This window comes from Seongchinamella unica (genome assembly GCF_004354085.1).
GTDB lineage: Bacteria > Pseudomonadota > Gammaproteobacteria > Pseudomonadales > Halieaceae > Halioglobus > Halioglobus unicus.
The window spans coordinates 508,707-624,049 of sequence record NZ_SMSE01000001.1; the positions used below are offsets into that span (position 1 = coordinate 508,707).

A 115,343-nucleotide genomic window follows, 5' to 3' on the forward strand; every position below is an offset into this window, starting at 1 on the left:
GAAGCACACCGGGAAAGACGGGTTTTTGCGGAAAATGGCCGTCAAAAAACGGTTCGTTGATACTCAGGTTCTTGTAGGCGACGATGGACTCTCCAAGGTTGAGCTCCACCACCCGATCGACCAGTAAAAAAGGGTATCGGTGAGGCAGGTACTCGCGAATTTCATCAATGTCCATCATGGGCGGATATCCTTGTTCTAGGGTTCGCCGCCTTTCTCCAGGGCGACGAGCCGCTTGTGAATGCTCTCCAGCTGGGAGAATCGGACCGCGTTCCTGCGCCAGTCCCTGTTTGTTGCCATAGGCACGCCAGAGGAATACACGCCAGGCTCTTTAATTGAACGGGTTACCATGGTCATGCCCGTGACGTGCACGCCATCGCAGATTTCAATATGGCCCACAAAGCCCACCCCCCCCGCGATGGTGCAATTAGCGCCTATAATCGTGCTTCCGGCTATACCGGTGCAACCGGCGATCGCGGTATTTTTTCCGATGCGAGAATTGTGACCGACATGCACCTGGTTATCGATGATAACGCCGTCCTCGACGACAGTATGCTCCAGCGCTCCTCGATCGATGGTGGTACAGGCGCCGATTTCCACATGGCAGCCGATACGGACACCGCCCAGCTGGTGGATTTTCACCCAACCGTTCTCCGACGGGGCAAAACCAAAGCCATCTGCGCCCAACACCGCCTGGCTGTGAACGACACAGCCCTCACCCAGCTGCACATCGTGATAAATAACCACGCCCGGATTTATCCGTGAGTTGGCGCCCACCCGGCTGTTTTCACCAACATAGCTGTTGGCGCCGATGCTGACGCCTTCGCCGATCACAGCGCCCGCCTCAATGACTGCGCTGGCCGCAACTGATGCAGTTGCGGCAACCTGTGCCAGCCCTGACACACAGGCTGTCGGATGGATGCCGGCGCTACCGGCAGGGGAGCGATCGAAGACCGCGGTCATTCGGGCAAATGCCAGGTAGGGATCTGCAGTGGCAAGGGTCGCGACCGGACACTGCTCGACCAGGTCGGGATGGATGATTACCGCTGCTGCCCGGGTCGTCGCGAGTTGGTCGGCATACTTGTTGTTGGCCAGAAAACTGACCTGCTCAGGCCCCGCCCCGGCCAGGGTCGCCAGCCCCGATACGGGGTGCTGGGCATCTCCTGCCAGTTGCAGGTCGAAGCGCTGCGCCAACTCCCCGAGGGTGAACACGCCAGGTTTACTCCGCAGGCAGTTGGTTCAGCTTGTCGGTGACCTTGGCGGTAATGCTGTAGCCAGCATCTGCATGAATCACGGAAGCGCGTTGCAGCAACAGGCCAATCCCCTCGGTGGCGATTAATTCGCGCAACACTTCCTGTACCCTGGGTGACATTTCCTGCAGCAACATCTGCCCGGCGCCCTGTTCGGCCTGCTGCAACTTGCCGGTAACGTGCTCGAGGTCTGACTGCTTGCTGGCCAGCTTCTGGCGAGCGGCAACCTGCTGCTCCTGGCTCATCACGGCTGCGTCTTTCTGGAATTTCTGCACCAGGTCGTCGAACTCCTTCTTGAGTTTGTCGAACTCGGCCTTGTCGGCCTTGTAGTCCTCCTGGTTGCGGACCTCGTTCAGGCGCTTTTGCGCGAGATCCGTCTGCAAAATGGCCTCCTGCAGGTTCACCACAGCGATTTTCCCCTGCGCCATGGCGGCGGCCGGCAGGGTAAAGGCCAGTGCGACAATGCTAACTTTTAAAAATTTCAACACGTTTTTCTCCAGGTTTTCCAAGTAAAATCAGAATCCGCGGCCCAGGGTGAACTGGAAGGCTTCTTCCTCGTCCTCCGGACCCGCATTAAGAGGTTTGGCCAGGCTGAAAGTCATGGGGCCAAAGCCGGTGATCCAGGTCACGCCAACACCCACCGAATAGCGCAGTTCGTCCGCATCCACATCAAAGCAGTTGATCTGGCTGGAAGCGCATTTGGTATTAAACACGTTGCCCACGTCCACAAAAAAAGCAGAACGCAGCTTGCTGCGATCCTTGATGAATGGCAGGGGGAATAACAACTCCGCACTGCCTTCGATCAAGACGTTTCCGCCAAAGGGGTCGGGATCGTCACGCAGGGTTTCAACCAGCAACTTACCGTCCCGGGAAACGTAACCGAACTCGCGTCCGTTGGGCCCACCCACTTCGACGGCGTTACCGTCCTCATCAATGCCCGTTACCGGCTGGCGAGTGGTATAAAGCTCGGCCGCGGTGGATCGGGGACCCAGGGTATTGCTTTCGAAACCTCTCACGGAGCCAAAGCCACCGGCAAAGAAGTGCTCGTAGAAAGGCAGTTCGGTTGTGTCACCGTAGCCATCGCCATAGCCGAGCTCGCCGCGCAGGCGCAGGGTCCACGTCGCCGTGACCGGGAAATAGATTTCCCCGCGGTAATTCAGCTTGTAGAACTCCAGGTCGGAACCCGGCATTGCAACCTCCAGTGACACGGAGTTTGCCGTGCCCCGGGTTGCCATCCGCCCGCGGTTCAGGGTGGACTGGCTCCAACTGGAGGTAATGGTCCAGTTGAGGAAATTATCGCCATTTTCATCAAGAAAGCCCGGCTCCTCGGGGATTGTCAGTTGCTCAAAGGGCAGGTCTTCGATGGGGATAATGGATTCCACATCGGAGAAGCTGCCGTCATCCTGCTGCGTGCTTTCAAACCAGTCATCGACACCGTCCAGCAGCCGTGGGCTGGCCTTGATTTCCTGAACAGCGAAACGTCCCGCGGTGATCTCCGTGTCAGATAGACCGAAGCTGAAGCCCAGTCGCTGGGTTTCCTTGATCGGGTAGCCGAAGTTGAGAGCGCCGCCAAAGGTATCGGTGGTGTAACTTGCCACGTTCACCTCGGAAAGGTCGGTGGAACGGTAGAAAACGTTGAATCCGCGACTGACACCGTCTTCGGTGAAATAGGGGTTGGTGTAGCTGAAGTTATAAAGGTCCTGGTAGCGGGAGGAGTTCAGGTTAATGCCGACGCGCTTGCCGGTACCCATGAAGTTATCCTGTTGCAGGTTCAGGCCAAGAATCAGACCGGCGTCCTGGGCGTAACCGAAGCTGGCGCCGATGCTGCCAGAGGACTGTTCCTCCACTTCAAATTCAACATCGATAAGGTCGTCATGACCGGGAACCTGGGGCGTCTCCACGGTTGCGCGACTGAAGTAGCCCAGCCGCTCCAGCCGGACGCGGGACTGTTCAATGGCGGAAGCCGAGGCCGGGGCGCTCTCCATCTGCCGCATTTCACGACGCAGCACATCATCCGCGGTTTTCAGGTTGCCCTTGAAGGTGATCCGGCGGACATAGGTGCGCTTGCCTGGATCGACAAAGAACTTCATCGCGACCACGTTGCTGCCCTCTTCCACCTCGGGGATACCGGTCACCTTGGCGAAATTGTAGCCCTCATTGCCCAGGCGACGGGTCATGTATTCCTCGGTGGAAGTCACCAGCTGCTGGGAAAAGGTCTGGCCCTCGGCCACCAGCAGGAATCGACGCAGGTCCTCTTCCGGCAGCACCAGGTCACCGGACAGGTCGACAGAACCGACGGTGAACTTGTCACCCTCGGTCACATTGGCGGTGATATAGACTTCTTCCTTGTTGGGTGACACCGAAACCTGGGTAGAATCGATGCGGAACTGCAGGTAGCCACGGTCCATGTAGTAGGATGTGAGACTCTCCAGGTCGCCGGTAAGCTTTTCCTTGGAGTACTTGTCGTCGTTGGTAAAGAACGACAACCAGCCGGTCGTCCTCAGCTCAAAAATCTCCTCCAGCTCGTCGTCGCTGAAAACTTCGTTACCCACCACGTTAATGTGCTTGATGGCGGCAACCGTGCCCTCGTCAACGTCGATATTAATCGACACCCGGTTGCGGGGTTCGGGCAGCACCTCGGTCTCGATGGCGGCGTCGTAGCGGCCCTGTTGCACGTACTGGCGTTGTAATTCCATCTGCATGCCTTCCAGTGTGGAGCGCTGGAAAACCTGCCCCACCGCCAGACCGGCACCCTTGAGACCGTCCAGCAGGGCCTCTGTTTCAATGGCCTTGTTACCCTCGATATTGATTTCGCTGATACTGGGACGTTCTGCCACCACCACGACCAGGACGTTGCCGTCACGGCCAATACGAATGTCATCGAAGTTTCCGGTCGCAAACAGGCTGCGGGCGGAGGCGCGGATAGCGTATTCATCGACGGTGTCGCCCACGCCCACGGGCAGCGCCGCGAAAACGCTGCCGGCTGAAATACGTTGCAGCCCTTCCACCCGGATGTCGGAGATCTGGAATGTCTCTGCCCATGCCAGTGGCGCCAGCAAAATCAGCACCAGTGACAGGTAGTTGCTCAGTCGTCTAATCAAAATTCACTCAATCAACGGGTTACGCCTGATGGCTATTGTTGTATCTGTCTACCGTAACGGTTACAGGCGTGTAAAATCGTTATAAAGGGCCAGCATCATCATACCCAGCACCAGGAATAGGCCTACCTGGTAGCCGAGGGCCTGTATTTTCTCAGGTACGGGGCGCCCCGCCAATAGCTCTATGGTGTAAAACAGCAGGTGCCCCCCATCCAGTACCGGTATGGGCAGCAGGTTCAATACCCCGAGGCTGACACTGAGCAGGGCCAGGAAGCCGATGTACGATTCCAGGCCGGACTTGGCTGAAGCGGACGCCACTTTAGCAATGGTGATAGGGCCGCTCAAGTTTTTTGGCGATATCAGGCCCATGATCATTTTCTTGATGGAGTTGACGGTGAAGCCCATCAGGTCCCAGGTTCGGACCACCGCAGCCCCCGCGGCTTCCAGTGGGCCCCGGTTGAACCTGCGAACCATCTCCTCGGGCATCTCGGGAATGGCCACGCTTACTCCGACCCGGCCGAAGGGCTCGCCGTTTTCGTCAGTGATCCGTTCCGGCGTTATGACGCCTGTTTGCAGACTCCCATTGCGCTCGTACTCGAGGGTAATGGCCTCTCCCGGGCGGGCGCGCACGTGCCTGACCCAGTCCATCCACTTATCCATGGACACACCGTCGGCACTCAGAATACGGTCTCCCGGCTGCAACCCGGCGCGTTCTGCGGGACCATCCTCAACAATCGTGTCGACCACCGGCGGTACCTCGGGGGTATACATCACCAGCCCGAGCCCGCCAAACAGATCCGGCTCATCCTGATCAGACAGCCAGCGACTGATACCGGCTTCCGACTCATACAGCATGTCCGAGCCGGCGTATTTCGCGGTAAACCTGATGGTTCCGGTATCACCTATCCTGTCCAGCAGGGCGAAACTCAGCGCCTGCCAGGTCGGCGTGTTCTGGCCGTCGACGGCGACGATTTCCTGGCCCGCCTCCAGTCCGGCCACATCCGCAACAGAGCCTGCCTCAACCTCACCAATGACCGGTGCGTAGCCGCTTTCGCCGGAGAGAAAAAGGAACCAGTAAGCGACCACTGCAAGGGCCAGGTTTGCCAGCGGCCCGGCTGCAACAACGGCAATACGCTGCAACACCGGCTTACGGTTAAATGCCTGATCACGCAGTGCTTCCGGTACCTCGCCTTCCCGCTCGTCGAGCATCTTGACGTAACCGCCCAGCGGGATCGCTGCCACGCTGTACTCGGTGCCCTGCTTATCCGTCCAGCTGCCCAGCGACTTGCCGAAACCGATGCTGAACCGCAGCACCTTGACCCCACATTTACGCGCCACCCAGAAGTGCCCGTACTCGTGCACGGCAACCAGTAGCGCCAGCGTGCCGAGTGTAATGAGAACGGTGTACAGGATATCCATCAGGCTAGATTCACTTCTGTGGTTCTACCGGTCAACTGACCCAGCAGATCGCGGGCGACAGCCCGCGCTTCATCGTCTGCTGCTTCGACCACAGCCAGGCTGTCGGGTTCAACAATGCTCACCCGCTCCAATACCCCCTCAATCAGCTGCGGAATCGCGGTAAAGCGAAGGTTTTCGGCGAGAAAGGCGTCAACCGCCACTTCATTGGCAGCGTTGCATACCGCCATGGCCGTGCCGCCCGCCGCCACCGCCTCGCGGGCCAGCCGCAGACAGGGGAAGCGGGCCTCGTCCGGCGCCTCAAAATCCAGCCGCGCCGCGGCCACCAGATCCAGCGGTGCCACCCCGGAAGCCATGCGCTCCGGCCAGCCCAGGCCGTAGGCGATGGGGGTACGCATATCGGGATTGCCCATCTGCGCCAGCACTGATCCGTCCAGGTACTGCACCATGGAGTGGATAATACTCTGGGGATGCACGACCACCTCTACCAGGTCGGGTGCCAGGTCGAAAATCCAGCATGCTTCGATAAATTCCAGGCCCTTGTTCATCAGGCTGGCGGAGTCCACTGAAATCTTCCGCCCCATGGACCAGTTGGGATGAGCGCAGGCCTGATCCGGCGTGGCTTCGCGCATCTGTTCGAAAGACCAGGTCCTGAACGGACCGCCAGAGGCGGTAAGCAGGACCTTGCTGACCCCGGCAAGATCCGGCCGGGCGCCCTGTTTCACCGGCATACACTGGAAAATCGCGTTGTGCTCTGAGTCGATAGGCAGCAGTCTGGCGCCGGATTTGCGCACCGCCTGCATCAGCAGGTGGCCGCCCATCACCAGTGATTCCTTATTCGCCAACAACAGGGTCTTGCCGGCCCTGGCCGCTGCCAGGGTAGAGGGCAGCCCTGCCGCGCCCACAATAGCGGCCATCACGCTGTCCACTTCTGGGGCGCTCGCCACTGCGCTCAGCCCGCTTTCCCCCTGCAAAACTTCAGTGGGGCAATCCGCCGGCAGGCGCTCGCTGAGCCGCTGTGCCGCCGTTTCATCCATCATCACCGCAAAGCGCGGCTGGAATGTCAGGCACTGCTCGAGCAGGGCATCCACCGAACGATTGGCAGCCAGGGCATAGACCGAGAATTCCCCGGGGTGCCGGGCAATCACATCCAGGGTACTGACACCGATAGAGCCGGTGGACCCCAGGACGCTGACCAGGCGTGGCGCTGTGTTCATTTCACCAACCCGCCAGCAATAGGCCCAGGGCAAACACCGGAGCAGCGCCACAGAGGCTGTCCAGCCGATCCAGGACGCCGCCGTGGCCCGGCAACAGACTGCCACTGTCCTTGGCACCACTCTCCCGCTTGACCATACTCACGGACAGGTCGCCCACGACCGAGGCGAGACTGGTGGCCAGCACAACCGCCAGCACCGACACCAGGCTGATATGCGCACTGTGCGCTGGCCGCAGGTACCACAGCAGCAAGCCGACCAGAATCACCGCCAGCACACCACCCCAGAATCCTTCCCAGGTCTTGGCGGGACTGACTTCCGGCGCCATTTTGTGCTTGCCCAGCGACTTGCCGGCAAAGTAGGCGCCGATGTCAGCTGCGGCAACCACCACCACCATGATCGCCACCAGCAGGCCTCCCCGCGGGAAGCTCAACAGGTACACCGCCGCCATCCAGGCTGGAGCCAGAATCAACAGGCCGATCAGGCTGCGCATCAGGCTGTTGCTCCACATGACTGCACTGCCCGGGTAACTCTTTACCCAAAGCAGGGCGAAGGACCACCACAGGCAGGCCAGGCCAAGCACCGGCTGTACCCGCTCCCGGGTCGGCCCTTCACCCAGCTGGCAGTGGACGTACAGCAGCAGCATAACTGCGCCCAGGACAAGCACGAACAGCCCCCGCCCCACGACGGACTCCCATCCGGCCAACCGCGACCACTCCCAGCCGCCGGCCAGAACCAGCAGGGCAAATACGGCGGCAAGCGCCTTCAGCGGCAGGAAGATAACGCCAGCGACGAACAGGCCGGCCATTATGAGCGCGGTAGCCACCCGTTGCTTAAGCATCGATCTCACCACCGGCCACTATACCGTCAGACTCCCGCAGCCCGAAGCGGCGCTCCCGGCGACTGTAATCCGCCAGCGCACGAGCAAATTCCAGCTCGCCGAAATCCGGCCACAGCGTGTTGGTGAAGTAGAGTTCGCTATAGGCGAATTGCCAGAGCATGAAATTGCTGATCCGGGCATCACCTCCGGTGCGGATGCAGAGGTCGGGGTGCGGCAGGTCGGCAGCAGAGACCTGCTGGCCCAGCAGCTCGGGCGTAATCTCACTGGCCTTCATGGCGCCCGCTTCAACCTGCTCAGCCAGTTTCCGGGCTGCCTGGGTAATATCCCACTGTCCGCCGTAATCCACCGCAATGACCAGCGTGGCCTCGGTGTTGCCGGCGGTAATGTGTTCTGACTGCTGCATCAGCCGCTGCAGACGGGTGCTGAAGCGGGAACGTTCACCGATAAAACGCAGGCGAATGCCATCCTTGTCCAATTCACGCACTTCGCTGCGCAAATAGCGCGACAACAGGGCCAGCAGGGCCCGCACTTCCGGCAGCGGACGCCCCCAGTTCTCACTGCTGAAGGCAAATACCGTAAGCACCTGCACCCCGTGTTTACGACAGGCGCGCAGGACATTGCGAACCGCTTCCACGCCGGCGCGATGGCCGGCGGGGCCGGGCACACCATTGCGTTTTGCCCAGCGGTTATTGCCATCCATGATGATGGCGACATGGCGCGGAATCACCGCCGTGCTTGCGTCACTGTTGCCACTGCGCGAAGAATTGGCGGGCATGGGAGTCACTGAATCCGGGGGTAGCCGGACTCTAGATCTCCATCAGGTCGGCTTCTTTTTCAGCCAACATTTTCTCGACCTCGGCGATATAGCGGTCGGTGAGTTTCTGGATTTCATCCTGGCCACGGCGTTCATCGTCTTCGCTGATTTCCTTGTCCTTCTCCAGTTCCTTGAGCATGCCATTGGCGTCACGACGCGCATTGCGCACGGATACGCGCGCCGACTCGGCCTCATGCCGCGCCTGGCGGATATAGCCCTTGCGTGTGTCTTCGGTAAGCATGGGCATGGGAATGCGAATGACCTCGCCGGCAGTGGCCGGATTCAGGCCCAGGTCGGATTTCATAATTGCTTTTTCAATGGCCGGGATCATGGTCTTGTCCCAGACAGTGAGCGACAACGTGCGGGCATCTTCCACGTTCACGTTGGCGACCTGGTTCAGCGGCGTGTCCGAGCCGTAGTACTCCACGCGCAGGCCATCCAGCAGGCTGGGGTGGGCGCGCCCGGTGCGAATTTTGTTGAAATTGTGGCTCAGCGCATCGAGGCTCTTTTCCATGCGCTCTTTCGCTTCTTTCTTGATGTCGTCAATCACTCTTTTACTTCCTCCGGGGGCAGACGATCACTCGATCAGGGTGCCGTCGTCACCGCCGCGAACAATATTCAGCAGCGCGCCCTGTTTCTCCATTTCAAATACCCGTACCGGCATATTGTGATCCCGGCACAGGCAGATTGCGGTGAGGTCCATGACCTCCAGTTTCTTGTCAAGCACCTCATCGTAAGTGAGTCGCTCGTACCTGATAGCGTCTGCCACCTTCATGGGGTCTGCAGAATAGACGCCGTCCACTTTCGTGGCCTTCAACACCAGTTCTGCTTCCACCTCGATACCCCTGAGGCAGGCCGACGAATCGGTGGTAAAGAAGGGGTTGCCGGTGCCGGCAGAAAAAATGACCACATCGCCATTGCTCAAGGCCCGAATGGCCTTGCGCCTGTCGTAGTGATCTACTACCCCGCTCATGGGAATCGAGGACATGACCTGGGTGGAAATATTGGAACGCTCCAACGCATCCCTCAGGGCCAGGGCGTTCATCACCGTGGCCAACATACCCATATGGTCTCCCGTTACCCGGTCCAGGCCCGCCGCCTGAAGCGCGGCACCACGAAACAGGTTGCCGCCGCCAACCACCAGGCCAACCTGTACGCCAATTCCCACTAACTGCCCGATTTCAAGTGCCATGCGGTCCAGCACCCGGGGATCGATGCCAAAATTCTCCTTGCCGGTCAACGCCTCGCCGCTGAGCTTCAATAATATGCGTTTGTATTTCCTGTCACCGGATGCCTGGGCCATAAAACCTCTCCTGAACTGGGGCCGTATCTTACAGCACAACGACCGCCTTCCCCAGTGGGAATTTGCCGAAATCGACCGGCCCGGAATCCCCGGGCAGAAACAAAAAACCCGCCCGGGGAATCGGGCGGGTCATCGTGCGCCGGTGACTTACAGGAAGGCCAGCAGCGCCCAGACCACTGCGGTAAGACCAATACTGCAGTGGATAACACCCTTGACGCTGGTCATGGGGCCGGTCTTGCCGATCAGGGCATTGACTTCCAGAGCGAGGATCAGGACCACGCAGGCGCCAAAGCCAAGAGCGCCAGCTTCCACCGGCAGGTGTTTGGAAGCGAGCATCCCGAACAGCATGGGGCCCGAGAACAGGGTATTGGTGCGCGATGCCAGCCCCGCCTTGGCAGCGGCCGCCGGGCCATCCCCCTCTTTCAGTCCGATAACAATCTGCTGATTGGGCCAGATGATCAGCCATACGTTGAGGAACATCAGGGTGCCCGCCAACGCGCCCATCCAGATGGCCGGCATGCTGAGAATATTGGCTGTGGCGCCGATCTGGTGCAACAGGCTAAGACCGGTGAGGAAGGTGAACATTGCCCCCCAGCGGAACCACCACAATGCCCTGGGTGCCAGCTTCTTGACCGCGTCAGCCTTGGCATCGGCCTCAGCCTCCTTGAAATACTCCGTCTGTACGAAGTTGAAGTAATACAGCATGCCTATCCAGACAATACCGAACAGGACGTGCGCCCAGCGAAATACAAATTCCAGAACTATGCTACTCATGCACCTAACCCCTCTAATTGTTGTGTGTGTGCCGGCTTATTATACACACCGCCGTTTACAGGCCGCCACCGGCGGCGAAATCCTTTTCCATACCGACGTCCAGGGCTGCCATCAGCGGAGCCCGCACTCGCGCCTTGGTCCGCCTGTGTGCGTCCATGTCAAGCTCGTTGAGCTGGCTGGCAACGGCTTTGGCGCGAGCCATCACCTGCCCGGAATCCATGGCTTCATCCAGATAACCCGCCTCCACGGCGCCGTCAGCATCGTATATGTGGGCACAATTAAGCGCTAACTCAAAGTGCGCCGGATCGAGCCGGGCGCGGGCGATTTCCACCCCAAAGTGGGGCATCACCATGCCGATGGCCACCTCGTTCAGCCCCAGCTTGAACTCTCCAGCCGTCCCAATCCGGTAATCGGCACACATCAGCATGATGCCGCCCATGGCCAGGGCATGGCCCGTGACCGCCAATACCACCGGGGTGGGGAACTGGAGCAGTCGACGGGCCAATGCGGCACCACCGGCCAAGAGCTCCATCATCTGCTCACCGCCCTGCCCCATCACATTCAGATCGAAGCCCGCTGAAAACTTGCCCGGGCGGCCGCTGATGATAACGGGCCTGCCCGCTGCTTCGGCTGTATCGAGCGCCGCATTTAACTGGTCAAGCAGGGCAAACGACACGGCGTTGGCCTTGCCGTCATCCAGGGTTATAAGGCAATACTTCTCTTCTTCGACGAATTTAACGACGTCAGTCACGGGGCAGCTCCTGTTATTCAGTGATCGGTCACCGGGGGCATACGTTAGAGCAACTGGGGCGGTATGGCCAGTTTTAGTCCAAGCCAGTGGCTGCGCGACTTCGGTATATTTTTGCCAAGCGAGGCGGGGAAGCGGTTGAACTTTTCGTCGCAAGTGCGCGCCAAGGAAGAGGAGCGAGACGACGCTTTTCGGCTCGCGACCGACCGAGGGCAGCCCGGAGGGCCGCGTGTACAAGACGGAAAGTTCAGGCACTTCTCCGGCGACTCGGGGCTTCACCGAAAGCATAGGTAATGGATCCTGGAATCTAACTGGAAGAAGGCCGCTTGGCATTCATGCTCCTTCAGAGCATTGCAGTAGAAGGGGAATCGCACAAAAAAAACCCGGCCGAAGCCGGGTTTTTAGCGTTCCAGGGAAGCTGGGCTTACATCATGCCGCCCATGCCGCCCATGCCGCCCATGTCGGGCATTGCTGGGCCAGAGCCGCCTTCTTCAGGCGAATCAGCGACCATCACCTCGGTGGTGATCATCAGGCCGGCAACGGAGCCTGCGGCCTGCAGCGCGGTACGGGTGACCTTGGCGGGATCCAGGATACCCATCTCGATCATGTCGCCGTACTCGCCAGTGGCGGCATTGTAGCCGTAATTACCCTCGCCCTGACGGATCTTGTCCAACACCACAGAGGCTTCATCACCGGCGTTGCCGACGATCTGGCGCAGCGGACCTTCCATGGCGCGCAGCGCAGCCGCGATGCCGTGGTTCTGGTCTTCGTTGTCACCTTTCAGGTCAGCGATAGCGGCGATAGCGCGCACCAGGGCAACACCACCACCGGCAACCACGCCCTCTTCAACCGCAGCACGGGTGGCGTGCAGGGCGTCTTCAACCCGGGCTTTCTTCTCTTTCATCTCGATCTCGGTGGCAGCACCCACCTTGATGACCGCAACACCGCCAGCCAGCTTGGCCACACGCTCCTGCAGTTTCTCGCGATCGTAATCGGAAGAGGTGTTCTCGATCTGGGTGCGGATCTCGCCAACACGGGCCTGGATCGCCGCAGCATCACCAGCACCGTCGATGATGGTGCTGTTGTCCTTGTCCATGGTGACCCGCTTGGCGCTACCCAGGTGCTCCAGGGTGGCGGATTCCAGATCCAGACCCACTTCCTCGGAGATCACAGTACCGCCCGTCAGGATGGCGATGTCCTGCAGCATGGCCTTGCGGCGGTCGCCGAAGCCAGGTGCCTTACAGGCAGCAACTTTCACGATACCGCGCATGTTGTTCACCACCAGGGTGGCCAGGGCTTCGCCTTCAACATCCTCGGCAACGATAACCAGCGGCTTGGACGCCTTGGCTACCTGCTCCAGCAGGGGCAGCAGTTCACGAATGTTGGAGATTTTCTTGTCAACCAGCAGGATGTAGGGCGCTTCTGATTCAACGCTCATGCTGTCCTGGTTGTTGATGAAATAGGGAGAGAGGTAACCGCGGTCGAACTGCATACCTTCCACCACGTCCAGCTCATTCTCCAGACCGGAACCTTCCTCGACGGTGATTACGCCTTCCTTGCCAACTTTCTCCATGGCTTCGGCGATGATGTCGCCGACCTGGGAGTCGGAGTTGGCGGAAATGGTGCCTACCTGGGCGATCGCCTTGGTGTCTTCACAGGGAATGGAGGCTTCCTGGATTTTAGCAACCGCTGCGATAACGGCCTTGTCGATACCGCGCTTGAGGTCCATGGGGTTCATGCCTGCGGCCACGGACTTGAGGCCTTCGTTGACGATGGACTGCGCCAGTACGGTGGCGGTCGTGGTGCCGTCACCAGCGGCGTCAGAAGCCTGGGAGGCTACCTCCTTGACCATTTGCGCGCCCATGTTCTCGAACTTGTCTTTCAGCTCGATTTCCTTGGCCACGGAAACACCGTCCTTGGTCACGGTAGGTGCGCCGAAGGACTTGTCCAGGATTACATTACGGCCCTTGGGGCCCAGGGTTGCCTTTACGGCGTCGGCGAGAATATTCACGCCATTCAACATGCGGGAGCGAGCGTCGTCGCCAAACAATACGTCTTTAGCTGCCATTTTCTAGATCCTTAAATTACTAAATCTTTGACGGGTGAGTTCGGGTGGTGTCTTACTCGACAACAGCGAAAATTTCGCTTTCACCCATGATGATCAGTTCTTCACCATCGATCTCGATGGTATTGCTGCCGGCGTACTGGCCGAAAACCACGGTGTCGCCAACCTTGACGGCCAGGGGGCGGAGTTCGCCATTGTCCAGCACCTTGCCTTCACCCACGGCTACGATTTCACCCTGGTTGGGCTTTTCCTTGGCAGAACCGGGCAGCACGATACCACCGGCGGTAGTTTCTTCCTCTGCATTACGACGAACGACCACGCGGTCGTACAACGGACGGATACTCATGTGTCTTTATCTCCTAGTGACAGTTTTATGAGAGGCCCCAGGGGGGGTTGCTAGGTCAATGGGGGCGGCAAAAATACTTTTCAAGGCCCAATTAGCACTCTTTTTGCGAGAGTGCTAAAAATGGCACCGAAGGCGGGAAAAGTCAGCGCAGCCGGGGCGCTTGCGGAGGTGAGAAAATCACCAATTTTTTCAGGATATTCAGATAGTTAGGGCTTTTTATCCTCGTCCACGCGAGTGAACTGCCCCTCGATGGTGATTTCACTGTCAAAATCACGCCCGGGGGCATAAGGTTCGGGTTGGGGGGCCCCAAGGGCCCTGGCGAGACGTCGCCTGAGCGGACCGATCATGACGACCAGGGCGGCAACGTCGGAAATTATGCCCGGGAATATCAGCAACAGTCCCGCCAGGCCCATGGCCATATCGTCCATCAGCAGGTCGACGCCCAACACCCGGCCCTGCTGCACGCCCTGCAGGCGCTCGAACATCTGCCGGCCCTGACGGCGCAACACCACCAGCCCCAGGACCAGGGTGGCAAACACGTAGAGGACGGCAGTAAGGGCGCTGGTCTCTATTCCCAACTGGATGAGGGTGAACAACTCCAGCCAGGGTAGCAGTAGAAAAAACAATCGCATAAATACTCTCCCTGACGATGAGTATGGGGGCGAGGGCGGGAATTACAAGCGCGGCGCTACCAGTCGTAGTTAACCCCGACGGACCACTTACGGTCCACCTTGTCGATCCCCTCTTCAGCCGGCAGGTTGTCGTAATTGTATTCCAGCTGAAAAATCGAACTGAAGACACCATTAATCGGGTATTTGAATCCTGTGGTCGTGGTCAGTTCCCAGTCGGCCCCCTGCTGAAAAGACTGCAGCGCGGCATGGCGATGAAAGACCTCCATGCCCTCCTCGTTCACCCGCCAGGCGAAATCCAGGTTCCAGAGAAATGCCGGGCGTTCCCGATTCTGGCCGCCGGTAATATTTTCGTTAACGTAGTTGAGCGTGCCCTTGCCGAGCAGGTCGAAGTAAGCCGTTTCCAGGAACTGGTAACCCATTCCCATACCGACGGTGGAGCGGTTTTCCAGGTCGCGAAACTCGTTTTCCTCATAGGCCGCATTCCCGGTGGCGAACCATTGCTCGGTAAAAAACTGGTCGTATTGATAGGTGCCCAGCCAACTCTGCCGGGTCTTTTGCCCGTTGGAACTCTCATCCTGATAGCGTGCCGCGAGGGTATGGCGAGTGTCGAGAAAACGCAGCTCGGTACGGGCATTGATGTCGTACTTGGTGATGTCGGTGTTACCAGCAGCATCTTCCAACGCCAGGATAAGCGAACCTTTCTGCTGCAGAAAGGGCTGCGGCTCGATTATCGTCTCACCGGCCGCCACCACCAGTTTCCAGTCCGACAGGGTCATCACGCCCTGGTCACAGTGCAGAAACTGCTTGTTACGCTGGATAAACATCCAGCAATTGTTGAGTTCACCGCTGGTTTTCTGCAGATCGAAATGGGATCCGGATTCGATGAAGGAAACGTGATTCAGGCCGATAGCAAGTTCCCCGAGAATCGCCGAAGTCCACTGCACGTTACCCTCGGATATGCTCACCAGGGCACCGGTGATAGACTCCCCGTCACTGAAGTGCAGACGATCACCCAGGGCCGGGCTTGCAGCAGCCAGCAACAGGCATGAAACGGAAAAAAAGCGCCCGATATGCCATCGGGGCTGACTCGCTTTTTTGTACATTGATTTCCCGTGAATCGAATTTTTAAAGTTGACTATGGAACCCGACATTAACCAGCGTATCTGGCAGGTTGTTGCCCTCATCCCCCCGGGCAAGGTCGCCACCTATGGCGATGTCGCCGCCCAGGCCGGCCTGCCAGGAGCCGCCCGTCGAGTCGGCCGCGCCCTGAAGCTCCTGCCGACAGGCACCCGGATACCCTGGCACCGGGTGGTCAATGCCCAGGGAGGTATTTCGCTGCCGCCGGGTTCCTCCTCACAGTATACCCAACGGGAGCGGCTGGAGGCAGAGGGCGTTGTGTTCAAGGCCAACGGCGCTGTGGATTTGCGCCGGTTCCGCGCCTTTCAACCCTGATCACCGTCGGCATTACCGCCCTGTTTTTCGGCCTCTTCCTCCAGTGCCTGCAACTTTCTCTGCAGGTGATCGCACCTGTCTGCCACCTGGTCCACCAACTGACTCAGGTTATTGATCAGTTCCACAGCGTAATCGGCCGGAACCTGGCTGGCATCGGGCAGCAGGGTCTCTTCTTCACTGGCGGCAACCTCAGTGAACTGTTCACCCGGGGGCAACAGCGAGTTGAGGTAGCTGATCTTGAGATTGAAGCGCTCCGCTTCTTCCTCATTGAATTTTACATCCAGGGACAGGGGCGCCGCGCCAGCCTGGCGCATGGCCTCATAAAAAAGATGCTGTCGGCGTGACAGGCCTCGCTCGGTGTTATGCTGCCCGTCACGATACAGGGGGTAGCGGTTGTTCATTGCCAGCAGCAGGGCGACACCTTCATCGCCCAAGGACTGGTTGGCCTCGCGTTCCGGCAATTCCAGCTCACCCTCAAGCTCAACCTGCGCGGCCTGGAAAAAATCGACAAGCAGGCTGCCACCGGCAAAGCTGTCCGGATCGAACCGCCTCAGCACAAAGTGGTCACGACCAAAAGCCTCGATCCAGCGCTGGAAAAACCGGTAATTCTGCCGCCGCTTGGTCAGCCGCAACAGCGCCTGCGCGGACATCGGGTCGCTCAGCTCCTTGACGTTCTGTTCCCACAGGCTCTTCAATGCCTGCAATGGATCTCGCACATAGGCCACCACCCGAACTTCATCAAAAAACGGCTCAACAAAGGTCTTGAGCGCCGCTAGGCCCTGCTTTGACAGGCGGCCCAGATTCTCCGCGGACACGATCCAGACGCCCTCCCCCGGCGTGGAAAAAAACGCCCGCCATTGATCGTTCAGGCGTTGTAACTCCGCCTGCCAGGCTTCATCGCCGATGGGTGACAGCTGTTGGTAATAAATGCTATCGCTGGGATCTTCCAGAAAAAGGACCGTAAAATCGAAGGAGTGATTGAACGGTTTCCAATCAGGGTAATAGACCCCCTGCTCGGCGAGCAATGGCGATCCCTGGCCCAGAGACGCCTGGATGGAACTGGTGCCGGTCTTGGCCATACCGATATGCAAAACCAATTTTTTCAAACCAAAAGCCTCTCTCATCCCTGACTGACTACGATACACCACTGTCCCGCAGGGTTGTCGACCAGGTTTTCATGGCGATGGCGATTTCCCCAGGGCCAGGTTTTGCACTCGCTACGACGAGACCGCCGGTCTGCTCCTCCAGCCACTCAAGAGTGCTGATAGTAACGTTCAGAAGCTCCTGCTCTGACGCCACCTGCAGACCCTCCCGATGCGTTTCCTCGTGCAGGGAAATATTCGCTCGCTCCTGTAACCATTCGTAGCTCGCCGCGTCACGCTCTACCACTATTTTTCGCAGCAGTGTTGGATGCAGACGAAAAGACTCCCCCGGCAAGGTGGTCAGGCGGTCCACCAGCTCGCGGTCTCCGGGCTCTGCCCGGGGAAAATAGGTGCGATAAGTATATAGCAGCTGTACTGCCGGCAGACTCATGCCTACATTGGAACGGGCGGTGACCGGTGCTTTGGCTGTGACCCCGGCTACCTCCAGAAAATCATTGATGACACTGCCTCCGGGGAAAAGGGCGCGATCATAGGCGCGTATAATGACGTTATCGCGACCGAAAATTTCGTCGTAGATATCAATGCGGCGCTTGAAGTTAACCACGATTTTATGATCAAGCGGAATAAAGCGCTGTTTCAACTTTTCCTGAAAAGCGCTCTCCACCCTTGAGTGCAGCGGACGTATGTAAAGCACCAGTCTGATCTCGGTAAAGTACTCGCTCAACTCAGCCGCCAGGCTGGCACACTCCTGGTGATTAAGCAGGCTGAAGGATTCCGCGGAAAGGATGACGGTCGGCTTGGTCGTCTCCCGCAGGCGACGCCGAAACTGGGTCAGCGCCTGCTGCTGTTTGCCCACCAGTTGCTGCTCGCTCAAGTTTTTGCCACGGTAGCCGGGTAATCGCCCCAAACGGGTGTGAAACGCCTCCAGCAATGTGAGCGAGGAGTTTGCCCGGCCTGCCGAAAAATATTCTATCGCCGGATCATCCAGGTGCTGGTACAGATAATCCTGAATCGCACTGGAGCCTGTTTTGTGCATTCCACCGTGCAGAATGACGGTGCGGGGACCGGTTGAGGCCCTTGCCACTGCCGCCGGTCGCTCTCGCCAGGGCGCCACCCAGAACAACATCAGCATTCCCGGAATGGCCAGCACGGCACACAACAGGAAAAACTGAACCCAGCCCACCTGCTCGACAATGATGCCGGTGCTGGCGTTGGCAAAGGTGCGCGGCAAGGCCGCCAGGGCAGTAAAGAGGGCGAACTGGGCGGCGGCGTAGACCCTGCTGGTTTCCCGGGCAATAAAGGCAGTAAACGCCGCTGTGCCCATGCCGACCCCCAGGTACTCGAAACTGATGACGGTGGCCAGCAGCCACAGGGAATGGCCAACCTGGGCCAATACGGCAAACCCCAGGATACTCACTACCTGCACCACACCGAACAACCAGAGGGCGCGGTTGATCCCCAGCCGGATCATCAGGCCGCCACCGAGCAGGCCGCCAATGATCGCAGGCCACAGGGCCGCATGCTTGGCCACCGCGCCTATCTCGGTCATGGAGAATCCCAGATCGAGATAAAACGGCGTGGCCAGGGCCGTGGCCATGTTGTCACCGATTTTGTACAAAAACATAAAGCCCAGAACCAGCAGCACGCCCTGCCAACCCCGGCGCTGTAAATACTCCCGAAAGGGCGCAACCACGGCTTCGCGCAGCCCTGCCGCCTGTGGGTACTCGGTGTCCGGCTCGGCCACCAGAAGCGTCATCACAACACCCACCAGCATAAATCCGCCGGTGATCCAGAACACGCTATTCCAGGGCAGGTGGTCCGCCAGGATCAGCGACAGCGACCCCGGTACCAGGCTGGATATGCGGTAGGCCTGAACGTGAATAGAGTTGCCCAACCCCAGCTCCTCGTCCGGCAGTATTTCCCGCCGATAGGCGTCCAGGGCGACGTCCTGGCTGGCACTGAAAAAGGCCACGGCAAATGCAATCCAGGCGATAACGGCGGTATCCCGGGCCGGCACGAAAGCACCCAGTCCCGCGATGCTCAGCAGCAGCGCCACCTGGAAAATCAGCATCCAGCCGCGCCGACGCCCCAGAAAAGGCGGCACCCAGCGGTCCATGAGCGGTGCCCACGCAAACTTCCAGGTGTAGGGAATGCCCACCAGCGCAAACAAGCCGATTTCGACGAGCGATACCCCCCCGTCACGCAGCCAGGCAGGCACCAGCTGAAACAGCACATACAGCGGCATGCCCGATGCAAATCCGGTGAACACACAAATGAGCATACGCCGGTTGAACACCGATGCTCGCCAGTCGCCCTTCCCCTCAACCAAGATCGACAGCCCCTGTCACTGCGCCGGGTGAGTTCACTCTACGTCGAAACCCAGCTGGCGAACAAACTCAACGTCAGCCGGGTCAAAAATGGACAGGTCGTGATTGCGAAAGCGCCCCATGGTCGCTGGCGGCGACACCTTGTCAGCCAGTTGCGCCATTACCTTCTTGCTGATCTGGATGCCGGCGAATTCCCGCAGCGCTTCCAGTTCCCCTTCCGGGTCCAGGCACAGGCGGTCAAAACTCAGGAAGTGGAGGCGATGCCCAAGCCGCTGCCGGAAACCCTGCATTCGTTTGTGCGAGGCAATCCAGTAGCGCAACAGGTTCCGGGGCGTGGGGCTGGTGTCTCCTTCCAGCATCAGGTCGCCCCAGAAATACTGCAACTGGTTGTGATTGTCGCTGAATGCCATATCCAGGCCATTACGCATCACGTACACAAACTTCATCTGCGGGAAACAGCGATCCAGCTGGGGCAGTAACACGTGGGAGTTGGGCTCTTTCCAGCCCCAGTGTTCGTCCCGGCGATTCCTCAGTGGGGCTGCGAGCAGGGATTCCCTGGCCTGCAGCAGTTGCTCCCGGGGGATGACCGGGCTGCGGTCATACTGACAGGCAACGTCCAGCAGGGACCTCAGCTCCTGGGTGAGTTCCACGCCGTGACGCATGCCGTTGGTAAACAGCCAGGCCAGCTTGTCCATCTCTTCGTCGGACTGCAGCAGGATCGAGCGCCTGACAAACAACAGGCTGAACCAGAGATTATCCAGTGAATCGTTCAGCTCGCCGCCAAAAGAGACGCCCATCTTGCGCAGCAGGCTGATTACCAGTCGGGTGCCGCTGCCACCAACGCCACCGATGACAATCGGACTGGCGTCCCCCGACTCCACCCGGTACACGGGGGTGGCATCGGCCGCGCCCAGCACACTCCGGGACAGGATCCGGGCCGCGTGGCGCTTCTGGTAAGCCAGAGCATTACGGTAATGCTCGATCTGTTCGGCAAGATGATCCAGCAGCCGCGGCTCACGGGCCCTGATGTAGTCAGTCATCCCGGCAGCCGCTTCTTCGGACAGGTCCAGCCCGTCCCATGCCTGGTCGGGCTCGGGTTCTGGCTCCTCAAACAGGCGACCATCCGGGCGCGACAAATACTTGCGGGCGACAAACTCGTTAGCTTCCCGTGTCGCCTCGATGATTTCCAGCCGTTGCGCGGGGGACAGGACCGACTGGCTGGAAAACACGCTGGTAGAGGACGCATCCTGCTCGGCCGAGTACTCCATCAGAACCCTGTTGAAGCGCTGGTTACTGTCGGCATCATCGACCAGGCAGTTGACCATGCGCTTGTATTCGCCCGCCGCCAGCGACAGCCGCGGATTGGAGTTCTGGTCGTTGAAGTTAAAGTCCTCGCCCAGTTCCAGGTTGAAGACATGCTTCATGAAATCCCGGCGAATATCGCCCCCATGAAACTGCTGTCGCTCATAGGGGCGTACGATCAGTTTCCCCGGTTCCAGGGAATCGGACCAGGGAGCCAGGATCTTGGGAAAATCAAAGCGCTCGATCTGTTTGCGGTAGATCAGGTCAATCCGCCGGCGCTGGGGACCCGCCTTGATCTGCTGGTTGTAGCTGGCCATGATGATGTTGTCCTGACGGCGCAGGTAGACAACGACAGTAAGGTCAAAGTGCGCCGAGACCTGGGCGCAAAACCTGCGTGCCCTGGCTTCATCGGCCCAGGCCATCAACTCCGAGGAGAGCAGGATTCTGTTTTCCTTCGACTTGACCAGTCGCGGCGCCCACTCGTCGACCGACTGGAAGGACCACTCATCTTCCAGAAATCGGGGCACATGGGGTGAAAGCAGGTGATGGGCATTGGAGACGGTGCCGTATTTGGGATAGCAAACGTCGTTGCGGGCCAGTGCCCTCCGGTTTTCCCAGAAGAAATTCTGCAGTGCAGTGGTACCGGTCTTACCCATACCGATATGCAGATATAGTTTCTTCTTCATGATCTCTCTCTGTTCAAACGACGGGCCCTGGTATGGCCTCAGACGGTCACTTCCAGCGCCGCCCGGTAGACCGCATCGTGTTTACTGGCGAGTATGGCCGGGTCAAATTTCCCGGCCGCCCCCGGCACCGCGTCCTGCATTGCCTTGTAGTTTTCCCCGGCGGTGAGTAATACCGTCAACAGGTCGACCATGGCGGGGATGTCAATCTTATCACCATCCAGGGGAACGACGGCGCCCGCCATCCCCTGGGGGCCGTCCAGCATGCGGGCGATCTCTCCCAGCTCGGTGGCAAGGAAAGGCACCCCTGACTGCAGGCACTCAATAATTACCAGCGGAAAACTTTCGCCGCGGAATTTCGACGGCAGAAAGCCCAGGTCCGCCACCGCAAAGTACCCACGGACATTGCGCTGGAAACCTTCCAGGTGCACGTGCGCGGGCAGCGCTTCGGTTTTCAGCCGGTCATACTCGGGCCCATCGCCCACCAACAGCAGGTGCAGATCCCTGCCGGTAAGGCGACGGGCCCGGTCTACCACCTCAATCGCTTCGCGCCAGCCTTTCTCTTCCATGGCCCGACTGACCAGGGTGAGGACAAACGCGTCCTCGGGGATCCCCAGCGCGCTGCGCTGCAGTGGCTCGAAATCGGCCAGTTCCAGGGCATTGTCGATACGTTCCAGCCGGGCATAGTCCAGCAACTGGTGACGGCGGATGGCGTCGAGGTTCTTCTCCGCCACATAGATCAGCCGGGCGCTGCGTTTGACCAGCCTGGGCAGAATCGGCTTGAGGTCGTATTCATTGATGGTTTCGTACATCCCGTGCAGGGTCACCACCGTCTTGCAGTCCACATCCTCGGGCAGAATATCCAGGATAGTGCTGTCCATCCAGGCGTGGTGGGAGTGAATCACCTCGATGTCAAAATCGGCGATAATGCGTTCCAGCTGGCTGAAATCCGAGACGATCGGTATATCGGCTCGCAGCCGGCGCCGCACGCCTTCCAGCCTCGGCTCCCGGTCACAGTCCAGATAGGTCACGTTGTAGCCGCTACCTTTCATGATATTGGCGAGACTCACCGGGAAAGTCTCTCCCCCGCCGGAGCAGAAGGCGTAAGACGCCATCAGCAGGTTCGGGGCGCGCCGGGCCTCGCCCTCGGCAATCCGGGCGAGGCTGAAGCAGGATTCCAGCGCCTCGTCGCTGTAGTCTCCGCGGGTCTCCCGCCAGTGAATTTCCAGATTGTCCCGCAGGGTCTCGAAGACCGAGTCGGGCACCTCGAAATATCGCTGTACGGTGCGGGCTACCAGTTCGTGTTCACGGTAAAAAGCGTCCTGCGAGTAGGAACCGACCGAGGTGTTTTCACCGTGGATCCGGTAGTAATTACAGGCCTCCGGTGAGTAAGCCAGCATGCCACCACGCAACAGGTGCAGGTACAACACCCAGTCGCCGCAGGTTTTCATCTGCCGCCATTCGGGGTCTGCCAGTATCTCCAGCTGGCGGGGGGTGCGGAACAGCGCTGAGCTGACGTTGGGCACGATGTTCTTGACCGCGAAAGCCTCGCGAACAATCTGTGGGCCGGTCGCCAGGATGGTGTGATTCCAGCGCTGGGGGTCGATGTCGTGCAGATACTCATTGATGGACCAGATCTGCCGTTCGCCTTCGCCATCCATGAACACGGTACGGGCATAGGCCAGCATGATGGCCTCATTTTCAAAATAGGGCACCAGTGTGGCGAGGAAGTTTTCGGTACACCAGTCGTCACTCTCGGCGATCCAGACGATGTCTCCGCGGGCCAGGTTGAGCCCCCGCTCCCACTGGTGAAATACACCGCCGGAGTTCTCCTCGTTGATCACCAGCGTCGACTTGTCCGGGTAGCGCTGGTGGTATTTCCGCAGCAGGTCGGCGCTTGCGTCGGTCGAGGCGTCATCCAGCAGAATAACCTCGAAGTGCTCATAGGTCTGGGAGAAAATCGATTCCAGCCGCAACTCAAGGTAGTCGGCATGGTTGTAATTGGGCACGATCACGCTGACCAGCGGGGCGAACTCCTCAGTTGCTTCCCGCTGCTGGTACAGCATTGGCGATAACAGGCCACTACTTTGTGGCGTGTGCAAATCCCTCGGGGCTACCCCGAACAGGCGATTGGCCAGGCGAAAGACCGGCCGCACCAGCCGCCGGATGGTCCAGGCAACACCGGGATGGCGCAGGCTCATACGGTGGTAGACCAGGATGGCTTTCAGGCGGAACTGCACCCAGTTACGGGCAAGCGAATCCCGCAACCGCTGCAGCCTGAAGCTGAGACTGCGCAGCGGCCGGGTCAGCTTCCAGGAGGTGGAATTTTCCATCTGCCGGACCCGCTCGATAAACTCATCCCGCTGGTCGAGATAAAGGTCACGTTCCCCGCTCAGTTGCAGCGTTTCAGTCTCCAGCTGGCTCTTTTGCTCGTTGAGCTCCACCATGCCGAGCCGGTTCGCCTCGGCGATCTCCGCCAGGCGGGCAATCTCGGACTCCTGCGCGTCCAACTGCTGCCGCAGCGCCCGGGTACCCTGTTGCGCGTTGGCAAGCTCATCGCGCAGCGGGCTTACAACCTGCTGGTGCTCCGCCTGCATGCGTTCGCCGTTGTCCTTGAGTTCCGCCACCTGCTGCTCACAATCGGCAAGCACTTCCGCGGACCGGGTCAGCGCCAGCCGGTCTTCCCGGGCAGATTCGCTAAGGCGTGAAAACGCGGGGGCGACAATATCGCTGATGCGCTGGCGGGTATCGTCCCGCTCGTAAATCCACCGGCACTGGTCAATGACGCCGGGCAGAGTAGCCCTGGCCTCGCCTGACAGCTCACGGGCACACCCCCACAACTCCAGCAGTTCGGGGAATGCCCTGGCCAGTTCACTGCGCGCTTCTTCAGTGGCGCTGCTGCGGTACAGCGCCGGGTCCACGAAGCTGTCGCAGAACTCCGCTGCCACAGCCGGGTCGGGCTGCAGGCCGGTAAAGCCCGCCAGCGCCGGCAGCACCTGTTGCGGCTCGGTCAGTAGCGCCTCGTATGAGAGGTAGAACACCGGCAAGTCCCTGCTGGCCAGCAGGGACTGTGCCGTGAGCGAAAACCACAGCGCCGCGCCCTCCGGCAGGCGCCTGCCAAACTCGTAAAAGTCCCGGTTCGACGCGGCCCGCCGCTGCTGGGACAGGGCAACCTCCACCGGGTTCCTGAGGGTATGCAGGTAGAAAATGTTTTCCCTGGCGTAACCGGAATCGACCAACACCGCGTCCCAGAACGGCAGCAGCTGGCAGATGCGGGGATCCTTGATGACCGCAACCGCGGCCTCGCCATAGATGCCGGCAACGAGGTCGCGGGCTGTATCCCGCCAGCCCCCCACGTCTCTGTCGGCAAGCGCGGCGGCGCCATCAAACAAGGGGTTGTCCCAGCTACCGCCCAGTTCGGCGAGCAGGGCGTTGTTGAATGCCACGATGTCCGGGTGCTCGAAGAAGCCCTTGCGGTTTTCCTCGTTGGCGTAGTGCTCACCCAGGCAGACGTCAGCCCCGAGGGCTTCGGTGGCCGCGGCACAGAGTGAGGTGCCGGACCTGTGTGCGCCAAGGACGACGATCAGTTTTCGGGGATTTGCCATTCGAATCCAAAGTAATCCGGGCTACTTTACGTCCGGTAATATTCGGCCGCCATTATACGCACATAGCCTAGACTTTTTTTAGAATTGTCGCGCAAAGCAGACCCAAATTTCCCCAGAACGTCTGCGTGTAAAGACCGATAGTCCTCAACCCGGAAAGTCGCTTTATAACGCCTTCTTGACGCCATTGTTTGAATACGAGTAACAAATCGCGATTGTGTGTCTCAAGCAACTCGGCACAGGCCTCCAGGGCGGCAATATTGCGGTCATTCCAGCAGCGATTTCTGCCGCCCAGAACACCCAAATATCGACTTATACGTCGTCCCATTCCGGTATTCGCCCCGATCTGGTTACCGGCGTGCTGCCGGTAACTCACGTAGGGCTGCGGATCATAAATCACCTTACCGCCGGCACCGCTGATCAGCAGGTAAGCCCACCAGTCATGGCTGACAGCGTCCCGTATCCCGGCCCTGAGCAACAAAGTTCGCGCGGGATCATTCATGACCATGGTATTGCCTCCGCCGATATTCTGTATCAGGGCATTGGCGAAAGCGGCTTTTTTCCTGAACAGGGGAGACAGGCCGGTGACCTGGCCTGTTACGGACAGTGACCGCGTTCTACCACAATATAAGGTGGCCAGGCGATCATCGGATTGCTGCATTTTTGCTATCGCCCGGGTCAGCTTGTCGCTATCCCAGATATCATCCTGGTCCGCGAAGCAATAGTAGTCAGCGACAATATTTTCATCACAAAGGAGGGAGAGAAAATTCTTCGCAGACCCGCTGGCCGGCCCCTGGCGCAAATGCAGCCCAGGGGATTTGTTCGACCGGGCTATCGCTTGCAGCATTTCCCAGGTGCCGTCGGTTGAAGCGTCATCAGAGACGAATAAATTGACTGAGACACCCTGCTGTCGGTCAATTGATTCCAGTTGCTCGGCCAAAAAGTCGCTGCCATTATGGGTGCACAGCAGGACAGCGACTTCTGGTTTGCTGCCGGTCACTCCTGTTTGGCGTAGGGCGCCAGGATTGCTTCAACCGCCTCGTGGTCGATGATGACATCATCAGACATGTTGAACTGCCCGACATAGTCCTTCATCGCCAACTGGATGTATTCAGCCTCCAACTCTTTGACGATGTCGTCCTTTACATCCTCGAACGACTTGTAGGATTGCTCCTGGATTCCGTCGAGGCGAATAATATGGATGCCGAATTCGGTTTGCACCAGTTCCGAGTAATCGCCTATTTTCTCGATGGTGAATAGCCCCTCGGTGTAGGGCGGTGTCACGCCTATTTCGCCAAACTTCAGCCAGCGGTCAAATTTGCCCTGTTTCTCGGCGGCGCCCGGTTCGCCGGAATAGGTTTCCACCATCTCGACAAAGTCAGCGCCCTCGCGCAGCTGGTCCAGTACTCCCTGGGCCTTCACCAGCAAGTCATCTCTCACCACCCCTGGCGGGGCCGAAAAAAGTATGTGGGACGAAATACGGCGTTCCGGAATCAACGCATACTTATCACGATTGAGGGTGTACTGCTCTTGCGCCAGTTCGGTAAAGTCAGGGACTTCCACCTGATCGCGATACCAGCGCAAGGCAAAATCCCGCTGGTAGGCTTCGAGGCCCAGCCGGTACTGCCAGGTGACATCCGGGTCCTGTTCGGCAATGTTTTCCGCCTCGGCGGCCAGTTTCTTGTTGGCCAGAGACAGGTTAAGCAATTCGAGCCGGTCTCCGTCGTCGCCAATCGCCGAATCCCGCATCTGCTGGGTCCAGCGACTCACCAGATAGGCAAGCTCGCTTTCGGTTAATGCGAATTCGCCATCCTGCACGACAATATTCTGCGCCATGGCAGGCAGGGCTGGAACTACCAGCAGCAGGGCACTAAAAAGACACTTCAACATGTTCATCTGCAGCAACTATGCTCCCAGTTTCATAAAATCACACGATAAAAAAAGCCGACACCCGAAGGTGTCGGCTCTTGATACTACGCTTTACTACCCGTGTTTACGGAGCAGACTGCACACGGCTGTGCTCAACGATACGGCCGTAGTTGGAACCCGGGTTCGCAGCGAATGCACGCTGCCAGGCCACGAAGCCAACAATCGGGGTATCACCGATAGCACGGTCCATACAGTTATACGCCTGAGCGTTAAAGTCGATGTCACAGATCATCAGGTTGCTATCCGCAGGCTCTGTTGACAGGCTCGCCCAACCAAACTTGGCGCCATCCGGAGTATCTACAGAGATGGTTACCGGCGCGTTCAGCACAGGCGACTCACCCCACTGAATGACGTTAACTTCGTCCTTCAGCGCCTTGGGAGTAGAGATTACCGGAGGCTGGGGAGACACAACCAGGTCACCTTCCTCAACGACAATGCCCTGCTCTTCACGATCGTAGACATCGAATGTGGCTGTCAGCGGAATATCGCGGAAGTCACAAGGAACCACGTCACCAACCGGAGAAGTCGGGTTAGCCGCATTGGCGATATCGGCTGCGGTTTGACGCAGACAGGCATCAGGACCTTCTGTGAGGTAAGCACCCAACGCGAGCATGGTGTACTGGCCCGGGATGGTAACAACCCAGTCAGTGTCCACAGTCGCACCCAGGGCTTCGATGGTGTTCTTGGACCAGTCGTTGATCAGCGCTTCTGTACCCAGAATCGCACGCAGTTCATTGTACTTACCGCGAGGGGTACCAGCTGCGCCTGTAACGAAATCCAGAGGCGCACCACCGTTCAGGTCGGGATGGTCAAAGCCCTGGAAGTCACCAGAGAAGATACCCTGCTGCTGGTTGGTCATTGCTGGACCATCCATGAACCCTGCAATGTGGATGGCGTTGTCACCGAATTCCACGCCAGTTTCGTCGGACTTGATGAAGTAGGACACCTTCAATGAGTCAGCGGATGCCACGTAGGAAGTGGCCTCCAGAACCTCACCGGCTGCTGTAGTGGTGAACTGGTGAGTCGTCTCAGAGTCGATCACCCCGCGGTCTGTCAGATCCGCAACGCCTGTCCCAAGTACGTTGGCGAAGAAGTTATCGCGAACGTCATCACAGTTGGCGGGAACGCCGTCAGCGCCATGCTTGGCGGCCTTGGCGATCGGCGCAGTTTCGCTGTCAGGCGAACCCATGCTGATGATTTCGATGTAACCAGTTTCCGCGCCTTCGCGATAGATCGGAGGCATGGTGAACTTGTTGTCGCCAGTGTTGTAGTCCGGTGCCGTACAGCTGTTGTCGTTGGATGTCCAGGTGATGTCATCACCGTCCAAGCCAATGAAACCGGTGTACACGTCCTGCGGAGACAGGACAACGTTAAAGTCCAGGGCATCCATCGAGTCAACAGCGCGACGGAAGCGGAACTTCAGCACCTGGGTCTGATCGGAAGTGTTGATGATGTTAACACCGGTGGCATAACCATCCATCACGGTGTAGTAGGGGACGATTGCCAGGTCACCGAGTTCGGTTTCTGAGGCAACAGTCGCTTGGGCGCTTACCGCGCCCGCGTAGCCAGCGGAGGCCGCAGCAACTGCTGCTGCCAGGCCAAGAGGCTTAAAGTTTACGTTCATAAGGAGACTCCTAATATTTAGTCTTTTTTACAACAATTTAACACGTTGCTAGCGCTATTATTGCCAGCTGCAGCCAGCTGTCAACCTACAAAACAGCTAATAGTTGGCACCAAACCACCACTCACCGTCGACAAGGATCCACCTCTCGTGCAGTTCGCGGGGCATCGCACCTAACGCTTTAGCCGCTGCAGAGGTTTGTTTGGTTGGCTTGGACATGACCCGAACCACCACACTCGCTACAGCTGCAGAGGGATCATAGTGAGTTACCTCAATCCCTGTCAACTCCCAGTTCGCCGTATAGGAAAACTTTTTGACATACAGTTGCTTAGGGAAAACTTCTCTGTAAGCAGGCGAACTGTACTCCCAGGCCTTGCCCCAGTCGTGGGCAATGCGCGCCTGCCAGCGCGCCTCAACCCGTGCTTCCAGGGTCGCGATCTGCTCAGGCGTCAGCTCAGCGCGTTCGGCACAGCCCCCCAGCCAGAGACCGACAACCACCAGCACAGACCCGTATACGATACGTAACATACTGTTTTTGTTAACCATTTGAGAAAAGAGGGCGCGATTATACGCGAATATTCCGCCGCTGTGTATGACTCTGGGGGTCACGCCAGGCCGACGGCGAATTTGTGCAGAGCAGACCACCGTGGGCGAAGCGTGCGGCACCCGCCGTCCGCTGGAATGAGCACGCTGCCACCATCCGATGCATTACCGGCTTTGTGCGCCTGCGGGTCGCGCAACTCACGGTTCGTGAAAAGTACCATTTACCGATAAACGGCGCCAATCACAGATTGCCAGGGTCAATAAGCTCCAAATTACGAATCCGGGCTCGCATCTCTTTACTGACGTCCCTCAATTCGGACTCGTTGTACAGCGCCCGCGGGGTAATGATGACCAGCAACTCGGTACGGTTTGAGGTGTCAGAGTCCGTACCAAAAAGAGACCCAATGACCGGGATATTGTGCAGCCAGGGCACCCCCTGGGAGGCGGTGCTGGCATTCTCGCGGATCAAGCCCCCCAGCACGACAGATTCATTGGAGCGGACCGCGACCCGACTCTCGATATTTCTCTCGAGAAAGGCACGCTGACCGGTGGCAGCGTCGATTTCACCGACATCGGTCACCGACTGCATCACATCCATGGTCACCAGACCACCCGCGTTCACCGAGGGCCTTACCTCCAGCTTCACCCCGGTGTCGCGATAGCTGATCGACTGGGTGACCCGTCCGGAGTCACTGGCCAGTGATTCCGTTTGCGAATCAATAATAGGCACCTGATTACCCACATGAATGTACGCCGAGTGATTGTCGAGCACCATGACCGAGGGTGAGGAAATGATATTCAGCAGGCTTTCCTTGGCCAGTGCATTCAATACCGCACTGACGTCGCCAATGGAGTTCGTCACCGTATAGGAGAACCCGGGCGCAATGGATGCCGGAGCGGTCGCGTCAGCGACACTGGAAAGGAAACCCTCTCCACTGTAATCACTGCCGAGCCCGTTCTTGAATGTCCACTCCAGTCCATAATTGAGCTCGTCGGTCAGGCTTACCTCCATGATGCTGGCTTCGATAATCACCTGTGTCGCCACAACATCGAGTTGGTCAAGGGCGGACTCGATCAACCTGTACTGCATTGCCGTGGCGTATATCATCAGCGCATTGTTATCGTCATCTGCAACCACCCTCACATCGGCAACCGCGTCTCGACCGCCAGACATACCCTCGACGGTCATGTTGGTAACGGTCGAGCCCGACGACTGCCGCCTGTTACCAAATGAACCGCCAGCGGAAGAACCCACCGTTTCCGGCGACATACCCGGCGCAACACCGGCCTCATCGCCCGGACCTCGGTCGCCGTACTGGCCGCCACCGGCCTGGCCCGAGTAAATGCTGTTGATCAGCTTTGCCAGCCGGCTGGCCGTTGTATTCTGTACCGGGTAAACATAAAGACGCTGATCGTACTCGGTGTAATGGGCGGCATCGAGGCGCTCAATCCACTCCTGAACGCTATCCAGGTAGTGAGCGCGCGGCGTCACGATCAGGATACTGTTCAGGCGTTCGACTGGCACTACCCGAATCATGTCCTTCAGGCTACCTCCACCCTCCTGGGTGTTCATCATCGCCTCCAGAGCCAGCGAGACTTCTTCAACGCTGCTGTTCTCGAGCGGAAATAGCCCCACCGACATGCCGGCCAATTGGTCCACATCGAAGGTCGAGACAATATCCAACCAGCCATCCAGCTGGGTCCGGGTACCGGCCAGCATCAGCAGGTTGCGCGACTTGTCGACCCGGACGAAAGCAGACTCATCCGCTACCGGCTTGAGAATTTCCGCCATGTTGGCCGCACTGATGTAATGCAAGGGCACAATGACGGTCGAATACCCTGCCGCGGTGTCTCTGGGGTTATTCAACCGGGGTGCCAGCTTGGTGCCGCGATTACTGCCGGTCACCAGATAACGGCCATCGGCGCCGCGGATCATGATGGTATTGTTGGCCTTGAGCAACGACTCGAGCACGTTGAGCAACTGGTCGCGTGGAATCGGGGTCCGGGTGCGCAGGGTGACCTGGCCCTGAACCGGGTGATCCACCACGTAGTCCAACTTGAGAATATCCCCCATGATGGCGTGAGTCACCTCACTCAAGGGCGCTTGCTCGAAATTCAGGCTTACATCGTCACCGATGAAACGGATTGGCTCCTGCTGCTCGGGCATCTTCACATGCCGGTCAGTACCCTTGTAGACCACTGCCTGCTGAGTGCCCTTTTCATCCTTCTCATCCAATGCGGTGATCGCCAATTCGGAGGCCGACGAGGCCAGGCTGGCTTCTGCTTCTGCCGGGGACTCGCCCGACGCGACATCCATGGATGTCGTGCCACTGATGGTGGTACAACTGCTAACCAGCAGCAGTGGCGCAATTGCAGCGATAAATCTCGAAGTTTTCATTCCTGTCGGCCTGTTCATATCGTTTTGATTTAAGTCTTATTGCTGGGAGCGCGCCTTCCCAGGGTCAGGGTGTCGTTGCTCTTTTTTTGCGTAGCACCAGGTTGGCTTTTTGCTTTCCTGGCCTCCCCTGCAGAGCCATCAGACCCAGCGGGAGCTGCTTCATCACCAGACTGTGGCTTCTCAATAGCGCCCTGCCTCAACACCAGACTGGCCTTGCGATCACCCGTGCTTAACAGTGCCTCAGTAGGCTCTACCGATTGCAGCTCCCAGCCGTTGACTTCCTCACCGACCATCACCCGGCGCTTCTTGCCCTTGGCCAGCACAATAATACCAGCGGCGTCACCGCTACCGAACACGCCGGTGAGTTTTACCCCATCGATCTTGCCTGGCTTCTGTTCTTCCGATGAGTCCGCCTGAGCTTGCGCCACCGATTCCGCCTCGGACATTGCTTCCAATGGTCTTCTGCCTGGCCAGAACAGCGGGCGGGCGGCTATCTGGGCCCGCATCTCCGGGTCAATTTGCTCACTGATCCCCAACTGGATTACTTGCAGGGATTTTGCCCGCGGTTGCACCGGGTCGGGTACAAAGGGAAACAGCGACCTGAAACCACCCCAGAGGAACTGTACGATGAGCAGCAGAACGACAGCGATTAAAACCAGCTCTACGCGCCGCTCGGCACGCAGCGGATTTTCCAGATTGCGGTAGCGATGGCCCAGGTTCATATTACCGACCTCAGAGACAACAACTTGAGGGAAGCTGTTGCGTCCTGCACTGCAGCTTCGCCCTGGCGAGCGCGCTGGCGAGTGGGCCAGATGTCCAGCGACTCTACGATAACCAGCGGCGCGAATTCAGCAAGCTGCACCAGAGCCCGGTCCAGGCTGGCAACATCACCGGCAACGGTCAATTTTACACCGATGTAATCAAACTTCTCTTCCTCCCGCACCGGCATGACCTGGCTGTTACTCACCGTGAGGCCAGCATCTTCCAGCAACTGGCGCACTTCCGACTGCATGGCAGCAGCCACCGAGGTTCTCTCTGCTGTTGCAGGATAAACCAGCCGCGCATTCTGTTGCTGTACCAGACCAGAGGATTCACGCAGCTGCTGCTCGACCTGCTGAATACCTTTCAGGCGGGCGATTTTTGGGCCTAGCCTGTCAACATCGGCAGCATATTCCACCCGGAGCCCCCAGGCGCCGAACAGTACATTGAGGTAGAGCAAGACGGGCAGCACCAGGGTGGCGCCACAAATGGCAGCGCTTCGGGGGTGAGCTTTTGCCCAGGCGATCATATGGCAGCCCCTTTCAGCTGGATTTTCAGGTGAAACTGTTCGAGGTTGGTACCGGGTATCTTGCGTATCGCACTGGCGGCCGTCACCGCAGCGTACTCGGTTTGTTTGGTCAGCAACTGCATCACACCAGCGGCATCGGCCGCACGGCCGCGCAGGTCTATCTCCTGGCCATTCACGGCGAGTCTTTCCACGTAAGCATCGTCCGCCAAAAGCTGACTGAGCCTGGCCAGCTCGAGGTGCGGGCTGGGATAGCGGCGACTCACTTGTTCAACCGCCCCGGTCATTTCATTGGCAGCATTGAGCGCATTACGCATTCGCGTCGCCTGTTGCGCTTCCCGCTCGGCAACTACGGCTATTGCCTCCAGATTTTCCAGCTCCAATTTTTTGAAACCCGCGCCACTAGCGGCTACCAGCAGCAGGACAAGGGCCGCCGCGCCCAGCATCGTAGCGACCTTGAACAGGCGGCGACGATAGCAATCTTCCCTTCGATGCTCACCGAAGCCACGGACGACGATCATCCTGTCTTCGACTTCGACCCAGGCCTCCTGGGCCTGGGCGTCGTGACTGCCGTACTCATGGCCGATATAGGTCATCGCCGAGCTCAGGGATACGATGACCAGAATGAGATGCAGGAACTGCTCATCCCGGGTGACCAGGGTCCAGCCATAACCGGTGTCGGCGGCGGCAAAGGGACTGCTGGAATTTACCTCTAATGCGAGCACGCTTTCCAGGTCTGCTTCAACCGCGGCCGGCAGCCGTAACGTTCTGGTTAGCACCAGTTCGTCAGGCAAAACTACCGCAACACAGCTGGTTTCCACGTCACTACAGGGCTGGCCCGCCTGGTAACAACTCACGCCAGAGGGAGAACGGAGGCTTACCGGTTCGTCGAGATGAGAGCGTACCGGCGAATCGTATGCCCACAAAAGCTCTCGCCAGGCAGCCTTAAAGTGCTTGCCAACGTTGCGCATATCATAGCCGAACAGCTCCCAGTTCTGACCCGACTCAAACATTCAAGGCCCTCTCCATTATTCGTTATGTGGCCACGACTCGCGGGGCCTCTGTCCGCACCACGCGCCATGGCAGGCTGGAATCGCCGCCTGACTCTCGCCGCAGCCACCGGCGACGCAGCCAGGTTCTACCGCCGTATTCGACATAGGCGTCGGCGCGAAACGCTCCGGTGTTGGTAGCGCGCCTGGTGACTCGACTACCTCCAGCCTGAGACATGGCTTCCCGGCGCCTGCCAATAGAATCCGACTGCTCTGGGTTGAGCGCTGTCAACACTTCCATCATATCACCGGGAGAGGCACTCCAGTTCATGCTACCCGAGGTCCAGCTGCCGACAGCGACATAGTCACGAATGCCATCCAGCAAGGCACGACTGACACCGTCGACCCGCAGTACGTCTTCCAGAGAATAAAATGTTCGCGAGCCTGCCCTCGAGAACCTTCGTTCCTGTTGCGCCCCCTGATTGAGGCGCCACTTTACCACATTGTCTGCTACGATTTTCGCCTCCCCGGTCTCCAGCCCTCCCGCAAAACTGAACAGCGCAGCCATGACCTGCTCAGAGGCTTTATTGAGATCAACGAAGCCAGAAGCCGGGGCGATTTGAACTCTCACCTCGAGCTCTCCAAGGCGATGCCGGGTGTCAGAAATCATCGGGCCCTGCCCGCTGGATTCAAAACCCTGGTCACGCTCCATCATGGCAAGGTAAATAGCCCCGTCTCCAGCTGCGATTGCCTTTGCTCGCGCCAGGTGGATCTGGGTTGTACGGGTATCGATTCTGGCGTGGGCGACAATACCGGCAACCAGCAGCGACATGCCTGCGATAAACCAGACCACGATGGCCAGAGCCACCCCGCGCTGGGCAACCATCAACGCTGTACCTGCATGATCAGGTCGGGCCAGAATCTTCCCGAGGACTTGATTTGCAGCCGCAACAGGGCTGGCGCAGTCGCGCTCTCTTTCCGGTCCTGCTGCCAGTCCAGCCAATACTGTTCCCTGACAGCGACAGAGAATTCCTGTATCTCACTGACCAGGGTTCTGGCCGGGGCCTGGGCCCAGAGCTCCGCATCTGGCCTCGCTGTGCTGGGCTCCAGCCAGCGCAGCACGAGTTGATCGCCCTCCTTCGCAATACGAACAACGTGCGCCCCGCCATAAGCCTCGCCAAACAGTATGTTGGTTTTCCACTCCACGGCACCCTCTGAAAGACGGAAGTAGGTCGCTTCACGAGCGCCGCCGCCCATGGTCAAACCGCCCTTGCCACCCACTATCGTGGACTCCATCAAATCACGCAAAAACTCGCTGACGGTGCGAATCTCATCCACCCTGGAAGTCGCCCGCTCGATGGAGACCTGGGTGTTCCCCAGCGTTCGCATCCCGGTCACTGTTGCCAGCAACACCATGGTGAGAATAGTGAGGGCCACCATGACCTCCACCAGGGTGAAGCCGCGTTCGTTGCTAGCGGCGTTCACGAGAGTAGGCCTCCACCACGGAATTCAGGACGATTTCCCGTCGCTTGCTGCCATCAAACCAGGCGACCCCCACCTCGATGTCGTGCAACTGGGCCCGGCCCATGCCGCTGCGGCGCAAATCGCGGGGCTGTGATTCCACCCGCCACTGGTAACCTGCCGCCGTTTCACCGGTCGCATTCACGCCCTGCTGGGGTACCATCGCGTTGTCCGCCAGCAGCGATCGGGCCAGCTCCACCCCATAGGCGTAACGCTCCGAGGTACGCACGTTGCGCGTTGCACCGCTGGCCGCCTGGTAAAGCGAGCCCAGCGCCAACGCCAGTATGGAGATGGCTACCAACATCTCCAGCAATGAAAATCCGCACTGGCGACTAGTTGGCGTCATAGCTACTCTGGGATACTCCGCCCATTAACCAGTCCACCGATATGCGCACACCCCGCCCGGTGGGAGTCGCGATATCCACGTCACCCCCGGTGGAACTCCCTTCCGGATAAAAGCGGATAACGCCGAGATTTTCGCGATTGACCTCTTCTGCCGTGGTAACAGTCAACTGGAACCCTTCCGGGAGCTGCTGGATATCGTCAGCAAAACTTACCTGCCGGCGCCCGGGATCGAACGCCACGTCCTGCGCCCTGCCCTGGTCCACCGCCCGGTGCCGGGCATCGGCCAGCGTGGTCAGCACGTCGCGCACGGCCTGGCGATACTGCATGGATTCATACATACGAATGGAACCGGGAACGGCCACGGCCATCAACAGCCCGACGATGGCGAGAGCGACCATCATCTCCACCAGGGTAAAGGCGAGCTGCCCCCGTCTGGAAAAACTGGGTTGGAGGGCAGTCATGGGGGGGGTGACGTTGACGCGACGGGACGCGTTACTTCCAGTTCCCGACGTCGGCGTCCTCGCCCTCGCCACCGGGAGAACCATTGGCGCCGTAGGAAAAGATATCCACTTCCGCGTGTTCTCCGGGATACTTGTAATTGTACTCGCGGTTCCACGGATCCAGCGGCACGTCAGACTTGAGATAGGGGCCGTTCCAGCCGCTGGCATTGCCGGGTTTTTTCACCAGCGACTCCAGTCCTTCCGAGGTGGAAGGGAAACGACCCACATCCAGCTTGTACATTTCCAGTGCCTGCTCCAGGTCCTTGATCTGGATACCTGCGGTCTTGGTCTTGGCGCCGCCGAGCTGGTTCAGCACCTGCGGACCCACCAGGCTCATCAACAGGCCGAGAATGGCCAGCACCACCAGCAGTTCCATCAGGGTGAAGCCTCGTTGGCGTTGACTGCGATTTGCTTGGTGACGGCTCATTGGTTTCATTCCTATTTCTCTGGAGATTGGCGAATCAGCCCATCTCCTGGTTTTGTTCTTCCTGTAGCCTGCCACGACAAAGACGCGACGGACTTCCCCTCCTGGTTTTCCGGCATCAAACCGCCAGGTTGTTTACCGACAGAATCCCCATCAGGATGGCAATAATGATTACCGCAATAATCGCCCCCATGGTCAGGATCAGTACCGGCTCCAGCAACGACAGGCCGCGCTTGACGCCCGACTGCACGTGATCATCAAAGACCTTTGCCAGCTCCAGCAACATCCTGTCAAGACTGCCGGATTCTTCGCCCACCCGCACCATCTGTATCACCATGGGAGTGAACATACCGGTTTCCTCCAACGCCACCGACATCCGCTTGCCGGACTTTACTGCCGGCGGCAGTACCTGCAGGGAATCACGGATCACCCTGTTGTCAACAGTACCGATGGCAATTGATATCGCCTTCAACAGAGACACCCCGTTACCCACCAGAGTTCCCGTAGTCCGGGCAAATTTTGACACTTCAAATTCGAAGATAATTCCGCCGGCCAGCGGTAAACGGAGCATGCGCCTGTCAATCGCCGCCCTTCCTTCCTCCGTTGCCGACCAGTTGCGGAACGCTATGCCACCGCCAATCAACACTATCGCCAGCAACCAGCCCCAGGACTTGATGAAGTCGGCACCGCCGAGCACCATCCGGGTCAACCCTGGCAGGGCATCGCCCATATCTTCGAACAGGCTCTCGAACTGGGGCACCACAAAGCCCAGCATCAACACAATGGAAAGCACCGCCACCACCAGCAGGATGGCCGGGTAGATCAGTGCCGAAACCACGTTGTCACGATTGGCCTTGGCGTTCTCGAGGTACTCGACCAGCCGGTCCAGTACTTCCGAGAGCTGGCCACTGGCCTCCCCCGAGCGCACCATGCTGATATAGAAAGACCCGAAAATCTCTTCGTGGGGCAGCATGGCAGAGGACAGCGGCTTGCCGCCTTTTACCGCCTTGAGCAATTCATTGAGCAGCAATTGCATCTGCGGCTGGACCGCCATATCAATCAGCACTTTCAGCGCCCGGTCCAGGGGCAGTCCGGCACGCAACAGCACCGCCAGTTCCGAGGTCATGGACAGCACATCCTGGCGACCGGGAGGTTTGCCCCGGGACTTCTCCGTTTCGGCCAGGTCACCGCCCCGCTCCAGCTTCAGCAGTGTCAGGCCCTGGGAACGCAACTGGCGGGTGGCGAGTTCCTGCCCGTCGGCCTCGATAACTCCCTGCCGGGCTTTACCGTCCCGACCGACCGCCTTGTAGGTGAACGAGGCCATACGTCAGGCGGTCACCGGCTGTGCCGGGGCAAGGTCCCCGGCCTCGGGTGTCGCTCCGGTCTCGCTCTGGTCCTGGGTCACCCGCAACACTTCTTCCATCGACGTCAGGCCCGCCGCAACCTTGCGCAGTCCGTCCTCATAGAGTGTGACCATACCCTGTCGCCGGGCAGCCGCATGCAGCACAGTGGCATCGGCGCCGCTCATAATGACCCGATGCATTTCATCATCCAGCGGAAACAGTTCATGAATCGAGGTGCGGCCGCTATACCCGGTGTCCATGCACTCAGAGCATCCCACCGCGCGGTAGACCTCACGCTGCCCGGAGGCCAGGTAAGCGGCAATGCCGGACTGGGCGATGGCCTCGTCGGAAAGGCTCACGGTTTCCTTGCAGGAACCGCACAATCTGCGCACCAGGCGCTGGGCGAGCACCCCGTTCACCGCCGATGTAATGAGGTAGCGCTCCACTCCCATATCCTCAAGACGGGTAATGGCGCCGGCGGCGGTGTTGGTATGCAGGGTCGAGAGCACCAGGTGACCGGTCAGTGCCGACTGCACCCCGATCTGGGCAGTCTCGGTGTCGCGCATCTCACCAATCATGATGATGTCCGGGTCCTGGCGCAGAATGGAGCGCAGGGCGCGGGCAAAGGTCAGTTCAATCTGGGGCTGCACCTGGATCTGGTTCACGCCCTGCAACTGATACTCCACCGGATCTTCAACGGTGATGATTTTCAGCGAATCCGAATCCAGCGAGGCCAGCGAGGCATAAAGTGTGGTGGTCTTACCGGAGCCGGTGGGGCCGGTTACCAGCAAAACACCGTGGGGCCGGCTCAGCAATTCCTGGTAACGCTTCAAGGTGTCCTCGCTGAACCCCATGTCCGGCAGGCTCAGGCGGATACTCTCCCGGTCCAGCACCCGCATAACAATGCTCTCACCGTGCACCGTGGGTATTGTCGATACCCGCAAGTCCAGTTCGTGTCCCTTGACCCGGGTCATGATGCGGCCATCCTGTGGCAGCCGCTGCTCGGCAATATTCATCTGCGAGAGCAGTTTTATACGGGAGGCGATGGCGGGCGCGAGGCTTGGCGCCGGGGCATCCGGATGCTCCTGCAATACGCCGTCCACCCGGTAGCGCAGGTGCAGCCCATCCTCAAAGGGCTCGATGTGAATGTCCGAGGCCGACATATCCACAGCGCGGTGGATAATCTGGTTTACCAGACGAATGACCGGCGCCTCGCTCGCCAGATCCCTGAGGTGCTCGATGAATTCATCGTCGCTCTGGCCGGCAAACTGGTCGTTCAGCTCGTCCTCTTCGTCGCCCGAATCGGCTTGCAGATACTGCTGGAATGCGCGGTTGATATCCGACTCAAGACCCAGCACGATCTCCACCGGCTTTTCCAGCGCCATGCCCAGAGCCTTGCTGAGGAAAGGATCTTGGGGAACGGCGGCAGCGAATTTCACCCGTTCTTCTGACCGGGCGACGGGCACTACCGCATTGGAAAACAGGAAATCCTCAGCCACCTCGTCGAGCCGGATCACCTCTTCCGGGTAGTCCGCCGCCGCCAACAGGGGAATGCCCAGCTGCCGGCTCAGCACCTCGGCAAAATCCAGCTCGGATACCAGGCCCAGCTTTACCAGCACCTGGCCGAACATCTCGCCCATCTCGCTCTGGGCCAGCAGCGTGCGCTCGACATCCCGTTCCGAGACCTTGCCCTGTTCTACCAGCAGTTCGCCGATTTTTTTCATCGCCCACCTGTGCCACTGCACAAAATTCAACCGCGTTTCAATAACATACGCGGCAAAGTCCGCGCCATTGTAGCACTGCTAGGACAGAAAATGAGCGTGAAAGTTGCGGCCCCGAGACCGGCCCGGGGCAATTGAATCAGGTGAGCGTGGTTACGCTGTGGTGATCATGCGACTTCAAAAAGTCCCGCGGCGCCCATACCGCCGCCGATACACATGGTAACCACCACCAGTTTTGCCCCCCGGCGTCTGCCTTCCAGCAGGGCGTGCCCCACCATGCGAGCGCCGCTCATGCCGAAGGGATGACCGATGGAAATGGAGCCACCGTTGACATTGAGCTTTTCATTATCAATACCCAGTTCGTCGCGACAGTGAATGACCTGGCAGGCAAACGCTTCATTGAGTTCCCACAAATCGATATCGGCTACCGACAGGCCGTGGCGCTCGAGCAGCTTCGGTACCGCAAAAACGGGACCTATTCCCATTTCGTCTGACTTGCAGCCGGCAACCGCCAGACCGCGATAGATTCCCAGCGGAGACAGTCCCTTGCGAGAGGCCAGCGCCGCGTCCATCACCACACAGGCTGAGGCGCCGTCCGACAGCTGTGAGGAATTGCCGGCAGTGATGAATCTGCCCTGCTTCACCCACTGTCCATCCTTGAACACCGGCTCCAGCCCGGCCAGGCTTTCCAGGGTTGTAGACGGGCGATTACAGTCGTCGCGATCCACCACCGCATCCTCGTAACTGGTTTCCTTTGTCTCCCGGTTGAACACGGCCCTGACGGTGTTCATGGGCACAATCTCGTCGTCAAAGAGGCCCGCGTCCTGGGCTGCGGCGGTCCGCTGCTGGCTTTGCAGGGAGTAGATGTCCTGGGCCTCGCGGCTGATGCCGTAGCGCTCGGAGACGACCTCGGCCGTCTCCAGCATGGGCATGTAGGCGGTCTCATCGATTGCCGTTACCGTTTTGGACACATTGCGGTAGGCATTCTTGTGCTTGGTCTGCACCAGGGAGATGGACTCCACGCCACCGGCTACGGCGATATCGTATTCATTGCACATGATGCTTTTTGCCGCCGTGGCGATAGACATCAGCCCGGAGGAGCACTGCCGCTCGATGGACATGCCTGCAACGCTGTCCGGCAGGCCGCCGGCTATGCCACTGAGCCGGCCAATGTTGTAGGCCTGGGTGCCCTGCTGGGCGGCCGCCCCGAAAATACAATCATCCACTTCGGCCGGGTCGATTCCCGCCCGTTCCACCGCGGCCCTAACCACGTGACCGCCCATGGCCGGGGCCTCGGTGTCGTTGAAACCACCGCGGAAGGACTTGGCCAGACCGGTTCTGGCGGTGGATACAATCACTGCTTCTCTCATGGTTTATCTCCGCTGAAAAAGGGGGGTTGGGTTCAGGCGCGCTGACTGGAACAGGATACGATCTCGCCGGTCATGTAGCTGGAATAGTCAGAGGCCAGGAACATCATCACGTTGGCGACCTCCCAGGCTTGGGCCGCACGCCCGTAGGCTTCCTTCGCTTCGAGCTCCGCCAGTAACTCCTCCGAGGCCGACTTGCGCAACATGGGATGCAACACAATGGAAGGGGACACCGCATTAATACGCACATTGAACGCGGCCGCCTCCATCGCAGCGCAGCGGGTCAGCGCCATCACCCCTGCCTTGGCCGCCGCATAGTGACACTGCTCCTGCTGGGCCCGCCAGCCGAGCACCGAGGCATTGTTGACAATGACACCGCCGTTGCCGCGGGCCTTCATGACTTTCATCATGTAGCGGGTCATGCGCATGGTGCCGTTGAGCGTCACATCGATCACCTTGTTCCACTCGTCGTCTTCCATCTCGATCAGCGGCCGGGAGGTGCCGAGGCCCGCGTTATTGATCAGCACATCGACACCGTCCAGGCGCTCTTCGGCAAAATCCACCAGCGCCTGCACGTCGGCTTCGACGGCCACATTTGCGATCTTCCCGTAGACAGCCTGCAGGCCGGTGTCTGCTTTCAGTTTATCTACCGCCGCTTCCAGCCGACCCGGATGGATGTCACTGAGGACAATGGCCCGGGCGCCCTCCTCGGCTGCCCGGGTCGCCGCAGAAAACCCGATCCCGGCGCCCGCTGCGGCCGTGATCAGCGCAGACTTGCCCTTGAGCAGCCCGTGGCCGGGTACGTATTCAGGTGTCTTTAAATCCATCTCGTTACCTCTACTTGAGCGCCGGGCGCGGTTCCTTGGGCATGCCCAGGCCGCGCTCGGCAATAATGTTGCGCTGAATCTGGTTGGTGCCGCCGTAAATCGTGTCGGAGCGAACGAACAGGTACATCGCCTGCAGGCGGCTCAATTCGTAGGGCGCACCCTCGAGAATCTCACACTCGGGGCCCATCACGTCCATGGCGAGCTCGCCGAGACTGCGATGCCAACTGGCCCAGAACAACTTGTAAATCAGGGCTTCCTTCTGCAACGAGCCGTCGCTCACACTGTGGCCGGAGAGCATACGCATGGCGTTGTAGCGCATGATTTTCAACTCGGCATGGGCGCGCGCTATGCGCTGGCGGATGTCGGAAATATCGGCCGCGCCATTTTCCCGGGCCAGTGCCACGATGTCGTCCAACTCGTTCTGGAACTGCATCTGCTGCCCCAGGGTGGAGACACCGCGTTCAAATCCCAGCAGACCCATGGCGACTTTCCAGCCATCGCCCGGCGCACCGACGATATCCCCGGCATCACATTCCGCGTCATCGAAAAACACCTCGTTGAACTCCGAGGTGCCGGTGATCTGCTCAATCGGCCTGATTTCAATCCCGGGCTGGTCCATCTTCACCAGGAAGAAACCCAGGCCCCTGTGGGCGACAGACTCCGGGTCGGTGCGGGCGATAACAAAGCAATAGTCGGATTCGTGCGCCAGCGAGGTCCAGACTTTCTGGCCGTTGAGCACCCATTTACCCCTCACCTCATCAAAACGCGCCTTGGTTTTGACGTTGGCCAGGTCGGAGCCGGCTCCGGGCTCGGAGTATCCCTGACACCACAGTTCGGTGCCGGCGACGATCCCGGGCAGGTATTTCTGCTTCTGGGCCTCGGTGCCGAAAGCGATAATGGTCGGCCCCGCCAGGCCTTCGCCGATGTGCCCTACCCGTCCCGGTGCGCCGGCACGGGCATACTCTTCGAAGAAGATCACCTGCTGCTCGATAGAGCAGCCTTTACCGCCATACTCTTTCGGCCACCCCACGCAGGTCCAGCCACCCTCGGCGAGCTTCTGCTCCCAGACCTTCCGTTCCTCCGGGTAGGTATGCTCATCACCGGGGCCACCCCGGTACCTGAGCCTGGCAAACTCGCCCTTGAGGTTATCCTGCAGCCACCCCGCAACCTCGGCCCGGAACTGCTCGTCCTCTGCGCTGAAACTCAATTTCATGATGACCTCCCCTGGTCCAGCAGCGTTACGGCGAGCCGCTCCCGATGCGAGGATCCATCGCCCAACAAGTGCTCCGACGACTTGGCCCGCTTGAAGTAGAGGTGAACGTCGTATTCCCAGGTGAAGCCCACGCCGCCAAACAACTGCAGGGCCTCTCCCGCCACCGCAAAGTAAGCGTCGGAGCAATAGGATTTGGCCACGCTGGCGGCCTCCGGCAATTCTGCGCCCAGTTCACCGCCCCGCAGTGCCTCATCGGCGACACAGGCAGCGTAATAAACGGCCGAGCGGGCCACCTCGGTTTTCAACATCATATCCGCAGCCTTGTGCTTGACTGCCTGAAAACTGGCGATGGGACGATTGAACTGGACCCGTTCAGTGGTGTATTCCACCGTCATGTCCAGTAGCTGCTGGCAGCCCCCCACCTGTTCCGCGGCCAGGGCAATCGCCGCCAGGTCAAGCACCTTGCCCAACGCCGGCCAGGCCTGGCCACACGCTCCCATCAGGCTGGTGCCATCCAGTCGAACATTATCAAGGGTCACCGCCGCCTGTTTTCGCGCCTGGTCCAGAGTGGGCAACCACCGGCGCCTCACGCCGGCGGTTTGTGCGGGCACCAGGAACAGGCTGATGCCCTGCTCGCCACTGCTACCTTCCTCGCGGGCAGCAACAACCAGCAGTCCCGCGGTATGTCCGTCGATCACATAACGATAGTCGCCGTTGAGTACGAATTCATCGCCCTCACGGCGGAAGCTGGCGGTAATGCTGTCTGCGGCCCAGGAGCGGCTGCCGCCATTGAACGCCAGCGTGGCGGTGACTTGACCGGCGCCAAGTTCGCCCAGCCAGCGGGTCTTCTGATCTTCATTCCCCGCCACCAGCAGGGCATTGGTCGCCAGACAGACCGTGGAGAAATACGGTGAACACAGCAGGTAGCGCCCCATCTGTTCCATCATGGCAACCAGTTCAACATAGCCCAGACCCAGGCCGCCGTAGGCCTCCGGAATATGGATTGCCTGCCAGTACATCTCGTCGCAGATCCGCCGCCACAGGGCGCTGTCATAGCCCGACTCGGTCGCCATCGCACGACGCACCGCCTCACTGCTGGAGACCTCCGCCAGGAACGCCGCCGCCGTATCGCGGATCATTTCCTGCTCTTCGGTAAAGGCAAAGTCCATGTCTCAGGTACCCCAGACCTTCTGCGCCGGAACCTCTTTTTCCAGCAGTACGGCCATGGCCTCGCCGATTTCCGCCGGCGCCCAGGCGGCGCCACGATCAACCCCGTCGGTGGTGCGCCAGCCGTCGCAAATACAAATCCGCCCGCCTTCCGCCTCAAACACCCGGCCGCTGACATGCGCCGCCTCCGGGCTGGCCAGCCAGGCCAGCAGATTGGACACATTCTCCGGCGCGAAATGGTCGAAGCCGCCGTCCTCGGGCTTCTTCATCCGCTCGGCCATTTCCGGCACGGCGGTGGTCATTCCGGTCCGGGCCGAAGGCGCCACCGCGTTAGCGGTTATGCCGTAACGGGCCAACTCGGCCGCCTGGTTCAGCGTTAACGCGGCAATGCCCGCCTTGGCGGCGGCATAGTTTGACTGGCCGATGGAACCCTGCAGGCCCGCGCCCGAGGTGGTGTTGATGATGCGCGCATCCACCGCCTTGCCTTCCTTCGCCTGGCCGCGCCAATAGTGCACGGCGTGGGAACTGATGCAGAAGTGACCCTTCAGGTGCACTGACATGATCGCGTCCCACTCGGCCTCGGTCATGGAGGCAAACATCCGGTCGCGATTGATCCCCGCGTTATTGAGGACGATGTGCAAATCACCGAAGCTGTCGATGGCCTGTTTGACCGCGTTAAGGCTGTCGTCGTAGTTGGTAATGTCGGAGCTGTTCACCACCGCCTTGCCACCGGCGGCCGTAATCTCGTCAACCACCGCCTGGGCAGCTTTGGTGTTGATGTCGTTGACGACCACCGCACAACCCTCGGCAGCGAACACCCGCGCGTGGGCGGCCCCGAGGCCACCGCCAGCGCCGGTGACAATTGCGACCCGCCCTTCCAGTATTCCTGTCATGGTATTTCCTCTTTAATCTTCGGCTCTAAGGGGCCGCCTCGGATGGCGAACCAAGGCTTCTGGACACGCCGTGAATACATCCATGTAGGCTCGGCTGTGGCATCCATGCCACAGACGGTCCAGCATCCTTGGTTCGCCCCCCGCGGCTCAGTTCAATTCATTACTCTCAGAGCCGTTCTATGATTGTCACGTTCGCCTGGCCGCCGCCTTCACACATGGTCTGCAGACCGTACCGTCCTCCGCTCCTTTCCAGTTCGTGCAGCAAGGTGGTCATCAGTTTGGTGCCGGTGGCACCCAGCGGATGGCCCAGCGCAATCGCCCCGCCGTTGACATTGGTTTTCGCGTGGTCGTAGCCGGTTTCCTTGAGCCAGGCCATGGGAACGGATGCGAAAGCTTCGTTAATTTCCACCAGATCGATATCGTCCAGGCTCATGCCGGCCCGCTTGAGTGCGTATTCGGTGGCGGGAATCGGCGCGGTCAGCATCCAGATCGGATCTTCAGCCCGCACGCTCATGTGGGCGATACGCGCGCGAGGCGTCAGGCCATAGCGCTTGAGCGCGTCTTCGGACACAATCAGCATGGCGGAGGAACCGTCGCTGGTCTGGCTCGAGACGGCGGCGGTGACCTTGTCACAACCGAACAGGAAGTCCAGTTCAGCCATTTTCTCCAGCGAGGTTTGACGGGCGGTTTCGTCCATCTCCAGTCCCTCGAGCGGCGCCACTTCGCGATCGAAGCGTCCCTCTGCTATCGCCCTCAGGGCGCGCGTGTGCGACTCCAGGGCAAATTTCTCCAGGTCTTCGCGGCTGAATCCCCACTTGTCTGCAATCATCTGTGCGGAGCGGAACTGGGTCGGTGGAGTGGCGCCGTAGCGCGCCACCCAGCCCTGGGAACCGCTGAAGGGATCAGAGAATCCCAGCGGTTCGGCGGCAGTCATGGCGGCCGAGATCGGTATCTGGGTCATGGTCTGTACACCACCGGCGATCACCACGTCATTAACGCCGGCCATGACCGCTTGCGCGGCAAAGTGCACTGACTGCTGGGAAGAACCGCACTGGCGGTCGATCGTGGTGCCGGGAACTTCGTCAGACAGGCCGGCCGCCAGCCAGCAGGTGCGGGCTATATCGCCCGCCAGCGGACCGATGGTATCAAGACAGCCGAAGATCACATCGTCGTATTCGTTGTCGGGTATGGGATTGCGATCCACCAGGGTCTTGATCACGTGGGCACCCAGGTCGGCGCCGTGAACATGGGCCAGGCTGCCCTTGCGGCGTCCGGTGGGTGAGCGTACTGCGTCTACGATATAGGCGTCTGCCATGGTTGCATTCCTCTTATTCAGGCAAAAGTTGCACCGGCACCGAGTGCCGCGTTGTCAGCGAAAATGTCGTCGGCCACCCGGCTCTTGTGAAAGCCGGCATCACCCCAGGTGTTAGCCAGGGCCCAGGCCTTTTTCATGAATATGTGCAGGTCGACTTCCCAGGTGTAACCCATGGCGCCGTGGACCTGGATACAGTTTTTGGCCGCGAGATTGGCCGCCTCGCAGGCCACCAGTTTGGCATGGGACACCGCCCGGCCAGAGCGCTCTCCACTGACAGCCAGTTCATAGGCTGCCCGGTAAACCGGGGCTTTGGCATATTCCAGCCGTACGGCCACATTGGCCATATGGTGTTTGACCGCCTGGAAAGCGCCAATCGCCTGGCCGAACTGCTGGCGCTCACTGGTGTATTGCACGGATATCTCCACCATCCGCTGGGCCAGGCCCAGGGCCTGTGCCGCAGACCCCAGCGCGCCCCGGTTCAGTGCTCTGGCGATCAGCGCCTGCGCATCGGCGGCCCGGGCCACCTCGGTAGCACCACTGCTAACGGTCACTGCATACAGTTTCCGGGACGGGTCCACAGATTCGTTATAACGCAGGTCAACCTGGTCCCGGCTGGCGGCGAACAGGCTGTCGCCCTGCTGTAACAACAACAGGTCAGCCACATGGGCATCCTCTACCAGCTGGTTTTCCTCTAATCCAACCACCACCAGAGCCTCGCCGCTGGCGATTTTAGGCAACCATTCGGCGGCCAGTGCGCCCCCCAGTTCTGCCAGCATGGGAACAGCCACCAGCACCGTGTGCACCAGCGGCTCGGGCAAGGCCACGTAACCGCATTCCTGTGCCAACAGCACAAAATCGACTTCGCTCATGCCAAGGCCACCGAACGCTTCCGGCACGGTCATGCCGGTGAGCCCCAACTCCGCCAGTTGTCCCCACAGTTCGGGATCGCGGCCGGTCCCCGATTCCCAGCACCTGCGAATGCGCTCGGGGGTCACTTCATTCACCAGAAAGTCACGCACGGACTCCTGGAACAGCAACTGGTCTTCAGTAAAGGTAAAATCCATGGCTCAGTCGTTCTCCTGTTTTTGCCACGATGGCTGCATGTGCGCTGATCGAGGAAGCACCCCGCGCAGGGAGGGAGCGTATAAGAACATACGTGACCGGCCGAGCAGGGAACTGACGAAGAGCTGGCTGACTACAAACATGCTGGTTAGCGCCGCGGCATGCCGAGCATGCGCTCGGCTATGATGTTGCGCTGCACCTCGTTGGTACCGGCATAGATTGGCCCGGACTGCGAGAACAGCCAGCCATCCAGCCAGTTACCCACCCCTTTGGCATCCGGAGCGTGGGGCAGCAGCTCTGCCCGGGCGCCGAGGATACTCATGGCAGTGGCGTGCATACTCTGGTCTAGCTCCGACCAGAAGATCTTGTTGGTGGACGACTCAGCGCCGATCTTGCCCCCCTTGTTCAAACGGCAAGCCGTCTGGTAGGTGGTGAGACAGTAGCTTTCGGCGTCCAGGTAGGACCGGATCACCGCGTCTTTCACCGCCGGATCGCGATCAGCGGAGGCGCGATTGTCGCGATAGAGTTCAACCAGTCGGCGGGCGGTTTCCTGGAAGCGCGCCGGCGAGCGCAACATCAGGCCGCGCTCGAAACCGGCGGTGGCCATGGCCACGCTCCAGCCCGCCCCCTCATCGCCGAGCCTGTTTTCCACCGCGACCTCGACGTTATCGAAAAATATTTCTGCGAAGCCGGGCAGCCCGTCCAGTTGCGGAATAGGTCGCACGGTAATGCCGGGGGAGTCCAGCGGCACCAGGATAAAGGTCAGGCCACGGTGCCGCTCCGAGTCCGGATCGGTGCGGAACATGCCGAAGCACCAGTCCGCCCAGACCGCGCGGGTGGACCAGGTCTTCTGGCCATTGATAATGTACTTGTCTCCTTCCAGCCTTGCGGTAGAGCGAATGGCCGCCATATCGGAACCGGCATTGGGTTCCGACCAGCCCTGGGCCCAGACCTCTTCCCCGTTGGCCATCTTCGGCAGAATGCGGGCCTTCTGTTCTTCCGTCCCATACTCCATGAGGGTGGGACCCAGCAGGAAGATACCGTTCTGGTTTACCCGCAGGGGAGCGCGCGCCCGGTAGTACTCCTCCTCAAATATCAGCCACTCGATCAGGTCGCAGCCGCGTCCACCGAGTTCCTCTGGCCAGGTCACCATTCCCCAGCGACCTTCGTTAAGGGTGGCCTCCCACTGCCGGTGCTGGGCAAAACCCTCGGCGGTATCGAAACTCTGCAGCGGTTCGGCCGGCACGTTGGCGGCCAGCCAGCTGCGCACTTGCTCGCGGAAGGCGTTTTGCTTGTCTGTGTATTCTAGATTCATTGGGATCCTTTCGACTTTTCAGACCTGTTCAAAGTCACTGGATCCCCGCCTGCGCGGGGATGACGGGTTCGACGGATGACGGATGACGGACATCATTCAAACTTCGCGTCGCGTTTTTCCACGAAGGCATCGCGGGACTCCTGGGAGTCGCCCATGGTGTAGGCCTCCAGGGTGAAACCCTGTTCCCAGCGATACTTGTCCTCGAGGTTGCCGTCCTCGATACCCGTCAGGGCCTCTTTCGCCAGTTTGACCATGGCGGGTGACTTCCCGGCGATCTTGCCGGCAATCTCGCGGGCCGCAGGCAACAGCGCTTCCTTTGGCACCACCCGCTCGACCGCACCCAGCCGATAGGCTTCCTGGGCATCGATAAACTCGCCGGTAAAGTACATGTAACGCACCTTCTGCACCGGGAACATGCGCTGCAGGTGGGCACCGCCACCCATGGCGCCGCGGTCTATTTCCGGCACACCAAAGCGGGCACAATCGGAGCAGATAATGATGTCGGCGGCCCCGGCCATACCGATGCCACCGCCCAGGACAAAACTGTGCAGGGCAACGATGACCGGCTTCGGGCTGCGGTGTATCGCGCGGAAGGTTTCGTAATTGCCCTTGTTGACATCGACGATCTTGCTGCCGTCGGCTGCCAGCTCCTTGATATCGACGCCAGCACAGAACCCCTTACCGGCGGCGGCGATAATAATGACCCGGACATCGTCGTTGACACCCAGGGTGTCTATCTCCTCGGCGATGGCGAACCAGCCGGCGCTGTCGAAGGCGTTCACCGGTGGATGGTCGAGTATCATCTCGGCGATGCCGTTTGCGACTGTGGTGTTGAAAGGCCTGGACATGGTGGACTCCTGGTTGCGTTCAGCCGGCACGGGCGGCCAGTTGGCGAAGGCGAGACTCAGCCTCGGCCACAATGGATTGAATGAGTTGTTCGCAGCTGAGCAGCTCATCGATGACGCCGGCCACCTGCCCTGAGGGCAACACACCATCCGCCGGCCGCCCCTCAACCATGGCCTTCTGGATGATCATCGGCGCATTGGCGGACATGATGGCCTGGGCCGCAGTGACGTCGTCGTCCTTGCTCATGGCCAGGGCCGACCTGAGCAGGGATGGCAGCGTAGCCCCGGTGTATTTGCGAAAGGCCAGGCCATTGCGCAGGGCGATCAGCAATTTGCGGAGTTTCCCCGCCTTTTCCAGCTCGGCGAGCAACTCGTTCATGATCATGCGCTGGGGCAGGCCATCCATCGCCGTCGAAACAATAATCTCGCCGGGATTCCTGCAGTCGATGTAACGCTGCAGGGTTTCCCGCGGCACCGGGCTCTCCTCGGTCATCAGGAAACGGGTGCCCATGGCAATCCCGTCGGCACCCCAGGCCAACGCGGCGGTAAGCCCGCGGCCATCCTTGAAACCGCCGGCAGCGACCACCGGCACCTTGTCCCCGACCGCGTCGATGACCTGGGGGATGAGTAACGTGGTCGGCACCGAGCCGGTGTGACCACCCCCTTCCCCACCCTGCACGGTGACCACGTCGGCACCCAGTTCCACCGCCTTGATCGCGTGCTTGGGCAGACCGACCGTGGGCATGCAGACCACTCCCGCATCTTTCAGCTTGCGGATAAATTCGGGGCCGGGAGAACGTGAGTAACTGACTGCCCGCACGCCGTGGCGGATCACCATATCAACGATGTCCGCCGCGTTGGGCTGGTACATGTGGAAGTTGACACCAAAGGGCTGGTCGGTCAGTTCCTTGACCCGGAGAATATCGCCCTCCATCTCCTCCGGCGGAATCGTTGCGCCGGCAAGGAAACCGAATCCTCCGGCGTTGCAGCTACCGGCGACCAGGTTAGGGTCGGCAACCCATCCCATGGCGGTCTGGACGATCGGGTAGCGGCATCCCAGCAACTCTGTCAGGCGCGTTTCCAGCATAGTCTGTCTCCGGCTCAGGCCGTGCGCACCCCGGGCGGGTTGTCCTTGATCTGCACTGCGCGCTGATTGTGGGGGTCGAGCGCGGCAATAATACCCAGCTGTTCCTGCGTCGGGGCCGATGTTTGCGGCACATCCGCCGGCACATGGACCGGATAACCGGTATTTTCCTGGACCTGCTCCACCGTCACCCCCGGATGCAGCGAGACCAGGCGGATCTGGTGATCGGGTCCACCGAAGTCCATGACACACAGGTCGGTGACCACCAGGCGGATATCGATGTCGTCCAGGCTGTGGCCCCTCGGCAGTCGTTCCGGGTTGTAGCCCACAGAGGAGACAAAGTCGCACTCCCCTTCCATGAACACCCGGGTATTGTGGCTGGGCACAAAAAAGCTGTTGGGGTGAGAGATGGAGTTACCCGGAAAGCCCCGGGCACCCAGCATCATCACCTTGGGCGCCTCGTAGCTGCCGCCCAGGGCGGACGTGTTGGTCTGGCCGTACCTGTCGATCTGGGTGGGGCCGAGCATCGCGTGACGCCTGCCACTCCAGACATTGTCAAAAATACGGGAGAAACCCATCCAGGACTCCGTGGCAGGGATGAAGTCGGCGGGCCGCTTGCCCAGCGGATTGGGCTCACTCAGCATCCAGGCCTCTGAATCCGTCATCATCAGGTCCGGGTTGGTGGTCTTCATGGCGAGGCTGGCGGCAAGGCGCGGAATCACGCCGATGCCGGTGGCAAGCACCTCGCCATCCGACTCAAAAGCCCTGCTCGCCGCTACTATGCAAAGTTCGGCGAGGCTGTATTCGGTTGCTGCTGTCATTGTCTCTCTCCTTCGCCGTTAGTAAGTGGGCAGCTCGATCGCGCGGATGGCATCGAGCCCGCCAACGCTTTGCTGGTAGGCCTCCTCCGAGTCCCCGAGGTACCTGTCCAGGTAGCCCTGGAACCCGGCCTCATCTTTTGCCGAGGCTGCATATGCCTTGAAGTGAGCCACATCGAAGCCGTAGAGCGGAGCACAGGAGCTAGGGTGGGCGCCACCGGCGATGGGAATCACGCCGGTGGTCTGGGAGCGCTCCCAGTGCACCATGCGTGCCTGCGCCGGGTCGTGAAAATAGTCAGTGTCCACCAACTCGTCACAGGAGACATAGGTCTCCCGTGCCGCCCGGGCGAACCAGTCATCCATGTAATGATCCGGGCCTGCGATCTGGCAAACCCCGCGACGGTCGGCGCGATCGGCGTGAATTAACGACACGTCCAGCCTCAGGGCGGGCATGGCCACCCACTCCTTGTCGTCATAGGGACTGTCGATCACCTTGATATCCGGGTTCTTGCTGATGATGTCGGTACCGAGGCCAACTTCCGTGGGTATGAATGGCAACCCCCAGGCAGCGGCTCGCAGACCCAGCAACATCATGCCTTCGTCGATCTCCATGACCTCGATGGAGCCGGACTGGCGGGCCTGGCGGAAATAGGGCTCCAGCGGAATAAAATCCAGTGAGACGAAGGCGAACACCACTTTTTTGACCTTGCCCGCGGCACACAGCATGCCCACATCGGCGCCACCGTAGGAGACCAGCGTGAGATCCTTGAGGTCGGAACGAAGGATCTCGCGCACCAGGGCCATGGGCTTGCGCCGGGGGCCCCAGCCGCCGATCCCGATAGTCATCCCGTCGGTTAATCCGGCAACCACATCCCTGGCGGTCATTTGCTTGTTCATCTGTCTTTCCTTATCTCAACTGACTATCCGCGCCATGCGATAGTCATGCTTCAAAAAATTAACCCCCAGGCTGCTCTCGGTGCGTCGCACACCGGGAACACTGCTGATATGTTGGCGCACGAAACTGGCCAGGTGCTCGGTATTCTTGACCATGGTGATGGCGAGTATGTCGGAACGGCCGAGCATGACGCCGACAAAGCCCAGTTCCGACACCGCTGCCAGGGTCCGGGCGACATCCCGGGTCTGGTCACTGCGCTCTACCTCGATCCAGATGTAGGCCAGGGTGGCATCGACAAAGCGGTCGATATTGGTCACTGCCGTAATCCGCAACTGCTTCTGCTCTTCCATGCGTTTGATACGAGCGCGCACTGTGCCCTCGGAGACCCCGAGGCTCTCGGCGATCTGCCGGTTACTGACCCGCGCATCCGGTGACAGACTCTCCACGATGGCCCGATCAAGTTTGTCCAGCTCACGCATCATGGAAAGGCACCCAGTCCGGTTGGTTTTTCAACACATCCATGGCCAGCGCCGGCGTCAATCGACGCACACCCGGGACCGAGCCCAGCGTGGCCATCAACAATTCGCTGAGACTGCCGGCATCCTCGGTGACCACTAAAATCTCAATATCGTGGCTGCCAACCACGACGTTAACTGAAAACACTTCGGCGATAGCCGCAAGATCTGTAGCCACAGCCTCCGGATCGCGGTTTTCCACCTGCACACCAATGGCCAGCAGCATGCCGTAGCCCGCCGCCTCGATATCGGTGACCGCAACGACGCGCATGGTATTGGACTCTTCCAGCCGCCTGACTCGTGCCCGCACCGTCGCCTCGGTAATCCCCAGCTCACGGGCAATGGCGCGGTAGGGCATCCGGCCATCGGCACGCAGCAGGGCGATAATCCCATGGTCGGTATCATCGAGGTCGATCGGCCGGGTGCCAGCACTCGCTGCCAGGTTATTCATTGCCCGCTCTCGCTCGCCGCCAGCTCGCGCAGCTGGTTTTTCAGTACCTTGCCACCGGCATTCATTGGTAATTCATCGACAAATCGCACGCTGCGGGGCACCTTGTAATTGGCCATATTGTCCCGCGACCAGGCGATGACCTGCTCCTCGTCCAGCGTCGCGCCGGCCGTCGGCACAATGTAGGCGCGGGCGACCTCACCCAGGCGCTCGTCGGGAACACCGATAACCGCTGCGCGCGCAACGCCGGGCATGCCGGACAACATGTTTTCAATCTCCGCCGGGTAGGTATTGAAGCCGCCGACGATGAACATGTCTTTTATCCTGTCAGTGATACGGATATAGCCGTCGGCATCCATCACCCCCACATCGCCGGTTTTCAGCCAGCCATCCGCGGTAATGGTCCTGGCCGTCTCCTCCGGATTGTCCAGGTATTCGCGCATCACGTTAAAGCCGCGGAACCAGATTTCGCCTTCAGTGCCGGGAGGGACCGATGCACCATCGCTATCGACCAGCTTTACCTCGACCCCGTCCATGGCCCGGCCGGAACTGTGGGAGATACGCTCGGCGCTATCGTCCGGCCGGCAGATCGATACCACGCCGCAGGATTCGGTCAGGCCGTAGGCGGTTACCACCACTTCGAACCCGAGCTCCTCCCGCATCTGCTCCACCAGCGACACCGGCACCGGCGCAGCGCCAGTCACTGCCAGGCGCAGGCTGGAGAGGTCATAGTCACCCCGTCGCGGATGGGCCAGCATCGACTGATAGATGGTGGGGGGACCGGGGATCATCGACACCCTGTCGCGCTGTATCTGCTCCATCACCGCGTCCAGGTCAAAACTTCGCACCGGCAGGATATGGGCCCCGCGAATCATGCAGGCCAGCCAGCCCGCCTTGTAGCCAAAGGAGTGAAAGAACGGATTGATCACCAGGTAGTTGTCCTCCGCCCGCAAGCCGACGGTGGCACTCCAGTTCTCAAAGGTGCGGATATTCTGCCCATGACAGGTCACCACACCCTTGGGATGGCCGGTGGTACCCGAGGTGAACAGGATATCCAGCGGATCATCCGGGGTTATCACGGCAGCTCGCTCAGCCACAGCCGCCTCGTCGATATCGGCACCCGCGGCCAGGAACGATTCCCAGGGCTGACAGCCGGCGGCGGCGCCCTCCAGCAGAACCCGCCGCTCCAGGGCAGGCAGCGCCTCCCCGTCGAGCAGGGAGGGATATTGCACCCCCAGAAAGTCAGCAACCGTCAACAGGATGCGGGCCCCGCTGGCGCGGAGTATGTAGGCTGCCTCGTGACCCTTCATTCGGGTATTCAGCGGCACCAGCACGCCACCGACGCTCTGGGCGCCGATCGCGGCAATAATCCACTGGTAGATATTGGGGGCCCAGATCGCTATACGTTCACCGGGGCGCAGGCCCGCCGCCAGAAAAGCACGGGCCGCTTTGACACGCATCGCGTCAAGCTGGCGGTAGCTCAGGCGCACCTCACCGTCGCTGATGGCCGGTCGCTCAGCGTGCGCTGCGGCTGACTGGGCAATCAGTTGCGGTAACGTTCTTGGCTGGTAGGTGGTTGCGGGCATGCTTGCGACGGGAGCTCAGTAATACAGGAGCACCATAGTAGTCCTCTGATTCCGCCCAAACAAGTTAAATTCGTAATTATTGGTTCAATATTTTACGAATAGCGTTATTTATTATATTAAAAGCACTCTTTATACGCAGAAGGCATCACTAAATTTCGATCAGCTCCCAGGTGCCGTCCTCGCTGTGCTGCAGTGCCCGGTTTTCCTGCTGCAGTTTGATCAGGTGGGCACTCATGGACAATTTGGCCATGGTGTGCAGACCGGGATCCACGTCGTCGTAAACCACTTCCACCAGTTGATCCAGATTCGCCCTGCCGGTGTGTCGCAGCCCGCGGATCACCTTGGCCTCCCGCTGCAGGCGGTGATTGACCAGCCACTGCACCACTGACCGCGAGTCTTCCATCACTTCGCCGTGCCCGGGAGCAATCAGATGCAGGTCATAACGCAACAGCAATTGCAGGGACTCGATGTAGGCTTTCATATCGCCGCTGGGTGGCACGATCACCACCGTGGAGCCATTCATGATGTGATCGCCGGCGAACAGCATCCGCTCCTCTTCCAGCAAAAAGCAGAAATGATTGCTCACGTGCCCCGGCGTATGCACCGCCCTGAGCGTGAACTCATCGGTGGTCAGTACGTCGTCATGGGACAGCTGCCAGGAAGGACTGAAGGTGTCATCCTGAAACATGTCATCAGCGGGCAGGGCTCCGATCACCTCGGCACCGGTAGCCTCGTGCACCGCCTGCCAGGCAGGCGAGTGATCGGGGTGGGTGTGGGTGCAGACAATCCACTTGATCCTGCCAGCGCCGGCCGCAAGAATCGCGTCGATATGCGAGGGGATGGCAGGCCCCGGATCCAGCACTGCCACCTGGTCATCCCCCAGCAGGTAGGTATTGGTCCCAGCGCCAGTCATCACCCCCGGGTTCGGGGCCACCAGGCGCCGTACCCGGGGGTTGAGCCGGAAGGGTACGCCGTGGTCAAGCATGGGCGCGCCCTGATTGCGGAAATGCCTGCGAGCCTGAGTGCCTTGCCATCTTCCGGAGGTACCCTAGACCAGGTTGGCGATGGGGGCCACAGGAGAGACGTCAGCCTCGTAGTCCACCCCCTCTACTTCAAAGCCGAACAGCTGCAGGAACTCGCGTTTGTAACCTTCGAAATCCGACAGCTGCCGCAGGGTATCGGTATTGATGTCCTCCCAGAGTGCGGCAACCGCCGCCTGCACTTCCGGGTCCAGTTCCTTGCGATCGGCCCGCAGCCGTCCCTCTTCATCCAGATACGGATCCTGGCCATAAAGAGAATCGCGGAACAGGCCGTCCACCTGTTCGATACAGCCCTCGTGCACACCGCGTTCCTTCATCACCTTGAACAACAGGGCCAGGTAAATGGGCATCGCGGGAATCGCGGCACTGGCCTGGGTGACCACGGCCTTGAGCACCGACACGCGGGCGTCACCGCCATGGGCCGCCAGCCGCTCGCGAATATCTATCACCCGCTTGTCCAGGTCCTTCTTGGCGGCGCCGATTGTCCCGTGCCAGTAGATATCCCAGGTCAGCTTTTCACCGATGTAGGTGTAGGCCGTGGTCTTGGCACCGTCCGCCAGCACGCCCGCCTCGTCCAGGGCCTCGATCCACATTTGCCAGTCCTCGCCACCCATCACCGCCACGGTATTGTCGATTTCTTCCTGGGTGGCCTGTTCCAGATGGAAGTCCTGTACCTCTTCCTTGTCGGTATTTACCCCTTTCTGCACGGTGTCGCTACCGATGGGCTTGAGCGTGGAGTTGTGGATTTCACCGGTTACCGGGTGCTGACGCCGGGGCGCCGCCAGGCTGTAGACCACCAGATCCACCTGGCCCAGGTCTGCCTTGATCGTCTCTATCGTTTTCTGCTTGATTTCATCGGAGAAGGCGTCGCCATTGATGCTCTTGGCATACAGGCCCTCGGCCTCGGCAAACTTGTGAAAGGCCGCCGAGTTGTACCAGCCCGCAGTGCCGGGCTTTTTCTCGGTGCCTTCCTTTTCAAAGAATATCCCCAGCGTCGCGGCTCCGGCACCAAAGGCTGCGCTGATCCGCGAAGCCAGGCCGTATCCTGTAGACGCGCCGATGACCAGCACTCGTTTGGGTCCGCCCTCAATAGGCCCCTTGCCCTTCACGTAGTCGATCTGTCTTTTTACGTTGGCCTCGCAGCCGGTGGGATGAGTTGTAATACAGAGGAATCCGCGCACGCGTGGCTTGATGATCATGGGCTGTAGGTCCTGGATATTCTTTGGAAAGGTCCCTCATGGGAACGGACGCAGTTTAGCACAGGGTTGAGCGCAGATCAGGGCAGATCGTGGCCGGCGGCGTTGGTAATCCACACGGTCTGGTAGGGTGCGAGCTCTATCACCTCCTCACGGCTGTGATAGTGCTCACCGCCGATCAGGTCCACCCATTCCTGGGTACCGATCAGGTTGATATCCGACAGTGACAGGGGCAGAGGCTCACGACTGATATTGCTGATGCAGAAGATACCCTGGCGACGATCCATGCTCTGCCGCCAGAACCCGAACAGGGCATCGCCGAGGTGCAACGTGAACTGGGTGGCATTGGGATGAAAAGCCGCCTGCTGGCGACGCACCGCCAGCAACGCCTTGATGCGGGCGAACACCTGGGCGTGCGAGGAATCTTCACGCTCCAGCTCCTCGATGAGCACGTCGTACTCCCACTGGTGGCGATTAATGGATCGATATTGCCCGCTGTGCTCCACCCGCTGGTAGTCGTTGCGCGTGCCCAGCAGGCTGTGGATGTAAATACCGGGTATGCCCTCGAGGGCCAGCATGATGGCGTGGGCGCAGATAAACCGGTCCACGGCCCTGCTGTCCGGGCCGGCAGTGGTTCCCTGCAGGGCGTCGAACAGCGAGATGTTGATTTCATAGGGCTTGCTCTGGCCGTCCTCCAGCGCCCGGAAGGAGACATGACCGCCAAAGCGGCGCATGGTGGTCACCAGTTCCTCCAGTTCCTCGTCGCTGAGCAGCCCCTCCGCGGGCCGCAAGCCAATACCATCGTGGGAGGCGACGAAGTTGAAATAGGCGGTCCCGTTCTGCGCCGGCGGCATGCTCATCATCCAGGTCTTGAGATGACGACAGTTGCCGGTCACCAGCGTATTGACCAGCAATGGCGGCAGGGAGAAGTTGTAGACGCAATGGGCCTCGTTGGCGTTACCGAAGTAGGACAGGTTCTCGCGGTTGGGGATATTGGTCTCGGTAATAAGCAGCGCGCCCGGTACGGCGTATTCCACCAGGGTGCGGAACAGGCGCACCACCTCGTGGGTTTCCTCCAGGTTGAGGCAGGTGGTGCCGGGGATTTTCCACAGGAAAGCCACCGCGTCGAGCCTGAATATCCGCACCCCGTTGTCCAGGTACAGGCGAACAATCGACACCATCTGCTTGAGCACTTCCGGGTTGCGGAAATCCAGGTCAACCTGGTCGTGGCTGAAGGTACACCAGACGTAGCGTGTTCCCTCGGGGGTTTCCACCTCACGCAGCAGCTCGGAGGTTCGCGGCCTGACTACAGCACTGATATCAGCGTCCGGCAGTGCCGTGTAGAAATAGCCTTTGCCGGGCGACTTGTCCTGGAGGAAGTTTTCAAACCAGAGACTGCGACCCGAGCAGTGATTAATCACCAGATCCGCCATCAGGTCATATTCGCCGGCAATGGCGGAGATATCCTCCCAGCTGCCGAGGAACTCGTTGACGCTGGAGTAATCGAGCACCGCAAAACCGTCATCAGAGCTCCAGGGGTAGAACGGCAGGATATGCACCCCGGTGACGAGGCCATCGCTATAGTCGTCGAGGAAGCTTTTGAGGGTGGCCAGCGGCACTTCTCCCTCTCGCAGCAGGGTGTCGCCGTAGGTAATGACGATTGCGTCGCGCTGGCTCCAGTGATTCACATACTGCGGCGGCGCCGGCGCAAGCTCGTCGAGCCGCATGATATCCAGCAGCTCTTTCGCCAGTGTGTCATAGTCAACGACAGTCGGGGTATCGTGGTAGATAGCCTCGACGTGATGCAGGACCTTGTCTAACAACAGGCCCGTTTCAGGAGTTCGCTGCAGCATTTCCGTCACCTGCTATTCCAAATTCCCTGTGGTCTTCCTCTACCGCTTCGCGCAATTGCTTGAGCACATCGGGGATCGCGCTGATAACCCGGCTCCAGCTGGGAATGAACGGGCGCTCCATGGGACGATCCAGGAATGCCTCCCCGGCCTTCATGATATTTTCCGCAAACAACTCCACCGCTTTTTCTTCATTGTGGATATCCAGGCTGAGGCCGTTCATCAGCGCATCATTGTGATAGGTTTCAACGAAGTCCAGGGCAATGCGGTAATAGGTCGCCTTCAGTGAGCGGAAGCTCTCGGTGTTGAAGGTCACCCCCCGGGTGGCAAGCTTGCGGAACAGGGCCTTGCAGATATCGATGGACATTTTCGACAGGCCGCCGGCCTCATTATCCGCCGACAGGTCCTGGTGCTTGTGATCGTAGACGTCGGCGATATCGGCCTGGCACAGCCGGTTGTTGGCATAATTGCGATACATTTCGGACAGCACTCCGATCTCCAGACCCCAGTCACTGGGAATGCGTATATCGTTGAGCACATCGCGGCGGAAGGAAAACTCCCCGGCCAGCGGGTAACGGAAGCTGTCCATATATTCCAGGTATTCCATTTTACCCAGATTCATCTTCAGCGCCCGCAGCAGGGGCGTAACCAGCAGGCGGCTGACCCGCCCGTTGATTTTGCCGTCGGCAACCCGGGCGTAATAACCCTTGCAGAACTCGTAGTTGAAGCGGGGATGGGCCACCGGGTAAATCAGCCGCGCCAGCATGGATCGATCATAGGTGACAATGTCGCAGTCGTGCAGGGCCACCGACTCAGCGCGATTGGACGCCAGCGTGTATCCCATGCAGTACCAGACATTGCGCCCCTTGCCCAGTTCGCGAGGCGCCAGGTCCATATCCTGTAGTTGCTGGTCCAGCGCCTGCAGACGTGGTCCTTCATTCCACAGCACCCGGTGCCGCTGCGGCAGTTGACCGAAGAACTTCAACGCTTCCCGATACTGGGATTCATCCGCCCGATCCAGTCCGATGACAATCTCGGACAGGTAGGACGCCGGCTTCAGGGCCTGGATGATTGCCGGCAGGGCCTCACCCTCAAGCTCGGAGTACAGGGAGGGCAGGATCAAACCCAGTGGTCGCTCCCGGGAGAACTCCAGCAACTCCTGTTCCATTGCCTCCAGCGGCCGGCTGGACAGGTCATGCAGGGTTGTGATGATGCCGTTCTGGTGAAAATCGCCCATATCAGGTTTTCCTCAATATTAAATAGCGACGGAAGTGGACTCGCCAAGCCATTGGCCGACACCTTCAGCCCAGCCAACAGGCCCGAAGCCCTCACTGTAGATCACCCCGTTCTCCCGTTTCAGCGGCGGATAATCATGTACCGGCGATTTGATCACCAGCGCGGTTTCCGCCGCCTCCAACATGGCAATATCGTTGCGACTGTCGCCAATCGCGATGTCACGGATCACGACATTGCCCGATTGGGCGGCATAGATTTCCCGCAATCGGGCCAGTGCCCGCCCCTTGTCACAGTCGCCCGCCAGGGTAAGAAAACGCCCGCCCTGCAGTGGGTGGGCTCCCAGAGACAGCAAGGAGCCAACAAACTCAGCCTTACGCTCGTCGCTACCCAGCCACTTGACCGGCTCGCTGAACTCGCGCTGGTTGGCGAGCGCCGCCTCTGCAGTACCCAGGCCAGTCATTTCAACGATGCCCGCTACCCGGGCCCGATGGAAGTACTCAAACTCCCCGGAGAACCCGGCCTCCAGCGACTGGAGAATGTCCAGCCACTTCTGCCGATCCGGGGAGAACTCCATGACCCAGTAATCATCCCGTTCCCGCGTGCCGTCAGGCTGCTCGGCAAAGTAGCCCCGGGGGATATAAATCGCCGCGCCATTTTCCACCACAAACGGATGGCGATTATCCAGCTCGGCGCGAATGCGCTCGATCTCGACCCGGGTTTTACTGGTCACCGCGATAACGGGAATGCCTGCCCGCTCCAGTTTCGCCAGCACGGGCAGGGCGGCATCAAAGCTGTAGTCATCATGATCCAGCAGCGACCCGTCCAGGTCAGTAAACACCAGTGCCATGGTCTGCGTGCTCAAACCCGGACTCCAGGGTTCAGGGAATAGCTCTGCACTGTCCGGTCTACGTCCAGGCGGAACAAGTGGTTAACCCGCGGGGGCAGGCATTGCAGGCAGTGCTCGGTGAGCCTCTGGTAGTGCTGGATAAACCGGCCAATCTGGGCTTCATCCATCAGGCCTTCACCCTGGCGCCGGCGCGCCAGTTTCTGCTCCTGCTCCAGTCGCCAGCGAAACACGCAGTCAAAGGAAGGGGCCTGCAGCATCAGCCACTCATCGACTCGCTGGTACAGGGGTGAGAATTTTTCGCTCAGCACAGCATTCACGTAGTTTCGCCAGCGTCCGTCTTCGTCCTCGAGGGACTCCAGGCTGTTCACCGGTGTTACCAGTGCGTCAATGGGCTGGGAACTTGCGCCAAGGCACCAGCCCTCTAACAGCACAATCTGTACACCGGCCTCAACCTGCTCCCAGTCTGCTTCCGGCACCCGGTCATCAATCGCCTTGTCAAAGCGCGGGATCCGCGTGGCTTCACCCGCCAGCAGGCTGTCGAGGGTCCGGGACAGCAGGCCCATATCATGGGTACCGGGCACCCCGCGAGTGGCAAACAGGGGGTGAACATCGATCGCCAGCTGGCGTCGCTGGGGAGCTGTCAGGTAAAAATCATCCAGGGAAAGCGCCAGGCATGACAGCTGGTGTTCAGCTTCCAGGTACGCACAGAGATAATCACAGAGGGTGGACTTTCCTGAGCCCTGGCTGCCGTTGACCGCCACCAGCAACGCCCGGCCTGCACTGTTTTGGTGCTCAGCCAACAGATCGGCCACAGGGTTGTACCATTTCCGTGCGCCGACGAGGTACTGCGCAGACAATTGATTGTCTTTCAGCACCTTGCTCTGCCAATCTGGCAGCTGCTCACCCATAAGAGACCCATTTTTACAACACTCAAGACCACTCACGCTGCAGATTCCATGCCAAACGGCACCAAAATGGTGAGCCCGTGCTTACATCAGCAATTGGCGAATATCACCCAGCAGGGAGACCAGGCCGGTGAGGAAGCGACCGCCATCTCCCCCATTGATGACCCGGTGGTCGTAGGACAGTGACAGGGGCAGCATTTTCCGCGGCACGAACTCCTGGCCATTCCAGACCGGCTGCGTATCTGCCCGAGACACCCCCAGTATGCCCACCTCAGGTGCGTTCACGATAGGGGTAAACCCGGTGCCGCCTATGTTGCCCAGGCTCGAGATGGTAAAGCAGCCACCCTGCATTTGCGCCGGGCTGAGCTTGCGGTCCCGGGCCTTGCCGGCCATGTCCAACACTTCCTCGGCCAGCTCCCAGATACTCTTCTTGTCCACATCGCGAATCACCGGCACCAGCAGACCAACAGGGGTATCGACCGCCATGCCGATGTGGATGTACTTCTTGTACACCAGCGAATCGCCCCCATCGGCCAGGGAGGTGCAAAATTTGGGATTGTCGCGCAACGCCACTGCACAGGCCTTGAGAATAAACGGCATCGGGGTAAGCTTGACTCCGCGCTTTTCTGCTTCACCTTTCATGCTGGCCCGGAATGATTCCAGTTCGGTGATATCCGCCAGGTCATTCTGGGTAACGTGGGGTACATTGAGCCAGCTGCGCTGCATATTGCTCGCGGTCAGCTTGTCCAGTTTGCTGCGCCCGGTTACCTCCACGTCACCGAAGGCGCCGAAGTCGACCTCGGGGATCACCGGAAGGCCGGCACCGGCACCGCTGCCGGCAGGCTTGCTCAGGCGCTCCTGGACGAACTTGTGCAGGTCCTCCTTCACCAGGCGGCCACGGGGCCCGGAGCCGGGAACTTCCGCCAGCTTGATACCGAACTCCCGGGCCAGTTTACGCACTGCAGGACCGGCATAGACCTTGCCGCTGTCTTCATCATCGGGGGCAGGCGCATCTGGCGTTGCTTTCCCAGCCTCGGGTGGTGATCCTGCCTGCGCTGCTTTTTTGGCTTCCGGTTCAGCCTCGGCACGCTTTGACGACGGAGCCTCGGCGGCCTGGGCCGGGGCTGCGGTCGCCATGACCACCAGCGGATCGCCCTGGCGCACGCTGTCGCCCTCACTGACTTTAATCTCGGTGATCTCGCCTTCCTGCGGAGCGGGCACCTCCATGGAGGCCTTGTCAGACTCCAGCACGACCAGGGAATCACCCTCGGCAACGGTGTCGCCCACCTTGACCACGATCTCGATCAATTCGACCGCCTCGTCGGTACCGATGTCCGGGACGTTAACCAGGGTGCTGGCCCTGGCGTCTCCCGCCTGCGACTCGTCAGCAGTCTTTTCTTCGGGCTCTGTCTCTGCCTCTGCTTCTGCTTCCGTCTCTGACTCTGCTGCTGCCTCTGCTTCCGTCTCTGCCTCTGCTTCCGTCTCTGCCTCTGCTTCCGTCTCTGCCTCTGCTTCCGTCTCTGCCTCTGCTCCTGACTCTGCTTCCGCCTCTGACGATGCGGTCTCTCCCCCGTCCGACGCCGCATCGGCCTCTGGCGCCGATGCTTCACCCCCGTCGCCCGCAGTCTCGATGACCGCCACCGGCGCACCTTCCGCCAGTTCCTCGCCCTCGCTCACCAGTATCTCTACCACCTTCCCGGCGACGGTCGTCGGGATTTCCATGGAGGCCTTGTCCGACTCCAGCACGATCAGGCCCTGCTCCAGGCTGACCTCGTCACCCACCGCAACCAGCAGCTCGATCACTTCCGCGCCTTCGGCGCCGCCGATATCCGGGACTGTTACTTTTTCTTTAGCCACGATGTATTCCTTTTTTATACGGTCAGCGGATCGATCTTGTCGGGGCTGATGCCAAGGTCCTGCATCGCCGCGCTCACTTTGGCGGGCTCAATCTCACCCAGGTCCGCCAGTGCCTTCAGCGCTGCCAGCACCACAAACTCCCGACTGACCTCGAAGAAGTCACGCAACCTGGCGCGGGTATCGGAGCGACCATAGCCGTCGGTACCCAGTACGGTGAAGTGCCCGGGAACAAATTCCCGGATCTGGTCTGTGTAGGCCTTGATGTAATCGGTTGCGGCAACAAACGGGCCGCTTGCGTCCTGCAACTGCGCCGTAACGTAGGGCACCCTCGGTTCTTCTTCCGGGTGCAGCAGGTTCCAGCGCTGCACCGCTTTACCTTCCCGCTGCAACTCGTTCACTGATGTCAGGCTCCAGATGTCGGCATCCACACCGTAGTCCCGCTCGAGAATGCTCGCGGCTGCCTCGACCTCGCGCAAAATGGTGCCGGCGCCCATCAACTGTACCCGCAGGTGCTTCTTGCCGGAACTGGCGCGCAAGCGGTACATACCCTTGATGATGCCCTCTTCAGCACCCTCCGGCATCGCCGGCTGCAGGTAGTTCTCGTTCATGGTCGTGATGTAATAGAACTTGTTTTCCCCAAGCTCGTACATCCGGTGCAAGCCGTCCTGGATAATGACCGTCAACTCGTAGGCGTAAGCCGGATCGTAGCTGACACAATTGGGAATGGTGCTGGCCTGCAGGTGGCTGTGGCCATCCTGGTGTTGCAGACCCTCGCCATTGAGGGTGGTTCGACCGGCCGTCGCACCAATCAGGAATCCCCTGGCCTGGCAGTCACCGGCAGCCCAGGCGAGATCACCGATGCGCTGGAAGCCAAACATGGAGTAGTAGATATAAAACGGCACCATGGAATAACCGCTGGTGCTGTAGGAGGTTGCCGCGGCCAGCCAGGCCGAGAACGCTCCTGCTTCATTAATGCCCTCCTCGAGAATCTGGCCCTGTTTGTCCTCCTTGTAAAACATGATCTGGCCGGCATCGTGGGGAGTGTAGCGCTGGCCCACGGAAGAGTAGATCCCCAGCTGACGGAACATGCCCTCCATGCCGAAGGTCCGGGCCTCGTCCGGCACGATAGGCACCACCCGTTCCCCCACCTCCTTGTCTTTGACCAGGTTTGACAGCAGGCGGACAAACGCCATGGTGGTGGAAATCTCCCGCTTGCCGCTGCTCTCCAGCAGCTTGGAGAACGACTCGAGGGGCGGGGTTTTCAGCAGCTCCATTTCACTGCGCCGGGCCGGGATCAGTCCCCCCAGTTCCTCCCGCCGCTGCCGCATGTAGCGCATCTCGGGACTGTCGGGTTCCGGCCGGTAGTAGGGAACCCTGGCCAGCTCGTCATCGCTAATGGGTATGCCGAAGCGATCGCGGAATGCCTTGAGGCTATCCATATCCAGCTTCTTCAGCGAGTGGGTCTCGTTGTTGGCCTCTCCGGCCTCGCCCATACCGTAGCCTTTCACGGTCATCGCCAGAATGACGGTGGGGCGCTCCGTCTCCGCCACGGCTTCGGCGTAGGCCGCGTACACCTTGTAGGGATCGTGGCCGCCGCGATTGAGGTACATGATGTCCTCATCCGACAGGTCCTTCACCAGTTCCAGCAGCTCGGGGTACTTGCCGAAGAAATGCTCCCGCGTATAGGCGCCACCATTGTACTTGTAGTTCTGCAGCTCACCGTCGCATACCTCGTCCATCCGCTTGCGCAGCAGGCCGGTTTTATCCTTGGCCAGCAACGGATCCCACTTGCGGCCCCAGATCACCTTGATCACGTTCCACCCGGCGCCGCGGAATACACCTTCGAGCTCCTGGATGATTTTACCGTTGCCTCGAACCGGGCCATCCAGCCGCTGCAGATTGCAGTTGATGACGAAATTGAGGTTGCCCATGCGCTCGCGACCGGCGAGGGCGATTGCCCCCAGGGACTCCGGCTCATCGCACTCACCGTCGCCCATGAAGCACCAGACATTGCGATCGCCATGATCCAGCAGCCCGCGGCTTTGCTGGTATTTCATCACGTGGGCCTGGTATATCGCCTGGATCGGCCCCAGGCCCATGGATACAGTAGGGAACTGCCAGTAATCGGGCATCAACCAGGGATGGGGATAGGAAGACAGCCCGTTGCCGTCGACTTCGCGACGGAAGTTGTCCAGCTGCTCCTCTTCAATACGCCTTTCCAGATAGGAGCGCGCGTACATGCCAGGAGCAGAGTGGCCCTGGTAAAATACCAGGTCGCCCGGGTGGCCGTTCTCGGCACCCCGGAAAAAATAGTTGAAGCCGACGTCGTAAAGCGTGGCACTGGAAGAGAAGCTTGATATGTGTCCGCCCAGGCCTTCATCGTTATCGTTTGCACGCATGACCATCGCCAGGGCATTCCAGCGCACCAGGGAGCGAATCCGTCGCTCCATGAACAAATCCCCCGGCATGGCCTTTTCCTCCACCGGGGGAATGGTGTTAACAAACGGAGTGACAATTGATGATGGCAGGTCAACGTGGCTCTCCAGGGCCCGGCGACCCATCTCGCGCAGCAGGTAACCCGCCCGTTCAGGGCCGCTGTTCCTGACCACCTCGTCCAGGGAGTCCAACCATTCCCGGGTTTCAATTGGATCCTTGTCTTCTGCCATGCTGACCTCTGGATTCTGGTTATAAGGGGGAATGCGCAATGGTTCCATATTGGAACCAAAAGTTAACTCCCCGCACTGTTAGTATAGTAAACGTAAAGAGCCGCCTGGATTCAAACTCACCAGGCGGCTCAGAATGAAATAATACTACACTATGGAATCCAAAAATGGAATATCAGTTCCATATTGCAACGGTTAATGCCTCTAAACACCGGTGTTTTCAGTGAAAACACCGGCCAAAATGTAGTTTTATTACATAATTCAGTTGATGCTGTAAAAGCGGTGTCCCGCCTTGAGCACCTCGGCTGACTCGACCCGGCGCTGCCCTCCTTCGGGCAGCACTGCCGCCTTGCCGGGAGCGGCCACCTGCAGTGAGTGCCTCTGCTTCAGGAAAGTGCGCTCAAAGTACTGCTGCCACTGGACCCTGTCCAGGGCCTCAATGGCGTCTGCCAGCTGCTGCCTGCCGTCAAACGCGTACTGCTTCTTGGCAATGGACTGCCAGAAGAACTCGGCCCGCTCCCACAGGTTTTTGTGAGGGCGCAGCACCTCACTGACCAGGGCCTGCTGGTGGCGGGCAAACTGCTCATCATCGAGAGACCCCGCGACCCCGCCCAGGAAAGCATCCATGGCGCTGGCCAGACCCGCCGTGTCAGCTACCGGCGACTGGATGAGCATGACCAGGCCGGGCACGTCCAGCTGCGACCAGTAAAACGCACTGACGATGTAACCCAGCTGTTGCTCGGTGCGCAGCTGCTGGAAAAAGCCTGACTTCATAATCTGCGCGGTCAACGACGTGGCGGCACGATCCTGCCAGGCGTTGCCGGCGCCCTGCAGATACCAGGCCAGCACAGCGTCGTCGTGTTCGACATCGACCGGATAGAGCACGGATTCACCCGCTTCGAGCTTCAACACCTTCAGCTCAGGCAGATCCGGCGCTGCCTCATCGGGCAGGACCTTGTCCAGTCGGGCCGCCAGCCCGGGGACGGCATCCCTGGCGTAGTTGCCGTAAATCAGGGCCTCGGCACTGGCACTGTTCCAGAACGCCTGCGCATAGTCGTGGACATCGTTAACCGACACGTTCTGCAACACGTCGATCAGTGGCTGCTCTCCCCACTCACCGTACAGCAGGCTCTCGCGGAGATCGTCCAGGACCTGGCTGCTGGGCCGCTTGGCGACGGCGTTTTCCAGCGAGCGGATCATATCCTTGCGAATATTTTCAAATCGCTGGGGATCGAAGTCAGGGCTCGCCATGACCGACAACAGTTTGTCCAGCAGCACATCCTGCTTGTCGTTGTAACCGCTGATGCGCAGGCTGATACCCTGGGCGTGTTTGTACAGGTTGAAATTGAGTCCGGCCAGCAGCGCCGGATAGGTGAACTCATTGACCCGGTCCTTGAGCAATGCCGTATACAGCACCGCGAGGGCCGTTTGCCGCGGGCTCTGGCTCACCAGCGGAGAGCGGAAATTGATATAGGTCGCCCCCCGGGGCAGGCGGAACTCTTCGTCCTGCATAAACCAGATCTGCTTGCGTTGCTCCTCCAGCATCCGCTCCGGTGCCGCCGGGTTATCGTTGTCAATTTTTACCAGTGACACATCTTCAGCGATAAATGCATTGGGGGCAGGCAGGTGCAAAGCGCCCTCGGCCGCCGCACCACGCCAGTCGGCCAACTGCCGGGCATCCAGGCGCTCAACAGAATAGGGAACAGCGTAGTGTTCCGACACCCGGTCGGTGGCGACATCCGCGTCCTCCAGCACCACCAGTGCGTTGGCGGGAACAATGTCGGCCATCAGTTCGCGCAACATAGCGGCGTCGTAGTCGCTCATGATGTAGGCGCCCTGCAGGACATCCACCGGATCGTAATACTGCATGCCGCCAGCAAGTCCCTGCACGTATCCCATGGGATTGCCCTCCTCCTTGAATCGGAAGGCCAGCTCGGCCAGGCGCGACTGCTCCTCGTAGAGCCATTCTTTCGGCCCCTGTTCGCGCAGCATGTCCATGTAGGCAAACAACAGCTGCAACACCCTTTCATGCTTCTCCACGCCCTCCTCGGTGAGGGTGACCGAGACACTGAACAGGGCTCCGCCACGCCAGCCCAGGCCGGACCCGGCGGCAAGACTCTCCACCAGGCCCTCCGACTTCAGCTGGGACAGCAGACTGCCCTCCCCCTCGTGACCTACCAGATTTCCCAGATAGGAAAGCGGTTTGGCGCGGTATTCAGACCGGTAATCGGCAATGGGAAACAGCACCTGCATCTGCCGCAGTGTCGCCTGGGGCTTTATCTGCAGGAACATCGGCAAATCCCCCTCGACAAAGATGGGCGCGGAAATCGGCTCATGCTCGAAGTCCTTGTTCGGCACTTCCGAGAACATGGGTACGACCAGGCTTTCCAGCTCATCCAGAGACTCGGAGCCGAGCACCACCAGCCGCATTACATTGGCCGAGTAGTGTTCATCGTAGAACCTCAACAGCTCGTCGCGAATGCTGGAGTCTGGCCGGTCGGCGAGGCTCTCCAGGCTGCCCACCGCAAACTGGCTGAAGGGGTGCTGTTCATTCATCACTTCCTGCAACACGTCCAGGCCGCGACGGGGATCGCTCTTGAGTCCCATCTGGTATTCCGCCTCCACAGCGTTCTTCTCGCGATCCACATATTCGGCGTCAAACCTGGGGGCGATAAAAAACTGGGCAAACCGATCGAGCGCTTCCGGCAGATAAGGGGCATTGATATCGAAGAAGTAGTTGGTGTGCTCAAAGCTGGTGAACGCATTGCGGTTGCCACCGTGCTCGGTCACAAATTCCTCGTACTCGGCCGCATCGGGGTACTTGTCGGTACCCAGGAACAACATGTGCTCCAGGAAATGGGCAAGCCCTCCGCGATCGGGCGGATTGTCACCGGAGCCGACGTGAACATCGAGCGAAGCCGCCGCCTTGGGAGTATCGGGATCCGAGATCAACAATACCTGCATCTCGTTATCAAGCGTCAGCAGGCGATACTCGCGCTCGTCGTTGGGGCTCTGCACCGGGCTGATTCCCGACTCGGGCGGCACGGCGCAGGCCACCAGCAGGACAGAGACCACCATCCCCGCCAGAAGCTGCCACTTCTGTCGACTCACATTCATTCGCATCAATTACTCCGTGGAAACAGTTGCTTCGGGCCCGGCCACGGGCTCCATATCGGGTGTCGGCCAGGAATTGATAATGGCTTTGATGAGCGTTGCCAGGGGTATCGCAAAAAACACCCCCCACAACCCCCAGATACCGCCAAAAAAAAGAATGGCGAGGATAATCGCCACCGGATGCAGGTTGACCGCTTCAGAAAACAAAAACGGCACCAAGACGTTGCCATCAAGCCCCTGGATGACCAGATAGACAACACACAGCGTGTAAAATTCCGTGGCAAAGCCCCACTGGAAGAACCCGACGGCGACCACCGGCAGGGTTACCAGGGCCGCGCCAATATAGGGAATAATCACCGACAGGCCCACCAGCAGCCCCAGCAGGGCCGCATAGTTGAGCCCCATCCAGGCAAAGGCGAGATAACTGACCGAACCGACGATAATAATCTCCAGTACCTTGCCGCGGGCGTAGTTGGCAAACTGCTGATTCATCTCCCCCCAGATGGTGGTGAGCAGCGGGCGTTTTTCGGGCAGGAAACGGACCAGCCAGTCAATGATCTGCTGCCGGTCCCGCAGGAAAAAGAAAACCAGCATGGGAATCAGGATCAGGTAAACCATCAGGGTGAACAGTCCCGGGAGCGAGGCCAGCGATCGGGTCACCAGCACCTGCCCAAGATTCGCCGCTTCCGCCTGGGCCCTACCCACCAGCTCGTTCATCTGCTGAGCGGTAAAGATTTCCGGGTAGCGCTCCGGCAGCACGCTCAAAAGCTGCCGCCCCTGGTCGAGGTAGCGGGGCAATTCGCTGGCCAGTGCCAGCAACTGGCGCCAGACCAACGGCAACAGCCCGAGGGTAAAGCCAAAAAAGGCGCCGATAAACACGGTGTAGGAGAGGGTCAGGCCCAGCCAGGAGGGCACCCCGTGGCTTTGCAGCTGGCTGGACAGACCCTGCATCAGGTAAGCCAGCACCAGGGCCGCCAACAGCGGCGCAAGAATATCGCCAATGGTGACGAGCAGGGCGACGGCAACCGCCAGCAGCACCAGCAGCAGAACGGACTCCTCCTCGAACAGGTAGGTGCGCGACCATTTCTTGAAAATATCCAGCATGCCGTGAACTCCCTCAGGTCAGCTTTTCTGCAACAGGTAGCGGTAGGTGTCGCCGTCTACCTCACTGGCCAGCAGGCGGTGCCCCGATTGCTCGGCAAACACCCGGAAATCGCGCTGGGAGCCGCTGTCCGTTGCCAGCACCCTCAGGCGCTCTCCGCTGGCCATGGCATTGAGGGCCCGCTTTGCCTTGAGCAGCGGCATGGGGCAATCAAGCCCTCTCGCGTCAACTTCGGTTACCGGTACTTCGTTCATTCACGGACTCTGCTCTGGAGTGAAGCGGGACAGTATACGCATTCACCCCCGGGGAATGAACTTTGTCCATTCTAACCGCTCCAAGCAATCGAACCCGCGTCTCCCTGACTGACCCTGCTTGCAGTACAATAGATGACCACTATCACCACCACCACAAGTGACTCAACATCGTGTTATCCCCAATGAGCATGGTCGCTCGCCGCTGGCGCCTGGCCCTGTCACTTCTGCTGTGCTCCCTGCTCGTCACCCGTGTTTACGGCCAGACCGAGGAGCTGAAAATTCCCAACCTGGGTGAGTCCAGTACCAGCCTGTTTTCCGCCGAGTTCGAGCACCAGCTGGGCCGCACCTGGTTGCGGATTTTCCGCAGCCAGGCTCCCACGGTAAACGACCCTCTGCTGTTTGAGTACCTGGAAAACCTCATTTATGACCTGGTCATCCACAGTCAGCTGGCAGACCGACGGGTTGACCTGGTAGTCGTCGACAATCCGACGATTAATGCATTTGCCGTCCCCGGTGGCGTCATTGGCGTACACAACGGCCTGTTACTGTATGCCCAGTCTGAAGACGAACTGGCCACCGTGCTCGCCCACGAAATTGCCCACCTCAGCCAGCGTCACTTCTCGCGCGGGGTGGAGTTCCAGAAAAACCAGGCGCCGATCAATCTGGCGGCGATGCTCGCTGGCCTGGTGATCATGGCCACCGCTGGCGGAGACGCGGGCCTCGCCGCCCTTAGCGCCAGCCAGGCGCTGGCACAGGATTCCGCCCTGCGCTACAGCCGCAGCAACGAACAGGAAGCGGACCGGGTCGGTATGCAGACCCTGGTGGATGCCGGCATGGATCCTCACGCTGCCCCGGCGATGTTCGAGCGGATGTTGCAGGCCTCACGTTACTCAGGCGGGGATCGCATCCCGGAGTTTCTGCGCACCCACCCCCTGTCGGAAAACCGGATAGCGGACACCCGCAACCGGGCGCGGCAGTACCCCAAGACTGTTCGCCCGGTAAGCCTGGACTACCAGTTGATGCGAGCGCGGGTCGTCAACCAGCTGGCCAACACACCGGAAGAGGCAGTACAGCGTTTCCGCGGGGAGCTCGACGGCACACCGCGCTCGCGGGAAGCCGCACAGTACGGTCTGGTCGTTGCGCTGACCAGTGCCGGCCGCGCCGATGAAGCGGCCCTGGAGCTGGACAGCATCTGGTCCGGCGACCCGGATCGACTGGAGTACGTAATCGCAAACGCGGAAATTGAAATGCTGCGCGGCAATGCGGGAAAGGCGGTGACAAAGCTGGAAAAGCAACTGGAGCTGAACCCCGGCAACCACCCGCTGACCATGACCTACGCCAATGCATTGATGAACAACCAGCAGGCACACATTGCCGAGGAAGTGCTGAGCGCACAAAGCAAACGCAAGCCCGGGGACCCGGGGTTGTGGTATCTGCTGGCGGAAGTGCAGGGCCTGTCGGGCAATATCATCGGCCTGCATCAGTCGCGCGCCGAGTATTTTATCCTCAACGGGTACCTGGACCAGGCAGAGAAGCAGTTGAGATACGCCCTCAAACTGGTCAGGAATGACTACCTGACCAGTGCCAAAATCAACCAGCGCCTGAGTGACATCGCCGAGATGCGGCGACAAATGGAGCAGTTCTAGCGCGCCTCAGGCGTTACCTTTTACGGTTACGTTGAGCTCCGCCGCAAAGTCCAGCATGCGCTTCAGGGGCACCATGGCCCGCTCTCCCAGCTCGGGGTCAACGAAGATCTCATTGTCGTCGCGGTCAAATACACCGGCCAGAGACTCCAGCTCATTCATTGCCATCCACGGGCAATTGGCGCAGCTGCGACAGGTCGCTCCCTCACCCGCGGTGGGTGCAATGATGAACTCCTTGTCGGGTGATTCCTGCTGTAGTTTGTAGAAAATGCCCTGGTCGGTAGCGACGATAAAACGCTCGTTAGGCAGTTCCTTCGAGGCCCTGATGATCTGGGTGGTCGAACCTACCCGATCCGCCAGCTCCAACACCGCCGCCGGTGATTCCGGATGCACCAGCACCGCAGCATCCGGATACACCGCCTTGAGGTCGGCAATACCCCGGGCCTTGAACTCTTCGTGCACGATACAGGCACCGTCCCACATAATGATGTCGGCCCCGGTTTGCCGGCGCACATAATCACCGAGGTGCTGGTCCGGCGCCCAGATGATTTTCTCGCCCTGCTCAGCCAGGTGCTCGGCCACATCCAGGGCGATACTGGAAGTCACCACCCAGTCCGCCCGCGCCTTCACGGCGGCAGACGTATTGGCATAGACCACCACCTTCCTGTCCGGGTGCTGGTCGCAGAAAGCGGAGAACTCCTCGATCGGGCAGCCCAGGTCCAGTGAACAGGTCGCTTCCAGGGTTGGCATCAATACCCGCTTGTCAGGCGTCAGTATTTTGGCGGTTTCCCCCATAAACTTCACACCCGCGACCACCAGGGTCCGGGCCGGGTGATCGTGGCCAAAGCGCGCCATCTCGAGGGAGTCGGAGACGCAGCCTCCGGTTTCCTCGGCAAGCGCCTGTACCGCTGGCGAGGTGTAGTAGTGGGCAACCAGAACGGCATCTTCAGCCTCAAGGCGAGCCTTGATCTGCGCCTTCAGAGATGCCTCCTGCTCCGCGCTCAAGCGGTGCTGTTCGGCGTGATCCAGGTGATACTGCACCTGTTCACGAATGGTTTCGAGTTTGTCGGAGGCGATGCTCATGGTCATGTTCGGAGAGGCAAAACGGGCCGGCAAGTCTACCATAGATTGGCAACAGCGTAATTCTGCTTTACCCTCGTTCAACGCAACTGGGAAAGCTGACAAATGGTGAAGTACGACTACGTTAAAACCCGACGGGAAGACGTGACGCAGTACAAGGAAAACCAGCTCCCGGCGATCAAGGCGGTTCTGCGCTGGGTCAGCAGGTTTCAGGCGGGCGTCTTTCGCCTGAGCAAGGGCCGACTGATGAACACCTTTCTTGGAGGCCCCGTATGCATGGTCACCATGACCGGGGCCAAGTCAGGCAAAACCCGGCGGCTGCCTCTCATTCACGTCCCCCACGGGGACAACAAGCTGCTGGTTGCCTCCAGCGGGGGTATGCCCGAAAATCCGGCCTGGTACTACAACATCAAAGCCCACCCGGAGATCAGGATCATGGCCGATGGCCATGAAAAAAACTACATCGCGCGCCAGATCAGCGACGAGGAAAAAGCTGCCCTGTGGCCGGTGCTGCTGGCGGTCTATCCCGATTTCGACGAGTACCAGGCCCGGACCGACCGCAATATCCCCGTTTTCAGCTGCGAACCGGGGAACTGATTACTCCATTTGAAGGGCGAAGCTACAGGCAACAGTCGCACTCAAGGCATGCGCGAGCAGGTCACCCGACCAGAAGAGTCGACCCGAACATGCAGCCACCGCTGTTACGCCTGCGCTAATCGTCTATCCACTCCGGCCAGTCACTGCCAAGTCTGCCGCTCCAGTTGGGCGTCCGCCGTTCAATATAGGCCATGCCGCCTTCAACGGCGTCGGCCCTGGACATACTGTAATGAAGGCAGCAGTTCTCTTTCGCCGCGACCGCGCCGTAACTCATATCCAGACCCTGCCACAGCAGCCTCTTGTGCATGCCCATGGCCAGGGGCGCGGCGTTGGCGACCATATCGCTGGCGATTTCCAGGGCCGTGTCCAGCACCCGGTCAGCAGGGACGCAGCGACCGGCCAGCCCCCAGTCCAGCGCCTCACGACCACTGAGCCGCTGACCGCGCATCAGCAATTCCAGCGCTTTTTCCACGCCGATCATTCGCGGCAGCAGGTACTCCATGGCGAAGTCGGTGACCACCCCGCGACGGGACTGGAGAAAACCGTACTTCCCCTCCTCGGCAAATACCCGGATATCCGCCTGCATGGCGATCCCAAGGCCAACACCTACCGCATGGCCGTTACAGGCCGCGATCACTGGTTTTCGCACCTCAAATGCCTGCATCGACAACGGACAGGATGCAACCTCCCCACTGACCGCGTTGCCATCGAAGGTTTCACCCCCGCCGCTCATGTCAGCTCCGGCACAGAAACTGGATCCGACACCGGTCACCACCACTGCCCCGATGGCATCGTCCGTATCACAGCGCCGGTAAGCAGTTCCCAGCCCCTCAATCATGCCCGGCGAGAGTGTATTGTGATCTCCGGGGCGGTTGAGCGTGATAACGGCCACCCCCTGTTCCAGCTCAAACAGCACATCTTCGGTCATCGGTCTTGTCCCTGGAAATACAGTCGCTAGCATAGTACATCCCTGCGGCGGGCCAATGGCGAACGCGGCCAGCGGTCATACGCACCCTCGCCAAGGGCAGGAGACATGGTAATTTTTAATAAACTATAAGTAGAATTTCGCTGAATTATTCCGTATAACCTCATGTTATATAAAGGATAAGCGCCTATTGACCTGATTATTATTGAGGGACGCAGGCGGCAACAATCGGCGGATGACCGGGAACTAGCGTTGGAACAACACACGGTACTGATTATTTCCGAGAGCAGCGCGGATCATGCGATCCTCTCTGCCTCTCTCGGTCGTGCCGTACCTGCGCGTTTTAACCTGGCCTCTTCCGAGTCCATGGACCGCCCGCTTGAGGCGCTGCTGGACCCCATGGTTGACGCGGTCATCATGGCCTACGGCCCTGAAACCGAGTACCTGCTGCGACTGGCCCAGAAAAACCAGGCCACTGTTCCCCTTATCCTGTTGCTGGACGAGCAGGACGACCGGTTGGCCGAACAACTGCGCGAGTACGGTGCGCAGGATTATCTGGTCAGAGGCCAGCTGCAGGACGCCCTGGTGCACAGGGTCCTGGATTACTCGATTCAGCTGAAGCGGGCCCGGGACACGATAAAGCAGCTCTCCAGTCGCGATTCGCTCACCGGCGCCCTCAACCGGACCGGGTTCAGGGCCCACATGGAACGGGCCATGGAGCGCAGCGAGCGCTATGGCTTTAGCACCGCACTGCTCTATATCAACATGGATCAGTTCGCCAATATTAACGACCACTACGGCGAAACCGACGGCGATCTGTTGATCAAGACCATTTCCCGCCGCCTGATCAACAAGATGCGCAGCACAGACAGTATTGCCCGCCTCGGTGGTGATGAATTTGCGATTGTGCTGGAGGACGTCAGCAGTGTGAAAGATGTGGAATTGATCGCCGAAAAGATGATCAAGTCCATCACTGCCCCGATGATTCTGAGCGAACAGCAGGTCTCCATCGATGCCAGTATTGGCGCGGTGATCTACCCCGATGACGGCAAGGAGTTCCCGGAGCTGGTGGACTATGCACGCTCGGCGATGCAGGAGGCCAAGAGTGTCGCCGGCAGTAAATTTGTCCGTTACAGCGAACAACTGTCATTCGACCACGGCGGCAGTACATCACTGGCTGCAGAGCTGCGGACCGCAGTGCGCAAAAACCAGTTTGAACTGCATTACCAGCCACGCATTGACCTGGCCACCGGCCGCCTGTGTGGCCTGGAGGCGCTGTTGCGCTGGAATCACCCCGAGCGCGGCCTGCTCTGCCCGGGGGAATTTATTGCTGCCTGCGAAGATATGGGCCTGATGCGCACTATCGGCTATCAGGTGATTCAGCACGCCTGCTCCGCCCAGGTCTGGATGGAGGAACAGGGCATCCGCGACGTGGATGTGGCAGTGAATATCTCTTTCTCCCAGTTCCAGGACGATCGCTTCGGGGATATCGTCAAGGACATTATCAAGCGCAGTGGCTCCGACGCTTCCCGGCTCGAGTTCGAGCTGACCGAAACCACGATTTTGAAGAGCCCCGATGCGGTCAAACGGCGCATGGACGAACTGCGCCAGTTGGGCATTTCCTTCTCGCTGGATGACTTCGGTACCGGCTTCTCCCAGCTCTCCCACCTGACCGAACTGCCAATTTCGGCACTGAAGATCGACGCCCGTTTTGTCCGCGACCTGCCCAACAGCCCGCAACAGGAAGCGGTGTGTACCATGATCATCGAAATGGCCAGGCGACTGGGCATGATGGTCGTGGCGGAAGGAGCTGAGACCCACGAGCAGGTTGAATACCTGCGAGAGCAGCAGTGCCAGCAGGTGCAGGGTTTTTACTACAGCCCGGCGATTCCCCTGCAGCAGCTGCCGCGCTTCGTGAAAGAACTTCACTTCAAACGGCGCGAGCCCCTGTTTTCCTGAACTCGCTCGTTAACGGCGCCGGCTAATAGACAACGCAGTTACGGCCTTTTTTCTTTGCCTTGTACAGTTTGGTATCGGCCGCGGAAAGCACGGATTCCGGGTCGGGATGGTTATCGCCCCGGGCGGCGATCCCTGCACTCACCGTCACGCTCACCTGGTCGGATTTGAGCTTTGTTGCGCCCCTGCGGCGTGACCCTTCTTTTGCCCGCGCCGGCCGCCGTTTGCGATCGCGGATGGACATCTTGTAGTTGGCAATGCTCTCCCGGACCTGGTCCATCGCGGCAGCACAGTCCTCAGTGGATCGGCGGGGGAAAACCACACAAAATTCTTCGCCGCCATAGCGGTAGGCCGTGCCGCCATTGCCGACTTGTTTGACCCGGGAAGCGACCAGCTTGAGAACATCATCCCCTACATCGTGGCCGTGGGTATCGTTGAATTTCTTGAAATGATCAACATCCAGCATGGCGATACTGTAGCGTCGGCCCAATGTATTGAGCCGTTCATTGAGAGCGCGGCGACCGAGCAGCCCGGTGAGGTCATCGCGATAGGCCATCGAATGGGAACTGCGCAGCAGTCCCCAGACCACACTGAGACCACCGGCAATGCCCATCACCACGGAAATATCGTCCAGGTGCAGCAGCGCCAGCGAGAAAAAACCCGCAGCGAGGACGCCGGCGAGCGCCACTTCCGTCTCGCTGTCGCGCACTATCACCAGCACAAGGGCCAGGAATCCCACCGCCGCGAATAGCAGGCTGGCGCCGCTGGAAAGTATATAGCCCTCCAACGGCTTGGCGGAGAACAGGCCCCGGGTGGCAGCATCGGCGCCATTTATCCCGTCTGCGATCACAAAACACAGACCCGCGAGCCCCAGGAAGAAGACAGCGGTGAGCAGTCCGTAGGTGTTGAACAAGCCCCGTTCCGGTGCCAGTAACAGGTATGCACAAAGCAACGGAACGCCAAGACTGGCCACCAGAAACAACCGGGCTGCATCCGGCTCACCCAGGCTGACCTGAAGGTAATTCTGGATCAGCCAGAACAACGAGGCAGTACCCACAGCCGCCAGTAGCAAACGCAGCCGCTGGAACTGGTAGGCGATGACCAGGCAGGCCATGGCAACGAAATAAGGGAGGTTGGCGACGATAATCCTGGTTTCGTCACCCAGTTGATCAAGATAGCCGCGAGCCAGCAGGCCACCGCCGACAATGACCGTCGGTGCCAGCAGCCTGATTAGCGCAGCCCAGTGCACACGCATCCCGCTTTCATCACCCCGTCGTCCCGGTTCTTATACGTCCCGTTCGCCTGCTTACCCTTTCTACCATTCGGGCTAGGCGATACCTTCCAGTGATGATAGCCTAGAAAACCTATAACAGCATTACCTCATAACTCCATGTCCAGCGACAACCGTGCACACCAACGGGCAAAAATTCTCGTCTGCGATGACGATATCAATGTTCGGCTGCTTACCCGCCAGTGCCTGGAGGCGGAAAACATGGTGGTGGTGGAAGCCGCTGACGGCCTCGAAGCCCTGGACGTGTTCACTCGGGAACGACCCGACCTCGTCTTCCTGGATGTAGAAATGCCCGGCATGACCGGGCTGGAAGTGTGCCAACGCCTGCGGCAAATGCCCCAGGGTGAATCCATTCCAATCATGATTGTCACCGGTTCCGATGATCGCCAATCCATCGACCAGGGCTTCGAGGCGGGGGCGACCCAGTACAAGACCAAGCCAGTGAACTGGTCCCTGCTGGGACGGGATGTACAATACATGTTGCGGGCAAGTGACGCCTTCAACGCCCTCAAGCGGCAGGAGGATCGCCTCCGCTACCTGGCCTACTACGACCCGCTGACCAGCCTCCCCAACAGGCGCAGTTTCAACGAACAGCTCAATCGAATCCTGAAGCGCTGCCGTCGCCACAAGACCAGCGCCGCCCTGCTGTTCATCGACCTGGACCACTTCAAGCGGATCAATGACTCCATCGGCCACGGCCGCGGTGACCGCCTGCTGGTGGAAATAGCCAAGCGGCTGACCAACGAGCTGCGCGAAGACGACGCGATCAACTACTACACAGACAACAGCGCCGAGGACGAAAACGAGGACGCCAGCACCGAGATCGCCCGGCTGGGCGGCGACGAATTCACCGTTGTACTGTCTGACATCAACGATGCCATGCAGGTGGAACGGGTGGCCAAGCGCATTCTCGACAGCCTGTCCGAACCGATCGCCCTGCAGACCCATAATCCGGTTGTAACCCCCAGTGTCGGTATCGCCCTGTTTCCCCAGGATGGCGAGGACCCGGACACACTGGTGCGCAATGCCGATACCGCCATGTACGCGGCAAAGGCCCACGGCCGGGCTTGTTACCGATTCTACGACGAGGCCATGAACGCCCTGGCGGTGGAGCAGCTCAAAATGGAGGAAGAGCTACGCGATGCCATGCGCAATCACGAGCTCGAGCTCCGCTACCAACCGCAGATTGACACCAACAGTGGTGAGGTAGTGAGCATGGAAGCCCTTGTTCGCTGGAAGCACCCGGAACGGGGCATGGTCTCACCCCTGACTTTCATTCCCGTGGCCGAGCGCACGGGACAGATTATCGAGCTGGGCGCCTGGGTGATGGGCGAGGTCGCGCGCCACTGCCATTACTGGGACTCCATGGGGCTAAAACCCTTTCGCGTATGCGTCAATATTTCCCCACTGCAGTTCAACCAGACCAATCTGCCGCAGTCGATCGGCAAGTTCCTGAAAGAATCGGGAATGGACGCAGGACGCCTGGAACTGGAACTCACCGAGAGCGCCATCATGACTGACGCGCAAACCAATATCGAGAGACTCCAGCAGTTGAAGGCGCTGGGGCTGGAATTAGCCGTGGATGATTTCGGCACCGGCTATTCTTCGCTCAGCTACCTGAAGCGCTTTCCTATCGACACCCTGAAAATCGATCAGAGCTTCGTCGCCGACCTCGATAGCGCCGATGGTGCCGCCATCGTCGACGCTATCATCGCCCTGTCGAAGACCCTGAATCTGAGGGTGATCGCCGAGGGCATCGAAGACAAGGAACAGCTCGATTACCTCGTCAAGCGCGGCTGTGACCTGCTGCAGGGTTACTACTTCTCACGGCCGATTTACCCTGAAGACGTACCGGACATGTTGCGCCAGAATTTCTCCGAGGCGCTGAACCAATCTTGATCGATTCCCGGTAAGCCCTCGTCATGACGTTCCTCCGATTGCTGCTACTGCCGGCACTGCTGGCGGTTTCACCGACACTGGTAGCTGCGCCCGCAAAGCCACTGCATGTCATGCTACAGGGTGCCTCCGCCGACGAGATGGCAACCCTGGTCAGGGACCAGGGGGGCGAGTTGACCCACCATCTCGGAATCATTAACGCGGTGGGGGCCAGGCTGTCCCGGCAGCAGCTCGAAGCAATCCTCGACACGGGCAAAGTCGACCGCCACATTGACGACCTCGCGCTCAGCGACCAACCGACCGAAGCGCCCCCGGCGGAGGCCGGCTGCCAGGTAGCCGGGGCGGTGGAAATAAGCCAGACAGGAAACCACTTTGCGTGGCGACTCTACAACAAGGGCGGCAAGCCGCAGAAGCTGCGAGAACTCGAGTTGCGCTGGCCAGAACGCCTGGGAATGGCAACGTCGATCGCTCTCGGCAAACAGCCGTTGCCGATCCAAAATGCCGCCACGGAAGGCCAACTCCTCACACTGGCTTTTAGCGAAGACAGGGCGCCAACCCTGAGCGGCCAGCAGGAACTGACCGTATCATTTGAACAGTCCCCGCAACCCGTCCCTGCGCAGAGTGAATACGATCTCACACTGAGCTTTGGCATAGATTGTGACGTCAGCCTTATCCCGGGCTACAGGGACAACGCGGACAACTACTACTACAGCCAGGTATCGGGTGCCGAAGCGCTGCATCGCCACGGCGTACGGGGTAACGGCGTAACGGTGGCTGTGCTGGACTCAGGATTATGGGACCACCCCAATCTGTTGAACGACAGCCAGGGCAGGCAGCGGGTAAAGGCACGCTACGACGCCATCAACCATTCCGAAGGCGACGTATTTGATGAAAGCGGGCACGGCTCGCACCTCACCAGCATTCTGGCCCACAGCGGCGCAACACTGTCAGCGGGGACGCCCACTGGCGGCTACAAGGGTATTGCTCCGGACGCGTCCATTGTCGCCATCAAAGCATTCGACGAGTCCGGCCAGGGCGGGCTGCTCGACATCGTCCGCGGGGTGCAGTGGGCCGTGGACAACAGGGAAAAATACAATATCAGAGTGCTGAACCTCTCCTTTTCCGCCCGACCTCGCTGGCCCTATTTTCTGGACCCGATCAACCAGGCGGTCATGCGCGCCTGGTCCGCCGGAATTACCGTGGTGGCAGCGGCCGGTAACTCCGGCCCCAAGCCGATGACCGTGGGCTCACCAGGAAACCTGCCCTACATCATCACAGTGGGAGCCGTCACCGACTCCTGGACCGCTGACACCCGCACAGACGACTACGTGCCCGATTTCTCCTCCCGGGGCCCCACCCCGGAGGCCCACATCAAACCCGACATAGTGGCTCCAGGTGGTCACATGACCGGCCTGACCCGGCCGGGTTCGGGGCTGGTAAAGCAACATCCCGAGTACCAGTTGCCGGGCGGCGAGCTGGTAATGACGGGTACGTCGCAGGCAGCGGCACTGGTCTCCGGCCTCGTTGCCTTGCTGTTGCAACTGGAGCCCGACCTGTCACCGGATGATGTGAAATGCAAACTGCTGAGTACCGCTGAGCCGGCGATAAACACGGACGGTCTGCTGGCCTACAGCCCCTTCCAGCAGGGCCACGGCTACGTGAGCATTACCCGTGCCATAACCCTGGGGGACAGGGGCTGCGGCAACGCAGACCTGAACCTCTCCAGGGACATGGCCGGCGAGGAGCATTTTGAAGGACCGGCGATTGTCGCTGAAGACCAGCAGATCACCCTCCCGGGCCTGAAAACCATGCTTTCCCCCCTGCCATCGGCCAAAGGGGCCAGCGACACCCGGGTTTGGGGAGTCAAGGCACACGTCGAGCGCCTGGCGCCGGACTACCAGCCCCCCCCGCAGCATCCTTTTGACTGGGTGCAAATGTACGAATTTGAGCGCAGCAGGATTCAAAAACTGTCCCGAAAACCCTGATCTGCCCCACCGGCCTCCGGGGAAATGCAACTTGCACCCCTTGGCAATTACTGCCAATTACCCCTTACGGGGCATGACCTGGACCGGCGCTCTAAAAATCACATTTATTTCTTATATTTCAGAAGCTTAGAAAATTTCCTCCACACCAAAGAACCAGACCCCCTCAACCCTCGCTGCGCCAACTACCCCAAAATGGGTATATACCGGTCTTCATTCGCCCCACTACAGCTCGTATAACGAAGTCAACCATTCAGGAAAAAGAATGTGAACTGAGTCTCAGGGACGGACACCAAACTTTTAACCAGATCACGTTTCAGGTGTTAAGAGAACTCAATCAAACAAAAAGGCGACGAACAATGAATACTTTCAAAGCGGTTAAAGCAGCGGGGCTCACAAGTGCAGCAATAGCGCTGTTACTGCCATCCATTTCAATGGCTGAAGTCGAGCAAACCAGCGCGTCCCAACCCAGCCACAACCTCGTTCACAGGGTGAGCCACTCCCTGGCCGATGCCAAATCCTACACGCGCACCGGCAGCGCCGGCTACAAGTGGGGCAAAACCGCTGAATCCGCCACCACTAACACTGCCTGGGTTGACAACGCTCCGGCTCGCAGTGGCTATAAATGGGCCAACGCCGACTCCAATAGTAAGGATCAGGCCCAGTCCTATGCTGGAACCAGCAACTACCAATGGGGCAGCATGAGTTTTTCTGAGCAGTCGGGATATAAATGGGGTCTGCGCAACTTTTCCGATCAAACTGGCTACAAGTGGGGCCTGCGCAACTTTTCCGATCAAACCGGCTACAAGTGGGGCCTGCGCAACTTTTCCGATCAAACTGGCTACAAGTGGGGCCTGCGCAACTTTTCCGATCAAACCGGCTACAAGTGGGGCCTGCGCAACTTTTCCGACCAGACCGGATATAAATGGGGTCTTCGGAGCTTCTCTGACCAATCTGGCTACAAATGGGGCTTACGTAACATTGCTGACCAATCTGGTTACAAATGGGGCCTCCGTTAAGTTAGAGCCGCTCAATACTGAAACCACCAAAACTTTGCTGAGGCGTTACTGGCCGGGAGATGCCTAACTTCCGACCAGTAACGCCTTAATTTGTTGTGCTTATCAACAAGTTTTGGATGCAAAGAAAGCTAAACTACACTTTAATCTTACCCTGTTCTATCTAATGTGTAGTAATCAATGTATTCAAGGGCTATCACTTTAGTCGCCTTACTTGTGTTGGCTAATCACGCCAGCCCATCTCCCTTGTCTGAATACGATTTCTATGTTGCTCCTTTCTCAAAGAATCTAACTCAGCAAACAATTACGCAAACCCTACAGGATTCTAGAGGAGCGCTATGGTTTCTCACTAAAGAAGGACTGAACAAATACCGGGGCCAAACAGTCGAGAACTATAGATTCATTGCGGGAGACCAGGGTTCAATCTCAACAAATAACGTCACAGAAATAGCTGAAGACATTAATGGAGACATTTGGGTAGCGACCCAAGGCGGTGGACTAAACAAATATAACCCAACATCGAATGGCTTTGAAACAAAGCTCGCAGATCCTAACAATAGAAATTCGCCATTTTCAAACACGATCTATTCACTGTTCGCTGACTCAAACGGATTGCTCTGGCTCGGCTACAACAACTCGTTCAGTTCATTCGACCCGTCAAAAAATTCATACCGACACTACACGAGTTCCTCTTTAGACATGGAGGACTTCGGTGAAGTTCTAGATATCACAGAAGATAGGAAAAATCGGCTTTGGCTTGCCACTACGACAGGATTGCTTTGTCTCGAAAATTTAGATGCACAAACGTCAGAGATCCGCGTAAAAAGATTTGAGTCATTCGATCGATCAATAGAGGTAATAAATCGTGTGCTCGCCACCTCGGACAACCAGTTATGGTCAGCGCAATCCGACCTTGGCATATCGATTTTAGACCTCGAAACAGAACAAATTACATTCGTTGGTCACGATGAAAATTCAAACACGTCGCTTTCATCAAACCGGGTGCTTGATATTTATGAGGACCATACAGGCAATATCTGGGTAGCAACTTATGAAGGATTGAACCTTTATTCGAAACAATCAAACAGCTTCATTAGGTTCACCACCAGCAATGCTGGTTTTCCAGAAAACATTATTACTAGTGTCTACCAATCAAGAGAAGGTCAATACTGGATTGGCACTGTATACGGGCTAGTAACAGGCACGAAAGGGCATTTTCCAGTATTCGATGTTACGACCGGAAATCTATCAAGCAACGCCGTAAATGCATTTGCAGAGACTGGAGATGGAAGTCTGTGGGTGGGAACTGACAATGGATTAAATCGACTAAGACCAAACTCATCCGAGTTTGAATGGATAAACGAATATACATCTCCAGGCTTATCCAGCCCAGTCGTTATGAGTTTGCTCGGCGAAGGTAACATCCTATGGGTTGGCACATTTGATGGTGGATTGAACCGTCTAGATATCTCCACTGGAGAGTTACAGGTATTTAAATATAGCCCAACGCATCAGACGTCACTTGGCTCAAACGGAGTAACTTCAATATTAAGAACCACTGATGGGGCGCTACTCGTAGGAACTTTCGGTGGTGGGCTCAGTAGATACAATGAAGAAAATAATAGTTTCACGACATATCAACATAACCCAAATCAAGATAGTTCGATTAGCAGCGATCGTGTTATCGCCCTGTACGAAGACTCCCTAGGGTTTGTATGGGCCGGAACAGAGGACGGACTAAATCGCTTTGACGTCAAAAATGAAAAATTTTTGAGATTTAAAAGAGATCCTGCGGATTCAAGCAGCATCACGAGCGATATGGTTTGGGCTTTTTACGAAGACCACCAACAGAGATTATGGCTTGGATCATCTGGAGGCGGACTGGTGAGCTGGAGCAAAGAAGACCGCGAGAGCTCAAGATCAAATTTCGTAAATCACTCTGGAGAAGTGCGACTACCTAGTTCAAATATTTATGGAATAAAGGCAGACGATGAAGGAAACCTCTGGCTGTCACACAATCGAGGTGTCACAAAGTATAACCCTATTTCACATAGCACGCGCCAGTACAGCGAGCGCGATGGGCTTCAGGGCTCTGAGTTCAATATGGGAGCAGCCTATCAATCAAGCGATGGAACGATCTACTTCGGCGGACCTAAAGGATTCAACGTAATCAATTCAAATTTCTCGAAGCAGGCGAGAATTCCTCCGTTGGTCAATATTGCTTCAATTAAAATAATGAACAAACAAGCCTTCTTTGAAAAACCGTACTACGAATTGGATGCGTTAGAACTAAACTACGAAGATCGGGTACTAACAATTGAAACTTATGCATCAGATTACTCCAATCCAGACCTAGTCCAATATGCGTATATGTTGGAAGGACTAAATCCCGATTGGGTGATATCTGAGGATTCTCGAATTGCCTCATTCACAACACTCCCACCCGGCAACTATAATTTAAAATTCGCGGCAGCGAACCCTGAAGGTGTATGGAACTGGGAAGCGCTGAGCCTACCAATAAAGGTCAACCCTCCGCCTTGGCGGAGCTCATACGCATATGCTAGTTATACCGTATTGTCGATCTTGTTCATCGGCTTTCTTTTGTATCGCCAAAGTCGGTCGCGAGAGCTCGCTATAGAGAGACAGAGAGAGCTCGAAGCAAAAGTACAAGAAAGAACTCTCGACCTCCAGGAGGCGCAGGCAGCGGCTGAAGCAGCCAACAGTGCTAAGTCTGAATTTCTGGCTACTATGAGCCATGAAATCCGAACACCGATGCATGGAATGATCGGCATGACCGAGCTGCTACTCCATACAGATTTATCTGAACAACAGCGCCAGTTTGCCAAGGCGGCTCACGATAGTGGTGAGTCTTTGCTGGGGCTAATAAACGAAATACTCGATTTCTCTAAAATTGAAGCTAGCAAAATTGAGCTAGAAAATATCGAGTTCGATCTTCTCGAACTAATAGATGAAATTTGCTATTTACAGGGAGAACCGGCTTCTAGAAAAAACCTCTCTTTAAACAGTATTTTTCATCCTAGCGCTCCGCGGATAGTTCTTGGAGACCCCACAAAGATCCGTCAGGTAATCATGAACCTAGTGAGCAATTCAATAAAATTCACCCATAAAGGAAACATTAACATAGTTGTAGGGTCCGAGCCGAGAAAGCATGATGAGGCACTGAGCTCATCGAAGATAACCGTCACTGATACGGGAATAGGAATGGATACAGAAACTCAGAAAAAGGTATTTGATGTATTCACTCAAGCAGACACAAGCACGACAAGAGAGTATGGAGGCACTGGTCTCGGATTATCAATATCTAAACACTATATAGAGTTAATGGATGGAGAAATCGAAATTTCGTCGAAACCAAATGAAGGCACTTCCATATCAATTACTCTGCCTTTACAAGTCGATGCGTACCAAGACGAATTTACGAACTTTGACGGCAAAAATGCTTCTGTGCTGTGTATAAACGAATCCACCTACAGAATGATCGAATCTCACTTAAGAGTGCTGGGATGGAGCTGTTACAGGATTGCCAAACCAGAAGAAAATGTTGATGGGAACTTACTAATAGTAGACGCAGATTCAATCGATAGTTTTGAGACTATTAAATGGAAAACTGACCTGCATTTAGAGGGATTTGCTCTGATATTATGCTCTCTGGCTGATTCTCGGAACTTTCCCGTGCTTGATTCTTGGAAAAGAGTTACAAAGCCTATTACCTTAACTTCAATGCAAGAGGCACTGGAGGCAACGAGCAAATCTCGGCACGCCCCAAACACTCAGTATCAGCACAACAAACCGGCCAGTACTAAAATGCTCAAGGTTTTGGTCGCTGAAGACGTCGCTACAAATCAAAAAATAGTGCGAGAAATGATCTCCATGCTAGGACACAGCGTGGAAGTTGTGGGCAACGGAGCGGATGCTGTTGCAAGTCATGAATCGGGGGACTTCGATTTGATCTTCATGGATTGTCAGATGCCGGTCATGGATGGCTTTGAGGCTACGAAAAAGATCCGTGAGGCCGAAAAAGAACTAGGCAGACTTCATATTCCGATCATCGCATTAACAGCAGGGCTTGGTAGAGATGATAGAGCAAAGTGCAGAGACGCAGGGATGGATCATTACGTAGGCAAGCCCTTTACAGTATCCGACATTCGGAGGGCCATTTCGTCTTTTACCAATCAAGAATCGCAGCGAACAATAACACAGAACTTCTCGCAAAAAAGTAGTAAGACACCCGGAGATGACGGAGCTCTTCGGAAAGAAAGTACTCCAATAATCAACCAACAAGCCGTAAACGCAATCATCGAGATCGAAACACAGACTGGAAAACGCATTCTGCCTGAAATCTTCGATGGATACAGGACACAAATGGAACAGAAATTTCATGAAATTGCTGAGAATATCAGCACCCAGGAAATTGAACTTCTCGCTAAATCCGCACATGCTATCAAGTCGATGAGTGCGAATATTGGTGCGCAGAAAGTTCGAGAGATTAGTTCTCTAATAGAGGCTTCTAGCAGAGAAGGAAAAGTAGAATACATTGAGCAAGAATTCAAAATGCTGAAGGCCGCCTACGAAGAATATATGACGGAATTTGAATCAGAGTATTTTTCGGGTTAATGGTCGAGTGGCACGCAGGTTTTTTCGACTTATGACCATACTAATAAGACCTAAATTATCTTCATATTACTATGTTCCACTATTATTTCTTGCCTGTTTCCCAAGACATACAATTGCAACCCCATTACAGATATATCCATCGCCTATTGCAGTTGAAATAACCCAGCCAACAATCACAAGATTCCACATGGATATAAATGGATTTCTTTGGATAGGAACACAGCAGGGGCTCTACAAATTCGAGGGAAATGAGGTTGTAAAGTTTGGAGGCTCGAGTGACAAAGGGGGGAAACTTAAGAGTTCGGATATTCGTGGTATAGCTGAGCAAAAAAATGGAAAAATAGTAATAGCGACTTTTGGCCAGGGGATCTATGAATTTTTACCAGAGGCGTCCGACTTTAAACCAATCAAGAGCGAAAGAGCTCTTGAACTGCAGGACCTTCATCAAATACTAGATGACTATTTCATCGCCGTATCTAAGAGCGGCATAAAAACAATAAACCTATCTTATGGAAACAAAAACGACTGGCTTACCCATCAATTGTCTAACGCAAACATAGTAGATGTCGTTGATTCAATCAGAATTGATAGTCAAAAAACCTTGCTTGCAACAGAGGATTCGCTTCTTCTTGTCTCCACAATTTCGAATACGATCAGCAAACACTCTCTCATACTATCTGAAGAGGATGTTACCGCTATAGCGCTATCTGATTCTAGCGAACTATTTATTTCAACTTCAAAATCAAGACTTTATCGTTTTGGAACGACTGACTACAAATTACAGACATCGCTCGATCTGTCGAATTATAACGTTTCAAACATATCCGACCTATTACACCTGAATGACGAACTTTGGATCGCTACCGACGACGGAGTTTTCTTAGCGTCGCGGGATCTAAAGATCAAGGAGCACCTAAATCAGTCCAACTCGCAATTATCTAATAACCACATCACACGATTGTTCTACGATGGAAAAATACTGTTCGTGGGAAGTTTTAATGGACTTGATCAAATTTTGCCTAGCACTATTACCAGTTTTAATCGGCTAAACAGTAATGTCGATAATGACGTTCTCGCGTTTGCAATGTCCAGTGACAAACGCCTTTGGGTTGGAACCTATAACGGAGTCTACATCTACGATGAAAAATCTGGACAACATGACCATATAGTTAATTTTGTAGACAACGACTTACCAGATTCAAGAGTAACTACACTGGCAATACACGGTGACGAGTTATGGATAGGCCTTGCAAAAGATGGAGTGCATAAGCTAGACATACTAAGCGGTAGAATCCAATCTTTCTCAGATAGCAATGACGCCGACCTAGAGGTGACAAAAATATTGTCAACCAGCAAAGGCCGAGTCTATATCTCTACATACAAAAATGGGGTTTATAAAGTTCAGGAAAATGAACTTATTCAAGTACCTAGCGATGGAGAAAACTCCTTCAATCATCTCTTCGAGTCACAAAAAGGGAGAATTTTCGCTACTACGGAACGGAAGCTTTTCATGCTTAACCTTCCAGAGAAAAAATTTGAGCAGATAGACCTCGATTTTGGTATGCACAGAGAAAACCCTATTTTGCTTAGTATGGCAGAGAGTAAAGAAGGTCAGCTATTACTCGGAACCAAGAGTCACGGTATTTATCTCTTGGAAGAAGCACCAGGCGTGGGCGAAACGGTGCAGGTCAAGCATTTCAGTGACGATAGAGTGCTAAAAAGTTCGACTATCTACGGCATGGTACGTGACGCTGAATCTAATATTTGGTGTTCGACACAGAATGGTATTTTCAAGATTAGTCGAGATGGACAGATTATTTTTCGTCTAACGAAGCTGGATGGATTGCAAGGTAATGATTTCAACTACGGTGCATATTTTCTCGATGATGCTGGTTATATGTATTTTGGTGGTGTCAACGGCTATAGCCGTTTGAATAGTGACCAACGGCGTCCCTCCACTGTTAGTTCCCCAATACTCATAAATAAGATTCGTCTAAGCCATAGCAAGCAGCTCCGGTTTGGTGAAATTTCTAGACTGGAAACACTAGAGTTATCCCATTCGGATAGGTCGTTCGCACTAGTTATAAATTTATTGGATTACCAGAACCCTAGGGCCAACCAATACACCCATATACTGGAGGGCCTGGACAGGGACTGGACCGAGGCAAGCACCAATAATGTTGTGGCATACACGAACCTGGATCCCGGAAGCTACATCTTTCGTGCCAGGGGCGCCAATGCAGCCGGCGTCTGGAGCGATAACGAGGTTAGGCTGAGGATTGTTGTGCTGCCACCGTGGTGGAGGACGTGGTGGGCGTTTGGTACTTACGGCGTTCTGGCTGTCTTCATACTCTGGATGATGATGCGCACCTATCGCAGTCACTTGCTCAAGGAAGAAGCGCTTCGTATCGCCCAGGAAATGCACGATGCTGCCGATCGGGCGCAGGATGACCTGCAGGAAAGCCAGGAATACCAGGACGAGCTGGTCAGCGCAGTATCACAGCACAATCTGGCGACGCTGGATCTCATTTCAAAGTGCCTGGAGGATATCGAGTGCAATGACTCCTCTCAGGTTAAAATTCTGGGCCATATCAAAGCGCTGGAACTGTTGGAAAAGTGCTATTTTTTCCAGGACGGGGAACTCGTTGCCGATATGCACAGCTACGTGGATGGGTTGACCAATTACCTTCTGACTCAGACTACGGTCGATCCGGCCACTATTACGACGATCAACAGGGTAACGCGGGAAACGCTGGCGGCTCACGTAGCCTCCCCGCTTGCAGTGATACTTTACGAACTGTTACACAACGCCATGGCCCATGCATTTGGGCCTGCGTCCTCCGCCAATTTTATCGAAATTTCCCTCAACATTGTTCGCGAGCCTGCCGAGGATCCAATCCTGGATCTTATAGTCGCCGATGATGGCGTCGGCGACCGGAGTGCAGTTGGCGATTCCCGGTCCGGCTCGGGGCTTGAGGTCGTTGGCTCACTGGCTGCCTCGCTCGGCGCGCGTTACAACACCCGCACCAACAATGGTAACGGCTACACAGCGCAACTGCGGCTGACCCTGCCAGGGCATTAGCCCCGGCCCTTCGCTCGGGGCCCAAAGGGTCGTTGCTATCGGCCCAGCGGGCAAATAATATAGGCGCTTGACTGCCTGCAACTCGGGGATATTTCAGTGCCATGATGCACAGGAAACGAATAAACTGCTTCGGCAGTTCCTGTCAGCTGGCGCTCGTTTGTCTCCAGGGCGAGGCGGAGCAGCTTACCGGCATTGCTCTCGGGGAACTGGGGCGACTTGAAGCCAAGTTCAGCTCATACCATCCCGAAAGCGTCATCAGCCGAATCAACCAGGCCGCGGGAACCGGCTGCTTCACACCACTGGACCCGGAAGCCCGTAGCCTGTTTGATTTTGTCACCGCTCTCTGGGAAGAAAGCAGCCATTTGTTCGACCCCACGACCCGTCTGCTCGACCACTGCTACGATGACCAGGGCCAGTTGAACGCAACGGATGCGCAGGTCAGAGGCATGTTAAAGCTGGTCGGCTGGTCACAATTACAACTGACGGACGAAGGCGCCCTGCTGCCGCAAAAAGGAATGTTACTGGATTTCAACAGCTGCATTCGGCCCTACGCCATTGACTCTGTGCGCCGCAGACTGGTCAAGGAAGGCGTGCAACATGCGATGATTGAAATGGGGCACGATGCGGTAACTATTGGCAAGCAGGCAGATGGTGCCAACTGGTTAATTGGCATGCGTCATCCATGGGGAAGTCGGACCGCAATCCATCGGATCAAGCTCAACGGCAAGGGTTTCGCCATGCGCGGCGATTTTGAGCGCCGCATCCGTTTCAGGGATGAGAATTTTGGCCGGGGATTCAGCCCGATCGACGGGTATCCGGTACCGGGAATGCTGAGCGTAAGTGTGGTCGCAGACACCTGCCTGGACGCCTGCGGCGCCGCAAGTATTGCCCGGCTGAAAACAGAGCAGGCTGCTATTAACTGGCTGGACAAGCTGGGTCTGCCCTGGATCGCAATTGACAGGGAGTTGCGCTGCCATGGGCCACTGGCACCCGCCTAGGCGCCCTTGAACAGCGGCTTGCGCTTTTCCCGCTGGGCTGCAAAGCCTTCCTGCAAATCCTCCGATGCCAGGCATATGCTCGATAGCTTGCTCGCCGCAACCTGATCGATTCCCCCGGAGGCGGCCTGCTGCAATATCTGTTTCATCGACCTCACCGCCAGGGGCGCAAGCCCCGCTATGTGTCGCGCCATATCATCGGTAGCCTCCTGCCGCTGCGCCGGCATCACGAGGTGGTCCAGGAACCCAATATCCAACATGGCTTCGGCATCAAACTGCTCTGATGCTACCAGGATACGTTTGGCGAGGTTAACACCCAGGCGCTCCACAAAGCGGTTTATCCCACTCAGGGGGTAGCAAAGTCCGATCGCTGCGGCAGGTACCCGCATCCGGATGCCCTCTATGCCAATGCGAAAGTCACAGCTGAGCGCCAACTCCACCCCGCCGCCAAACACATTGCCGTTGAGGGAGGCAATGGTTGGGATTGACAGTGCCGCGAGCTGGTCCGTGGTGGTCTGGAAACAGTCGCCGCTGATCTTACCCTCACCCAGTTCGTTTAATGCGGCACCTGCGCAGAAGGTCTTATCTCCAGCCCCTGTCACGACGAGGACCCTTACCTGACTATCCTTTTCAACTTCCCCAACGTAGCCCTGAATCGCCTCCAGCTCTCCCTGCCCGAGAGAATTGTGCCTGGTGGGGTTATTGAGTGTCAGGTAACCAATGTGGCCCACCCGCTGGTATGTGACTGTATCCGTCATGTTCTGCTCCCGCTCATCAATCGGCAAAGTCTGTCATATGCGGTTCGCCGGTTCCAGTGGCCAGGGTGCGCTGGACAGGACCGGGAGCCAGCCCCATACTCCTTCTTCCCTGAACAGGAGCATTGAATGCCTGCAACACGTTGCACCTGGTGCGGCACTGATCCGCTATACATCCAATACCACGACAAGGAGTGGGGAGTGCCGGTATGGGACGATCAGGTCCTGTTCGAATTTCTTGTCCTGGAAGGCGCACAGGCAGGCCTGTCCTGGATTACCGTTTTGCGCAAGCGCGACGCCTACCGCAAACTGTTCAGCAATTTCGACGCGCAAACTGTCGCTCACTACACCGACAAACGTCTGGAAAAGTTACTTCTTGATCCCGGTATCATCCGCAATCGGCTCAAGGTATTCGGCGCGCGGAAGAATGCCCGGGCCTTCCTGGAAGTACAGGCCGAAAAAGGGAGCTTTGCCAACTACATATGGGACTTCGTCGACGGCGCTCCCATCCAGAACCGGTGGCAGTCCATGTCAGAGGTTCCAGCGACAAGCCCCATTTCCGACGCGCTGAGCAAGGACATGAAGAGGCGCGGTTTCACCTTCGTTGGCTCCACCATTATGTATGCCCACATGCAGGCTACTGGCATGGTCAACGATCACACCACCGATTGCTTCCGCCACCGGGAATGCAAATCGCTGGCTACACGGTCCTGAGGCCCGTGGATTCAGACAGCAACCAGCTATCATCTTCCAGCCTGCGGGTCTGGCAGTTGGCGTGGCCGACCATTATCTCCAACCTGCTGTTCACCACCGTCGGTTTTTGCCACATCAAGATCGTGTCTGGCCTGGGTACCAGTGCGGTCGCGGCCGTCACCAGCGGCCACCGCATTTTCTTCCTGATCCAGGCAGTATTGATGGGGGTATCCGTGGCCACTACGGCCATGGTGGCGCGCCACTGGGGTGCGAAAAAAGTGGCAGAGGCAGAACTGGTTGCCTGGACCTCAATGGCGCTTGGCCTGGCGCTTGCCATACTGCTGTCGCTGCCCGCGGTGTTCATCCCCGATGTCATCGCCAGCCTGTTCGGCCTCGACGCCGAGACCACCCGCCAGACCGCCAGCTTCATTTTCTGGCTGGGCTTGTTCAACGTGTTCTCGGCACTCAATGCGCTGTTGTCTACTGCCCTGCGCGCCACCGGCGATGTCATAACCCCCCTCTGTTTTCTCGCCTTCAGCTCATTATTCAATGTATTGTTCGGGTACTGCCTGGCCCAAGGCGTCGGTTTTCTACCGCCCCTGGGCGTCTCTGGGGTGGCACTGGGCGGCAGTCTTGCGGGTGCGCTGGTGTCCAGTGTGTTCGCAATGGTTTGGTGGCGGGGAAAATTCAATATCAAGGCCCTGAAACAATGGCGGATAGACCGGCCGTCTGCCCGCCAACTGATCAGCATTGGTGCTCCCTCCGTGCTCGAACAGGGCTTTATCCAGCTGGCCTTCCTGGCGTTCTTTGCCATCGTCGGTCAATACGGCACATCACCCTACGCCGCCTACGGAATTGGCATCAGCATCGTTGCTTTTTCAATTGTGGTCGGCTTCGGCTTCGGCATTGCGGCCGCAACCCTGGTGGCTCAACAGCTGGGGGCAGGCAATCCCGAGCAGGCCAGAAAGGCCGGTTGGCGGGGGCTGCGTATGGCCCTGGCGGCCATGAGCGTGTTCTCGGTGCTGCTGGCGATCTTCGCGCGCGACCTGGCTGGCTTCATGATAGAGGACGAGGCGACCATCGGCCTGACCGTTTCCTTCATTTACATTATCGCAATCGCCCAGCCCATTATGGCAGTGGATATTACCCTCTCAGGCGCACTGCGCGGGGCTGGCGATACCCGCTTTCCTTTGCTGGCTACCGTTTGCGGTATTGTATTCGGCCGCCTGTTGCCGGCGCTGGCCTGTTTGACCCTGGAGCTACCGATTGAGGCGGTCTTCGCCGTTATGTTGCTGGACTACATCATTAAATCGAGCATGCTACTGGTGCGCTACCGGTCTGGTAAATGGCTCGGCCTCAAACTGGCCGGAGCTGGAGCCTAGCGATAGCTCACCAGCTGTTCGCCGTTCTCCTCGCCCAACAACTGCAGGAATGAACGGTCGTTGAAGTAGGAAAGGGATACCTTTTCCCCTGAATAAAACAGCTGGGATACGGAACAATTGAACACCGGCTCATAAAACTGGTAGGTCTGGCTGCCAGTGAGTCCCAGGACATGGGCAACCAGGGTGGCGATGGTGCCGCCGGAGGTAAAAATGGCGATCGTTTTGCCGCTGCCCTCTTTACGCATCACATCGGCAAGTGCAGCATGCACCTGGCCGGAATATTGCTGCCAGCTCTGGATACCGTATTCGCTGCAATCATGACTGACCCAGTAATTGAACACGGCATCAATGACCTTCTGGTAGTCTTTGCTGTCAGATATCCCCCTTTCCAGCAGGCGTTTGAACGCCTCGCTGCGATCAGCAATCAGCGGCGCCAATTTTCTGATCTGCTCGTCATTGTTAATTTCATTGAAGCGGGTATCGACAGTATGGGGGACATCTCCGGCCAGTTCATTGCAGGCTAGCTGGCAGGTTTCCCGCTGGCGCCAGAGATCACCGCTGTAGGCAGCATTCAGCCGGACCCCGGCACGCGCCAGGTACTGCCCCGTCCTGCTGGCCTGCAGCCGGCCCAGTGGCGACAGCTGGTCATAGTTCGCTTCGCCAAATGAGGCCTGGCCATGTCGAATGAGATAAATGGTCGCCATTAAGCGGCTTCTCCCCTGTCAAAACGGAATTTACGGCGGTAGGGAAAGAAACTCTCTACATAGCCACTGCGCACCTGCTCCTGCAACCCCTGCCAGAAAGAGGCCTCGTAAATATCACTGTGAATTTCATCGAAAACCTTGCGCGCCCGCTGGTTCCCGGAAAAAAACAAGGGGAACTCCTCGGGAAAAATATCGTTGGGTCCCACCGAGTACCAGGGCTGGTCAGAGAACTCTTCCTCCTCATTGCGCGGCGGAGGAATCTGCCGGAAATTGCATTCTGTCAGTGGCTGTATTTCATCATAGTCATAGAAAACAACGCGTCCATGCCGGGTAACGCCGAAGTTCTTCAGCAGCATGTCGCCGGGAAATATGTTGGCTGCGGCCAGCTGCTTGATGGCATTGCCGTATTCATCCATCACGTCGTGCAGCTGCTCCTCGTTACAGTCCTGCAGGTACAGGTTAAGCGGTGTCATGCGCCGTTCCACGTATACATGCCTGATGATCAGCGCCTTGCCATGCTCATCAATGAGTGAGGGCGCCACCTTGTAAAGCTCATCCATCAACTCGTCCGAAAAACGTTCCCGGGCAAACGCCAGATTGGTGAACTCCTGGGTATCAGCCATACGACCCGCCCTGTCCGAGCGCTTCACCAGTGCATACTTTTCCTTGACCTGTTCCCGGGTCATATCCTTCGGCGGGGTGAACCTGTCCTTGATAATCTTGAACACAAAGTCGTAGGACGGCAGGGTAAACACGCTCATCACCATGCCTTTGATGCCGGGCGCGACAATGAACTTGTCGGTAGTGCTGGTCATGTGACGATAGGCACAGCGATGATAATAGGTCTTGCCGTGCTTGTTGTAGCCCATGGCACTGTAGATTTCAGAGATGGGCTTGGCCGGCATCAACTGTTGCAGGAACAGGACATAGGCCGAAGGTATCCGCGCATCCACCAGAAAATAGGAGCGGGTAAAGCTGAACACCACGCTGAGTTTGTCGGCGCCGAATAGTACCGTATCCACATACACTGCACCGTTTTCGTTGTGCAATATCGGCAGCACAAAGGGCATCGAATCTTCACCGCTGATGATGCGCCCGACAATATAGGCCCCCTTGTTGCGAAAGAAGTGGCGGTCCAGCACGTCAAAACGTAGATCACCAGACGACAGATCAAGCTCCTTTACCAGATAGCTGTCGACGACCTTCATGATATTGGCTACATCACGCTGCAGGTCTTCGTAGGGGATATCGAATGCATAGTCCTGCAGGACCCTGGTCCAAATCGACTGCATGGAATCCTGGCGTGAATAACTTCGATAGACCGCACTGACATCCGCTGGTGGCATGTCCCCCTGGGGGGAGAATACAAAGGCGTAGTCATTGCGGATTTTGCGGTGCTTGAACACCGCGCAGAACACGGAATTGTAAAAGGTCTCGGCGATCTCGAAATTGTTGTGGCCCTCGATCATCCGGGCATATATCGCGCGAACCTCATGCCAGAATTCGAAGTCCTTGAGGTGCTCACCGGCAATCAGCTCGACGTACTGGATAATCTCCGAGGTCTTCTGCTTGCGCAGATCGATACGGCGCAGGGAGGATTCCTGCAGGCCGTGCCAGTCCGCATTCTCAAAACGCGTCCTGGCCGCGAGGGTTATATTCTGGAACTCGGCAAAGAAGGCCTCAAAACCATTCAGTATGGTTCTTGCAAATCGTTCCTTGCGCTGGTCGGTAGCCACAGGACAAATGCTTCAGGTGGACGGCACGCCCATCGTGCGCCGTAACTTGCGCATGCCGCCCAGCCAGCGGTCATAATCCTCGGTTTTGCGGCGTCGATATTCCTCAACTTCCTTGTGCGGAAGAATAAGAAAGACCTCTTTGGCAAGCCCCTCCACCACGGCGTCAGCGACGGCCTCTGGCGTGAGCACGCCGTCTACGCCTGCTGTCCCGCCACCACCACTGTCGCCGATCATGCGGGTGGCCACGGCCTGCGGGCAGAGGGCCGACACCTTGATGCCGTCATCACCGTGAGTGATCGCCAACGACTCCGCAAAACCTATCGCTGCATGCTTGGTCGTGGAATAGGCCGCATCACCTATCTGGTTGAGCAAGCCCGCCGCCGACGCTGTGTTCAGAAAATACCCACTGCCACGTTCCAGCATACCGGGGAGGCAGGCGCGAGCAGCATAGACATGTGACATCACGTGGATATCCCACATAGCCTGCCAGGTTTCATTGGGCGCGGAGGTGGCCCACCAGGGCTCGCCGTCCAGGGCAATAATACCGGCATTGCTGCAGAACAGGTCGATGGTGCCGTGTTCGGCCTCCACCTGGTCAACCATGGCCTTGATCGCAGATTCATCGCGTACGTCCACGCCGTAGGCGTCTCCGTCGATGGTTTCTGCCACGACGCGGGCATTGCTTTCTTCCAGGTCGACCACGACCACCTTGCGGGCACCTTCAGCGTGAAAGCGCTCGCACAGGGCGCGACCGATACCATTGGCACCGCCGGTGACAACAATCAGTTTACCGGCGATGTCCATCAGAGAAGCTCCTCGGCGAACAGCTCCAGCACCTCAGGATCATGCACGCCCAGGAGCATGGTTCCCACGTGCCCTTTCCTGCCAGCTTCTTTCCACCGGCCCAGGCGATCACGGATACGGTCTTTGGATCCTACCAGCGCTACCTCATCCACCAGTTCACGGGGTACTGCAGCGCAGGCGTCCTCCTGTTTGCCCGCCAGGTACAGGTCCTGGATTTTGTCGGCGGCCTCACCGTAGCCGAGTCGCGTTGTGTAGTCGTGATAGAAGTTCTTACCCTTGGCCCCCATACCGCCGATATACAGTGCCAGCCAGGGTTTGAGGGAATCGAAGGCGGCATCCAGGTCGTCGTTCATGGCGACGGATACAAAGGTCGCCACGTCAAAGTTTTCCAGGCTCTTGCCGTTGCCCGCCTTCTCAAACCCGGTTTCCAGATGCTCACCGATTATGTCGTACTTGTCAGGGTCCATCCACACCGGCAGGACTCCGTCGGCAACCTCGCCCGCACAACGCAGCCCTGCAGGCGTGATCGACGCTGTGTATATCGGGATATCGGGGCTGGGATCGAGAATGGACTTTAGCGGTTTGCCCAGGCCAGTGGTGCCCTCGCCAGTATTGGGTACCTGGTACATTTGGCCATCGAATTCCACCGGACCTTCGCGGGCCATAATCGCGCGCATGATCTTGATATATTCCCGGGTGCGGGTGACTGGTTTACCGTAGGGAACTCCATGCCAGCCCTCAACCACCTGCGGGCCGGAGGCGCCAAGCCCGACGATAAACCGGCCACCGGACAGCTGGTCCAGTGACATCGCCGTCATTGCCGTCATGGCCGGGGTGCGGGCGGGCATTTGCATAATTGCGGTACCGACCCGGATCTTTTCAGTCTGGGACAATACCCAGGTGGCCGCCGTAACCGCGTCATTGCCGTACGCCTCGGCGGTCCATACCGAATCGAAACCCACGGACTCGGCATGTTTGATCAGGTCCATCGGAATATTGATTTGCTTGCCGGAATAGCCCAGCAGGAAGCCCAGTTTCATTGTATTTCTCCTGAGGTTGCGCCCTTGCGCCGGATCCCCGATGCCAGGGCGATAAGTGGTAGCCTAGTTATAGCGCACGGCGTTGAATTTCGCCTGATGATAATCGCCGTTACCAAAGGTGGTGTTAATCATCATCAACCGCTTGGCATAGTGGCCAATGTCCAACTCGTCGGTGATTCCCATGCCGCCGTGCAGTTGAATGGCTTCACCAAAGATGTGCTTGCCGGCCTTGTCGATCATTACCCGCAGTGCATGAATAGCCTGCACCTCATCCTCTGCGTCATCAGTGAGCGCACACACCGCGCGATACAGCAGTGATTTAGCCTGCTCGTAACTCATAAAGGTGTCAACCATGCGGTGCTGTAACGCCTGGAACTTGCCCAGCGCGACACCGAACTGTTCGCGGGTACGGGTGTATTCTACAGTCTTGCTGTTGAGCTGCGCCATAATGCCTATCGCCTCGGCGGAGAGGGCGATATTGGCGTCCATCACCACCGCGGTCATCAGGGCAAACCCGTTGTCGAGCTCACCGACCACGTGGCCTGCATCGACTTTCACGTCTTTCAGCACAATATTGGCCACCACCTGGCCGTCCATCATACGGTAGCTGACCCTTTCGATCCCGTCTGCATCGGCAGGCAGCAGGAACAGGGTGATACCGTGTTCATCGCTCTGCTCGCCGCTGGTGCGGGCCGACACAATCAGCTGGTCGGCACTGGCGCCATTGAATACCACCACTTTCTCGCCATTGAGCATGTAGCCGCCATCGCTGGCGCTGGCAGTGGTCTTTACATCGGCCAGTTCAAAGCGACTCTGGCGCTCCAGGTAGGCGAAGGCGCCGAGACAGGAGCCATCAATAATGGCAGGGATATAGGCCGCCTGCAGCTCCGAGTTGCCGCCTTTATGCAACAGTCCGCCATAGAGCAGCACCGTGGCAAGATAGGGTTCCAGCACCAGCCCCTTACCCAACTCTTCCATTACCAGCATGACATCCACGGCACCGCCGCCAAATCCGCCGTGTTCTTCAGCGAAGGGAATAGAGAGCCAGCCCAGCTCGGCAAAGGTCTGCCACTTGGTCAGGTCCATGCCCGTTTCGGAATTGGCAATCGCCACGCGCGTGTCCCAGTCATAGTCGTCCTGCACATACCGGGCAACACTGTCGCGCAACATGACCTGTTCTTCGGTGAAATCAAAGTTCATCTGTCAGTTCTCCCTGGTGTTACAGACCGAGTACGGCCTTGGCAATGATGTTGCGCTGGACTTCATTGGAACCACCGTAAATCGTGGCCGCGCGGCCATACATGTAGTTCTTGAAAGCTTTGGGGCCCAGCGAGTTACCCAGCACATCGGGCTCAGGGCCTCCCGGCAGCACACCCTGGTAGTAGGCGGCCACCTCCATGGCCAGCTCCTGGACCTGCTGCTGGATTTCGGTGCCCTTGATCTTCAGCATCGAGGATTCAGCGCCCGGGGCGTCACCCGAAGCCACCGAAGCCAGCACCCGGAGCTCGGTGAATTCCAGTGCCATCAGTTCGATCTCCAGATCGGACAGGCGTTTCTGGAACAGAGGCTCATCAATCAGGCGGGTGCCGCCGTTGACCTCGGCGCTGGCGTACTGCCTGACCACCTCCACCCCGCGCTTGGAGTCGGCGACGCCGGCGATCGCCGTGCGTTCATGAGCCAACAGGGCCTTGGCGTAGGTCCAGCCCCTGTTTTCCTCGCCGATACGGTTGGCTACAGGCACCCGCACATCGTTGAATTCAACCTCGTTAAGGCTGTGTTTGGCATCGATGGACACAATCGGATTTACCTTGATGCCGGGAGATTTCATGTCAATGAGCAGGAAGCTGATCCCTTCCTGCTTCTTGCCTTCGCTGCTGGTGCGGACCAGGCAGAAAATCCAGTCAGCCAGTTGGGCATAGGTTGTCCAGATCTTGGCGCCGTTCACGACATATTCATCACCCTCCCGCACGGCCCGGGTTTTCAGCGAAGCCAGGTCTGAACCAGCACCGGGCTCGGAATACCCCTGGCACCACCATTCATCGCTGCTAAGAATCCTGGGCAGGAAACGCTCTTTCTGTTCGTCGCTACCGAAGGTATATATCACCGGACCCACCATCTTCAGGCCAAAGGGGATGACCTCCGGAATACCGCGAGAGGCGCGCTCGCTTTCAAAAATAAAGGCCTTGGTGGCATCCCAGCCGGTCCCGCCATACTCTTTGGGCCAACCGGGGGCGATCCAACCGCGCTCATAGAGCCGCTTCTGCCACTCGATAATGGCCGGTTTGAACACCGCGGCATCGAAGCTGGACAGCCTCGCTTCAATATCCGTGTCGTAGGCGCTGTCGAAAAATTCTGCTACTTCATCGCGAAAAGCGATGTCCTCCGGGGCAAACCTTGTATCCACTGCTTGACCTCCCATATCGGTAGTTGGGTAATGGCTTCGACGGATTCTGGAAGCCGGGCAAGTACACTAGCCCGGCGAGTCGGGGTAGACAATGTTGACAGCTCTCACAAAAATTGACCGCAGCGCACTTGGCCACGCGCAATCTCAGGAAGATGCGTCCTGCTCCCGCAGGTAGCGGATGTTGTGCTCCAGCCGAATTCTCACCTGCGGGTCGACAATACCACGCTCAATGGTCTCCTCCAGCAGGTCTGCGGCAAAGCCGAAACGGCGCTTTTTCACCGCGAGATTGGCGAGATTGTTACCCAGGTTGGTACTGCGGTACCCCGCGTCGTACAGGGCCAGGTAAGCGTCATAGGCGCTGTCGATATCACCCAGCCGATAGTGGGTCTCCGCTATCCTTTCCCGGTTGTCATCTACCCTGTAGCCAAGCTCCACTGCTTTTTGCAGGTAGGCCATACCCCTGGGCAGGTCGTCCACATAGTAAAGACAGATGGTACCCGCCGCAGTCCACAAGCGACCGTCCTCCTCGCCTTCCAGATCCTGCTCAATAATACGCAGGTAGTTGAGCTGACGATCAACTTGCATCTTGGACGGATCTTCGTCCATGTGGTGATGGATGGGGATGTCGAGAACCTGCCAGCTACCGTCGGCGAGGGAGTAGTCGATGACTTCATGTACCCTGCCCTGGTAGCGGATGTCCTCACGGTTGCGAAACAGTCGGGCAATGGGGTTGGGCCGATAGCCCTTGTAGTGGCGGGAATAAGCCGTTTTTGCCGGAATGGGTACCCAGTCCTTATCCAGCGGCTCGACGCTGTAGTTATACTGGGTCAGGAAGAAGGCGTCCTTGTCGGTGCGCTCTATCAGCTCGCGAATCCGCTGCCAGTCTTCCGGGGCAATAACTTCATCGGCATCCAGCACGATAATCCAGTCGCCGTTAGCCTGCGCCAGGGCGTGATTGCGGGCGGCGGCAAAATCGTCCCGCCACTGGAAGTCGTAGAGCCTGTCAGTAAATTCCCGGGCGATATCGCGGGTATCATCGGTGGATCCGGTGTCCACCACCACAATATCGTCCACGTGGGGGGCCGCCCGGGACAGGCAGTCCCGCAGGAAAAACGCCTCGTTTTTGACGATCATACACAGGGAAAGAGAGGTTCCGTTGGCTGTCATCAAACGGCGTGCGGGCAATCAGTAAAGCAGACTGTACAGTTTACGTTGATACTCTGCCGCCAACGGATCGCCCTTGCCAAGGCTGGCAATTGTATCGAGCAGGGCCTTTTTGGTGGCGCCCTCGCCGTGGTCCAGGTCCTTACGCAGGATTGTTATCAGGTATTCCATGGCGTCCTTGAACTGCCCGGCGTTGGTGAACTGTATTGCCAGCTGGTGCATCAGATCGAGGTTGTCAGGATCCTCCGCCAACTGCTTCTCCAGAGCCTCGATCTCGGGGGACTTTGCCGCTTCACGCTTGATCTGCAGCTGCGCCCGCAACTGTTCGTAAACGGCGTCCTGGTCGACCATCCGCACACCATCCAGCAGGGATTCGGCTTCGTCCAGACGCATGCATTCGATCAGCGCCTGGGCGTAGGGAATGGTGATCTCGTAGATTTGCCCCGAGTCTTCCCAGGCCTGGCGCAGCGGCGTCAGGGCACGGGCATAATCCCCCTCGTCCATCGCTTCCCGAGCCATTTGCAACAGACCGTCCCAGGGATTGGGCAGGTATTTGCCGAGCATCGCCCGGACTTCCTGTTCGGATTGCGCCCCGGCAAAGCCGTCGACCGGCTGTCCGTCCTTGATCACCATCACCGTTGGCAGCGAGCGCACACCGAACTGTTGGGCAATCATGCCCTGTTCATCGGCGTTGACCTTGGCCAGCAGGAAAGCGCCAGCATATTCCGTGGCTATTTTCTCCAGCAGGGGCATCAGCACCTTGCAGGGTTCACACCAGTCGGCCCAGAAATCGACGACCACCGGCCGCTGGTGGGATTCATCAATCAGTAGCGCTGCGGCATTGGTTTCGTCGATGTTGACGATATGTTCGCTCACGGAGTTCTCCTCACTTCAGCCCGAGCACATCCTGCATGTCATACAGGCCCGCGCTCTGGTGGTGTAACCAGCCGGCGGCACGCACTGCACCGCGGGCAAACGACATACGGCTGGAAGCCTTATGGGTGATCTCCACCCGCTCGCCCTCAGCGGCGAAGGTCACTGTGTGGTCACCCACGATATCGCCGGCCCGAACCGTGGCAAAGCCGATGGTTTCGCGGTCGCGGGCGTCAGTCTGTCCTTGCCGGCCGTAAACGGCGACTTTATCCAGGTCACGGCCCAGTGCATCCGCTACCACCTGGCCCATGCTCAGGGCAGTGCCTGAGGGGGCATCGATTTTGTGTCGATGATGGGCCTCGTAAACCTCGATATCGACATCGTCCCCCAGCACCCTGGCGGCCATGTCCAGCAGTTTGAAGCAGACATTGACGCCGGTGCTGAAGTTGGAGGCCTTGCAGATGGCGGTTTTGCCGGCGGCAGAATCGATCAAGCCCTGCTCCTCGGCGGTAAACCCGGTGGTACCGATGACCATGGCAACCTGGTGAGCAGCGCAGACCTGTGCATTGGCGAGGGTCGCGGCCGGGACGGTGAAATCGATCAACACGTCAATATCGCCGATCACTTCTTGCAGCGAGCCGACCACTGCAATGCCATTGCTGCCCCGCCCTGCCAGCTCGCCGGCGTCGGCGCCCAGCAGGCTGCTCTGGGGGCGTTCGATGGCGGCGGCCAGCTGCAGTTCCTCGCCCGCCAGGTCAATCGCTTCGATCAGGGTCCGGCCCATGCGTCCGGCAGCACCGGTAATGCCTATGCGCGTTGTCATGATGTCATATCGTCAAAAAAGTTTTTTACACCCTCAAACCAGCTGTGCTGGCGAGGCGACTGGCGTTTTCCGTCCTCGCCCAGAGTTTCCCGAAATTCTTCCAGCAAGTCCTTCTGGCGCTTGCTCAGGCTGACCGGGGTTTCTACCACCGCCCGGCACAGCAGGTCACCAACGCTGCCACCGCGCACCGGTTTGACACCCTTGCCGCGCAGGCGGAACAACTTGCCGGTTTGCGTTTCCGGCGGAATCTTCAGGTTCACCCGGCCATCCAGTGTGGGGACTTCCAGTTCACCACCGAGAGCGGCATCCACGAAGGTAATCGGCACTTCACAATACAGGTGCTTGCCGTCCCGTTCAAAAATCGGGTGCTGTTTTACCGACATTTGTACAAACAGGTCTCCGGCAGGCCCGCCGTGGGGCCCCGCCTCTCCCTCGCCGGACAGGCGGATACGGTCTCCGGTATCTACCCCCGGAGGCACTTTCACCGACAGGGTGCGGGTTTTCTCCACCCGGCCCTGACCGTGACAAGTGTTACAGGGGTCGGAAATAGTCTGGCCCTGGCCACGACAGGCGGGGCAGGTTTGCTGCACCTGGAAAAGGCCCTGTTGCATGCGCACCTGGCCGGCGCCGCCGCAGGTGGAACAGGTGACCGGACTGGAACCTTTCTTGGCACCGGATCCATCACAGGATTCACAGGTGGCAAGGCTGGGCACACGGATTTCCACCGTGGTGCCGCGGACCGCGTCTTCCAGGGAAATATCCAGGGTATAGCGCAGGTCGGAACCGCGCTGGGGACCGCCGCGGCCGCGGCCGCCACCACCGCCAAATATGTCGCCGAATACATCGCCGAAAATATCGCTGAAGCTGCCGCCGCCAAAGCCGCCGGCACCGCCCCCCATGTTGGGGTCCACACCGGCGTGACCGAACTGGTCGTAAGCGGCGCGTTTTTCGCTGTCCATCAGGACATCATAGGCTTCGGTGGCTTCCTTGAACTTGGCGTCCGCATCGGGATCGTCGGGGTTCCGGTCAGGGTGATACTTCATCGCCACCCGGCGGTAAGCCTTCTTGATATCCTTGCCATCAGCGTTCTTGCCGACCCCGAGGACTTCGTAATAGTCGCGTTTTGACATAAATCGCCTAGCGTTTTCTCTATCGCTTTAAACCGTCATTCCCTCCGGAAAAGGGCCTGCGGCATTCCTTGTCCCGTCACTCACTCCAGGAGTAGATAAACGGGTATCTCTAAACCGTCATTCCCGCGAAGGCGGGAATCCAGGGACCAGCGGGGTGTTTGCCCCTGGGTTTACTGGATTCCCGCCTTCGCGGGAATGACGATGTTAATTAAGCCAGAGCAAGCGTCCGTGCTATTGCCACCCGGTGAAAAGCGGAATCCACCAGTTGGGAAGAACTGATGGATTCCCTTGCGCCGGAGCCCGGCTTTCGCCGGACTGGCAATTCAGCAGGACGCCGTTACTCCCTTACTTCTTCTCGTCGTCCTTCACTTCCTCGAACTCGGCGTCGACAACATCGTCGCCTGCGTCGGACTCGGACTGGCCAGCATCGGCACCTGCCGCCTGGGCCTGTTCGGCCTGGGCTGTGTACATCTTCTGGGCCACGGGGCCAGTCGCTTCGGTCAGCTTGGTAGCTGCCGCATCGATAGCGTCCTTGTCCTCGCCCTTGAGTGCCTCTTCCGCTTCGGATATGGCAGTTTCGATCGCCGCCTTCTCGTCATCGGTGGCATGCTCGCCGGCTTCCTCGATGGTCTTCTTCGCAGCGTGAACCAGACCCTCGCAGGTGTTGCGGGCGGTAATCAGCTCCTCAAACTTCGCATCTGCCTCGGCGTTGGCCTCGGCGTCTGCCACCATCTTTTCGATATCCTCGTCCGACAGACCGCCAGAGGCAGTAATGCGGATGGACTGTTCCTTACCGGTTGCCTTGTCCTTCGCAGACACGTGCAGAATGCCGTTCGCGTCCAGGTCAAAGGTCACCTCAATCTGGGGCATGCCTCGCTGCGCCGGCGGAATGTCGGCCAGGTCAAAGCGACCCAGAGACTTGTTGCCGGAAGCCTGCTTGCGCTCACCCTGGACCACGTGAATGGTCACGGCTGTCTGGTTGTCTTCCGCGGTGGAGAAAATCTGCGACTTCTTGGTCGGGATAGTCGTGTTCTTCTCGATCAGCGGAGTGGCCACACCACCCATGGTTTCGATGCCCAGGGTCAGTGGCGTTACGTCCAGCAGCAGTACATCTTTGACATCGCCTGACAGCACCGCACCCTGGATAGACGCGCCCATGGCAACCGCCTCGTCGGGGTTGACGTCCTTGCGCGGCTCCTTGCCAAAGTAGTCAGCAACCTTGGTCTGTACCAGCGGCATCCGGGTCTGGCCGCCCACCAGGATCACATCGTCGATCTCGGAGGGTGACAGGCCGGCGTCCTGCAAGGCAATCTTGACCGGCTCCATGGAGCGGGATACCAGGTCCTCGACCAGGGATTCCAGCTTGGAACGGCTCAGCTTGACGACCAGGTGCTTGGGACCGGTGGCATCTGCAGTAATGTACGGCAGGTTGACCTCGGTCTGCTGCGAGCTGGACAGTTCGATCTTGGCCTTCTCGGCAGCTTCTTTCAGGCGCTGCAGGGCCAGCGGATCGTTGTGCAGGTCAATACCGCTCTCTTTCTTGAACTCTGCTGCCAGATACTCGATCAGGCGCAGGTCGAAGTCCTCACCACCGAGGAAGGTGTCACCGTTGGTGGAGAGCACTTCAAACTGGTGCTCACCATCCACTTCAGCAATCTCGATGATGGAGATATCGAAGGTACCACCACCCAGGTCATACACCGCCACGGTGTGGTCGCCCTTGGCCTTGTCCATGCCGTAGGCCAGCGCTGCCGCGGTGGGCTCGTTGATGATGCGCTTGACGACCAGGCCGGCGATCTTGCCCGCATCCTTGGTGGCCTGGCGCTGGGAGTCGTTAAAGTAGGCCGGAACGGTAATTACTGCCTCAGTCACCGGCTCGCCCAGGAACTCCTCGGCGGTTTTCTTCATCTTGCGCAGCACTTCGGCAGAAACCTGCGGGGGTGCCATTTTCTCGCCCTTGGCTTCCACCCAGGCGTCGCCGTTATCAGCTTCGATGATCTTGTAGGGGACCATGCTGATGTCTTTCTGCACCACATCGTCCTTGAACTTACGGCCGATCAGGCGCTTCACCGCGAACAGGGTGTTGTGGGGGTTAGTCACGGCCTGGCGCTTCGCGCTCTGGCCAACCAGAATTTCACCTTCTTCGGTGTAGCCCACAATAGAAGGTGTCGTGCGATCGCCCTCGGCGTTCTCGATTACGCGAGGCTTGTCGCCATCCAGTACGGATACACACGAGTTAGTGGTACCCAGGTCAATTCCAATAATCTTGCCCATTGTTTGTCTCCAGTCTTACCGGCGCCTCGGCGCCCTTTCAGTTTTGATGTTCTGTATATGGGGCCAATCTGGCCTGATTCAACCCCTTTTTGACCGCGTCTAGCTACTCTTGCTGACCATCACCATCGCCGGGCGAATCAGCCGTCCGTTCAGGGTGTAGCCCTTCTGCATGACCGCAATCACGGTGTTCGGTTCAACCTCGTTGTTCTCGACCATGCTCATGGCCTGATGCAGGTTGGGGTCGAAGGGTTCGCCATCCGGGTCCACCACCTCGATGTTCTGCTTGCCCAGTACGTCCAGGAAACTCTTCAGCGTCAGCTCCACGCCTTCGGCTATGGGCTTGATCGCCTCGTCATCGCCGGTGGCGGACTCCAGCGCACGTTCCAGGTTGTCGACTACCGGCAGGAGTTCACCGGCAAATCGCTCCAGTGCGAACTTACGGGCCTTTTCCACATCCTGCTCGGCACGACGCTTCACATTCTGGGCGTCGGCCTGGGCGCGCAGCGCCGCGTCACGGGCGGCAGCCAGGTCTTCCTGCAGGTGGGTCACTTCCTCTTCCAGCGAGGGCTCGTCGGCTGTTTCGGCGCTTCCGGCTGCTTCTGCCGCGACGACTTCCTCGGCACCATCCACTTTGCTCTCAGGGCTCCCGTTTTCCACTTGCGGGGACTCAGTTTCATTTTGTTTCGGATCTTGCTCGGCCACGCTTGTACTCCGTATGGCTACTGAATTGCTGTTTCAAGGCGGATATGGGGCCGGATCAGGGGGATTCAAGAGGGTGGGTGGGGATTTTTAGGGGGATATTTGGGGTCAGACCCCAAACTTCCGATATTTGGGGTCTGACCCCAAATATTCAGGGCCGGTTATCTACTTGCTCAACGCCGAGCTCAACATCTTCGCGGTGACATCCACTATCGGAATCACCCGCTCATAGGCCATCCGGGTGGGCCCGATCACCCCCAACACACCCAGGGTGCGGGCACCATCGCCATAGGGGGCGGTGATCACCGAGTAATCGCCAAAGACTTCGTACCCGGCCTCTTCACCGATGAATACCTGCACCCCTTGGGCCCGGGTGCAGCGCTCCAGCAGGTGCAGCAGATCCTTCTTCTGCTCAAAGGCGTCGAACAGTTCCCGCAGCTTGAGAATTTCGTCTGCGGTGGCGTTGTCGAGCAGGCGGGACTCGCCGGCAACCACGTATTCTTCCTCGCCGGGTTCCTGGTCCAGGGCCTGATTAGCCAGGTCCAGTGTGGCCTGCATGTAACTGTCGATCTGGCTCCGGGCCTCCCGCATCTCGCGCAGGATCTGTTCCTGCACATCCGGCAACGGCCTGCCGGCAAAGCGCTGGTTGACCATGGCGGCCGCCTCGCGCAGCTGTTCTTCGGTAAAGGGACGCTGGGTGTGGATGATGCGGTTTTGTACTTCCCGTTCGTTGATCACCAGGATCACCAGCACCCGGTCGCCGGACAGGGGCAGGAATTCCACCTGGCGTAATTGCCCCGCTTCCTGCCGCGGCACGGTCACCAGCCCGGCCTGGGCGCTAATGCTGGACAGCAGTGAGGACGCACTCTGGACCAGTTCAGTCGCCGATTTGTCGGGATTCAGCTGGTTACGCAATACCGACACCGCTTCCTGTTCCAGCGGTTTGACCTGCAGCAGCGAGTCCACAAACAGCCGGTATCCCATCGCGGTGGGAATACGCCCCGCTGAAGTATGGGGCGAGATCACATAGCCACGCTCCTCGAGGTCTGACATGACATTGCGAATCGTGGCAGCGCTTACCGGCAGGCCCGCTTCCTCCAGCAGGGTACGTGACCCCACCGGCTGGCCATCGCGAATATGCCGTTCCACCAGGGTTTTCAGCAGCAACCTGGCCCGTTCTGAAATTACATCGCTCGTCATGCGTACCTGCGCCTGTTGGTGCCCTAGGTTTTATCACATCGCCGAACAAACACAAAACCCATGACCGGGCACTGCCGATGTTTATGCCGCCGTCCATCTGGGGTATAACAGGAAAAACCGTCAGGGGCGCCCATGCTCAGCCATATCAGCATCACCAACTACACTATTGTCTCTTCACTGGAGATGGAATTTGCCCCGGGCATGACGGTAATCACCGGCGAAACCGGCGCCGGCAAGTCCATCATGCTGGACGCCCTGGGACTGTGCCTGGGCGACCGGGCCGACCCTAAGGCGGTGCGCCACGGCTGCGACCGGGCCGATATCACCGCGACCTTCGATATTTCGGGTATTCCGGCGGCCCGCCAGTGGCTTAAAAACCGTGACCTGGACGGCGGCAACGATTGCCTACTGCGGCGGGTAATTACCACCGAGGGCCGCAGCAGGGCCTACATCAACGGCAGCACTTCCACCCTGCAGGACTGTGCCCAGCTGGGCGCCATGCTGATCGACATTCACAGCCAGCACGCCCACCAGTCACTGTTGCGCAAGCCGGTGCAACGGGCGCTGCTGGATACCTACGCCAGCCAGCAAATACTCGCATCACAGGTGGAGCAGCTGGCATCCGACTGGCTGCGGGCACAGCGCGAGCTGGCACTGCTGGCAGGTAGCCGGGACGAGCACACCGCCAGGGCCCAACTGCTGGCTTACCAGGTGGATGAACTGGACGAGCTGGCCCTGCAGGAAGGCGAGCTGGCCGAGCTGGAACAGGAACAGAAAATGCTGGCCAATGCCGAGCACATCCTGAGCAGCGCCCACGCCGCGCTGGAGCTCTGCGAACAGCAGGAAAGCGGCACCCGGCAGGCGCTGCAGCTGCTGGCGGATGAGGCCAACAGCGGTCCTGCTATCGACGGCGCCCGCGAGCTGCTGGACAGCGCCGCCATCCAGCTCAACGAGGCGCACAGTGAAATCCAGCGTCACATCGACGGGGTCGAGATCAACCCGGAGCGGCTGGCTGAAGTGCAGCGCCGGCTGGAGGACATCTACGACGTGGCAAGAAAACATCGGGTCATGCCCGAGGAGGTCATTGCCACCCACCAGCGACTGCAGGAAGAACTACAGTCGCTCGCCGGCAGCAGTGAACGCATTGAGGAACTGACCGCCGACATGAGCCGGCTGGCCAACGACTACAACACCGCGGCCGGCAAGCTCGGCAAGCAGCGGCAAAAGGCCGGCAAAAAGCTGGTGGCGGCGGCCCAGGAAGTCCTCGCGACCCTGGCCATGGCCCAGTGCACCCTGGAAATTGCCCTCAAACCCCGGGAGGATACCGCCCCCCATCCCCACGGCCAGGAAGACATCGAATTCCTGATCAGCACCAACCCGGGCTCAGCTCCACAGCCGCTGGGCAAAATCGCCTCCGGAGGCGAGCTCTCGCGCATCAGTCTGGCCATCCAGGTGGTCACCGCCAGCGGCGGCACCGTTCCCAGCATGGTGTTCGACGAGGTGGATGTCGGTATTGGCGGCGCGGTAGCGGAGGTGGTCGGTGGCCTGTTGCGCGACCTGGCAGCGGAAGCCCAGGTGTTGTGCGTCACCCACCTGCCCCAGGTGGCGGCCCAGGGACACCATCACCTGCAGGTCAGCAAAACTGCCAGCAAGAAGTCCGTGCACACAGACCTCAGCCGACTGGATGCCGATGGCAGGGTTGACGAAATCGCCCGCATGCTGGGCGGTGTGAAAATCACCGAACAGACCCTGGCCCACGCCAGGGAGATGCTGGCAGGCTAGCCCTTCTTGCGCACATAGAGGACCAGCGAATGGTCCTCCAGCTCGAAGCCGTGTTGCCGGGCGATTTCCCGCTGGCGCTGCTCGATGACCTCGTCGTGAAACTCGATCACCTCGCCGGACTCCATGCACACCATGTGGTCGTGATGCTCACCGCGGGAGAGTTCGAATACCGAGTGGGACGTGCTGGAACCGTCCCGCCCCGCCTCAAAATTATGGCGGGTCACCAGGCCAGCGGTGTCAAACTGGGTGAGCACCCGGTAAACGGTGGCCAGCCCCACGTTTTCCCCGGAATCTCGCAGGGCATCGTATACTTCCTCGGCGCTGAGGTGACGCTGCTCCTGGGCGGCGGACTCCAGTATTTGCAGGATTTTCACCCGCGGCAGGGTCACTTTAAGACCGGCGCGGCGCAGCTCCTGATTTTCTTCTGCCATGGGGAAGGGGTTCTCTGTGGGATTCAGTAGCGGTATGATGCCACCCCAACAAGTGAAGTGGAAGTTCTACCCGATGCGTATCCTCCTGATCGCCCTGGCGATAACCCTGATCAGCGCCTGCAGCGCCGTTGGTTTCCCCGGTGTTTACCGTATCGACGTCGAGCAGGGCAATATCATCACCCAGGAAATTGCCGATCAGTTACAGCCCGGTATGAGCAAGCGCCAGGTGCGCTTTATCCTCGGTACCCCGCTGGTGGAAGACACTTTCAACCGCGACCGCTGGGACTATGTGTACACCCGCAGGAATGGCCTGGACGTACTGGCCGAGGAACGGCTCACGGTGACCTTTAAAGATGATTCGCTGGTTGACGTCAGCGGTGACTACACCCCTGCTGCGTTTGGCGGCAGTCCAGAGGCCGAAACGTCTCAGGACGCCGGAGCAGCCAGCTAGGCTGGCTACTTACCGCGGCGCTCCCTGGCCCTGGCGGCCCGGGCCTTGCGGACTTCTTTCGGATCGGCAATCAGGGGGCGGTAGATCTCGACCCGGTCACCCTCGCGCAGCACCTGACCCGGCGACACCACCTTGGCAAATATTCCCAGTTTGGCATTGTCCAGGTCGATGCCGTCGAACTTTTCCGTGATTCTCGACTGCTTTGCCGCCTCCAGGGCGGTGGTGCCCTCGGGCACCTGCAGGGCCAGAATCGCCTGTTTCTCCGGCAGCGCGTAGGCCACTTCCACGTTGATCAAGGTCTGCTCTGTCATGTGCTTACCCGTAGAGTTCTTTTGCCCGCTTCTCCACCGCCGTCACCAGGTTACTGGTAACGGAGTCAAACAGCTTTGATGCGGCGGCACCCAGCACAGCGTTGTTGACCCGAAAGCTGAGGTCAAGGCTGACCTTGCAGGCGCTGTCGCCCAGCGGGGTGAATTCCCAACGGCCCTGGAATTGCTTGAAGGGGCCATCGACCAGTTCCAGCGAAATGTGCTCGGCGTCCACCATCCGGTTGCGGGTGACAAAGCTCTGCGAGACCCCACCCTTGGACAGGTCCAGCCGCGCTTCCACCCGCCCCTCTTCCCGGCGCAATACTTCGGCTCCGACACAACCATCCATATAGCGGGGATAGGCTTCTATATCGTTGACCAGATCGAACAATTGCTGTGCCCGGTAAGGCAGCAGCGCGCTTCTGCTAATGCTTGCCATGGATTCACTTACTTACCAAAAAACCGACTCCATCACCAGGATGATCGCGGGTGGCGCAATATAGCGCAGGAAGGCATGCCAAAGCGAGAAGGAGGCATCGGATTCGCGCCCCAGCTGAGGCCGCAGCACGGATTTCTGTACCCCCCAGCCCATCAGCAGTGCGGTGAACAGGCACACCAGTGGCAACAGGACATTGGCAGTGAGAAAATCCAGCGTCTGCAACAGGTTGGAGCCGCCGGGCGAGCTGGCGGCGACAGAGCCGGCGACCATCCAGGCCAGCAGCCACACCGCCCCCCCGACAATCGCCACCGCGGTGACCCGCCGCAGCCGCAACTGCTGCTGCAACACCCGAACCGCTGGTTCCGTCAGCGCCACCGCAAAGCCCAGCGTGACGATCGTCGTCAAGCCGAAAAACAGGCTGCCAAACAGCTCTCCCTGGGGCGCGTTGGCAAAGGCGTAGGGCACACTGATAAACAGCAGGCCCGGGCCCTCTGCCGGCGCCAGGTTATGACTGAACATCACCGGGAAGATGGCGATCCCCGCCAGCAGCGCAACCACGGTATCAAACAGCGCTACCGCTATCACCGAGCGACCGATGGGAATACGCCGCGGCGCGTAGGCACCATAAACCATGCCGGCTCCCACCCCCACAGCCAGGGTGAACAGGGCGTGGCCCATTGCCGCCAGCACAGCCTCGGCAGTGAAATCCACCCACTTGAAGGTGAACAGGGAGTTGCGCGCAGCACCCAGCTCACCACTATCCAGTGCGTATTGCACCAGGATGCCCAGCAACGTGATCATCACCGGCACCGCCAGCCAGACCAGCACACCCAGGCCCCGGCGCACACCCAGGGCAAGCACCCCGATCAGTACCGCCAGGAAGAAGCTCTGCCACTTGAGCTGCTGCCAGGAATCAGCCAGCAGGGCGCTGTATTTGGCGGCTACCACCGGCATACTGGCCGCAGAGAGCTCATCGCCACGCATCAGCTCGATGTAGTACAGACTCCAGCCGGCCACGACAGCCTGATAGCCGGCAATCAACACCCCGGTGATGCAGGCCAGCAAACCCAGCCACTGCCAGTGACGGGACAGCAACGAACGGTCACACACGTTACGAATGGCCAATACCGGGCTGCCGCGCCCCCAGTAGCCCAGAATCACCTCGGCACACAAGACGGGCACCGCCAGGACAAACAGCCAGATGACGTAGCAGAGCATGAAGGCGCCGCCGCCATACTGGTCCAGCAGCCAGGAAAATCGCCACAGGCTGCCCAGGCCCACTGCCGCCGAGGACAGGGCCAGCACAAAGGTAGTGCGGCTGTGCCATTGCACCGGACTCCCCACGAGTGCCTGGCTCACCCGGGATTCCCTAAAATTATCATAGGCTTAGATTGCCCCAGCCCACCGGGAGTGAAAAGGGAAAGATTACCGTTTAAGTGCCGGGCGACCTACGTATAATGCGCGCCATGGCAAAAAAGAAACACAGCAATACCGGCAACGTAATTGCCCAGAACAAGCGCGCCAGCTTCGATTACCAGTTACTGGAAACATTCGAGGCGGGCATCGCCCTGTCTGGCTGGGAGGTGAAGAGCCTGCGCATGGGCAAGGCCGACCTGGCGGACTCCTACGTACTGATGAAGGACGGCGAGGCATTTCTGCTGGGATCGCACATTATCCCGCTGGAGACCGCGTCCACCCATTTCGTTACCGACCCCACCCGCACCCGCAAACTGCTGCTGCATAAAAAGGAGCTGGCGAAGATCCAGGCTGCAGTCACCCAGAAAGGGCAGACCTGCGTATGCACCCAGCTCTACTGGAAGGGCCACCTGGTAAAAGCCCGCATTGCCCTGGCCCAGGGCAAGCGCGCCCACGACAAGCGCGACAGCCAGAAAGAGAAAGACTGGAACCGCCAGAAACAGCGCATCATCCGCGACAACGTCAAGCAGTAGCCGCGCTGTTATTTACGGCGGCGAACTTAGACAAACTCGATCTAACAGCCGCCTTGCGGAAACCCCACCCCGGTACCATAGTTAATCTGTAGGCCACCCCGGCCCGTCTCCAAATCCGAGAGTCAGGGGTATGGCTTACAGGGTATACGGTGAAAACCGCAACACTCTCCCATGGAGGAGAGCGCCGGGTGAGGGACCCTGGCG

General features: G+C 58.6%; 97 protein-coding genes (1 of these 97 only partly in view). 15 read left to right on the forward strand and 82 right to left on the reverse strand.

Features of this window, described 5'->3' with window-relative positions; genetic code table 11:
- The 16 genes from fabZ to E2F43_RS02405 form a co-directional block, all read right to left on the reverse strand.
- On the reverse strand, positions 1 to 178 hold the start of the coding sequence (fabZ, locus tag E2F43_RS02330) for a 3-hydroxyacyl-ACP dehydratase FabZ (RefSeq protein ID WP_133209257.1). 254 nt of this gene lie to the left of the window's left edge; the window shows 178 of its 432 coding nt (coding positions 1–178); the start codon lies at positions 176 to 178; its stop codon lies beyond the left edge, outside the window.
- Between the two features lie 17 nt (positions 179 to 195).
- Entirely contained in the window at positions 196 to 1,209 is a 1,014-nt protein-coding gene (gene lpxD, locus E2F43_RS02335) for a UDP-3-O-(3-hydroxymyristoyl)glucosamine N-acyltransferase (RefSeq protein ID WP_133209258.1), read from the reverse strand.
- 7 nt (positions 1,210 to 1,216) lie between these two features.
- Entirely contained in the window at positions 1,217 to 1,735 is a 519-nt protein-coding gene (locus E2F43_RS02340) for an OmpH/Skp family outer membrane protein (protein ID WP_238946708.1), read from the reverse strand.
- A 27-nt stretch (positions 1,736 to 1,762) separates the two neighbouring features.
- Positions 1,763 to 4,345 (reverse strand): outer membrane protein assembly factor BamA, encoded by a 2,583-nt coding sequence (bamA, locus tag E2F43_RS02345; RefSeq protein WP_420820763.1) that lies wholly within the window; start codon positions 4,343 to 4,345, stop codon positions 1,763 to 1,765.
- A 63-nt stretch (positions 4,346 to 4,408) separates the two neighbouring features.
- On the reverse strand, positions 4,409 to 5,764 hold the full coding sequence (rseP, locus tag E2F43_RS02350) for an RIP metalloprotease RseP (protein ID WP_133209260.1): 1,356 nt from the start codon (positions 5,762 to 5,764) through the stop codon (positions 4,409 to 4,411).
- Positions 5,764 to 6,978: a 1-deoxy-D-xylulose-5-phosphate reductoisomerase gene (gene ispC / locus E2F43_RS02355; protein WP_133209261.1), complete on the reverse strand. Its 1,215-nt coding sequence runs from the start codon at positions 6,976 to 6,978 to the stop codon at positions 5,764 to 5,766. The genes rseP and ispC overlap by 1 nt, the downstream gene beginning before the upstream one ends.
- 1 nt (position 6,979) lies before the next feature.
- Entirely contained in the window at positions 6,980 to 7,816 is an 837-nt protein-coding gene (locus tag E2F43_RS02360; RefSeq protein ID WP_133209262.1) for a phosphatidate cytidylyltransferase, read from the reverse strand.
- A complete protein-coding gene (uppS, locus tag E2F43_RS02365) occupies positions 7,809 to 8,591 on the reverse strand; it encodes a polyprenyl diphosphate synthase (RefSeq protein WP_133209263.1) in 783 nt (260 codons plus the stop codon). The genes E2F43_RS02360 and uppS overlap by 8 nt, the downstream gene beginning before the upstream one ends.
- Before the next feature lie 31 nt (positions 8,592 to 8,622).
- On the reverse strand, positions 8,623 to 9,180 hold the full coding sequence (gene frr / locus E2F43_RS02370; protein ID WP_133209264.1) for a ribosome recycling factor: 558 nt from the start codon (positions 9,178 to 9,180) through the stop codon (positions 8,623 to 8,625).
- 27 nt (positions 9,181 to 9,207) lie between these two features.
- Entirely contained in the window at positions 9,208 to 9,933 is a 726-nt protein-coding gene (gene pyrH, locus E2F43_RS02375; RefSeq protein WP_133209265.1) for a UMP kinase, read from the reverse strand.
- A gap of 147 nt (positions 9,934 to 10,080) precedes the next feature.
- The gene (locus tag E2F43_RS02380; protein ID WP_133209266.1) at positions 10,081 to 10,707 is read right to left on the reverse strand and encodes a urate hydroxylase PuuD; all 627 of its coding nucleotides are present in this window, start codon (positions 10,705 to 10,707) and stop codon (positions 10,081 to 10,083) included.
- Positions 10,708 to 10,762: 55 nt separating this feature from the next.
- A complete protein-coding gene (locus tag E2F43_RS02385) occupies positions 10,763 to 11,458 on the reverse strand; it encodes a crotonase/enoyl-CoA hydratase family protein (protein ID WP_133209267.1) in 696 nt (231 codons plus the stop codon).
- A 421-nt stretch (positions 11,459 to 11,879) separates the two neighbouring features.
- Positions 11,880 to 13,523 (reverse strand): chaperonin GroEL, encoded by a 1,644-nt coding sequence (gene groL / locus E2F43_RS02390; protein ID WP_133209268.1) that lies wholly within the window; start codon positions 13,521 to 13,523, stop codon positions 11,880 to 11,882.
- A 52-nt stretch (positions 13,524 to 13,575) separates the two neighbouring features.
- Positions 13,576 to 13,866: a co-chaperone GroES gene (locus tag E2F43_RS02395; protein WP_133209269.1), complete on the reverse strand. Its 291-nt coding sequence runs from the start codon at positions 13,864 to 13,866 to the stop codon at positions 13,576 to 13,578.
- Positions 13,867 to 14,072: 206 nt separating this feature from the next.
- A complete protein-coding gene (locus E2F43_RS02400; RefSeq protein ID WP_133209270.1) occupies positions 14,073 to 14,498 on the reverse strand; it encodes an FxsA family protein in 426 nt (141 codons plus the stop codon).
- Positions 14,499 to 14,554: 56 nt separating this feature from the next.
- The gene (locus E2F43_RS02405) at positions 14,555 to 15,601 is read right to left on the reverse strand and encodes a DUF481 domain-containing protein (RefSeq protein WP_165954159.1); all 1,047 of its coding nucleotides are present in this window, start codon (positions 15,599 to 15,601) and stop codon (positions 14,555 to 14,557) included.
- A gap of 34 nt (positions 15,602 to 15,635) precedes the next feature.
- Here E2F43_RS02405 and E2F43_RS02410 point away from each other — a divergent pair, with 34 nt between their 5' ends.
- Positions 15,636 to 15,950, forward strand: coding sequence for an MGMT family protein (locus tag E2F43_RS02410; RefSeq protein ID WP_133209272.1), 315 nt, complete (start codon positions 15,636 to 15,638; stop codon positions 15,948 to 15,950).
- Here E2F43_RS02410 and E2F43_RS02415 read toward each other — a convergent pair.
- From E2F43_RS02415 to E2F43_RS02635, 45 genes are all read right to left on the reverse strand, one after another.
- A complete protein-coding gene (locus E2F43_RS02415; protein WP_133209273.1) occupies positions 15,941 to 17,056 on the reverse strand; it encodes a hypothetical protein in 1,116 nt (371 codons plus the stop codon). The two genes, E2F43_RS02410 and E2F43_RS02415, sit on opposite strands and share 10 nt — an antisense overlap.
- 28 nt (positions 17,057 to 17,084) lie before the next feature.
- Positions 17,085 to 19,382 (reverse strand): AmpG family muropeptide MFS transporter, encoded by a 2,298-nt coding sequence (locus E2F43_RS19495; protein WP_338054576.1) that lies wholly within the window; start codon positions 19,380 to 19,382, stop codon positions 17,085 to 17,087.
- Positions 19,383 to 19,415: 33 nt separating this feature from the next.
- Entirely contained in the window at positions 19,416 to 21,368 is a 1,953-nt protein-coding gene (locus E2F43_RS02425; RefSeq protein WP_133209274.1) for a sulfotransferase family protein, read from the reverse strand.
- 38 nt (positions 21,369 to 21,406) lie between these two features.
- Positions 21,407 to 24,970, reverse strand: a complete 3,564-nt coding sequence (locus E2F43_RS02430; RefSeq protein ID WP_133209275.1) for a glycosyltransferase — start codon at positions 24,968 to 24,970, stop codon at positions 21,407 to 21,409.
- Positions 24,971 to 25,037: 67 nt separating this feature from the next.
- Positions 25,038 to 25,967: a glycosyltransferase family 2 protein gene (locus E2F43_RS02435; RefSeq protein WP_133209276.1), complete on the reverse strand. Its 930-nt coding sequence runs from the start codon at positions 25,965 to 25,967 to the stop codon at positions 25,038 to 25,040.
- Positions 25,964 to 26,857 (reverse strand): peptidylprolyl isomerase, encoded by an 894-nt coding sequence (locus E2F43_RS02440; protein WP_165954160.1) that lies wholly within the window; start codon positions 26,855 to 26,857, stop codon positions 25,964 to 25,966. Before E2F43_RS02440 ends, E2F43_RS02435 begins: the two co-directional genes overlap by 4 nt.
- A 103-nt stretch (positions 26,858 to 26,960) precedes the next feature.
- Positions 26,961 to 28,520 (reverse strand): hypothetical protein, encoded by a 1,560-nt coding sequence (locus tag E2F43_RS02445; protein WP_133209278.1) that lies wholly within the window; start codon positions 28,518 to 28,520, stop codon positions 26,961 to 26,963.
- A gap of 96 nt (positions 28,521 to 28,616) precedes the next feature.
- The gene (locus E2F43_RS02450) at positions 28,617 to 29,045 is read right to left on the reverse strand and encodes a hypothetical protein (RefSeq protein ID WP_238946709.1); all 429 of its coding nucleotides are present in this window, start codon (positions 29,043 to 29,045) and stop codon (positions 28,617 to 28,619) included.
- 256 nt (positions 29,046 to 29,301) lie between these two features.
- Positions 29,302 to 31,458 carry a type II secretion system secretin GspD gene (gspD, locus tag E2F43_RS02455; RefSeq protein ID WP_133209279.1) on the reverse strand — a complete coding sequence of 719 codons (2,157 nt, stop codon included), beginning with the start codon at positions 31,456 to 31,458 and terminating at the stop codon, positions 29,302 to 29,304.
- A gap of 29 nt (positions 31,459 to 31,487) precedes the next feature.
- Positions 31,488 to 32,180, reverse strand: a complete 693-nt coding sequence (locus E2F43_RS02460; protein ID WP_133209280.1) for a hypothetical protein — start codon at positions 32,178 to 32,180, stop codon at positions 31,488 to 31,490.
- Positions 32,177 to 32,746 carry a type II secretion system protein GspM gene (gspM, locus tag E2F43_RS02465; protein WP_133209281.1) on the reverse strand — a complete coding sequence of 190 codons (570 nt, stop codon included), beginning with the start codon at positions 32,744 to 32,746 and terminating at the stop codon, positions 32,177 to 32,179. The genes E2F43_RS02460 and gspM overlap by 4 nt, the downstream gene beginning before the upstream one ends.
- On the reverse strand, positions 32,743 to 33,756 hold the full coding sequence (locus tag E2F43_RS02470) for a PilN domain-containing protein (protein ID WP_133209282.1): 1,014 nt from the start codon (positions 33,754 to 33,756) through the stop codon (positions 32,743 to 32,745). Before E2F43_RS02470 ends, gspM begins: the two co-directional genes overlap by 4 nt.
- A 22-nt stretch (positions 33,757 to 33,778) precedes the next feature.
- Positions 33,779 to 34,618, reverse strand: coding sequence for a general secretion pathway protein GspK (locus E2F43_RS02475; protein ID WP_133209283.1), 840 nt, complete (start codon positions 34,616 to 34,618; stop codon positions 33,779 to 33,781).
- Positions 34,618 to 35,217, reverse strand: a complete 600-nt coding sequence (locus E2F43_RS02480; RefSeq protein WP_238946710.1) for a PulJ/GspJ family protein — start codon at positions 35,215 to 35,217, stop codon at positions 34,618 to 34,620. Before E2F43_RS02480 ends, E2F43_RS02475 begins: the two co-directional genes overlap by 1 nt.
- Entirely contained in the window at positions 35,204 to 35,599 is a 396-nt protein-coding gene (locus E2F43_RS02485; protein WP_133209284.1) for a type II secretion system protein, read from the reverse strand. The genes E2F43_RS02480 and E2F43_RS02485 overlap by 14 nt, the downstream gene beginning before the upstream one ends.
- The gene (locus E2F43_RS02490; RefSeq protein ID WP_133209285.1) at positions 35,586 to 36,059 is read right to left on the reverse strand and encodes a prepilin-type N-terminal cleavage/methylation domain-containing protein; all 474 of its coding nucleotides are present in this window, start codon (positions 36,057 to 36,059) and stop codon (positions 35,586 to 35,588) included. The genes E2F43_RS02485 and E2F43_RS02490 overlap by 14 nt, the downstream gene beginning before the upstream one ends.
- A gap of 31 nt (positions 36,060 to 36,090) precedes the next feature.
- Positions 36,091 to 36,525, reverse strand: coding sequence for a type II secretion system major pseudopilin GspG (gene gspG / locus E2F43_RS02495; RefSeq protein ID WP_338054577.1), 435 nt, complete (start codon positions 36,523 to 36,525; stop codon positions 36,091 to 36,093).
- 115 nt (positions 36,526 to 36,640) lie between these two features.
- Positions 36,641 to 37,846: a type II secretion system F family protein gene (locus E2F43_RS02500; RefSeq protein ID WP_133209287.1), complete on the reverse strand. Its 1,206-nt coding sequence runs from the start codon at positions 37,844 to 37,846 to the stop codon at positions 36,641 to 36,643.
- Positions 37,847 to 37,849: 3 nt separating this feature from the next.
- The gene (locus tag E2F43_RS02505) at positions 37,850 to 39,589 is read right to left on the reverse strand and encodes a GspE/PulE family protein (protein WP_133209288.1); all 1,740 of its coding nucleotides are present in this window, start codon (positions 39,587 to 39,589) and stop codon (positions 37,850 to 37,852) included.
- A 164-nt stretch (positions 39,590 to 39,753) separates the two neighbouring features.
- A complete protein-coding gene (locus tag E2F43_RS02510; protein WP_133209289.1) occupies positions 39,754 to 40,956 on the reverse strand; it encodes an acetyl-CoA C-acyltransferase in 1,203 nt (400 codons plus the stop codon).
- 32 nt (positions 40,957 to 40,988) lie between these two features.
- Positions 40,989 to 41,780: an SDR family oxidoreductase gene (locus E2F43_RS02515; protein WP_133209290.1), complete on the reverse strand. Its 792-nt coding sequence runs from the start codon at positions 41,778 to 41,780 to the stop codon at positions 40,989 to 40,991.
- 10 nt (positions 41,781 to 41,790) lie between these two features.
- Positions 41,791 to 42,993 carry an acyl-CoA dehydrogenase family protein gene (locus E2F43_RS02520; protein ID WP_133209291.1) on the reverse strand — a complete coding sequence of 401 codons (1,203 nt, stop codon included), beginning with the start codon at positions 42,991 to 42,993 and terminating at the stop codon, positions 41,791 to 41,793.
- Positions 42,990 to 44,162 (reverse strand): acyl-CoA dehydrogenase family protein, encoded by a 1,173-nt coding sequence (locus E2F43_RS02525; protein WP_133209292.1) that lies wholly within the window; start codon positions 44,160 to 44,162, stop codon positions 42,990 to 42,992. The genes E2F43_RS02520 and E2F43_RS02525 overlap by 4 nt, the downstream gene beginning before the upstream one ends.
- Positions 44,163 to 44,165: 3 nt before the next feature.
- Positions 44,166 to 45,053, reverse strand: a complete 888-nt coding sequence (locus E2F43_RS02530; protein ID WP_133209293.1) for an SDR family oxidoreductase — start codon at positions 45,051 to 45,053, stop codon at positions 44,166 to 44,168.
- Positions 45,054 to 45,219: 166 nt separating this feature from the next.
- Positions 45,220 to 46,368 carry an acetyl-CoA C-acetyltransferase gene (locus E2F43_RS02535; protein ID WP_133209294.1) on the reverse strand — a complete coding sequence of 383 codons (1,149 nt, stop codon included), beginning with the start codon at positions 46,366 to 46,368 and terminating at the stop codon, positions 45,220 to 45,222.
- 17 nt (positions 46,369 to 46,385) lie between these two features.
- The gene (locus tag E2F43_RS02540; protein WP_133209295.1) at positions 46,386 to 47,432 is read right to left on the reverse strand and encodes an acyl-CoA dehydrogenase family protein; all 1,047 of its coding nucleotides are present in this window, start codon (positions 47,430 to 47,432) and stop codon (positions 46,386 to 46,388) included.
- A gap of 146 nt (positions 47,433 to 47,578) precedes the next feature.
- A complete protein-coding gene (locus E2F43_RS02545) occupies positions 47,579 to 48,745 on the reverse strand; it encodes an acyl-CoA dehydrogenase (RefSeq protein WP_133209296.1) in 1,167 nt (388 codons plus the stop codon).
- A 92-nt stretch (positions 48,746 to 48,837) separates the two neighbouring features.
- Positions 48,838 to 49,593, reverse strand: a complete 756-nt coding sequence (locus E2F43_RS02550; protein WP_133209297.1) for an enoyl-CoA hydratase family protein — start codon at positions 49,591 to 49,593, stop codon at positions 48,838 to 48,840.
- Positions 49,594 to 49,612: 19 nt separating this feature from the next.
- Positions 49,613 to 50,677, reverse strand: coding sequence for an NAD(P)H-dependent flavin oxidoreductase (locus E2F43_RS02555; RefSeq protein ID WP_133209298.1), 1,065 nt, complete (start codon positions 50,675 to 50,677; stop codon positions 49,613 to 49,615).
- Positions 50,678 to 50,691: 14 nt separating this feature from the next.
- The gene (locus E2F43_RS02560; protein WP_133209299.1) at positions 50,692 to 51,495 is read right to left on the reverse strand and encodes a CoA-transferase subunit beta; all 804 of its coding nucleotides are present in this window, start codon (positions 51,493 to 51,495) and stop codon (positions 50,692 to 50,694) included.
- Positions 51,496 to 51,513: 18 nt separating this feature from the next.
- The gene (locus tag E2F43_RS02565) at positions 51,514 to 52,389 is read right to left on the reverse strand and encodes a CoA transferase subunit A (RefSeq protein WP_133209300.1); all 876 of its coding nucleotides are present in this window, start codon (positions 52,387 to 52,389) and stop codon (positions 51,514 to 51,516) included.
- 15 nt (positions 52,390 to 52,404) lie between these two features.
- Complete coding sequence (locus tag E2F43_RS02570; RefSeq protein ID WP_133209301.1) at positions 52,405 to 52,869, reverse strand: Lrp/AsnC family transcriptional regulator; 465 nt, start codon at positions 52,867 to 52,869, stop codon at positions 52,405 to 52,407.
- On the reverse strand, positions 52,859 to 53,353 hold the full coding sequence (locus E2F43_RS02575; RefSeq protein ID WP_133209302.1) for an Lrp/AsnC family transcriptional regulator: 495 nt from the start codon (positions 53,351 to 53,353) through the stop codon (positions 52,859 to 52,861). Before E2F43_RS02575 ends, E2F43_RS02570 begins: the two co-directional genes overlap by 11 nt.
- A complete protein-coding gene (locus E2F43_RS02580) occupies positions 53,350 to 54,936 on the reverse strand; it encodes a FadD3 family acyl-CoA ligase (protein ID WP_133209303.1) in 1,587 nt (528 codons plus the stop codon). Before E2F43_RS02580 ends, E2F43_RS02575 begins: the two co-directional genes overlap by 4 nt.
- A 148-nt stretch (positions 54,937 to 55,084) precedes the next feature.
- Positions 55,085 to 55,921 (reverse strand): MBL fold metallo-hydrolase, encoded by an 837-nt coding sequence (locus E2F43_RS02585; protein ID WP_165954161.1) that lies wholly within the window; start codon positions 55,919 to 55,921, stop codon positions 55,085 to 55,087.
- Positions 55,922 to 55,984: 63 nt separating this feature from the next.
- The gene (fabV, locus tag E2F43_RS02590) at positions 55,985 to 57,175 is read right to left on the reverse strand and encodes an enoyl-ACP reductase FabV (protein WP_133209304.1); all 1,191 of its coding nucleotides are present in this window, start codon (positions 57,173 to 57,175) and stop codon (positions 55,985 to 55,987) included.
- A 77-nt stretch (positions 57,176 to 57,252) separates the two neighbouring features.
- On the reverse strand, positions 57,253 to 59,025 hold the full coding sequence (locus E2F43_RS02595; RefSeq protein WP_133209305.1) for a sugar phosphorylase: 1,773 nt from the start codon (positions 59,023 to 59,025) through the stop codon (positions 57,253 to 57,255).
- A complete protein-coding gene (locus E2F43_RS02600; protein ID WP_133209306.1) occupies positions 59,006 to 60,259 on the reverse strand; it encodes a glycosyltransferase family protein in 1,254 nt (417 codons plus the stop codon). The genes E2F43_RS02595 and E2F43_RS02600 overlap by 20 nt, the downstream gene beginning before the upstream one ends.
- 18 nt (positions 60,260 to 60,277) lie before the next feature.
- Positions 60,278 to 61,120, reverse strand: a complete 843-nt coding sequence (locus E2F43_RS02605; RefSeq protein WP_238946711.1) for an HAD-IIB family hydrolase — start codon at positions 61,118 to 61,120, stop codon at positions 60,278 to 60,280.
- Complete coding sequence (locus E2F43_RS02610; protein WP_133209307.1) at positions 61,117 to 62,013, reverse strand: hypothetical protein; 897 nt, start codon at positions 62,011 to 62,013, stop codon at positions 61,117 to 61,119. The genes E2F43_RS02605 and E2F43_RS02610 overlap by 4 nt, the downstream gene beginning before the upstream one ends.
- Before the next feature lie 81 nt (positions 62,014 to 62,094).
- The gene (aceF, locus tag E2F43_RS02615; protein WP_133209308.1) at positions 62,095 to 63,867 is read right to left on the reverse strand and encodes a dihydrolipoyllysine-residue acetyltransferase; all 1,773 of its coding nucleotides are present in this window, start codon (positions 63,865 to 63,867) and stop codon (positions 62,095 to 62,097) included.
- A 14-nt stretch (positions 63,868 to 63,881) separates the two neighbouring features.
- The gene (gene aceE / locus E2F43_RS02620; protein ID WP_133209309.1) at positions 63,882 to 66,533 is read right to left on the reverse strand and encodes a pyruvate dehydrogenase (acetyl-transferring), homodimeric type; all 2,652 of its coding nucleotides are present in this window, start codon (positions 66,531 to 66,533) and stop codon (positions 63,882 to 63,884) included.
- Positions 66,534 to 66,791: 258 nt separating this feature from the next.
- Positions 66,792 to 69,653 (reverse strand): insulinase family protein, encoded by a 2,862-nt coding sequence (locus E2F43_RS02625; RefSeq protein WP_238946712.1) that lies wholly within the window; start codon positions 69,651 to 69,653, stop codon positions 66,792 to 66,794.
- A gap of 3 nt (positions 69,654 to 69,656) precedes the next feature.
- Positions 69,657 to 70,748 carry an AI-2E family transporter gene (locus E2F43_RS02630; RefSeq protein WP_133209310.1) on the reverse strand — a complete coding sequence of 364 codons (1,092 nt, stop codon included), beginning with the start codon at positions 70,746 to 70,748 and terminating at the stop codon, positions 69,657 to 69,659.
- Positions 70,749 to 70,766: 18 nt separating this feature from the next.
- Positions 70,767 to 71,000 (reverse strand): sulfurtransferase TusA family protein, encoded by a 234-nt coding sequence (locus E2F43_RS02635; protein WP_133209311.1) that lies wholly within the window; start codon positions 70,998 to 71,000, stop codon positions 70,767 to 70,769.
- Between the two features lie 182 nt (positions 71,001 to 71,182).
- Here E2F43_RS02635 and E2F43_RS02640 point away from each other — a divergent pair, with 182 nt between their 5' ends.
- Entirely contained in the window at positions 71,183 to 72,646 is a 1,464-nt protein-coding gene (locus E2F43_RS02640) for a M48 family metalloprotease (RefSeq protein WP_133209312.1), read from the forward strand.
- 6 nt (positions 72,647 to 72,652) lie between these two features.
- On the opposite strand, the gene nadA is transcribed toward E2F43_RS02640, so the two are convergent.
- Complete coding sequence (gene nadA / locus E2F43_RS02645) at positions 72,653 to 73,726, reverse strand: quinolinate synthase NadA (protein ID WP_133209313.1); 1,074 nt, start codon at positions 73,724 to 73,726, stop codon at positions 72,653 to 72,655.
- 102 nt (positions 73,727 to 73,828) lie between these two features.
- On the opposite strand from nadA, the gene E2F43_RS02650 reads away from it, so the two are divergent.
- Positions 73,829 to 74,320 (forward strand): nitroreductase family deazaflavin-dependent oxidoreductase, encoded by a 492-nt coding sequence (locus tag E2F43_RS02650; RefSeq protein ID WP_133209314.1) that lies wholly within the window; start codon positions 73,829 to 73,831, stop codon positions 74,318 to 74,320.
- 115 nt (positions 74,321 to 74,435) lie between these two features.
- On the opposite strand, the gene E2F43_RS02655 is transcribed toward E2F43_RS02650, so the two are convergent.
- A complete protein-coding gene (locus E2F43_RS02655; RefSeq protein ID WP_165954162.1) occupies positions 74,436 to 75,248 on the reverse strand; it encodes an enoyl-CoA hydratase/isomerase family protein in 813 nt (270 codons plus the stop codon).
- A gap of 249 nt (positions 75,249 to 75,497) precedes the next feature.
- On the opposite strand from E2F43_RS02655, the gene E2F43_RS02660 reads away from it, so the two are divergent.
- Entirely contained in the window at positions 75,498 to 77,204 is a 1,707-nt protein-coding gene (locus tag E2F43_RS02660) for a putative bifunctional diguanylate cyclase/phosphodiesterase (RefSeq protein WP_133209316.1), read from the forward strand.
- Positions 77,205 to 77,226: 22 nt separating this feature from the next.
- Here E2F43_RS02660 and E2F43_RS02665 read toward each other — a convergent pair whose 3' ends face one another.
- Positions 77,227 to 78,456 (reverse strand): GGDEF domain-containing protein, encoded by a 1,230-nt coding sequence (locus tag E2F43_RS02665; protein WP_133209317.1) that lies wholly within the window; start codon positions 78,454 to 78,456, stop codon positions 77,227 to 77,229.
- Between the two features lie 135 nt (positions 78,457 to 78,591).
- Between E2F43_RS02665 and E2F43_RS02670 the strand changes: the two genes are divergently transcribed.
- The 6 genes from E2F43_RS02670 to E2F43_RS02695 all read left to right on the forward strand — a co-directional run bounded on the left by E2F43_RS02670 (position 78,592) and on the right by E2F43_RS02695 (position 92,101).
- Entirely contained in the window at positions 78,592 to 80,391 is a 1,800-nt protein-coding gene (locus E2F43_RS02670; RefSeq protein WP_133209318.1) for a putative bifunctional diguanylate cyclase/phosphodiesterase, read from the forward strand.
- A gap of 23 nt (positions 80,392 to 80,414) precedes the next feature.
- Positions 80,415 to 82,373 (forward strand): S8 family peptidase, encoded by a 1,959-nt coding sequence (locus tag E2F43_RS02675; protein WP_133209319.1) that lies wholly within the window; start codon positions 80,415 to 80,417, stop codon positions 82,371 to 82,373.
- Between the two features lie 356 nt (positions 82,374 to 82,729).
- Positions 82,730 to 83,389, forward strand: coding sequence for a hypothetical protein (locus tag E2F43_RS02680; RefSeq protein ID WP_133209320.1), 660 nt, complete (start codon positions 82,730 to 82,732; stop codon positions 83,387 to 83,389).
- A gap of 177 nt (positions 83,390 to 83,566) precedes the next feature.
- Positions 83,567 to 88,021, forward strand: a complete 4,455-nt coding sequence (locus E2F43_RS02685) for a two-component regulator propeller domain-containing protein (RefSeq protein WP_133209321.1) — start codon at positions 83,567 to 83,569, stop codon at positions 88,019 to 88,021.
- Between the two features lie 187 nt (positions 88,022 to 88,208).
- Entirely contained in the window at positions 88,209 to 91,103 is a 2,895-nt protein-coding gene (locus E2F43_RS02690; protein WP_165954163.1) for a triple tyrosine motif-containing protein, read from the forward strand.
- Positions 91,104 to 91,204: 101 nt separating this feature from the next.
- Positions 91,205 to 92,101, forward strand: coding sequence for an FAD:protein FMN transferase (locus tag E2F43_RS02695; RefSeq protein ID WP_133209323.1), 897 nt, complete (start codon positions 91,205 to 91,207; stop codon positions 92,099 to 92,101).
- Here the strand turns inward: E2F43_RS02695 and E2F43_RS02700 are convergent.
- Positions 92,098 to 92,856, reverse strand: a complete 759-nt coding sequence (locus tag E2F43_RS02700) for an enoyl-CoA hydratase/isomerase family protein (RefSeq protein ID WP_133209324.1) — start codon at positions 92,854 to 92,856, stop codon at positions 92,098 to 92,100. The two genes, E2F43_RS02695 and E2F43_RS02700, sit on opposite strands and share 4 nt — an antisense overlap.
- A 126-nt stretch (positions 92,857 to 92,982) precedes the next feature.
- Here E2F43_RS02700 and E2F43_RS02705 point away from each other — a divergent pair, with 126 nt between their 5' ends.
- Together E2F43_RS02705 and E2F43_RS02710 are read left to right on the forward strand one after the other, a co-directional pair.
- On the forward strand, positions 92,983 to 93,567 hold the full coding sequence (locus E2F43_RS02705) for a DNA-3-methyladenine glycosylase I (RefSeq protein WP_133209325.1): 585 nt from the start codon (positions 92,983 to 92,985) through the stop codon (positions 93,565 to 93,567).
- 5 nt (positions 93,568 to 93,572) lie between these two features.
- Positions 93,573 to 94,928, forward strand: coding sequence for an MATE family efflux transporter (locus tag E2F43_RS02710; RefSeq protein WP_165954164.1), 1,356 nt, complete (start codon positions 93,573 to 93,575; stop codon positions 94,926 to 94,928).
- On the opposite strand, the gene E2F43_RS02715 is transcribed toward E2F43_RS02710, so the two are convergent.
- From E2F43_RS02715 to hrcA, 13 genes are all read right to left on the reverse strand, one after another.
- Positions 94,925 to 95,632 carry a histidine phosphatase family protein gene (locus E2F43_RS02715; RefSeq protein WP_133209327.1) on the reverse strand — a complete coding sequence of 236 codons (708 nt, stop codon included), beginning with the start codon at positions 95,630 to 95,632 and terminating at the stop codon, positions 94,925 to 94,927. The genes E2F43_RS02710 and E2F43_RS02715 overlap by 4 nt on opposite strands.
- Positions 95,632 to 97,368: a bifunctional isocitrate dehydrogenase kinase/phosphatase gene (gene aceK / locus E2F43_RS02720; RefSeq protein ID WP_133209328.1), complete on the reverse strand. Its 1,737-nt coding sequence runs from the start codon at positions 97,366 to 97,368 to the stop codon at positions 95,632 to 95,634. Before aceK ends, E2F43_RS02715 begins: the two co-directional genes overlap by 1 nt.
- A 12-nt stretch (positions 97,369 to 97,380) precedes the next feature.
- Positions 97,381 to 98,172 carry an SDR family oxidoreductase gene (locus tag E2F43_RS02725; RefSeq protein ID WP_133209329.1) on the reverse strand — a complete coding sequence of 264 codons (792 nt, stop codon included), beginning with the start codon at positions 98,170 to 98,172 and terminating at the stop codon, positions 97,381 to 97,383.
- Entirely contained in the window at positions 98,172 to 99,212 is a 1,041-nt protein-coding gene (locus E2F43_RS02730) for an LLM class F420-dependent oxidoreductase (protein WP_133209330.1), read from the reverse strand. The genes E2F43_RS02725 and E2F43_RS02730 overlap by 1 nt, the downstream gene beginning before the upstream one ends.
- A 63-nt stretch (positions 99,213 to 99,275) precedes the next feature.
- Positions 99,276 to 100,412 (reverse strand): acyl-CoA dehydrogenase family protein, encoded by a 1,137-nt coding sequence (locus tag E2F43_RS02735; protein ID WP_133209331.1) that lies wholly within the window; start codon positions 100,410 to 100,412, stop codon positions 99,276 to 99,278.
- Between the two features lie 19 nt (positions 100,413 to 100,431).
- Complete coding sequence (locus tag E2F43_RS02740; RefSeq protein ID WP_133209332.1) at positions 100,432 to 101,616, reverse strand: acyl-CoA dehydrogenase family protein; 1,185 nt, start codon at positions 101,614 to 101,616, stop codon at positions 100,432 to 100,434.
- A gap of 144 nt (positions 101,617 to 101,760) precedes the next feature.
- Positions 101,761 to 102,783 (reverse strand): glycosyltransferase family 2 protein, encoded by a 1,023-nt coding sequence (locus E2F43_RS02745; protein ID WP_133209333.1) that lies wholly within the window; start codon positions 102,781 to 102,783, stop codon positions 101,761 to 101,763.
- Positions 102,784 to 102,801: 18 nt separating this feature from the next.
- Positions 102,802 to 103,656, reverse strand: coding sequence for a thioredoxin (trxA, locus tag E2F43_RS02750; protein ID WP_133209334.1), 855 nt, complete (start codon positions 103,654 to 103,656; stop codon positions 102,802 to 102,804).
- Between the two features lie 10 nt (positions 103,657 to 103,666).
- Positions 103,667 to 104,476, reverse strand: a complete 810-nt coding sequence (gene dapB, locus E2F43_RS02755; RefSeq protein ID WP_133209335.1) for a 4-hydroxy-tetrahydrodipicolinate reductase — start codon at positions 104,474 to 104,476, stop codon at positions 103,667 to 103,669.
- On the reverse strand, positions 104,473 to 105,606 hold the full coding sequence (gene dnaJ, locus E2F43_RS02760) for a molecular chaperone DnaJ (RefSeq protein ID WP_133209336.1): 1,134 nt from the start codon (positions 105,604 to 105,606) through the stop codon (positions 104,473 to 104,475). The genes dapB and dnaJ overlap by 4 nt, the downstream gene beginning before the upstream one ends.
- A 345-nt stretch (positions 105,607 to 105,951) precedes the next feature.
- Positions 105,952 to 107,880, reverse strand: a complete 1,929-nt coding sequence (gene dnaK / locus E2F43_RS02765) for a molecular chaperone DnaK (protein WP_133209337.1) — start codon at positions 107,878 to 107,880, stop codon at positions 105,952 to 105,954.
- A 99-nt stretch (positions 107,881 to 107,979) separates the two neighbouring features.
- Entirely contained in the window at positions 107,980 to 108,582 is a 603-nt protein-coding gene (gene grpE, locus E2F43_RS02770) for a nucleotide exchange factor GrpE (RefSeq protein ID WP_133209338.1), read from the reverse strand.
- Between the two features lie 162 nt (positions 108,583 to 108,744).
- Positions 108,745 to 109,779: a heat-inducible transcriptional repressor HrcA gene (gene hrcA / locus E2F43_RS02775; protein WP_133209339.1), complete on the reverse strand. Its 1,035-nt coding sequence runs from the start codon at positions 109,777 to 109,779 to the stop codon at positions 108,745 to 108,747.
- A 132-nt stretch (positions 109,780 to 109,911) separates the two neighbouring features.
- On the opposite strand from hrcA, the gene recN reads away from it, so the two are divergent.
- Positions 109,912 to 111,561 carry a DNA repair protein RecN gene (gene recN, locus E2F43_RS02780; protein ID WP_133209340.1) on the forward strand — a complete coding sequence of 550 codons (1,650 nt, stop codon included), beginning with the start codon at positions 109,912 to 109,914 and terminating at the stop codon, positions 111,559 to 111,561.
- Here recN and fur read toward each other — a convergent pair.
- Positions 111,558 to 111,992 (reverse strand): ferric iron uptake transcriptional regulator, encoded by a 435-nt coding sequence (gene fur, locus E2F43_RS02785; protein ID WP_133209341.1) that lies wholly within the window; start codon positions 111,990 to 111,992, stop codon positions 111,558 to 111,560. The genes recN and fur overlap by 4 nt on opposite strands.
- 37 nt (positions 111,993 to 112,029) lie before the next feature.
- Between fur and E2F43_RS02790 the strand changes: the two genes are divergently transcribed.
- Complete coding sequence (locus E2F43_RS02790) at positions 112,030 to 112,443, forward strand: outer membrane protein assembly factor BamE (protein ID WP_238946713.1); 414 nt, start codon at positions 112,030 to 112,032, stop codon at positions 112,441 to 112,443.
- A gap of 5 nt (positions 112,444 to 112,448) precedes the next feature.
- Here the strand turns inward: E2F43_RS02790 and E2F43_RS02795 are convergent, their stop codons facing one another.
- Genes E2F43_RS02795 through E2F43_RS02805 form a run of 3 tightly spaced genes read right to left on the reverse strand, consistent with a single transcriptional unit; the run spans position 112,449 to position 114,549 of the window.
- The gene (locus tag E2F43_RS02795; protein ID WP_133209342.1) at positions 112,449 to 112,754 is read right to left on the reverse strand and encodes an RnfH family protein; all 306 of its coding nucleotides are present in this window, start codon (positions 112,752 to 112,754) and stop codon (positions 112,449 to 112,451) included.
- A gap of 4 nt (positions 112,755 to 112,758) precedes the next feature.
- Entirely contained in the window at positions 112,759 to 113,190 is a 432-nt protein-coding gene (locus E2F43_RS02800; protein ID WP_133209343.1) for a type II toxin-antitoxin system RatA family toxin, read from the reverse strand.
- 12 nt (positions 113,191 to 113,202) lie between these two features.
- On the reverse strand, positions 113,203 to 114,549 hold the full coding sequence (locus E2F43_RS02805; protein WP_133209344.1) for a sodium-dependent transporter: 1,347 nt from the start codon (positions 114,547 to 114,549) through the stop codon (positions 113,203 to 113,205).
- 107 nt (positions 114,550 to 114,656) lie between these two features.
- Here E2F43_RS02805 and smpB point away from each other — a divergent pair, with 107 nt between their 5' ends.
- Positions 114,657 to 115,139 (forward strand): SsrA-binding protein SmpB, encoded by a 483-nt coding sequence (gene smpB / locus E2F43_RS02810; RefSeq protein WP_165954165.1) that lies wholly within the window; start codon positions 114,657 to 114,659, stop codon positions 115,137 to 115,139.
- Positions 115,140 to 115,343: the final 204 nt, after the last annotated feature.

Excerpts from the sequence above, each read along its gene's own strand:
- rseP (WP_133209260.1), bottom strand. The coding sequence starts at position 5,764 with ATGGATATCCTGTACACCGTTCTCATTACACTCGGCACGCTGGCGCTA.
- ispC (WP_133209261.1), bottom strand. The coding sequence starts at position 6,978 with ATGAACACAGCGCCACGCCTGGTCAGCGTCCTGGGGTCCACCGGCTCT.
- E2F43_RS02360 (WP_133209262.1), bottom strand. The coding sequence starts at position 7,816 with ATGCTTAAGCAACGGGTGGCTACCGCGCTCATAATGGCCGGCCTGTTC.
- uppS (WP_133209263.1), bottom strand. The coding sequence starts at position 8,591 with ATGCCCGCCAATTCTTCGCGCAGTGGCAACAGTGACGCAAGCACGGCG.
- pyrH (WP_133209265.1), bottom strand. The coding sequence starts at position 9,933 with ATGGCCCAGGCATCCGGTGACAGGAAATACAAACGCATATTATTGAAG.
- E2F43_RS02380 (WP_133209266.1), bottom strand. The coding sequence starts at position 10,707 with ATGAGTAGCATAGTTCTGGAATTTGTATTTCGCTGGGCGCACGTCCTG.
- groL (WP_133209268.1), bottom strand. The coding sequence starts at position 13,523 with ATGGCAGCTAAAGACGTATTGTTTGGCGACGACGCTCGCTCCCGCATG.
- E2F43_RS02395 (WP_133209269.1), bottom strand. The coding sequence starts at position 13,866 with ATGAGTATCCGTCCGTTGTACGACCGCGTGGTCGTTCGTCGTAATGCA.
- E2F43_RS02400 (WP_133209270.1), bottom strand. The coding sequence starts at position 14,498 with ATGCGATTGTTTTTTCTACTGCTACCCTGGCTGGAGTTGTTCACCCTC.
- E2F43_RS02405 (WP_165954159.1), bottom strand. The coding sequence starts at position 15,601 with ATGTACAAAAAAGCGAGTCAGCCCCGATGGCATATCGGGCGCTTTTTT.
- E2F43_RS02410 (WP_133209272.1), top strand. The coding sequence starts at position 15,636 with ATGGAACCCGACATTAACCAGCGTATCTGGCAGGTTGTTGCCCTCATC.
- E2F43_RS02425 (WP_133209274.1), bottom strand. The coding sequence starts at position 21,368 with ATGAAGAAGAAACTATATCTGCATATCGGTATGGGTAAGACCGGTACC.
- E2F43_RS02430 (WP_133209275.1), bottom strand. The coding sequence starts at position 24,970 with ATGGCAAATCCCCGAAAACTGATCGTCGTCCTTGGCGCACACAGGTCC.
- E2F43_RS02440 (WP_165954160.1), bottom strand. The coding sequence starts at position 26,857 with ATGTTGAAGTGTCTTTTTAGTGCCCTGCTGCTGGTAGTTCCAGCCCTG.
- E2F43_RS02445 (WP_133209278.1), bottom strand. The coding sequence starts at position 28,520 with ATGAACGTAAACTTTAAGCCTCTTGGCCTGGCAGCAGCAGTTGCTGCG.
- E2F43_RS02450 (WP_238946709.1), bottom strand. The coding sequence starts at position 29,045 with ATGTTACGTATCGTATACGGGTCTGTGCTGGTGGTTGTCGGTCTCTGG.
- gspD (WP_133209279.1), bottom strand. The coding sequence starts at position 31,458 with ATGAAAACTTCGAGATTTATCGCTGCAATTGCGCCACTGCTGCTGGTT.
- E2F43_RS02460 (WP_133209280.1), bottom strand. The coding sequence starts at position 32,180 with ATGAACCTGGGCCATCGCTACCGCAATCTGGAAAATCCGCTGCGTGCC.
- gspM (WP_133209281.1), bottom strand. The coding sequence starts at position 32,746 with ATGATCGCCTGGGCAAAAGCTCACCCCCGAAGCGCTGCCATTTGTGGC.
- E2F43_RS02470 (WP_133209282.1), bottom strand. The coding sequence starts at position 33,756 with ATGTTTGAGTCGGGTCAGAACTGGGAGCTGTTCGGCTATGATATGCGC.
- E2F43_RS02475 (WP_133209283.1), bottom strand. The coding sequence starts at position 34,618 with ATGGTTGCCCAGCGCGGGGTGGCTCTGGCCATCGTGGTCTGGTTTATC.
- E2F43_RS02485 (WP_133209284.1), bottom strand. The coding sequence starts at position 35,599 with ATGACGCCAACTAGTCGCCAGTGCGGATTTTCATTGCTGGAGATGTTG.
- E2F43_RS02490 (WP_133209285.1), bottom strand. The coding sequence starts at position 36,059 with ATGACTGCCCTCCAACCCAGTTTTTCCAGACGGGGGCAGCTCGCCTTT.
- gspG (WP_338054577.1), bottom strand. The coding sequence starts at position 36,525 with ATGAGCCGTCACCAAGCAAATCGCAGTCAACGCCAACGAGGCTTCACC.
- E2F43_RS02500 (WP_133209287.1), bottom strand. The coding sequence starts at position 37,846 with ATGGCCTCGTTCACCTACAAGGCGGTCGGTCGGGACGGTAAAGCCCGG.
- E2F43_RS02505 (WP_133209288.1), bottom strand. The coding sequence starts at position 39,589 with ATGAAAAAAATCGGCGAACTGCTGGTAGAACAGGGCAAGGTCTCGGAA.
- E2F43_RS02510 (WP_133209289.1), bottom strand. The coding sequence starts at position 40,956 with ATGAGAGAAGCAGTGATTGTATCCACCGCCAGAACCGGTCTGGCCAAG.
- E2F43_RS02515 (WP_133209290.1), bottom strand. The coding sequence starts at position 41,780 with ATGGATTTAAAGACACCTGAATACGTACCCGGCCACGGGCTGCTCAAG.
- E2F43_RS02520 (WP_133209291.1), bottom strand. The coding sequence starts at position 42,993 with ATGAAATTGAGTTTCAGCGCAGAGGACGAGCAGTTCCGGGCCGAGGTT.
- E2F43_RS02525 (WP_133209292.1), bottom strand. The coding sequence starts at position 44,162 with ATGGACTTTGCCTTTACCGAAGAGCAGGAAATGATCCGCGATACGGCG.
- E2F43_RS02530 (WP_133209293.1), bottom strand. The coding sequence starts at position 45,053 with ATGACAGGAATACTGGAAGGGCGGGTCGCAATTGTCACCGGCGCTGGC.
- E2F43_RS02535 (WP_133209294.1), bottom strand. The coding sequence starts at position 46,368 with ATGGCAGACGCCTATATCGTAGACGCAGTACGCTCACCCACCGGACGC.
- E2F43_RS02540 (WP_133209295.1), bottom strand. The coding sequence starts at position 47,432 with ATGGATTTTACCTTTACTGAAGACCAGTTGCTGTTCCAGGAGTCCGTG.
- E2F43_RS02545 (WP_133209296.1), bottom strand. The coding sequence starts at position 48,745 with ATGAATCTAGAATACACAGACAAGCAAAACGCCTTCCGCGAGCAAGTG.
- E2F43_RS02550 (WP_133209297.1), bottom strand. The coding sequence starts at position 49,593 with ATGTCCAGGCCTTTCAACACCACAGTCGCAAACGGCATCGCCGAGATG.
- E2F43_RS02555 (WP_133209298.1), bottom strand. The coding sequence starts at position 50,677 with ATGCTGGAAACGCGCCTGACAGAGTTGCTGGGATGCCGCTACCCGATC.
- E2F43_RS02560 (WP_133209299.1), bottom strand. The coding sequence starts at position 51,495 with ATGACAGCAGCAACCGAATACAGCCTCGCCGAACTTTGCATAGTAGCG.
- E2F43_RS02565 (WP_133209300.1), bottom strand. The coding sequence starts at position 52,389 with ATGAACAAGCAAATGACCGCCAGGGATGTGGTTGCCGGATTAACCGAC.
- E2F43_RS02570 (WP_133209301.1), bottom strand. The coding sequence starts at position 52,869 with ATGATGCGTGAGCTGGACAAACTTGATCGGGCCATCGTGGAGAGTCTG.
- E2F43_RS02575 (WP_133209302.1), bottom strand. The coding sequence starts at position 53,353 with ATGAATAACCTGGCAGCGAGTGCTGGCACCCGGCCGATCGACCTCGAT.
- E2F43_RS02580 (WP_133209303.1), bottom strand. The coding sequence starts at position 54,936 with ATGCCCGCAACCACCTACCAGCCAAGAACGTTACCGCAACTGATTGCC.
- E2F43_RS02585 (WP_165954161.1), bottom strand. The coding sequence starts at position 55,921 with ATGCTTGACCACGGCGTACCCTTCCGGCTCAACCCCCGGGTACGGCGC.
- fabV (WP_133209304.1), bottom strand. The coding sequence starts at position 57,175 with ATGATCATCAAGCCACGCGTGCGCGGATTCCTCTGTATTACAACTCAT.
- E2F43_RS02595 (WP_133209305.1), bottom strand. The coding sequence starts at position 59,025 with ATGCTGCAGCGAACTCCTGAAACGGGCCTGTTGTTAGACAAGGTCCTG.
- E2F43_RS02600 (WP_133209306.1), bottom strand. The coding sequence starts at position 60,259 with ATGGGCGATTTTCACCAGAACGGCATCATCACAACCCTGCATGACCTG.
- E2F43_RS02610 (WP_133209307.1), bottom strand. The coding sequence starts at position 62,013 with ATGGGTGAGCAGCTGCCAGATTGGCAGAGCAAGGTGCTGAAAGACAAT.
- aceE (WP_133209309.1), bottom strand. The coding sequence starts at position 66,533 with ATGGCAGAAGACAAGGATCCAATTGAAACCCGGGAATGGTTGGACTCC.
- E2F43_RS02625 (WP_238946712.1), bottom strand. The coding sequence starts at position 69,653 with ATGCGAATGAATGTGAGTCGACAGAAGTGGCAGCTTCTGGCGGGGATG.
- E2F43_RS02630 (WP_133209310.1), bottom strand. The coding sequence starts at position 70,748 with ATGCTGGATATTTTCAAGAAATGGTCGCGCACCTACCTGTTCGAGGAG.
- E2F43_RS02635 (WP_133209311.1), bottom strand. The coding sequence starts at position 71,000 with ATGAACGAAGTACCGGTAACCGAAGTTGACGCGAGAGGGCTTGATTGC.
- E2F43_RS02640 (WP_133209312.1), top strand. The coding sequence starts at position 71,183 with ATGAGCATGGTCGCTCGCCGCTGGCGCCTGGCCCTGTCACTTCTGCTG.
- nadA (WP_133209313.1), bottom strand. The coding sequence starts at position 73,726 with ATGAGCATCGCCTCCGACAAACTCGAAACCATTCGTGAACAGGTGCAG.
- E2F43_RS02650 (WP_133209314.1), top strand. The coding sequence starts at position 73,829 with ATGGTGAAGTACGACTACGTTAAAACCCGACGGGAAGACGTGACGCAG.
- E2F43_RS02655 (WP_165954162.1), bottom strand. The coding sequence starts at position 75,248 with ATGACCGAAGATGTGCTGTTTGAGCTGGAACAGGGGGTGGCCGTTATC.
- E2F43_RS02665 (WP_133209317.1), bottom strand. The coding sequence starts at position 78,456 with ATGCGTGTGCACTGGGCTGCGCTAATCAGGCTGCTGGCACCGACGGTC.
- E2F43_RS02670 (WP_133209318.1), top strand. The coding sequence starts at position 78,592 with ATGTCCAGCGACAACCGTGCACACCAACGGGCAAAAATTCTCGTCTGC.
- E2F43_RS02675 (WP_133209319.1), top strand. The coding sequence starts at position 80,415 with ATGACGTTCCTCCGATTGCTGCTACTGCCGGCACTGCTGGCGGTTTCA.
- E2F43_RS02680 (WP_133209320.1), top strand. The coding sequence starts at position 82,730 with ATGAATACTTTCAAAGCGGTTAAAGCAGCGGGGCTCACAAGTGCAGCA.
- E2F43_RS02685 (WP_133209321.1), top strand. The coding sequence starts at position 83,567 with ATGTATTCAAGGGCTATCACTTTAGTCGCCTTACTTGTGTTGGCTAAT.
- E2F43_RS02690 (WP_165954163.1), top strand. The coding sequence starts at position 88,209 with ATGGATATAAATGGATTTCTTTGGATAGGAACACAGCAGGGGCTCTAC.
- E2F43_RS02695 (WP_133209323.1), top strand. The coding sequence starts at position 91,205 with ATGATGCACAGGAAACGAATAAACTGCTTCGGCAGTTCCTGTCAGCTG.
- E2F43_RS02700 (WP_133209324.1), bottom strand. The coding sequence starts at position 92,856 with ATGACGGATACAGTCACATACCAGCGGGTGGGCCACATTGGTTACCTG.
- E2F43_RS02705 (WP_133209325.1), top strand. The coding sequence starts at position 92,983 with ATGCCTGCAACACGTTGCACCTGGTGCGGCACTGATCCGCTATACATC.
- E2F43_RS02715 (WP_133209327.1), bottom strand. The coding sequence starts at position 95,632 with ATGGCGACCATTTATCTCATTCGACATGGCCAGGCCTCATTTGGCGAA.
- E2F43_RS02725 (WP_133209329.1), bottom strand. The coding sequence starts at position 98,172 with ATGGACATCGCCGGTAAACTGATTGTTGTCACCGGCGGTGCCAATGGT.
- E2F43_RS02730 (WP_133209330.1), bottom strand. The coding sequence starts at position 99,212 with ATGAAACTGGGCTTCCTGCTGGGCTATTCCGGCAAGCAAATCAATATT.
- E2F43_RS02735 (WP_133209331.1), bottom strand. The coding sequence starts at position 100,412 with ATGAACTTTGATTTCACCGAAGAACAGGTCATGTTGCGCGACAGTGTT.
- E2F43_RS02745 (WP_133209333.1), bottom strand. The coding sequence starts at position 102,783 with ATGACAGCCAACGGAACCTCTCTTTCCCTGTGTATGATCGTCAAAAAC.
- dapB (WP_133209335.1), bottom strand. The coding sequence starts at position 104,476 with ATGACAACGCGCATAGGCATTACCGGTGCTGCCGGACGCATGGGCCGG.
- dnaJ (WP_133209336.1), bottom strand. The coding sequence starts at position 105,606 with ATGTCAAAACGCGACTATTACGAAGTCCTCGGGGTCGGCAAGAACGCT.
- dnaK (WP_133209337.1), bottom strand. The coding sequence starts at position 107,880 with ATGGGCAAGATTATTGGAATTGACCTGGGTACCACTAACTCGTGTGTA.
- hrcA (WP_133209339.1), bottom strand. The coding sequence starts at position 109,779 with ATGACGAGCGATGTAATTTCAGAACGGGCCAGGTTGCTGCTGAAAACC.
- recN (WP_133209340.1), top strand. The coding sequence starts at position 109,912 with ATGCTCAGCCATATCAGCATCACCAACTACACTATTGTCTCTTCACTG.
- fur (WP_133209341.1), bottom strand. The coding sequence starts at position 111,992 with ATGGCAGAAGAAAATCAGGAGCTGCGCCGCGCCGGTCTTAAAGTGACC.
- E2F43_RS02790 (WP_238946713.1), top strand. The coding sequence starts at position 112,030 with ATGCCACCCCAACAAGTGAAGTGGAAGTTCTACCCGATGCGTATCCTC.
- E2F43_RS02795 (WP_133209342.1), bottom strand. The coding sequence starts at position 112,754 with ATGACAGAGCAGACCTTGATCAACGTGGAAGTGGCCTACGCGCTGCCG.
- E2F43_RS02800 (WP_133209343.1), bottom strand. The coding sequence starts at position 113,190 with ATGGCAAGCATTAGCAGAAGCGCGCTGCTGCCTTACCGGGCACAGCAA.
- smpB (WP_165954165.1), top strand. The coding sequence starts at position 114,657 with ATGGCAAAAAAGAAACACAGCAATACCGGCAACGTAATTGCCCAGAAC.